Source organism: Streptomyces sp. NPDC020845 (assembly GCF_044334165.1).
In the GTDB taxonomy this organism is placed as follows: Bacteria; Actinomycetota; Actinomycetes; order Streptomycetales; family Streptomycetaceae; genus Streptomyces.
The window spans coordinates 1-82,679 of record NZ_JBIRSJ010000032.1 but is presented as its reverse complement, the minus strand read 5'-3'; the positions used below and the strand labels follow the sequence as shown (position 1 = coordinate 82,679).

Annotated in this window: 74 protein-coding genes and 8 pseudogenes; 51 read left to right on the top strand and 31 right to left on the bottom strand. The window is 69.2% G+C overall.

Annotated features, from left to right (window positions below):
- Window positions 1-246: 246 nt before the first annotated feature.
- From ACH4U7_RS50310 to ACH4U7_RS50295, 4 genes are all read right to left on the bottom strand, one after another.
- Window positions 247-1,851, bottom strand: a complete 1,605-nt coding sequence (locus ACH4U7_RS50310; RefSeq protein WP_398534471.1) for an MFS transporter — start codon at window positions 1,849-1,851, stop codon at window positions 247-249.
- Window positions 1,852-1,866: 15 nt separating this feature from the next.
- Window positions 1,867-3,258 (bottom strand): alpha/beta hydrolase, encoded by a 1,392-nt coding sequence (locus tag ACH4U7_RS50305; RefSeq protein WP_398534470.1) that lies wholly within the window; start codon window positions 3,256-3,258, stop codon window positions 1,867-1,869.
- Window positions 3,259-3,426: 168 nt separating this feature from the next.
- Window positions 3,427-4,251: a PaaX family transcriptional regulator C-terminal domain-containing protein gene (locus ACH4U7_RS50300; RefSeq protein WP_398534469.1), complete on the bottom strand. Its 825-nt coding sequence runs from the start codon at window positions 4,249-4,251 to the stop codon at window positions 3,427-3,429.
- Between the two features lie 97 nt (window positions 4,252-4,348).
- The gene (locus ACH4U7_RS50295) at window positions 4,349-4,891 is read right to left on the bottom strand and encodes a MarR family winged helix-turn-helix transcriptional regulator (RefSeq protein ID WP_398534468.1); all 543 of its coding nucleotides are present in this window, start codon (window positions 4,889-4,891) and stop codon (window positions 4,349-4,351) included.
- A 130-nt stretch (window positions 4,892-5,021) separates the two neighbouring features.
- On the opposite strand from ACH4U7_RS50295, the gene ACH4U7_RS50290 reads away from it, so the two are divergent.
- Genes ACH4U7_RS50290 through ACH4U7_RS50275 form a run of 4 tightly spaced genes read left to right on the top strand, consistent with a single transcriptional unit; the run spans window position 5,022 to window position 8,804 of the window.
- Entirely contained in the window at window positions 5,022-5,939 is a 918-nt protein-coding gene (locus tag ACH4U7_RS50290; protein WP_398534467.1) for an SDR family NAD(P)-dependent oxidoreductase, read from the top strand.
- Entirely contained in the window at window positions 5,939-6,814 is an 876-nt protein-coding gene (locus tag ACH4U7_RS50285; protein WP_398534476.1) for an amidohydrolase family protein, read from the top strand. Before ACH4U7_RS50290 ends, ACH4U7_RS50285 begins: the two co-directional genes overlap by 1 nt.
- Before the next feature lie 11 nt (window positions 6,815-6,825).
- Window positions 6,826-8,352 carry a long-chain fatty acid--CoA ligase gene (locus tag ACH4U7_RS50280; RefSeq protein WP_398534466.1) on the top strand — a complete coding sequence of 509 codons (1,527 nt, stop codon included), beginning with the start codon at window positions 6,826-6,828 and terminating at the stop codon, window positions 8,350-8,352.
- Window positions 8,349-8,804: a MaoC family dehydratase gene (locus ACH4U7_RS50275; protein WP_398534465.1), complete on the top strand. Its 456-nt coding sequence runs from the start codon at window positions 8,349-8,351 to the stop codon at window positions 8,802-8,804. Before ACH4U7_RS50280 ends, ACH4U7_RS50275 begins: the two co-directional genes overlap by 4 nt.
- Window positions 8,805-8,988: 184 nt before the next feature.
- Here ACH4U7_RS50275 and ACH4U7_RS50270 read toward each other — a convergent pair whose 3' ends face one another.
- Together ACH4U7_RS50270 and ACH4U7_RS50265 are read right to left on the bottom strand one after the other, a co-directional pair.
- The gene (locus tag ACH4U7_RS50270; protein WP_398534475.1) at window positions 8,989-9,204 is read right to left on the bottom strand and encodes a hypothetical protein; all 216 of its coding nucleotides are present in this window, start codon (window positions 9,202-9,204) and stop codon (window positions 8,989-8,991) included.
- Between the two features lies 1 nt (window position 9,205).
- On the bottom strand, window positions 9,206-9,874 hold the full coding sequence (locus ACH4U7_RS50265) for a transposase (protein ID WP_398534464.1): 669 nt from the start codon (window positions 9,872-9,874) through the stop codon (window positions 9,206-9,208).
- Window positions 9,875-10,077: 203 nt separating this feature from the next.
- Between ACH4U7_RS50265 and ACH4U7_RS50260 the strand changes: the two genes are divergently transcribed.
- The 3 genes from ACH4U7_RS50260 (at window position 10,078) to ACH4U7_RS50250 (ending at window position 13,449) form a co-directional block, all read left to right on the top strand.
- Entirely contained in the window at window positions 10,078-11,274 is a 1,197-nt protein-coding gene (locus tag ACH4U7_RS50260) for a sensor histidine kinase (RefSeq protein WP_398534463.1), read from the top strand.
- Entirely contained in the window at window positions 11,267-11,932 is a 666-nt protein-coding gene (locus ACH4U7_RS50255) for a response regulator transcription factor (protein WP_398534462.1), read from the top strand. Before ACH4U7_RS50260 ends, ACH4U7_RS50255 begins: the two co-directional genes overlap by 8 nt.
- A gap of 299 nt (window positions 11,933-12,231) precedes the next feature.
- Window positions 12,232-13,449, top strand: coding sequence for a serine hydrolase domain-containing protein (locus tag ACH4U7_RS50250; RefSeq protein ID WP_398534461.1), 1,218 nt, complete (start codon window positions 12,232-12,234; stop codon window positions 13,447-13,449).
- Window positions 13,450-13,491: 42 nt separating this feature from the next.
- Here ACH4U7_RS50250 and ACH4U7_RS50245 read toward each other — a convergent pair.
- Together ACH4U7_RS50245 and ACH4U7_RS50240 are read right to left on the bottom strand one after the other, a co-directional pair.
- A pseudogene (locus ACH4U7_RS50245) lies at window positions 13,492-13,590 on the bottom strand (flavodoxin family protein); the annotation flags it as partial.
- A 165-nt stretch (window positions 13,591-13,755) separates the two neighbouring features.
- Window positions 13,756-13,887: a hypothetical protein gene (locus ACH4U7_RS50240; protein ID WP_398534460.1), complete on the bottom strand. Its 132-nt coding sequence runs from the start codon at window positions 13,885-13,887 to the stop codon at window positions 13,756-13,758.
- An 86-nt stretch (window positions 13,888-13,973) separates the two neighbouring features.
- Between ACH4U7_RS50240 and ACH4U7_RS50235 the strand changes: the two genes are divergently transcribed.
- A complete protein-coding gene (locus ACH4U7_RS50235) occupies window positions 13,974-14,324 on the top strand; it encodes a hypothetical protein (RefSeq protein WP_398534459.1) in 351 nt (116 codons plus the stop codon).
- Here the strand turns inward: ACH4U7_RS50235 and ACH4U7_RS50230 are convergent.
- Window positions 14,249-14,423: pseudogene (locus ACH4U7_RS50230) on the bottom strand (IS630 family transposase); the annotation flags it as partial. The gene ACH4U7_RS50235 and the pseudogene ACH4U7_RS50230 sit on opposite strands and share 76 nt — an antisense overlap.
- On the opposite strand from ACH4U7_RS50230, the pseudogene ACH4U7_RS50225 reads away from it, so the two are divergent.
- Window positions 14,424-15,554 (top strand): annotated as a pseudogene (locus ACH4U7_RS50225) (IS110 family transposase); the annotation flags it as partial. It lies immediately after the preceding pseudogene.
- Complete coding sequence (locus ACH4U7_RS50220; RefSeq protein ID WP_398534458.1) at window positions 15,551-16,465, top strand: IS630 family transposase; 915 nt, start codon at window positions 15,551-15,553, stop codon at window positions 16,463-16,465. The pseudogene ACH4U7_RS50225 and the gene ACH4U7_RS50220, both read left to right, overlap by 4 nt.
- Window positions 16,466-16,537: 72 nt before the next feature.
- Here the strand turns inward: ACH4U7_RS50220 and ACH4U7_RS50215 are convergent, their stop codons facing one another.
- The gene (locus ACH4U7_RS50215; protein WP_180360588.1) at window positions 16,538-16,915 is read right to left on the bottom strand and encodes a nuclear transport factor 2 family protein; all 378 of its coding nucleotides are present in this window, start codon (window positions 16,913-16,915) and stop codon (window positions 16,538-16,540) included.
- 1,081 nt (window positions 16,916-17,996) lie between these two features.
- Between ACH4U7_RS50215 and ACH4U7_RS50210 the strand changes: the two genes are divergently transcribed.
- A complete protein-coding gene (locus ACH4U7_RS50210) occupies window positions 17,997-18,743 on the top strand; it encodes a phosphotransferase family protein (protein ID WP_398534457.1) in 747 nt (248 codons plus the stop codon).
- Between the two features lie 19 nt (window positions 18,744-18,762).
- Here ACH4U7_RS50210 and ACH4U7_RS50205 read toward each other — a convergent pair whose 3' ends face one another.
- A complete protein-coding gene (locus ACH4U7_RS50205) occupies window positions 18,763-19,089 on the bottom strand; it encodes a hypothetical protein (protein WP_398534456.1) in 327 nt (108 codons plus the stop codon).
- A gap of 1,211 nt (window positions 19,090-20,300) precedes the next feature.
- On the opposite strand from ACH4U7_RS50205, the gene ACH4U7_RS50200 reads away from it, so the two are divergent.
- Window positions 20,301-21,521, top strand: coding sequence for a metallophosphoesterase (locus ACH4U7_RS50200; RefSeq protein WP_398534455.1), 1,221 nt, complete (start codon window positions 20,301-20,303; stop codon window positions 21,519-21,521).
- A gap of 258 nt (window positions 21,522-21,779) precedes the next feature.
- Here the strand turns inward: ACH4U7_RS50200 and ACH4U7_RS50195 are convergent, their stop codons facing one another.
- Window positions 21,780-23,123 carry an endonuclease domain-containing protein gene (locus tag ACH4U7_RS50195; protein ID WP_398534454.1) on the bottom strand — a complete coding sequence of 448 codons (1,344 nt, stop codon included), beginning with the start codon at window positions 23,121-23,123 and terminating at the stop codon, window positions 21,780-21,782.
- 532 nt (window positions 23,124-23,655) lie between these two features.
- On the opposite strand from ACH4U7_RS50195, the gene ACH4U7_RS50190 reads away from it, so the two are divergent.
- From ACH4U7_RS50190 to ACH4U7_RS50170, 5 genes and pseudogenes are all read left to right on the top strand, one after another.
- Window positions 23,656-24,096, top strand: coding sequence for a VOC family protein (locus tag ACH4U7_RS50190; RefSeq protein WP_398534453.1), 441 nt, complete (start codon window positions 23,656-23,658; stop codon window positions 24,094-24,096).
- A 57-nt stretch (window positions 24,097-24,153) separates the two neighbouring features.
- Window positions 24,154-24,545, top strand: a pseudogene (locus ACH4U7_RS50185) (integrase); the annotation flags it as partial.
- Between the two features lie 227 nt (window positions 24,546-24,772).
- Complete coding sequence (locus ACH4U7_RS50180; protein ID WP_398534452.1) at window positions 24,773-25,363, top strand: PAS domain-containing protein; 591 nt, start codon at window positions 24,773-24,775, stop codon at window positions 25,361-25,363.
- 57 nt (window positions 25,364-25,420) lie between these two features.
- Window positions 25,421-25,633, top strand: coding sequence for a hypothetical protein (locus ACH4U7_RS50175; protein WP_398534451.1), 213 nt, complete (start codon window positions 25,421-25,423; stop codon window positions 25,631-25,633).
- Window positions 25,634-25,878: 245 nt separating this feature from the next.
- A complete protein-coding gene (locus tag ACH4U7_RS50170) occupies window positions 25,879-26,652 on the top strand; it encodes an SDR family NAD(P)-dependent oxidoreductase (protein WP_398534450.1) in 774 nt (257 codons plus the stop codon).
- Window positions 26,653-27,271: 619 nt separating this feature from the next.
- Here the strand turns inward: ACH4U7_RS50170 and ACH4U7_RS50165 are convergent.
- Genes ACH4U7_RS50165 through ACH4U7_RS50150 form a run of 4 tightly spaced genes read right to left on the bottom strand, consistent with a single transcriptional unit; the run spans window position 27,272 to window position 31,342 of the window.
- On the bottom strand, window positions 27,272-28,039 hold the full coding sequence (locus ACH4U7_RS50165) for an SDR family NAD(P)-dependent oxidoreductase (RefSeq protein ID WP_398534449.1): 768 nt from the start codon (window positions 28,037-28,039) through the stop codon (window positions 27,272-27,274).
- 38 nt (window positions 28,040-28,077) lie between these two features.
- Entirely contained in the window at window positions 28,078-29,082 is a 1,005-nt protein-coding gene (locus ACH4U7_RS50160) for a transketolase family protein (RefSeq protein ID WP_398534448.1), read from the bottom strand.
- Complete coding sequence (locus ACH4U7_RS50155) at window positions 29,079-29,969, bottom strand: transketolase (protein WP_398534447.1); 891 nt, start codon at window positions 29,967-29,969, stop codon at window positions 29,079-29,081. The genes ACH4U7_RS50160 and ACH4U7_RS50155 overlap by 4 nt, the downstream gene beginning before the upstream one ends.
- Before the next feature lie 20 nt (window positions 29,970-29,989).
- Window positions 29,990-31,342: an MFS transporter gene (locus ACH4U7_RS50150; RefSeq protein ID WP_398534446.1), complete on the bottom strand. Its 1,353-nt coding sequence runs from the start codon at window positions 31,340-31,342 to the stop codon at window positions 29,990-29,992.
- A gap of 192 nt (window positions 31,343-31,534) precedes the next feature.
- Between ACH4U7_RS50150 and ACH4U7_RS50145 the strand changes: the two genes are divergently transcribed.
- Both ACH4U7_RS50145 and ACH4U7_RS50140 read left to right on the top strand, forming a co-directional pair.
- Complete coding sequence (locus ACH4U7_RS50145; RefSeq protein WP_398534445.1) at window positions 31,535-32,224, top strand: GntR family transcriptional regulator; 690 nt, start codon at window positions 31,535-31,537, stop codon at window positions 32,222-32,224.
- A 244-nt stretch (window positions 32,225-32,468) separates the two neighbouring features.
- Window positions 32,469-34,367 carry a tyrosine-type recombinase/integrase gene (locus tag ACH4U7_RS50140; protein WP_398534444.1) on the top strand — a complete coding sequence of 633 codons (1,899 nt, stop codon included), beginning with the start codon at window positions 32,469-32,471 and terminating at the stop codon, window positions 34,365-34,367.
- Between the two features lie 164 nt (window positions 34,368-34,531).
- Here ACH4U7_RS50140 and ACH4U7_RS50135 read toward each other — a convergent pair whose 3' ends face one another.
- The gene (locus ACH4U7_RS50135; protein ID WP_398534443.1) at window positions 34,532-35,242 is read right to left on the bottom strand and encodes a tectonin domain-containing protein; all 711 of its coding nucleotides are present in this window, start codon (window positions 35,240-35,242) and stop codon (window positions 34,532-34,534) included.
- Between the two features lie 232 nt (window positions 35,243-35,474).
- Window positions 35,475-35,682 (bottom strand): annotated as a pseudogene (locus ACH4U7_RS50130) (IS5/IS1182 family transposase); the annotation flags it as partial.
- A gap of 277 nt (window positions 35,683-35,959) precedes the next feature.
- Here ACH4U7_RS50130 and ACH4U7_RS50125 point away from each other — a divergent pair.
- The 4 genes from ACH4U7_RS50125 to ACH4U7_RS50110 all read left to right on the top strand — a co-directional run bounded on the left by ACH4U7_RS50125 (window position 35,960) and on the right by ACH4U7_RS50110 (window position 39,447).
- Window positions 35,960-36,634, top strand: coding sequence for a DUF4232 domain-containing protein (locus tag ACH4U7_RS50125; RefSeq protein WP_398534442.1), 675 nt, complete (start codon window positions 35,960-35,962; stop codon window positions 36,632-36,634).
- Between the two features lie 92 nt (window positions 36,635-36,726).
- Complete coding sequence (locus ACH4U7_RS50120) at window positions 36,727-36,927, top strand: hypothetical protein (protein ID WP_398534441.1); 201 nt, start codon at window positions 36,727-36,729, stop codon at window positions 36,925-36,927.
- Window positions 36,928-37,160: 233 nt separating this feature from the next.
- Entirely contained in the window at window positions 37,161-37,883 is a 723-nt protein-coding gene (locus tag ACH4U7_RS50115) for a hypothetical protein (RefSeq protein ID WP_398534440.1), read from the top strand.
- A 358-nt stretch (window positions 37,884-38,241) separates the two neighbouring features.
- The gene (locus ACH4U7_RS50110; RefSeq protein WP_398534439.1) at window positions 38,242-39,447 is read left to right on the top strand and encodes a DUF4241 domain-containing protein; all 1,206 of its coding nucleotides are present in this window, start codon (window positions 38,242-38,244) and stop codon (window positions 39,445-39,447) included.
- 786 nt (window positions 39,448-40,233) lie between these two features.
- Here ACH4U7_RS50110 and ACH4U7_RS50105 read toward each other — a convergent pair.
- On the bottom strand, window positions 40,234-40,590 hold the full coding sequence (locus tag ACH4U7_RS50105; protein ID WP_398534438.1) for a hypothetical protein: 357 nt from the start codon (window positions 40,588-40,590) through the stop codon (window positions 40,234-40,236).
- A gap of 332 nt (window positions 40,591-40,922) precedes the next feature.
- Window positions 40,923-42,125 carry an MFS transporter gene (locus ACH4U7_RS50100; protein WP_398534437.1) on the bottom strand — a complete coding sequence of 401 codons (1,203 nt, stop codon included), beginning with the start codon at window positions 42,123-42,125 and terminating at the stop codon, window positions 40,923-40,925.
- 38 nt (window positions 42,126-42,163) lie between these two features.
- On the opposite strand from ACH4U7_RS50100, the gene ACH4U7_RS50095 reads away from it, so the two are divergent.
- Window positions 42,164-42,760 (top strand): CGNR zinc finger domain-containing protein, encoded by a 597-nt coding sequence (locus ACH4U7_RS50095; RefSeq protein WP_398534436.1) that lies wholly within the window; start codon window positions 42,164-42,166, stop codon window positions 42,758-42,760.
- A gap of 284 nt (window positions 42,761-43,044) precedes the next feature.
- Here the strand turns inward: ACH4U7_RS50095 and ACH4U7_RS50090 are convergent.
- A pseudogene (locus ACH4U7_RS50090) lies at window positions 43,045-44,456 on the bottom strand (NF041680 family putative transposase).
- Window positions 44,457-44,670: 214 nt separating this feature from the next.
- On the bottom strand, window positions 44,671-45,123 hold the full coding sequence (locus ACH4U7_RS50085; RefSeq protein ID WP_398534435.1) for a hypothetical protein: 453 nt from the start codon (window positions 45,121-45,123) through the stop codon (window positions 44,671-44,673).
- Between the two features lie 174 nt (window positions 45,124-45,297).
- Here ACH4U7_RS50085 and ACH4U7_RS50080 point away from each other — a divergent pair, with 174 nt between their 5' ends.
- Entirely contained in the window at window positions 45,298-46,149 is an 852-nt protein-coding gene (locus tag ACH4U7_RS50080; RefSeq protein WP_398534434.1) for an MHYT domain-containing protein, read from the top strand.
- Between the two features lie 74 nt (window positions 46,150-46,223).
- On the opposite strand, the gene ACH4U7_RS50075 is transcribed toward ACH4U7_RS50080, so the two are convergent.
- The 3 genes from ACH4U7_RS50075 to ACH4U7_RS50065 form a co-directional block, all read right to left on the bottom strand.
- Window positions 46,224-47,603, bottom strand: coding sequence for a transposase (locus tag ACH4U7_RS50075; protein WP_398534474.1), 1,380 nt, complete (start codon window positions 47,601-47,603; stop codon window positions 46,224-46,226).
- Window positions 47,604-47,748: 145 nt separating this feature from the next.
- Window positions 47,749-48,669, bottom strand: a complete 921-nt coding sequence (locus ACH4U7_RS50070) for a sugar phosphate isomerase/epimerase family protein (RefSeq protein ID WP_398534433.1) — start codon at window positions 48,667-48,669, stop codon at window positions 47,749-47,751.
- A complete protein-coding gene (locus ACH4U7_RS50065) occupies window positions 48,666-49,817 on the bottom strand; it encodes a Gfo/Idh/MocA family protein (RefSeq protein WP_398534432.1) in 1,152 nt (383 codons plus the stop codon). Before ACH4U7_RS50065 ends, ACH4U7_RS50070 begins: the two co-directional genes overlap by 4 nt.
- Window positions 49,818-50,023: 206 nt before the next feature.
- Between ACH4U7_RS50065 and ACH4U7_RS50060 the strand changes: the two genes are divergently transcribed.
- Complete coding sequence (locus ACH4U7_RS50060) at window positions 50,024-50,824, top strand: alpha/beta fold hydrolase (protein ID WP_398534431.1); 801 nt, start codon at window positions 50,024-50,026, stop codon at window positions 50,822-50,824.
- On the opposite strand, the gene ACH4U7_RS50055 is transcribed toward ACH4U7_RS50060, so the two are convergent.
- The 3 genes from ACH4U7_RS50055 to ACH4U7_RS50045 are packed head-to-tail and all read right to left on the bottom strand — an operon-like array spanning window position 50,790 to window position 55,489.
- Window positions 50,790-52,301: an AMP-binding protein gene (locus tag ACH4U7_RS50055; protein ID WP_398534473.1), complete on the bottom strand. Its 1,512-nt coding sequence runs from the start codon at window positions 52,299-52,301 to the stop codon at window positions 50,790-50,792. The two genes, ACH4U7_RS50060 and ACH4U7_RS50055, sit on opposite strands and share 35 nt — an antisense overlap.
- Window positions 52,302-52,306: 5 nt before the next feature.
- Window positions 52,307-54,604: a CoA transferase gene (locus ACH4U7_RS50050; protein ID WP_398534430.1), complete on the bottom strand. Its 2,298-nt coding sequence runs from the start codon at window positions 54,602-54,604 to the stop codon at window positions 52,307-52,309.
- A gap of 18 nt (window positions 54,605-54,622) precedes the next feature.
- Window positions 54,623-55,489 (bottom strand): alpha/beta fold hydrolase, encoded by an 867-nt coding sequence (locus tag ACH4U7_RS50045; RefSeq protein WP_398534429.1) that lies wholly within the window; start codon window positions 55,487-55,489, stop codon window positions 54,623-54,625.
- A gap of 128 nt (window positions 55,490-55,617) precedes the next feature.
- Between ACH4U7_RS50045 and ACH4U7_RS50040 the strand changes: the two genes are divergently transcribed.
- Together ACH4U7_RS50040 and ACH4U7_RS50035 are read left to right on the top strand one after the other, a co-directional pair.
- Window positions 55,618-56,094, top strand: coding sequence for a MaoC family dehydratase N-terminal domain-containing protein (locus ACH4U7_RS50040; RefSeq protein ID WP_398534428.1), 477 nt, complete (start codon window positions 55,618-55,620; stop codon window positions 56,092-56,094).
- The gene (locus tag ACH4U7_RS50035) at window positions 56,091-56,498 is read left to right on the top strand and encodes an acyl dehydratase (protein WP_398534427.1); all 408 of its coding nucleotides are present in this window, start codon (window positions 56,091-56,093) and stop codon (window positions 56,496-56,498) included. Before ACH4U7_RS50040 ends, ACH4U7_RS50035 begins: the two co-directional genes overlap by 4 nt.
- 84 nt (window positions 56,499-56,582) lie before the next feature.
- Here ACH4U7_RS50035 and ACH4U7_RS50030 read toward each other — a convergent pair whose 3' ends face one another.
- Window positions 56,583-57,536 carry a zinc-binding alcohol dehydrogenase family protein gene (locus ACH4U7_RS50030; protein WP_398534426.1) on the bottom strand — a complete coding sequence of 318 codons (954 nt, stop codon included), beginning with the start codon at window positions 57,534-57,536 and terminating at the stop codon, window positions 56,583-56,585.
- Between the two features lie 318 nt (window positions 57,537-57,854).
- On the opposite strand from ACH4U7_RS50030, the gene ACH4U7_RS50025 reads away from it, so the two are divergent.
- From ACH4U7_RS50025 to ACH4U7_RS49965, 13 genes are all read left to right on the top strand, one after another.
- The gene (locus ACH4U7_RS50025) at window positions 57,855-59,072 is read left to right on the top strand and encodes a Rieske 2Fe-2S domain-containing protein (RefSeq protein ID WP_398534425.1); all 1,218 of its coding nucleotides are present in this window, start codon (window positions 57,855-57,857) and stop codon (window positions 59,070-59,072) included.
- Window positions 59,073-59,186: 114 nt separating this feature from the next.
- On the top strand, window positions 59,187-60,524 hold the full coding sequence (locus tag ACH4U7_RS50020) for a M20 family metallopeptidase (protein ID WP_398534424.1): 1,338 nt from the start codon (window positions 59,187-59,189) through the stop codon (window positions 60,522-60,524).
- Window positions 60,521-61,477: a catechol 1,2-dioxygenase gene (locus ACH4U7_RS50015; RefSeq protein ID WP_398534423.1), complete on the top strand. Its 957-nt coding sequence runs from the start codon at window positions 60,521-60,523 to the stop codon at window positions 61,475-61,477. Before ACH4U7_RS50020 ends, ACH4U7_RS50015 begins: the two co-directional genes overlap by 4 nt.
- The gene (locus tag ACH4U7_RS50010) at window positions 61,474-62,337 is read left to right on the top strand and encodes an alpha/beta fold hydrolase (protein WP_398534422.1); all 864 of its coding nucleotides are present in this window, start codon (window positions 61,474-61,476) and stop codon (window positions 62,335-62,337) included. Before ACH4U7_RS50015 ends, ACH4U7_RS50010 begins: the two co-directional genes overlap by 4 nt.
- A 16-nt stretch (window positions 62,338-62,353) precedes the next feature.
- Complete coding sequence (locus ACH4U7_RS50005; protein WP_398534421.1) at window positions 62,354-63,136, top strand: IclR family transcriptional regulator; 783 nt, start codon at window positions 62,354-62,356, stop codon at window positions 63,134-63,136.
- A 176-nt stretch (window positions 63,137-63,312) separates the two neighbouring features.
- Window positions 63,313-63,840 (top strand): hypothetical protein, encoded by a 528-nt coding sequence (locus ACH4U7_RS50000; RefSeq protein WP_398534420.1) that lies wholly within the window; start codon window positions 63,313-63,315, stop codon window positions 63,838-63,840.
- Entirely contained in the window at window positions 63,837-64,232 is a 396-nt protein-coding gene (locus ACH4U7_RS49995) for an acyl dehydratase (protein WP_398534419.1), read from the top strand. Before ACH4U7_RS50000 ends, ACH4U7_RS49995 begins: the two co-directional genes overlap by 4 nt.
- A gap of 170 nt (window positions 64,233-64,402) precedes the next feature.
- Window positions 64,403-65,425 carry an NAD(P)/FAD-dependent oxidoreductase gene (locus ACH4U7_RS49990; protein WP_398534418.1) on the top strand — a complete coding sequence of 341 codons (1,023 nt, stop codon included), beginning with the start codon at window positions 64,403-64,405 and terminating at the stop codon, window positions 65,423-65,425.
- A 1-nt stretch (window position 65,426) separates the two neighbouring features.
- A complete protein-coding gene (fdxA, locus tag ACH4U7_RS49985) occupies window positions 65,427-65,747 on the top strand; it encodes a ferredoxin (RefSeq protein ID WP_398534417.1) in 321 nt (106 codons plus the stop codon).
- Window positions 65,744-66,544, top strand: coding sequence for a 2-keto-4-pentenoate hydratase (gene mhpD, locus ACH4U7_RS49980; RefSeq protein ID WP_398534416.1), 801 nt, complete (start codon window positions 65,744-65,746; stop codon window positions 66,542-66,544). The genes fdxA and mhpD overlap by 4 nt, the downstream gene beginning before the upstream one ends.
- Window positions 66,541-67,485 (top strand): acetaldehyde dehydrogenase (acetylating), encoded by a 945-nt coding sequence (locus ACH4U7_RS49975; protein ID WP_398534415.1) that lies wholly within the window; start codon window positions 66,541-66,543, stop codon window positions 67,483-67,485. The genes mhpD and ACH4U7_RS49975 overlap by 4 nt, the downstream gene beginning before the upstream one ends.
- Window positions 67,482-68,495: a 4-hydroxy-2-oxovalerate aldolase gene (gene dmpG, locus ACH4U7_RS49970; RefSeq protein ID WP_398534414.1), complete on the top strand. Its 1,014-nt coding sequence runs from the start codon at window positions 67,482-67,484 to the stop codon at window positions 68,493-68,495. The genes ACH4U7_RS49975 and dmpG overlap by 4 nt, the downstream gene beginning before the upstream one ends.
- 102 nt (window positions 68,496-68,597) lie before the next feature.
- Window positions 68,598-69,413 carry an IclR family transcriptional regulator gene (locus tag ACH4U7_RS49965; protein WP_398534413.1) on the top strand — a complete coding sequence of 272 codons (816 nt, stop codon included), beginning with the start codon at window positions 68,598-68,600 and terminating at the stop codon, window positions 69,411-69,413.
- A gap of 3 nt (window positions 69,414-69,416) precedes the next feature.
- On the opposite strand, the gene ACH4U7_RS49960 is transcribed toward ACH4U7_RS49965, so the two are convergent.
- The gene (locus ACH4U7_RS49960) at window positions 69,417-70,634 is read right to left on the bottom strand and encodes an ROK family protein (protein WP_398534412.1); all 1,218 of its coding nucleotides are present in this window, start codon (window positions 70,632-70,634) and stop codon (window positions 69,417-69,419) included.
- A 497-nt stretch (window positions 70,635-71,131) separates the two neighbouring features.
- On the opposite strand from ACH4U7_RS49960, the gene ACH4U7_RS49955 reads away from it, so the two are divergent.
- The 8 genes from ACH4U7_RS49955 to ACH4U7_RS49920 all read left to right on the top strand — a co-directional run bounded on the left by ACH4U7_RS49955 (window position 71,132) and on the right by ACH4U7_RS49920 (window position 80,812).
- The gene (locus tag ACH4U7_RS49955; protein ID WP_398534411.1) at window positions 71,132-72,235 is read left to right on the top strand and encodes a Gfo/Idh/MocA family protein; all 1,104 of its coding nucleotides are present in this window, start codon (window positions 71,132-71,134) and stop codon (window positions 72,233-72,235) included.
- Window positions 72,236-72,311: 76 nt separating this feature from the next.
- A complete protein-coding gene (locus tag ACH4U7_RS49950; RefSeq protein WP_398534410.1) occupies window positions 72,312-72,860 on the top strand; it encodes a hypothetical protein in 549 nt (182 codons plus the stop codon).
- 231 nt (window positions 72,861-73,091) lie between these two features.
- Window positions 73,092-74,030: an NADP-dependent oxidoreductase gene (locus tag ACH4U7_RS49945; RefSeq protein WP_398534409.1), complete on the top strand. Its 939-nt coding sequence runs from the start codon at window positions 73,092-73,094 to the stop codon at window positions 74,028-74,030.
- A 289-nt stretch (window positions 74,031-74,319) separates the two neighbouring features.
- Window positions 74,320-75,882 carry an ABC transporter substrate-binding protein gene (locus tag ACH4U7_RS49940; RefSeq protein ID WP_398534408.1) on the top strand — a complete coding sequence of 521 codons (1,563 nt, stop codon included), beginning with the start codon at window positions 74,320-74,322 and terminating at the stop codon, window positions 75,880-75,882.
- A gap of 33 nt (window positions 75,883-75,915) precedes the next feature.
- Window positions 75,916-76,863 carry an ABC transporter permease gene (locus tag ACH4U7_RS49935; RefSeq protein ID WP_398534407.1) on the top strand — a complete coding sequence of 316 codons (948 nt, stop codon included), beginning with the start codon at window positions 75,916-75,918 and terminating at the stop codon, window positions 76,861-76,863.
- Between the two features lie 3 nt (window positions 76,864-76,866).
- Complete coding sequence (locus tag ACH4U7_RS49930; RefSeq protein WP_398534406.1) at window positions 76,867-77,748, top strand: ABC transporter permease; 882 nt, start codon at window positions 76,867-76,869, stop codon at window positions 77,746-77,748.
- Window positions 77,745-79,856, top strand: a complete 2,112-nt coding sequence (locus ACH4U7_RS49925; RefSeq protein WP_398534405.1) for a dipeptide ABC transporter ATP-binding protein — start codon at window positions 77,745-77,747, stop codon at window positions 79,854-79,856. The genes ACH4U7_RS49930 and ACH4U7_RS49925 overlap by 4 nt, the downstream gene beginning before the upstream one ends.
- Before the next feature lie 47 nt (window positions 79,857-79,903).
- Window positions 79,904-80,812, top strand: a complete 909-nt coding sequence (locus ACH4U7_RS49920; RefSeq protein WP_398534404.1) for a sugar phosphate isomerase/epimerase family protein — start codon at window positions 79,904-79,906, stop codon at window positions 80,810-80,812.
- A 74-nt stretch (window positions 80,813-80,886) separates the two neighbouring features.
- Here ACH4U7_RS49920 and ACH4U7_RS49915 read toward each other — a convergent pair whose 3' ends face one another.
- The gene (locus ACH4U7_RS49915; RefSeq protein ID WP_398534472.1) at window positions 80,887-81,207 is read right to left on the bottom strand and encodes a molybdopterin cofactor-binding domain-containing protein; all 321 of its coding nucleotides are present in this window, start codon (window positions 81,205-81,207) and stop codon (window positions 80,887-80,889) included.
- A 248-nt stretch (window positions 81,208-81,455) separates the two neighbouring features.
- Here ACH4U7_RS49915 and ACH4U7_RS49910 point away from each other — a divergent pair.
- Window positions 81,456-82,554 (top strand): annotated as a pseudogene (locus ACH4U7_RS49910) (integrase core domain-containing protein).
- A 26-nt stretch (window positions 82,555-82,580) separates the two neighbouring features.
- A pseudogene (locus tag ACH4U7_RS49905) lies at window positions 82,581-82,679 on the top strand (aspartate 1-decarboxylase); the annotation flags it as partial.

The following is an 82,679-nucleotide window of genomic DNA, read 5'->3' as shown; positions in this document are numbered from 1 at the left end:
GCCTGTGGCTGTCGAAGTCCACGCCCGCAAAAGGCTCCGCTGCCCCGCAACGTTCCACCGAAGAACATGCGGTCACCACCTCGAACGAGGCATCCATGAACAGCCGTTGACAACAACAACCACCTTGTGACGTATCCCCAGGTCGGGTTCTCTCGCGCCAGGCGCTGGATGAGCGCGACCGTCTCTTCCGCCAGCGGTGGCCGACCGGGTCCGCGGCCTCGGGACTCGGGACTCGGGGAACAGGTCTCATCCCGTGGTGAGTTCGGTCCGTTGCGTACCGTCCTCCGCTTGCGGCGCGCTCTCCTGCGTCGTGCGCCCCCGCAGTGCCGACACCACCAGCAGTGCCGAGAACAGGGCGGCCGAGCCGCACACCACGAAACCGATCGCGTAGCCGTGGCCGAGAGCATCGAGGGCGTACGCCCGGGCCGCGCCCGGCGGGGACGTGGCGGGGGCGGAGTTCAGGGCGAGGGGACCACCTTCCGTCAGCACGTCGTGCGCCGCCGCCTTCGACTCCGCACTCAGGGACGAGGAGGTGGCCAGTGACGAGGTCACCCGGGACGCCGCCTGGCTCAGCGCGACCGCGCCGATGACCGCGGGTCCGAGGGTGAAGCCGAAGTCGCGCAGCTGGTTGGTGGACGCGCTGGCCATGCCCGCGAGCGGCAGTGGCACCGTGTTGACGGCGGTCGCGGTGATGGACGACACCGTGAAGGCGAAGCCGATGCCGACCAGGCCGAGTGGCAGGATCAGGGAGCTCAGGTGCCGGTCGCCGACATCGAGCCCGGCAGCCAGGAAGTCGCCCACGGCGATCAGCGCCAGACCGGAGGTGAGCAGCGCCCGTGCGGGCAGCCGGTGCAGCAGCCGCGAGGTCAGCGGGGTGAGCACCGGGGTAATGCCGTTGAGCAGCAGGAACGCGAAGGCGGTGCGCATGGGGCTCTGGTGCTGAATGGGCCCGAGCCGGATGCTCGCCGCGTAGGCCGTGCCCAGGAAACTGAACATGCCCACCACCGCGACGACCGACGCGATCGCGAAGGAACGGTTGCGGAACAGGTCGAGGCGCAGGAGCGGCGAGCGGGCCCGGCTCTCGGCGGCCACGAACAGCCCCAGGAACACCGCGGCGATCACGAACGCCATGATCACCGGAGTCGATCCCCAGCCGTCGGTCGGCCCCTGGATGACGGCGTACAGCAGGGCGAACAGACCGACGCCGATGGTGATCTGGCCGGCGATGTCCAGCGAACGGCCCTCTGGAGCACGGGAGTTCGCGGCGAGCCACAGGCTCACCACGGCGCTGACCGCGGCCAGCACGGCGACCACAACAAACGCCGAGCGCCACGAGCCGTAGGTGCCGGTGATACCGCCGAGCAGCGGCGCGAGGAAGCCGCCCGCGGACAGGCTGGAGGCCCAGAGCGCGATGACGCGGGCGCGCTGGGCACCGGTGTGCGTACCGGCCGCGATCATGGCGAGCGAGGTGGGGAAGAGCGCGGCGGCGCCGAGACCGGCCAGCGCCTGTCCCGCCCACAGTTGATGGATGCCGGAGGCGCTCGCGGCGACGATCTCGCCCGCGCACAGCAGTGCGGCGCCGCCGACGAGGAGCTGTTTGCGGCCGAAGAGGTCGCCCAGCACACCGAAGGAGAGTTCGAGGACGGCTACGGGCAGCAGGAACGCGTCGGAGATCCAGGTGAGTTGGGCGCCGACGGGGTTGAGGTGTTCCTGGAACAGGCCGTTGAGGGTGGCCGGTATCGCGAGGCCGATCTGGGCGAGGCAGACGGCGAGACAGCCGGCGACGAGCGTGCCGAGCGCAAGACGGTGGGCAGAGGATGCGGAGGGGGAAGAGGCGGGTGCGTCGGACATGAGAGGGTCCCAACGTCAGTGGCTGGCGGTGTTCTCCGGGCGGCCGCGGCCAACCGTCAGACGTGCCGGGCGGTACGGAACGTACGCCGCCCCGTCCAGACCGAGCGCGGTGGCGGACCGCTGGAGCGCGGCCGGGGTCGCGGCGTCGTCCCAGTGGCCGGTGGTGACGCGGTGTTCGAGCGCGTGCAGGGCGGCCACGGTCTCGGCGGTGGTGAACGTGCAGTGGCCCTGCCGTTCGACGTAGGCCTGCCGCAGCATCGCGCCGTTCCCGGCCCTGCGCACTCGGTCGCCGAACTGCCGTTCCTGCTCGACGGGTACGAGGTTGTCGGCGATCGTGTGCACGTCCAGCAGCGGCACGCCGAGGCCCTGGCCGGCGGATGAGGTGCGCTGCGCGGTTCGGACCGCGGCGGGGTCGGCGGCGATCGAGGCGCCTTGGGCCAGGGACGTCAGGTCGGCGCGCAGGTCCAGTCCGGCCGTCCGGTACAGCGCGCGGACCTGCGGGGCATGGACGGAACCGGCGAGCAGGCGGGTGTAGTCGACGCCCCGGTTCCAGGAGTTGTTGCCGCCGACGGACTGCTCGACGGCGTACCGGCCGCCCTCGACGAACGACAGGATGCCCTGCGCGAACCACGTGTACTGCTGCTCCTCCTGGCCTGCCCAGTCGGTCGGGGCGGGCCGGTCCTTCCCGGGCGCCCAGGCGGGCAGGTTGAGGAAAGCCGCGGCCAGCGCGACCCGGGCGCGGCCCTGCGGGGTGGTCTGTGCGGCGGTGACGGCGTCGGTGAGCTTCTTCGCGGTAGCGGCCGCGTCGTCGGCGGAGCCGAAACGGACCAGGCGGACGTCCTGCCCCGGCAGGAGCAGCCGGGCGATGGTGTACTCGGCGTCGAGCTGGTAGTTGTCCAGGTCGGTGCCGCCCGCGACCAGGCCGCACAGGCCGAGCGCGCCGTCGACGCGGCCGGCGCCGTCGCGGGCGATCTGCGCGTTGACGAGCCCACCCATGGACTGGCCAACGGCCAGGGTGCGCCGCGGTGTGCCGATCTTCGCGGTGACGGCGTCGAGCGTGGCGAACTGGTCGCGTTCGGCGCTGTTCATGGCCCACATCGAGCCACGGGGGTCGTACGACGACCCGGCCATCGCATAGCCCTCGGCGAGCAACTCGGTGCGTACGGCGTCGGAGGGGGCGTCCTTGGCGACGGTAGGGCCGAAGCCGTGACTGAACAGCAGCAGGGTGCCGTTCCAGCGGTCGGGGACCTCCGCGATCCAGGTGGCGCCGTCGGAGAGGTTGCCGGTGAGGTGGGTGGTGGCCGCCGGGTCCGCCTGGGCAGCCGGCGAGGGGAAGGGGGCGATGGCGCCGGACGCCAGTGTGGCCAGGGCAGCCAGGGCGACACGCAGACGGGTGCGGGAAGACATCGAGGTGGCTCCTTGTGGGCGGCTGCGGAGCGGGGAACCCGGGAAATGCTCAGTGCACTGAACGAAGGCGTGGAGGAATGTAGGGCCGATTTCTTGCCGCCGTCAAGACTGTGCACAATTTCGCTTGAGACGGGAGCCGCGCCATGGTGTGACACATGCGAAGAACGGCTACGCCGGAACCGTTTCGATCAGCCGACGCACCGCGTCCCGGACGGGCGTCTCCAACAGGGCGTGGACCGCGCGGAACGTCTCCTCCGCCCCGGCCGCGGGCCAGTCCGCCGGCAGGTGCCGCACAGGCAACCGGGGATCACTGCGGATGACCTGGAGCCACTCGGTGGTCAATCGGAGGCGCAGCGCGAGGGCGTCCTCTCCGGCCAGGTCCACGCCACCCGAGGCGTACGGCCGCCAGAACGCGTCGAAGTCCCGGTACCGTGCGCACAGGCCGCCCAGGTCCCAGGTGTCGTCGATCATTTCGGCGATGTCCATACCGGCATCCCCGCGGGCGCGGAAGACCTTCACGTGCGCGGCCAGGCCCAACTCGGCCACGATCCCGGAGACATCGATCTCGCCTGGCGCGATCCACAGTCCGCTGAACAGCGCACCGAAGCCCGCCCACGTCAGCTGGGAGCGCAGATCGTGCCGCTGGCGTTGCCACGACTCCGGGAGCGAGAAGCCGAGCAGGGTCCAGGTGCCGTCCCATTCCCGGTTGACCGCGCCCGTCTTCCAGATGCGCCGCTCGCCATCACGGAGGATCGCCTCCGAGCGGTCGGTGAGGCCGACGTAGGTCCGCCGGCCCTCGCGCCGACGGCTCAGCAGGCCGCGGCCGACCATGCGGGTGAGGGTGGACCGGGTGGCCTGCTCTCCGACTCCGGCGCGCCGGAACACCTCGATGACGCTCCCCGTGTACACGCATACCCCGCGGCCCAGCACTTCGTCACCGAGGAAACTGAGCAGAAGGGACTGGGGGCGCAGGGCTGGATCGGTCACACGCATACATTACGAGGCCGCCACCCCGGCACGCGCAGCAAGCCGCACCCGGTCGGGCGCGGGCGGGGTGGCGGCTATCGCCGGACGCCCGGCGGGTGAGGCATCAGTCGAGCCTGTTCCCGGCGACGCGCGCCAGGAGCGCGTGCAGCGTCTCCCGCTCGGCGGGGGCGAGCGGGGTGAGCAGTTCGTCGGTCACACGCTGACCTGCCTGACCGGTGTCACGGAGGAACGCGCGGCCGCCCTCGGTGAGGATGACGATGCGGCTGCGGCGGTCGTCGGGTGCGGGGCGGCGCTCGGCGAAGCCCAGCTTCTCCAGGTCGTCCACCAGGCCGACGATCGCGCTCGGGTCGTAACCGAGCCGGGCGCTGAGCTCTCGCTGCAACGCACCCTCGCAGGTGGCAAGGAAGCGCAGCACGGCGTAGTGCCGCAGCCGCAGCCCCGACTCCTGGAGGAACGCGTTGAACAACTGACCGGAGCGCAGACCCAGGCGGTACAGCAGATAGCCCGTGTCCGCGTGCAGCGCCCGCATCCACGGTTCGTCCGCGTCGATGGGGGGCGGGTTGTCGGTGTACCGGCGGGCGATGGCGGGCTCCCTGGTCTCGGTTCCGGGGCGCCGGTCTCGGCTCCCCAGCGGGGTTGGTCTCATGTGCGGAGTCCAGCATGACGTACCCCGAGGTTGCCAACAACTATTGACGGCGACAATTATTGCTCTTAGCTTCGATCTCGAGCCGCACCCCGGCGCCGCACAGGCGCACCCCAGGCGAAGGGACCCGCTCGTGCCCACCATCGATCTGACCGGCAAGGCCGCCGTCGTCACCGGCAGCGGCCGGGGCCTCGGCCTCGCCTACGCACACGCCCTCGCCGCCCACGGCGCGTCCGTGGTCGTCAACGACGTCGACCAAGCCGTGGCCGAACAGGCCGTCAAGTCCATCACCGAGGCCGGCGGCACCGCCGTGGCCGAGGTGGTCCCGGTCGGCGCCGCCGAGGCCGCCGACCGGCTCGTGAGCCGTGCCGTCGAGGAGTTCGGCCGGCTCGACGTCCTGGTCACCAACGCAGGCATCCTGCGCGACAAGGTGCTGTGGAAGATGACCGACGAGGACTTCGACGCGGTCATCACCACCCATCTCCGAGCCACCTTCACCTGCGCCCGCGCCGCCACCGTGCGCATGCGCGAGCAGGGCGAAGGCGGCACACTCGTCCTCGTCGGCTCCCCGGCCGGGCAGCGCGGCAACTTCGGCCAGACCAACTACGCCGCCGCCAAGGCCGGAATCGCCGCCATGGCCCGCACCTGGTCCATGGAACTGTCCCGCGCGAGCATCACCGTCAACGCGATCGTGCCGGTCGCCGCCACCGCGATGACCGAGACCATTCCCGCCTTCGCCCCGTATGTCGAGGCCCTGAGGAACGGCGAACCGCTGCCGGACTTCCTGCGCAAGAGGGAGGGGTTCGGCACCCCGGAGGACTGCGCCGCCCTCGTCCCCTTCCTGGCCTCCGACGCCGCCCGCGGCATCACCGGCCAGTGCATCGGCATCGGCGGCGACAAGGTGGCGCTCTGGTCGCATCCGCAGGAGATCCGGGCCGCCTACGCCGACGGCGGCTGGACCTCCGACGCCCTCGCCGATGCCTGGCCCACGTCGGTCGGCGCCGAGCCGCAGACGGTGGGTATCCCCGCACCGAGGATTCCGGAGGCATGATGGACCTTCAGAACCTGGTCGCCATTGACGTCCACACCCACGCGGAGGTGTCTTCCAAGGGCCACTCCTCCCTGGACGACGACCTGCACGACGCCTCATCCGCCTACTTCGGGATCGAGGGCAACCGGAAGCCCACGCTGGAGGAGACGGCCGCCTATTACCGCGAGCGCCGGATGGCCGCCGTCATCTTCACGGTGGACGCCGAGTCCGCGACCGGCACCGAGCCCGTCCCGAACGAGGAGGTCGCCGAGGCCGCCGCCGCCAACGCGGACGTCCTCATCCCCTTCGCCTCCATCGATCCCTTCCGGGGGAAGGCGGGCGTGAAGCAGGCCCGACGGCTGGTCGAGGAGTACGGGGTAAAGGGATTCAAGTTCCACCCCAGCATCCAGGGCTTCTTCCCCAACGACCGCTCGGTGGCGTACGGCCTGTACGAGGTGATCGAGGAGACCGGCACCGTCGCGCTCTTCCACACCGGCCAGACCGGCATCGGCGCCGGTGTTCCCGGCGGAGGCGGCATCCGCCTGAAATACTCCAACCCGCTCCACGTGGACGACGTGGCCGCCGACTTCCCGCAGCTGAAGATCGTCTTGGCGCACCCGTCATTCCCCTGGCAGGACGAGGCCCTGGCGGTGGCGACCCACAAGCCCGGCGTGTACATCGACCTGTCCGGCTGGTCGCCGAAGTACTTCCCGCCGCAGCTTGTGCAGTACGCCAACACGCTGTTGAAGGACAAGGTCCTGTTCGGTTCGGACTTCCCGGTGCTCACCCCGGACCGATGGCTGACCGACTTCGAGAAGCTCTCCATCAAAGACACGGTCAAGCCGAAGATCCTCAAGGAAAACGCAGCCCGCCTGCTCGGGCTGGCGCAACCGTAAGAGGTGGTCAGATGCGCAACGAGGGACTGGGGTCGTGGCCCGCACGCCGGGCCCGCAAGACCCCACACCGCACGGCCCTGATCCACGGCGAGCAGTCGACCGACTACCGCACCCTGCACACACGCGCCACCCGCCTCGCCCACGCCCTGCGCGCCCGAGGCATCGAACGCGGCGACCGCATCGCCCACCTCAGCCCCAACCATCCCGCCTATCTCGAGACCTTGTTCGCCGCCGGCCTCCTCGGCGCCGTCTTCGTCCCCCTCAACACCCGCCTCGCCGGCCCCGAGATCGCCTACCAACTCGCCGACTCCGGCACCAAGGCCCTCGTTCACGGCCCCGCACACGCCGGGCTCGTCGCCGGACTGCCGGCCGGCACCGGCGTACGGACCTACGTCGAGATCGGCGACGCGTACGAACAAGCCCTGGCAGCCGCCTCGGCCGAGCCGATCGACGAACCGGTCACCCCCGACGACACCTGCATCATCATGTACACCTCAGGGACGACCGGCCGTCCCAAGGGCGCGATGCTCACCCACGGCAACGTCACCTGGAACGCCGTCAACGTCCTGGTCGACCACGACCTGGTCACCGACGAACGCGCCCTGGTCTCCGCCCCGTTGTTCCACACCGCCAGCCTGAACATGCTGACTTTGCCGGTACTGCTCAAGGGCGGCACCTGCGTCCTGGCGGAGGCCTTCGACCCGGGCGCGACCCTCGACCTGATCGAACGGCACGGCATCACCTTCATGTTCGGAGTGCCGACGATGTTCGACCAGGTGGCCCGGCACCCCCGCTGGGCGCACGCCGACCTGTCCTCGCTCCGCATCCTCACCTGCGGCGGATCGCCGGTGCCGACCCCGCTCATCGCCGCCTACCAGGAGCGCGGGCTCACCTTCCTCCAGGGCTATGGCATGACCGAGGCCGCGCCCGGGGCACTCTTCCTGGACGCCGAGCACGCCGTCGACAAGGCGGGCTCGGCGGGCGTACCGCACTTCTTCAGCGACGTACGGGTCATACGGCCCGACCTCACCCCGGTCGACGTCGGCGAGACCGGCGAAGTGGTGGTGCGCGGACCACACGTCATGTCCGGCTACTGGGGGCTGCCCGAGGAGACGGAGGCCGCCGTCACGGACGGCTGGTTCCGCAGCGGGGACGCGGCCCGGGTCGACGAAGACGGTTACGTGTACATCGTCGACCGGATCAAGGACATGATCATCTCCGGCGGCGAGAACATCTATCCCGCCGAGATCGAGGATCTCCTCCTCGCCCACCCGGGCATCGCCGAGTGCGCAGTGATCGGTGTCCCGGACGACAAGTGGGGCGAGGTGCCCCGCGCGGTCGTCGTCCCGGCAGCGGGCACCGAACTCGACCCGGACGAGGTGCTGACGTCACTGTCCGGGCGGCTCGCCAAGTACAAGATCCCCAAGTCGGTGGTGGTCGGGGACGAACTCCCGCGCACCGCCTCCGGAAAAATCCTCAAGTCCCGCGTGCGTCACCGCTACGGCACCCCAACCCCTGAACAGGAAGCCGGTTCATGAGCATCACCGTCAACGGCCTGGACGAACTGAAGAAGCTCGCCGACAGCGACCTCGGCACCAGCGAGTGGATCGAGGTCACGCAGGATCGCATCGGCACCTTCGCCGATGCCACCGGCGATCACCAGTGGATCCACACCGACCCGGAGCGAGCGGCCCAGGGCCCCTTCGGCTCGCCGATCGCGCACGGCTACCTCACCTTGTCCCTGTTCATTCCCCTCTTCACCCAACTGCTGGACGTACAGGGCGTGACCACCAAGGTCAACTACGGCCTGAACAAGGTGCGTTTCCCCACACCGGTGAAGGCCGGATCCCGCATACGGCTCGCCGCCCGACTCACCTCGGTCGAGGACGTACCCGGCGGCGTCCAGATCACCGTCGACGGCAGGATCGAGGTGGACGGCGACACGAAGCCCGCGGCCGTGGTACAGAGTCTGTCCCGCTTCTACATCTGACCTGCCGCAACCGGTAGATGACGCCAGGTGCCGTTCGCCAGTGATGAGGAGACGGTCGGTGCACTCGGCGCGGGGTGTGCGTATCCATCGTTCGGCGAACGCGTTGGACCGTGGACTTTGCGGCGGAGCCGGGACGACGGCTGTACCGTTGCCGGCGAAGACGGCGTCGAACGCGGCGGTGAACTTACTGCCCCGGTCCCGGATCAGGAACCGGAAGCACCCCGCCCCGTCGCCGAGGTCCATGAGCAATGAAGTCGCAGGCGAGCAGCGTGTGGGCCTGGGCGCGGAGGAAGGAGCGCCAGGTCTGCCGGCTTGCTCGCTGCGGTGCGGGTGGTAGACCGGAGCGGCGCAGAACGCGCCGGACCGTGGCGGCGGCAACCCGATGACCAAGCCGACGCAGCTCACCCTGGATCCTGACGTACCCCCAGGTCGGGTTCTCTCTCGCCAGGCGGCGGAGCGCGAGGTACCAGTCGTCGCTGACTTAAGTAGGCGCAGTCGGCGACCACCGCCCGGCAGCCGAAGCCCGCCTCCTTCCCGCGGGCCGCGAGGTGGGCGGCCGGCTGCGGTTTCGTGCGGAAGGCCGGATCGGACCGGCCGCGGGTGACGTGATGGGCGGGGGTGTAGGGAGTCGCGTCCAGTGGGTAGTACACGCGGCCGTCGGTCCACACCGTGGTCACCGTGACGATGCCGTTGTCCGTCTTTCCCAACCGGCCCAGCCACTGCCGACCCACGTGCGCGGTCGCCGTGCCGCCCTTGCGGTCCCCGGAGTCGTCGATCACGATGACCCCGCCATCGTACGGAGCCGTCGCCGACTCCTCACGCAGCAGCTCAAGCCGCCGGTCGTTGACCTGCTCGGCCTCCCAGGGGGACTCGGACAAGAAGAACTGCAGCCGCTGCACCCCTGGCATCCCCGCACCCGCCACCGGCTCCGCCCCTGCCAGGCAGGTGATCGTCTTGTTCCGCTCCCGCGGCGCCAGCAGCCCGGTCAGGTACTCGCGAAAACCCCGCCGCTGCGCCAGGCTGAAGAAGAGGTCGTCAAACCGGGCCGCGTAGTCCTCCAGTGCCGTCAACCCACACCACCACCGGATTTAACGAACTACCGGTAGAGCCGCGTCACTCGTGCCTTCACACGCGGTCTGCAGCGACGCGACGATTTCGAGCTGAGCCTCGGTGCCCGCGTCACCGAACTGGGGGCGTACTCGGAGGAGCCCTTGGCCGGAAGTCATTCTTAGGAGTGACCCAGACGTATGCGCCGGCTCCTACTGTTGCCCAGGTGAGGGAAGTCTCCGCAACACAGCCCCAGCGGGGCGTTGATGTCGTCTTCGTCGCACTGGCCTTGGTTCCGCCACTGCTGTCGCAGCCCTACACGGAGACGTCGAGGACATCCTGGCTCTCGCTTCTCGGCTTCGAGATGGTGACTCTGGTGGTCACCGTGCTACGGCGGCGGCTGCCTGTCACGGCCGTCCTCACGAGCTTCACCGCACTCGCGGTGGCACTGGTGGTGAGTGCGGCTGAACACGCCAAGCTGACACCACTGGCCTTTCTGCCGTTGGCAGTGCTCGTATACAGCTTGGGGCATCACTGCACCAGTTGGACGCGGACCGTGCTGGCGCTGTGCGGCGGATGTGCGATCACCGTCATCGGCTTGTGGGCGAACCGGGAGTCGGCCGACTCCGGTGAGTTCCGGGGCGGCTTCGACGTTCTCGCGATTCTGGCCCCGATGCCACTGGCGTGGGCCGTGGGTTTCGCCGCGCGAACCCGGCAAGCGCTCCTCGTAGCGGCTGAACAGCGAGCGGCGGACGCGCGGCACGAGCAGCATCTGAGAGCGGCACAGGCGGCGGAGTGGGAGCGAGCGCGCATCGCCCGCGAGATGCACGATGTGGTCGCGCACTCGCTCACGCTGCTCGTCGTGCACGCGGAGACGCTGCGCGCCCATGGTGACGGGCTACCTGTCTGGGCGCGCGAGCAGGCCGACGGGCTTGCGGCGGCCGGTCGGCAGGCCGGCGGTGAGTTGCGCGACCTGCTGCGTGTGCTGCGCGACCCCGCCGATGTGACTCCCCTGCTGCCTGTGCCCGGTTTTGGTGAGCTGGACGCGCTGCTGGACAGCCACCGGGCTGCGGGAGGAACCCTTGAAGTGACGGTCAGGGCCGAGCTGGATTCGTTGCCCGGCTCGATACAGGCGGTGGGCTACCGAATTGTGCAGGAATCACTGGCCAACGCTCGCCGGCATGCACCCGGGGCCCCGGTACGGCTCACCCTCGATGGCTTCCCCGGGCAACTGAGAGTCGAGGTGGTCAACAGTCGCGGAACCCGGCGAGGCCTTGTCGGTACGGGTACGGGTCTGGGTCTGGGTCTGGTCAGCATGCGAGAACGTGTGGACGCACTGGGTGGTGAGCTGGCTGCCGGGCCCACCCACGACGGCGGATTCAGTGTCGTGGCTGCCATACCCCTGGGGGCTACCGGTGTCTGAGCGGATCAGCGTGCTGGTGGCGGATGACGAGTCGATCATCCGCACCGGTTTGAGCGCGATACTGGCGAGTCAGTCCGACATCGCCGTTGTCGGCGCTGTGAGCAATGGCGAGCAGGCCGTGGCCGAGTGTGGACAGCTGAAGCCGGACGTGCTGTTGCTGGACATTCACATGCCTCGTGGCGACGGACTGTGGGTGCTGTCCGAACTCGGCCGTCGAGCGCTGCTCGGAGCGGGACGGAGTCAAGCGCTCATGCTGACGACATTCGACCTCGACGAGTACGTCGACGACGCGCTTGCCGCCGGGGCTGCGGGATTCCTACTGAAGAACAGTCCGTACGAAGAACTCGCCGGAGCGGTACGGGCGGCGGCGGCCGGGCACAGTGTCCTGAGCCCGACCGTGACCCGTCGGATCGTCCAGGGGCATCTGAGCACCCGTCGTCGGCCGAACGACCGCGAACTGGCCCGCCTGAAATACCTCACCGGGCGGGAACGCGACGTGCTGTGTCTGATCGGAGACGGGCTGAGCAACGCCGAGATCGCCCATCGGTTGACGGTAAGCCTGCACACGGTGAAAACACACGTCAGTCATGTACTCGCGAAGACCGGCTGTCAAAGTCGTGCGCAGGCGGCCGTGCTGGCCAGAAATATTGTTCCCTGAGCAACCGTATCACGTGAGGCGCCGGAGTCGCATGCCTTCGTGAATCGGACTCACTCCTTCGAATGAGTTTGACTCCCTCGGAGTCACGCCATCGAGCGATGTTCCGGACGGCCCTGGCTGACTGAATAGTTCCTGTACGACGAGTCCGACGTTCGTTGCCCTCTCCGCGGGTGAGGAGCAGCAGGCGCTCAGCGTACGCGGCCATTTTCCGCATTGCGAGAGGAACTCTCATGTCGTCACGTGCCTTGTCGCGCCTCCGAACTGCGCAGGGAGTCCAATCCATAGCCTTGGCGGTCAGTATGAGTGCCGTTCTTGTCGCATGTTCGGACGCGGGTCCGGGCGACTCGAAAACATCGGTCGCGAAAAATACGTCGGTCGCCGGCCGACTGGCCGGCCTCGCGCAGAAGGCAGCGGACACGGGCTCCCTCGGAGTGATCGTCCGTGTCGAACCCCATTCTCGCAGGCCCCTTGCGATCACCCGTCAGGCTTCCTGGACCAAGGCCGACCACCGTCTCGAAGCGACCGACCAGTTCAGAATCGCCTCGAACACCAAGACGGTCACCGCCACCCTCATTCTCCAATCGGTCGCCGAGCACAGGATTCAGTTGGACGACTCGGTGGAGACATGGCTGCCAGGGCTCATCCCCAACGGCGCGAACATCACCGTGCGGATGCTCCTCAACCACACGAGCGGGCTGGGCGATTACCTGCTGACCCCGGATTTTCTGCCCACGCTCACAGGCCAGGAGAAGCGCACCTGGACACCGGAGCAGCTTCTCGCGATCACCCCACGACAGACCCCCGAGCTCCCGCCCGGAAAGAAATATTCCTACAGCAACGCCAATTATGCGGCACTCGAACTCATACTTGAGAAGGCGACCGGGAAGAGCCTGGCCGATCTGATCGATGAGAAGATCACCGAACCGCTGGAGATGAACGATACGTTCCTGTCCACGGATGCCGCATTCAGCCCCGGAGAGCCTCACGCTGTCGGATACGAGCCCGACGCCCAGCGCCTCAGCGCCATTCTTCCTGACGAGCTGAACATTCCCGAGGGCTCGGGATTCGTAGGGCCCGAGCGCCCGCATGGCAATGTCGAAACCGCCGCCATCGATGTGAGCTGGTCCGGGGCGGCCGGGGGCCTGGTCTCCACCGCGGCCGACTGGCAGCGATATCTGACCGCCTTGATGTCCGGCAAGATCTTGCCGAAGACTCAGATGAAAGAGATGCTCACGACGGTACCTGCTCCAGAGGAAGGCGGAGGCTACGGACTGGGATTGATGAAAGTGGAAACTCCCTGTGGCACCGTCTGGGGGCACACCGGCGGCCAGCCCGGATACTCGAGCGAGATCTACACCGACAGGAACGGGCGCCGAAGTGCCGCTGTGCTGACGACCACCAACTTCGGCATTCAGGAACCCAAGGCGGCAAGCGCCAACAAGGCTCTGGTCGACGCCGCGATCTGCGCAATGCTGGACAAGCCGTATCCCGCCGAGAGCGACGCACCGTCCTCGTGACGCTCCCGCACATGACCGTCCCACCTTGTCCGTCGCCGGCCGTCAGTCGCGCACACGCAGCCCGAAACCCGTGCGGCCCGCGGGCTGCAGTTCCTCCTTCGGGTGCAGCGAGGGCATCTCGTAGTCGCCGAAGTTCTGCCGCCCCCTCAGGGTGCCCGTGGCACGATCGCGGCAGCGACCGGGGCAGGGAAAATGATCATGGCTTCTGCGTGCGCGCTGGAGTTCTTCCCCCGAGGGCCGGATCCTCGACCGTGCCGACCATGGACCTGCTCGTGCAGACCGCTCAAGCGTGGCGGGCGGTGGGCATCAGGCCCCGATGGTGGCGGTGTGTTCGCTGGAGAGCGACCCGGTGCTGAACGAGCTGGGGGTGCGCACCGCCACCGATCCGATCCAGCTCGCCTTGTGGGCCGGGAGCGGGCCGGTCATCGTGTTCGCCACGTACGCCTCCCAGGTGGACCGCGAGGACTTCGACGACCCGATGGGCCGCTGGAGGCCGCTCTGGCAGGCGTCCGCACGGGCAGCGGATGGACGGCTTTTCGTTCACCATCGTGGACGAGGCTCACGGTGCGGCAGGTGATCTCGGTCGGCCGTGGGCGGCGATCCACGACAACGCCCGCATCCCGGCGCACCTCCGGCTGTACCTGACCGCGACCCCGCGCACCCTCGCCTCACCCCGGCCGCAGAAGGTCGCGGACGGCCAGGAGCTGGAGATCGCGGCCAATGCCGACGACCCGGACGGCACGTACGGCGCGTGGCTGGCCGAACTCGGACTCTCGGAGGCGATACTGACTTCGGCTCGTCACGGTGACGCTGGTTCGTCGAGGGTCAGGCCAGTGTCCGCTATGAAGCCGTCGAGGGTGCCGGACCGGCACTGAAGGCGCTTGAGCCGGTTGCGTAGCTTCGAGCCGGTCGAGGGCGACGACGGCGAGGTTGGCCAGGCTGCGTTTGACGTGTGCCCATACCCACTCGACCGGGATGTGGCTGGCTACCGGCTTTTGCTGGACCTGCTGGCGGAGTACGGCGACACCGCAGACGCCCCCGTACCCATTGCCATCGAGACGAGCCGCGGCCTGCTGGTGGCCGTGCTGCGGACCGGCAAGCGGCAGGTCTTCGCGGTCAACCCGATGGCCGCCTCCCGTTGCCGCGACCGCCACAGCGTCAGCCGGAAGAAGTCCGACCCCGGCGATGCCCTGGTCCTGGCAAACATCCTGCGCACCGACATGCACGCCCACCGGCCCCTGCCCAACGACAGCGACCTCGCCCGCGCCATCGCCGTCCTCGCCCGTGCACAGCAGGACGCGACATGGAACCGGCAGCAGATTGCCAACCAGCTCCGCTCCCTCCTGCGCGAGTACTACCCTGCCGCCCTGGACGCCTCCTCCGGTTGGACCAACGGCCTGTGCCGCCCGGAAGCCCGCGAACTGCTCAAGCTCGCCCCCACCCCTGCCCAAGCCGCCCGGCTTACCCGAGCCCAGCTCCGCTCCGCCCTCAGGCGCGCCGGCCGCAGCCGCAGCATCGAAGCCGAGACCGAACGACTTCGCGCGGTCTTCCGCAGCGACTACGCGGGCCAGCCCCCTCTCGTCGAGAACGCGCTCGGCAAGCAGGCACTCGCCCTCCTGCGGCAGCTGGAAGCCGCCTGCCTCGCCGCGGACGAGCTCGCCGAGGCGGTGGAGGCCTCTTTTCTCCAGCACCCGGACGCTGAGGTGATCCTGAGCTTCCCCGGCCTCGGGGTCCAGCTCGGCGCCCGTTTGCTGGCTGAGATCGGAGACGACCGACAGCGGTTCGCCGACGCCCGGGGCCTCAAGGCCTATGCCGGGGCAGCACCCATCACCCGCGCGTCAGGCAAGAAACACCACGTCGGACGCCGCATGGTCAAGAACGACCGGCTCAACCATGCCGGCTGCCTATGGGCCTTCTCAGCCCTGCGGTCCTCGCCCGGAGCCGACGCCCACTACCGCCGTCGACGCGAACGAGGGGACTGGCATGCGGCCGCCCGACGACATCTGTTCAACCGCATGATCGGCCAGCTCCACCACTGCCTCCAGACCGGCGAACCGTTCGACGAACACGTCGCGTTCCCCTCCGAACTGGCCGCTGCAGCTTGACACGTCGGCATCGTGAGATGTCTCAGTGGGCGGGAGGCCGTCCCCGCCTGCTCACCCCTGACGACGAGGACTTCGACATCCGGACGGCCACCACCCGCCCCACCAGGCTCGGCCAGCCCTTCACCCGCTGGTCGATCCGCAAACTCGCCGCCTATCTGCGGGAAGTGCACGGACGTGTCATCCGCATCGGCCGTGAAGCCTTACGGTGCCTGCTCCGGCGCCGCGGCATCACCTTCCAGCGCACCAAGACATGGAAGGAATCACCCGACCCTCATCGCGACGCCAAGCTCGACCGGATCGAGCAGGTTCTGGACCGCTTCCCGGACCAGGTCTTCGCCTTCGACGAGTTCGGGCCGTTGGGGATCCGGCCCACCGCAGGCTCCTGCCGGGCGAAGCAGGGCAAGCCCAACCGGCTGCCGGCGACCTACCGCCGCACCCACGGCGTCACCTACTTCCACGGCTGCTACTCCGTGGGCGACGACCGCCTGTGGGGCGTCAACCGCCGCCGCAAGGGCACCGCCAACACCCTGGCCGCGCTGAAGTCGATCCGCGCCGCCCGACCCGACGGCGCCCCGATCTACATCATCCTGGACAACCTCTCCGCCCACACCGGCGCCGACATCCGCCGCTGGGCGAAGAAGAACAAGGTCGAGCTGTGCTTCACCCCGACCTACGCATCCTGGGCCAACCCGATCGAGGCCCACTTCGGCCCGCTGCGGCAGTTCACCCTGGCCAACTCCCACCACCGCAGCCACCCCACGCAAACCCAGGCACTGCACCGCTACCTGCGCTGGCGCAACGCCAACGCCCGCCACCCCGACGTACTTGCCGCCCAACGCAAGGAACGCGCCCGCATCCGCAGCGAGAAGGGCATCCGCTGGGGCGGACGCCCCCTCAACGCCGCAGCCTGACCGACCGCGAACCGCAGCCCCGGAGTGCCGAAAGGGACAAGTTCACGAGAAGGACAGCGACAGAAGGACGACTCAGGAGGCGAACGGCTCGATCTCCCCCGCAAAGACGATGACCTGGTCGATGAGGCTCCGCCGCAGATGGACGACGTCCGTTCCCGCCAGGCGGGGGCCTCCATCCGGCGTGGTGAAGACCCACTGGTACCGGGCCCACTCGTCAGGCATGTCCACCGCTGAGCAGCGCACCATCGTGCCGGTCCCCGCCGGGTGGCGCCGGATGTCCAGCACGAACCGCTCGACCGCCGCGATTCCTTCGCTGCGACCCAACGGCCCCCAGAAGACCACGTCTGAGGTCAGGGCCTGAGAGAGCAGGGCAGTCACATAGCTGTCGTCCGAGGCGTTAAACGCGGAGATGAACGTGTCGATCGCGGAGCGTGCCGTCTCTTCCTGCATGCCCCAGTAATACCAGCCGTTGCGCGTGCGCACGTCCCGCGAGCCGCCTTCCGATCACGGTGGACCATCCCGGTCACAGCACTTGCCACCCAGGCACCGACACCGACACGTCGTCCGCTTCGGCGACACCATGCCCCGTGAGGCACGCCCCGGCCTCGATCACCACACCTGGCCCATGCACCACCGCCGCAACTTCCCCACCCACTTGGCACACTTTTTCTTACGGCAGGGCCTCTGCGAACTGTCTCGCTCCGGCGCCACAGAGCCGGATACGGCGCTCACGCCCTGGGAGTGCCCCATCTGCCGGCGAACGACAAGGGGCTTTGCCCTGCCTTGACGCGGGGCGCACCCCGGCAGCCAGGAACCCCACGTGCGAGCTGCCTGCGAAAACCGGCCCGAAGAGATCAGCAGCAGTCCGCCCTCCCCTGTCGCATGGGGAGCACAGCACCGCGCTCCCACCCCGAAAGGTGGTCGAGAGCCGACAAGGGGTCCTTATGCCTCTCGATGCAGAGAGCATCCGCATCGATCGGGTGACCCCGGGGGTCTGCGGTTGACGACGGCGCACAGGGACTCGGTACGGCGCGGTAGGTCTACCGGATCGGGTGACGGACGAATCGGGCACCGTTGACACGTCTGCGAGTTGGGAGCACGAGGGCTCCCAGAGGGCTCCCACTTGCTCCCAGCCCGGAAATGGTTAAGGCCGCCTCCGCTACCCGCGGAAACGGCCTCCGACCTGCGATGATGCTGGTCGGGACGACAGGATTTGAACCTGCGACCCCTTGACCCCCAGCCCAGCGGCAATTCTCCTCTTATGGCCCAATTTAATACTCCTGCAGATCTGGTGCGCTGTCAAGTTCCTTACGACGCCATAGACGGCAGTCGTCAAGTGTCAACGCAGTGCTCCCACAAACGCATCCGGCACAGGTCCTCGCTAAGGACTCCCCACAAGAGTGGTGGGCTTGACCTGGTCAGAGGTCTGTGTCGTGCACGAGGCCGCCGGGTATCGGGACGCGGTCAGCCGCGTCATCGCACGCGATAAACCTGGCGACGCCGGCGATCATCCCCGGGATACTGGTCGCCCATGGATGAGGTCAAAGTCGTCGTCGCCCATTCCGAGCGCGCGACTCTGCGCGTCGGTGACGTGTTCTTGAAGGTGGACGCCGATCAGGCGCGCATCGACGTCGAGGTCGAGGCGATGTCGCTCGCGCCGGTCCCGACCCCGGAGGTCCTGTGGCGCAAACCGCCCGTGCTCGCGATCGCCGCACTCCCGGGGACGACGCTTGGGCGCCTCGGCGGGCCGTCGACCGGGTCGCCGGCGGCGTGGGCCGCGGCGGGCGCCGCCATCCGGAAGCTGCACGAAGCGCCCCTGCCGCCCCTGCCGGGCCGGGCCGGCCGGAGCGTCGTCGCGCTGGCGGCGGAACTCGACGACGAGTGCGAGTTGCTCGTGACGAACGGCCTCCTGCCCGCTGACCTGGTCACCCGCAACCGCCAGGTCGCCGAGGCCGCGCTCCGGCCGTGGACTCCGGCGTTCACACACGGCGACCTGCAGATCGCGCACGTCTTCGTCGACGGTGACGAGGTCACCGGCATCATCGACTGGTCCGAGGCGGGCCAGGGTGATGCCCTGTACGACCTCGCCACCTTCACGCTCGGACACGAGGAGCACCTCGACGACGTCATCGCCGGCTATGGCACCGACATCGACCTCGACGTGATCCACGCGTGGTGGTCGTTGCGAAGCCTGCTGGCAGTTCGCTGGCTGATCGAGCACGGCTTCGACCCCTTCGCGCCTGGCTGTGAGGTCGACGTGCTGAGATCCCGGATGTGAGGCTGCGCGGGCCCGACTGCTACGTATGCGTTCTGACGCATCGAGCAGGCCATCCCCTGGGGCGATCGCCCGCCCCTACTCTCAACAAAGTGCGGGTGCGCAGTCGTCGCCAGCAAGTGACGGCGCAGCCAAGGGTGACGAACGCGTGGTGGATGTCGTCGCGGATCTCCCAGCGGATACGCAGGCGGCGGAACCAGTGCAGCAGCGCGATCGCTCCTTCCACGACCCAGCGGTACACGCCCAGGCCGGAGCCGTGCCCGGTGCCGCGCCGGGCGAGGTGCGGGGTGATCTGGAAGCGGCGGACCTTGTCCCGGTAGACCTCGTGGTCATAGTGCGGGTGAAGCACTTGGGGCGAATGACAAGGAGAGCCGAAGATCCGTGATCAGGCTCTCGACCTGCGTGGATGATTTATCGGCACACGCAGCTTTACCCCGCCTTGACGTGGGGCGCACCCGGCCACCAGAAGCCCCGCATGCACGCCGCCTGCGAAAACCGGCCCGGAGAGATCACCAGCGGTCCACCCTCCTCCGTCGCATGGGGAGCACGAGATCGTGCTCCCACCGCGAAAGGGGGTCGAGAGCCGACAAGAGGTCCTTATGCCTCTCGATGCAGAGAGCATCCGAATCGATGGGGTGACTTCGGGGCTCTGTGGTTGACGACGGCGTACAGGGACCCGATATGGCGCTGTAGATCTACCGGATCGGGTGACGGACGAATCGGACACCGTTGACACGTCTGCGAGTTGGGAGCACGAGGGCTCCCACTTGCTCCCAGCCCGGACGTGGTTAAGGCCGCTTCCGCTACCCGCGGAAACGGCCTCCGACCTGCGATGATGCTGGTCGGGACGACAGGATTTGAACCTGCGCCCCCTTGACCCCCAGCTCAAATGCGTCTGAGCGGCGTGCTCCAGTCCATTTATCGAGGTCACGGTCAAGCCAAATCAGCCGAGTAAAGGAGTCCGCGTCTACTGACCTCCGCGCTCCTGATTGGCTGAGAGTACAGATCCTGACCGAGCGTCGCATGTATGCACTCTACGCCTGGCCCCTCTGCCCAGTACAGGGTCAATTATGCGCCCTTGATCGGTCGTCGCGTTTCTCGTCCCGGCCAGCAACCAAACCACCCCGCCCCTTGACCACGAAAGCGAATCCGTCCCAGGCCCAACTACGAATGTCGGCCCTCATACCACAGGGGCCTTTACATGTCTCCTCTGCTATCAGCCGTAATTCGAGATCTTCTCTGCGAACGTCGAGACAACGGTACGCACACGCGACCGTGCTCACCGGCCGCGGGCCATCCCCACGCGTGGGAGCAGGTCTCCCGGTTACAGGTGTCGTGTCGGTCGCAGGGCCATCCCGACGGGTGCGGGGAGCAGGCTGCGCCGAGGCGCTGGACACGCTCCGCTATGGACCATCCCCGCGGGTGCGGGGAGCAGCACGACTCGCCACGACATCTCGCAGGACCCTTCGTCCTAAGGCCGCGCCCGTGAACGCCAGTCCGGCCGGCCCAAGGCGACCGGATACAGTGCGCGAGACGGCAGCCTGGTCAGGGAGGGGAAGCGTGACCGACACCAGCAACACCCGGCCCGCCGAGGGTGAAGCGCAAGCGCCGCGGCAGAGCCGACCGCACCGCCTGATGCGCTACATCCCCCTGATCGCCCCCGTCCTGCTGTGGGCCGTGCCCTGCTGGGTGCTCCTGTACAGCGGCCAGCACTGGCCGCTGCCCGTCACGCTGGCCGGCACCGCACTGTTCACCCTCGGCCTCATCGCTATGCCGCTCGCGATGGTGCGCGGCCACGGCCGCCGCCAGCAGGACCGGGCGGCGATCATCGGCGACACCCTGCTGGGCACCAGCTGGATTCTGTTCACCTGGTCCGTTCTGCTCGGCGTCCTCTTGCGGCTCGCCCTGACCGTGGCCGGTGTCGGCGAGAGCCAGGACCGGGCCCGAATCGTCACCTGGGCCGTCCTCGGCATAACCGCCGTACTGCTCGGCTGGGGGTACGCCGAGGCCCGCCGCGTGCCACGCGTGCGCCGACTCGACGTGCAACTCCCACGGCTGGGCGCAGGGTTGGACGGCATCCGCGTCGTCCTCATCACTGACACCCACTACGGCCCGCTCGATCGCACTCGCTGGTCGGCGCGGGTATGCGAGACGGTGAACACTCTGGAAGCCGACCTGGTCTGCCACACCGGCGACATCGCGGACGGCACGGCCGAACGCCGCCGCGCCCAGGCCGCCCCACTCGGTACCGTGCGGGCCACCCGGGCCCGTGTATACGTCACCGGCAACCACGAGTACTACAGCGAGGCCCAGGGCTGGGTCGACCTGATGGACGAGCTGGGCTGGGAGCCACTGCGCAACCGCCATCTGCTGCTCGAACGCGGAGGCGACACCCTCGTGGTCGCCGGCGTGGACGACGTCACCGCCGAGTCCTCCGGCCTGGCAGGCCACCGCGCCCACCTCACCGGTGCCATGAACGGCGCCGACCCCGACCTACCCGTCCTGCTCTTGGCACACCAGCCCAAATTCATCGACCGGGCAGCAGCAGCCGGCATCGACCTCCAACTCTCCGGCCACACCCACGGCGGCCAGATCTGGCCCTTCCACCACCTCGTCCGCATCGACCAGCCCGCCCTCGCCGGACTCAGCCACCACGGCCCCCGTACCCTCCTCTACACCAGCCGCGGCACCGGCTTCTGGGGCCCGCCGTTCCGCGTCTTCGCACCCAGCGAAATCACCCTGCTCGTGCTCCGCTCCCCGCACCTGCCCACCTCGACATAGCGCTCGACGGGCCGACACATCCGCTTGGAGCAGTCCACGAGCCGAGGGATGCGGCGTCGACAGATGACCAGGCCCGCCTCGCTGCGGACAAGATCCGGACCATTCCCGGGCCGACGGCTCGAACGAACCGTACGCCGGACCTCGACGGCGAGTGCGAGCGGCTCGTGACGAACGGCGCCCTGCCTGCCGACGGGGTGGCCGAGTCGGGAGCCGGCAGCTGCGAGGTGACGTGGGAGTGTCAGGTCTCCCGGTACTCGCTCAGAACAGTGCCAGGCCTTCGCCGCTGGTGTCCGCGATGACTGGCCGGAACTGGGCAGGGAGGCCGTCCAAGCGGTCAGGACCGGCCGCGGCGGCCACGGTGGGGCTCGTCTCGGCCAACCAGACACGAAACCGCTCGGCGGCTTCGCGGTAGGGGACTCGCGCCAGGACACGGTGCTCGCCGGAGGGGCAGAAATCGACTGCGACAGTGAGCAGGCAGGAACGGGGCGCCATCTGACTGCCCGTCCAGGACACGCGCAGGACACCGCAGGGCTTGCGCCCGCCGGGGGCGCGGTGGGTCGGGCGCAGCGATCGGCAGGCTGTGTGGGCGGTCCATGCGGCGAGGTGCGGCAGCGGCAGGGTGGTGCGTGCGCGGCAGCCGGGGCAGCGGTGCCAGTGGCGAAGCCAGTCGTCGGCGTCGGTGTCGAAGAGGCGTGTGTAGCGGCTCGCCACGCGGATGTCGTTGCTGTACAGGTGGTCGGGGCGTTCCTGTGTGTTGCAGGACTGGCAGACAGGGGCGCGGACGTAGCCGTGTTCGTGGCAGTGGTCGAGGACTGCGGCGAGCGCGGTGCGGCAGACGGCGCACGCCCACCCGGCCACCCTGCGGGAGGTACCGGGCTTCCTGCTGAGCACCGAGTACAGCTGGCCTTCCAGCTCCCCGTTGTACGGGCGCGGTGAGGCGGTGGGGCCCTCGGAGCTCGTCGGTTGCCGACCGTCGGCGTCTCGGGCCTGCCGGGGGCGGAAGGGCGGCTCGGTGGCGGCTGCGCTTGCCCGGCGGGTCCGCGCGGCTTGCACCCACTGCGTTTCGCTGTGCTCGGCCGCGTCGAGCAGCCTGACCACGGCGCGCGGCAGCCACCACGTCCGCTGCGTCGCGTCGCGGGTCTGCTCCACGAGTATCTGTCGCCAGTCGATCCCCGCCAGATGGTACGGCCGGCCGACTTCACGTCGTGCTGCCCGCTCGGGGCCGCCCAGCTCCTGCAGTTCCCCCGCGATGCGCCGACGCCACCGCAGCGGCGTTTCCTCGTCGCACTCCTGCCTCGGCGCCCCACGGAACGGACCGATGCGGACCAGGTCCTGCCGATCCATCCCGACCGCGTTCAGTTCCGCGGCCGCCCGGCGCACCTCAGCCTCCGGAACACTCCACTGACCGCCGCTCGCCCTCACCGTCGCCACCACATGGCCGCCGAGCAGGACGTACCCCACCCGGGCATGGGCAGGAGAGCAGGTGAATGCCCCAGAAGCCGTCGGCACAGCGCTGTCGGCCGTCAAATCGACCCACAGAGCGTCCGCGGCACCCAAGGTGATCAGGCCATCCGTGCAACCGGGCATGACACGCTCTGACATACCGACAGGCTAACGGCTTGCAACGCGGCAACGGGTTCCCAGTCAGCCGGGCCGCCGCCCACGCCGCATCCGCCGCATCCGCCGCCCGCAACTCCTGATTCCCGAGCATCTGGTTCATCGGTCCGCGCCCGCAGCCTCACCACCAGAACGTCAGGAATCGCACCAGGTCACCCTTGTGCATCAACGGCCCCGAGCAGACGAATCGTCGAGCAACGGAGTCCTTACTCCCGACACAGTGCGGTGCGCAGTCGCGACGGTCGACCGGCCCGGCGAAAGAAGGCGGCCCAGCAGTCGGCAGAAGATCACGTAGAGCAGTCACGCCGCGGCTGATCGTCTTCATGGGAGCGGCCACCTGCGCCGCGCTCGCTCTCGGTGGTGGCGCCTGGCTCGCGGGTCCGCTGTAGCGGCGCTGAGGCGCGATCCAGATTTTTCGGAGTCCGGCGGTCTGCGGATGTCGAGAACGTGCCACCGGCTCCGTCCCAGGGACATCAGCGGCCACCACCGGCCGCACGAGGAAGAAGGAGAAACCAGCATGGCGATTCAGTGGATGGACAACGTCGGCATCGTCGTCGAGGACATGGATGCCGCCATCGCGTTCTTCGTGGAACTCGGTATGGAGCTGGAGGGCCGGGCGGAGGTCAAGGGCCGCTTCGCCGACCAGTGCACCGGACTCGACAGCGTCCACTGTGACATCGCGATGGTCCGGACCCCGGACGGTCACAGCCGGCTCGAGCTGGCGAAGTACCGCAGCCCCGCGGCGATCAGCGCCGGGCCGCGCAACCGGCCGCACAACGTTCTGGGCACGCACCGCGTCATGTTCGCCGTCGATGACATCGAGGACACCATTGCCCGCCTGCGCCCTCACGGCGCCGAACTCGTCGGCGAGATCGCCCGGTTCGAGGACAGCTATCTGCTCTGCTACCTCCGCACCCCGGAGGGCATCATCGTCGGACTGGCCGAGCAACTGCGCTGAGAAGGAGAAACCCCACCATGCAGCCGAACGAGATCATCGAGGGTTCCGAACCGCCCGATCAGCCAGGAGCTGCCAGCCGACGATGAGGATGCGGAGATCCTGGCCCTCCGTCTTCGGAGCACAGTGCTCAAACGTCGGCTCGGTGGTCATCGAGCACGGTTCACCCCGGGTGACCGGGCGTTCCCGGCGGCGCTGCTGCACCGGCTGCTCGGCCCAAGCGACCCGGTCGACCGCGTACCGTGCGCTCCTCCGGATTCTGGTGCCGCGCCCTGGTGAGGGAGCCCAAGCCGACGCCCTCCTGGCCTGTGGCTTCTTTGAGGCGGTCACCTTGTCCGGCGTGCGGATGTACGTACTCGCGGTGATCGAACACAGCAGTCGCCGCATCCGGGTCCTGGGCGCCACCGCACACCCGACCACATCTATGGGTAACCCAAGCTGCGAAGAAGCTTGGTCATGGACCTTTCGAGGGGTCCTCCGACTCCCATCGACCGCATCAGGGCACCATCGCCACCGACGACACTCGCGTCCTTCGTCGCGATCGCTCGGCGGCCTCGTCCACGAATACGCACAGTCGCATGGGGTGACACCGCTTCGGCACCCGCAAGCAACCGTTGGCTGCAGCCAGGACGCACTGGATCGCTTGCAAATGTCGTGATATAGCACGATCCTCAACACCATGGAACGTCACAAAGCCCCGCAAAGCCTGGTGGCATTCTTGTGTCGTGATCAGCGATCACTACTCTGTGTCATTGATGCCCATGGTTCCGTGACATCATGGAGCGCTACTGCCGCCTCCCTGTTCGGTCACAGTCCTGCGGAAGCCGTCGGCCACTGCCTGGGCGATCTTCTGGAGATTGAGCTGCCCTGGCAGACGGGCGGGTACGAATGGCACGGCATCTCGCCTGTACGGCATCGAGACCGCAGCCTTTTGCATCTGCCGCTGTCGGCCTACCTGGCGCCAGGCGACAGAGCCGATGAGCCTCTGTGGCTGCTGATCATGGAGGTAGAGCCGACTGCCCCTGTAAATCTTGAGGAACAAGAACGTTCTCATTGGACGCCATCCAATTCACCAATCCCGGTATCCATCCTCGATACCGACGTGCGCTGCATCCGACAGAATGCAGCGATGCGTAAATTCTCCGGGATATCGGATGAGAAGCGGATAATTCAGGCTGCGCTTGCCGAGAATGTCATCCGCCCTGGTCGGAACCCTGCACCTGGACTGGCGGTCGTCGGCCCCGTCGCTCGAGTCGGCGCTCTCGCTTAGCCTGTAGCCGGCGCGTCATGATGATCGACCGCGCTGCTGCGACTGGCCTACCTGGGGGTGACCAACGCGTTCGCGTTGCTGCGTCTGCTGCCGATGAGCGACCGGAACAAGGATGCGGAGATCCTGGCCCTCCGCCATCAGATTACGGTGCTCGAGCGCCAACTCGGAGGTCTTCGAGCGCGGTTCACTCCGGGCGATCGGGCGTTCCTGGCGGCGCTGCTCCACTCGTCTACCACTCCCGGTCCTGGCACCGGCTCGATGAACGCTTGAGGCTGGCGTAACCCGGGCTGCGGTTCCCGTGCCAGGTCCGACGGACCTGCTCGCTCCCGTGAAGGCGACGCCCGGGCGGCAGCCCCCGGGGGCCGCGCCCGTGAAGGCTCGGGCCAGCAGGCCGTTGACGCGAGTGGGAGCGTCCCGGAGGACCGGGCGGCCATTCTCCACAAGCCATCAAGGGCAAACACCCCATCAGCCACACCCGGTCCTCCCGGACCGCCCAACATTCCTAAGGAATTCCCATGTCCAAAGTGATCGCCGTCTTCGGTGCCGGTACCGGCCTGGGCCTGTCCGTTGCCCGTCGCTTCGGTCGGGAAGGCTTCCGCGTTGCCCTGGTGGCCCGCCGCAAGGAGCGGCTCGACGCCTTCGTGGCGCGGCTCGCCGACGAGGGCGTCGAGGCTGCCGCTTTCCCGGCCGACCTGTCCGACCCCGCGCGGGTTCCCGCCCTGGTGGACGCCGTCCGCGACCACTTCGGCCGGATCGACGTCGTCGAGTACGGGCCGACCGGTGCCGACCAGGCCTTCGCCCCGGCCGCCCAGCTGGACGCGGCCACTCTGGAAAGGATCTCCCGGGTGCTCCTCCTGACCCCGGTGGAGGTGTTCCGCGCCGTACTGCCGGAGATGACCGACCGCGGTGACGGCGCCCTCCTGATGACCACCGGCTACTCGGCCGTGCTGGGCGTGCCTCACCTCAGCGGCCCGGGCCCGGTGATGTCCGCCGCCCGCAACTACGTGTACTCGCTCAACGGCGAACTCGCCGGCACGGGCGTCTACGTCGGCACCCTCACCATCGCCGCCATGATCACCGGCAGCGAGGCGGCCGAGGCAACCGCCAAGGGCGAGATCGAGCTTCCGGACACCGGCGTGCAGTTTGCCGTCGTCCACCCGGACGAACTCGCCGGGCACTACTGGGACATGTACACCCGGCGTGACCGCGTCGAGCAGGCCTACCCGGTGGAGTTGACCCCGCAGGCCGCTGTCCCCGCGTTCGCCCCACAGGCCGACGGCGCCGCGTAACCGCCAGGAACCGCACGGCAGTGGCCGCCGGAGCCGAGCAAGCCAGGGGATTCTTCTGCGCCGGTCCCGGACGGCCCCCGGCTGCGACACCACCCCGCGACCACGGCGCTCGACGCCGGTGAAGAGCCATGGAGACGGCGCAAGGACGCCGATGGTCGCGTGCCCGAGCCACAGATCGTCAAGGAGCATCAGCGTCCTGTCCGGCATGGACGAGATGGTGCTCTCGCCGTCCGCGAAGTGGCTCACTTCCACGGGCAGATCTCCGCGCACCTGGCCGAGGTCCACAACGACGAAGTCCCGTACCTCTTCCACGGCCACCAGGCGGACCCTGACAAAGTGGAAGCAGGCGATCGGCGCCGGGTCCAGGCGTGCCCTCGCCGGCAGCGACTGGCGGCCCTTCTCGGCCTGGGGCCCCACTTCATGACGCCCTCGGCGACCGACCGGCCCAGCCACGGAGTGAGTGCCGCCGTCGTCCCAGCCGGCGCGCGGCCATCGACATCGGCGCGGACGCGTTCTCCACCATCGCCCCGGAGCCGGCCGAACGGGCCTTATCCTGGCGACCGCCGACCGGGAGGTTCGCACGTGATCCGCCGGTCGGCCTTCCCCGGTCGGGGCTCGGTCAGTGGATGTGGGATCCGCCGTTGACACCGTACGTCACGCCGGTGAGGTAGCCGGACTCGGGCCGGGCCAGGAAGGCGATGACGTCGGCCACGTCCTTGACCGCGCCGATGCGGCGTACCGGAACGTCTGCGATCATCGCCGCCTTGCGCTCCTCGTCCAGCTTGCCCTGGGTGATGTCGGTGTCGATCAGGCCCGGGGCGACGGAGTTGACCGTGACTCCGGACGGGCCGAGTTCGCGGGCGAGTGCCTTGGCGAAGCCCAGCAGGGCGGCCTTGGCCGCCGAGTAGGCCACTCCCCCGAACACCCCGCCCCCGCGCTCGGCCGAGACGGACGACAGGAAGACGATGCGGCCGAACCCGCGCTCGGCCATCCCGCCGGCCACCCGGTGGGTCACCAGGAAGCTCCCGCGGACGTTGACCTCGAGGATCCGATCCCACTCGGTGGGCGTGACGTCGAGGAAGCGGGTCGGGGACGTGATCCCCGCGTTGTTGACCAGGGCGCCGACCGGTGGGAGCGCCGCTTCGACCGCGCCGATGGCGGCGTCGAGGGCGTCGGCGTCGGTGACGTCCGCCGGGAGGCCCAGGGCTTCCACGCCGTGCCGGGCGGCGACTTCCCGGGCGGTGTCCTCGGCGGCCTCCTTGTCCAGGTCGAGGACGGCGATGTGGTAGCCGGCGGCGGCCAGGGCGTGCGCGGTGGCGCGTCCGATGCCGCGGCGGGAGCCGGCGCCGGTGATGACGGCGGTGCGAGGGGTGGGGTCGATGGCCATGCGGTGCTCCAGAGAGGGGGAAGAGGGGTGAACGCAGATCAGAGTTCGCGGCGCACGCGCTCCCTGATCGCCGCGACGGAGAGCCCGTAACGGTCGTGGAGGGTGGGCAGCGCACCCGCGGTGAGGAACTCGTCCGGCAGTCCGATGGGGACGATGCGTGCTGTCTGCTGGGCGAAGGCCAGGCAGGACGCCACGGACTCGGCGAGGCCTCCGACGACGCTGTGATTCTCCAGTGTCACCACCAGACGCCCCTCGGCGGTCTCCCGCAGTACCGTTTCGCGGTCGAACGGTTTGATCGTCGGTACGTGGAGGACGGCGACGTCCACATGGTCGTGCGCGAGTTCCCGGGCCGCGCTCAGGGCCCGTACCGTCATCAGGCCCGTGGAGACGAACAGGACGTCGCGTCCGCCGCGCAGCAACGCGGCCTTCCCGAGTTCGAACCGGTAGTCGTACTCGTCGAGGACGGTCGGTACGGCTCCGCGCAGCAGCCGCATGTAGGTGGGGCCGGGGTGGGCGGCCAGTGCCGGGACGGCCTGTTCGATGTCGACGGAGTCCGCGGGGTCCACGATGGTCAGGCCGGGCATGCCGCGCAGGATGGCCAGGTCCTCGGTCGCCTGATGGCTGGGGCCGTAGCCGGTGGTCAGGCCGGGCAGGGCGCCGACAACGTTGACGTTCAGCTGCGGCTCGGCGATGTCGAGGCACAGGAAGTCGTAGGCGCGGCGGGTGGCGAAGACGGAGTAGGTGGAGGCGAACAGCGTCAGGCCCACCTCGGCCAGCCCCGCGGCCGCGCCCAGCATCACCTGTTCCGCCATGCCCATCTGGAAGAAGCGCTCGGGGTGGGCGTCCCGGAAGATGTGCATGTCGGTGTACTTGGCCAGGTCCGCGGAGAGTCCGACGATGTCGGGGCGTTCGTCGGCGAGCCGGGCCAGCGCGTGGCCGAAGGGCGCCTTGGTGGTGCGCTGGCCCTCTTCGGCGATCGAGGCGATCATCGCGGAGGTGGTGAGTTTGCGCTGCGGGGCCTTGGTCGGTGCGGAGGTGCTCATCGGGCGGTTCCCTCTTTCTGGGCGGCGGTATGGTGACGCTCCGTCAACTGGTCGCGGGCGAGTTGCCATTCGTGCTCATCCACGCGCATGAAGTGGGCCTTCTCGCGCGTCTCCAGCATCGGTACGCCGCATCCGATCCGGGTGTCGCAGATGACCACGGCCGGCGATCCGCGGTGCCCGCGCAGGCTGTCGAAGGCGGCGAGGAGCGCCTCGATATCGTTGCCGTCCACACGGACGGCATGCCAGCCGAACGCCTCCCACTTGGCCGTGACCGGCTCGGTGCGCAGTACGCCCTTGGTGGGGCCGTCCGCCTGCAGGGCGTTGACGTCGACGATGGCGGTGACGTTGTCCAGGCCGTGGTGGGCGCAGGCAAGTGCCGCCTCCCAGGTGGAGCCCTCGTCCAGTTCGCCGTCGGAGAGCAGGTTGTAGACGCGTGCGTCGCTGCCCTGATGGCGCAGGCCGAGCGCCATGCCGGTGGCGACGCCCAAGCCATGGCCCAGGGAGCCGCCGGAGATCTCCATGCCGGGCGTGTAGGAGGCCATGCCCGACATGGGCAGACGCGAGTCGTCACTGCCGTAGGTGGCGAGTTCATCGACGTCCAGCACGCCGGCCTCGGCGAGCGCCGCGTACAGCGCGATCGCGTAGTGGCCGATCGACAGCAGGAACCGGTCGCGCTGCGGCCAGTCCGGCTCGGCGGGACGGTGGTTGAGAACGTCCTGGTAGACGACGGCCAGGATGTCGGCCACGCCCAGCGCCTGTCCGATGTAGCCCTGGCCCTGGGTCTCCCCCATGTCCAGCGCGTACATACGGATGCGGTGGGCGGAGTCCTGCAGGGCGCTGACGCGCCGGGTCGACGGCACCGCTGTTCCGGGTGCCTGAGTGGACATCACGTTGATCCTCATCTCTATCAGGGGGTGGCGGGGAGCGCGGCTTCGACGGATGGGGTCACGGCACGGTCGGCTGCCCGGCGCTCGTCGGTACCCCACGTCTCGCGCGTCACCAGCGTCGCTACGAGGCCCAACAGCCCGTAACAGCTGAAGAGAGTCGCGGGGCCGGTCCAACCGGTGGTGGAGTAGAGCGCCGTGGCGATCATGGGCGTGAACCCGGAGACCACCGCGGACAGTTGGTAGGCCAGGGACGTTCCGGCGGTACGGGTCCTGGTCGCAAACAGCTCGCAGAACCAGGCTCCTTGGACACCCGCGAGGGAGTTCTGGCAGACGGCGTAGCTGATCAGGAAGGCGATCAGAACGAGTGCCGCAGCTTCGGTGTTGACGAGCAGGAAGAGCGGGAAGCCCCAGGCGACGCTCACCGCGCAGCCCAGCAGATAGACCGGGCGGCGACCGATCCGGTCCGACAGACGGCCCCAGAGCGTGGTGGCCGCGATGCCGACGGCGGCGGCGGTCACCAGGGCGGTGAGCGTGGTGGTGCTCGAGACGTCGGGGGCGTCGCCGTCGTCCAGGTAGGACAGCACGAAGGTGACCGAGACGGCGTACCCGGCGGTCTCCGTGATCCGCAGGCAGAAGGCCCGCAGGACGTTGCGCCAGTCCTCCCGGATCACCTCGAGCAACGGGTTCTTGACGACTTCGCCGGACTCTTTGAGCGCCTCGAACTGGGGTGATTCGTCGATCTTGAGCCGGATGAAGATGCCGACCGCGATCAGGACGGAGCTGAGCAGGAACGGCACGCGCCAGGCCCAGGTGTCGTTGAGGGTGTGCCGGCTGAACAGGAAGGCAAGGTTGGCGAGCAGCAGACCGACCGGGAAGCCGGCCTGGGTGATGCCCGTGTACAGGCCGCGCCGCCGCCACGGAGCGTGTTCGAAGGTCATCAGGATGGCGCCGCCCCACTCGGCGCCGAAGGCGAGTCCCTGGATCACGCGCACCACCACCAGCAGCACCGGCGCCCAGATCCCGACCATCTGGTACGTGGGCAGGCAGCCGATCAGTACGGTCGCGATGCCCATCAGCAGCAGGGAGCCGACCAACACGGGTTTGCGGCCGACGCGGTCGCCGAGGTGACCGGCGACGATGCCGCCCAGCGGCCGTGCCGCGAAGCCGATTCCCAGCGTCGCGAAGGACAGCAGGGTGGCCGAGAGCGGATCGGAGTCCGGGAAGAACACATCACCGAAATAGAGGGCCGCCGCCGTTCCGAAGCCGATGAAGTCGTACGTCTCTATGGTCGCGCCGACCCCGCACCCGACGGCGACCCTCAAACGCTCGGGCGACCCGTGCGCCGCCTGCTGCGGCGCTGTGAACTCAGCCATGCCGATCCTCCCTGACCATAGGCAAGCGAGCCGTCCCGGGCTCACTGTTGGCTGTCGACTGTTAACAGTCGAGAAACGATGCTGGGCCCGATGAAGAGACGTGTCAACCCTCACGGCGGTCAAACTGCCGACTGTCAACAGACGACACCCTGACTGCTATGATCGCCCGTAGCCTTGAAAGGGGTTTCGACCGTGTCCGGTCAGGCTTTGTCCAGTCTCACCCGCTCGACGACCCTCCGGGAGCGCGCGCTCGTGGCCCTGCGGACGGCCATCACCACCGGCCAGTACCGCCCCGGCGACCACCTCGGAGAAGTGGAGATCGCCGAGCACCTGTCGGTGAGCCGCGGCACGGTACGCGAAGCTCTGCGCCACCTCCAGCAGGAGGGGCTCGTCACCGCGGGAGCCCGCGGCATGCTGCGCGTGTCCCAGCTGACGCCGACCGAGGTGCGGGAGCTCTTCCAGGTTCGAGAAGCACTGGAGGGACTCGCAGTGGCCCAGATCATCGCGTCACCGCGCAGACGGGACGCGGCCGAAGCCCTGCGCAGGGCCCTGGCAAAGCTCCACGACACCTTCGAGTCAGGAGCGGGTCTGGCCGCGAAGGTCGAAGCCGATCTCGGCTTCCACCTCCTGTTGTGCGAGCTCTCCGGAAACTCGATCCTTGTCCGGACCTGGCGACAGTTGGAGGGGCCGATGCGCGTGGCGATCATGAGCGCAGCCGGCGAACGCCGCGATGTGGCCATGTCCGCGACATCCCACTCCCCCATCGCCGACGCGATCGCGCGCGGAGACGCGGCAGCGGCCCAGGAGATCCTGCACCGGCACATGACCTCGGCGATCGAACAACTGGGCATCGGGTCGGAAGCCGCCCCCGAGACCGCCTGACCAACGACCTGGCGGGCGCGCCTCTCTGCGAGGTTCGCCTCGGCCGTAAACCCGCCCTGACCAGCTAGTCAGCACCTCCCACACAGCGGGGGAAGCTCAGTTCGGCCACCGAACCACCCACCTGCGCCAACTCGTCGAACAGACGCGTGACCGCGAGGGCTACACGCGTCTGCAGGAAAACGTCGGCCTAAAAAGCTGGACGGCCGTTGGAGGAGGCCGCGCCCGCCTGGCCCTGGCACGCATCATGCTCGCCAAGGGCGGAGGTCTGGCGGACATCACCGCCGGCGACGCGATCCAGTACTTCATCGAGCTGCGGCAATCGCAGATTGAGAAAGGAGGAACGCTCTTCTACTCGTGGCTTCGCGACTTGGGCCACCTACCACCCGATGCGCCGGCGACTCTGCGCCTTCTTGACCGGGTCACCGGGCAGCTCACCTGCGAGCAGCTTGTCGACCGTCACGGCGTGGCTTGCGCGCCGATCCGCCGGCTCCTGATCGACTACCTGGAGGAACGCCGGCCGAAGCTCGACTGCAGCACCCTGGACAACCTGGCCCGCGCCCTGACCCGGAACTTCTGGTCCGACCTGGAGCGCCACCACCCGGGCATCGACTCCCTCGACCTGCCGCCCGGGGTCGCCAGTGCATGGAAGGAGCGTTTCCGAACCCGGGTCCAGCGTCGGAAGCGACCCGACGGCACCCTCGAGGAGACGATCGTCGAGCGGGCCGATCATGCCCTGCTGCTCGTGGCGGTGCGGGCCTTCTATCTGGACATCGCCCGCTGGGCGGCCGAGGAACCGGCTCGCTGGGGACCTTGGGTAGCACCGTGCCCGATCAAGGAGTCGGAGACCTACGACCGCAAACGCGTCAAGCGGGTCAAGGCGCGCATGGACCAGCGGACCCGCGAGCGCCTCCCGGCCCTCGAGACATTCGCGAAGGCTGCAGCCGACCACCACCGCCACCACTTGGCCCGGCTCCAAGCCCTCCTCGCCGTGCCGCCCGGCGCCACCTTCACCCTCGACGACACCGCCTACACCCGCACCAAGAATGCGACCACAGCCAACGCCCGTGACGCCCGCGGTACCCTTCTCCGCTTCGACCAGGCCGAGCATCGCGCGTTCTGGGCCTGGGCCACGGTGGAATTCCTCCGCCATACCGGCGCCCGCATCGAGGAGATGCTGGAGACCAGCCATCACGCCGTGATCCAGTACCGGCTGCCCACCACCGGTGAGATCGTCCCCTTGCTGCAGATCGCCCCATCCAAGAACGATCAGGAGCGCGTTCTGCTCGTCAGCCCCGAGCTCGCCGACGTCTTGTCCATGATCATCCGCCGTGTCCGCGACCCACGCTCCGGCGCCATCCCGCTCCTGGCCGCATACGACTACGAAGAACGCACCTGGAAGCCCCCGGCGCCCCTACTGTTCCAGTGGGACCGAGGCGGCGAGAACTCCCCCATAAGCGGCGAATTCATCCGCAACGCCCTGGCCGAGGTCCTCGCCTTCATAGGCCTGACCGACTCCACCGGCCAGCCCCTTGACTTCGCACCCCACGACTTCCGACGCCTGTTCATCACCGACGCCATCCGCTCCGGCCTGCCACCCCACATCGCCCAGGTCATCGCCGGCCACACCAACATCAACACCACGATGGGCTACCACGCCATCTACCCCGCCGAGACCATCGAAGCCCACCGCGCCTTCATCACCCGCCGCCGCGCCCTGCGGCCCGCCGAGGAGTACCGCACTCCCACTGACGCCGAGTGGGAAGATTTCCTCGGCCACTTTGAACGCCGCAAGCTCTCCGTCGGCACCTGCGCCCGCGCCTACGGAACCGCCTGCATACACGAACACGCCTGCGTGCGCTGCTCACTGCCTCGACCAGACCCGGCACAGCGCGGCCGCCTGGTGGAGATCCGCAATAACCTCCTCGACCGGATCGCCGAAGCCGAGCGGGAGGGCTGGCTCGGCGAGATCGAAGGACTCCAGGTCAGCTTGGCTGGTGCCCAGTCCAAGATCAGCCAGATCGACACGACCACCAATGGCGGGCCGGTGATGCTCGGACTGCCAACGGTGCCCGGCCCCCGCTCCGCGCCCGATGTGCAGACTCCTGAACAGGTGGCGGACGGTGCGGCCGGGTCGGCATCCTGAAGGCCCGTGCACGGGCCCGGCGTCGCTCCCGGGCGGCTGGATCGTTGACCAGGGTGAGGCGCCGGGCCGGGCGAGGGCCTTCGGCCCCTTGAACTGGAGGACTGACCGAGTCATCCGTGCGGGCCACTGGCCCCTCCCGACAAGAGGCCCGCACGGAGCTGGAATCAGCTCGGCTGGTCGCCGGTGTACCGGTAGATGTCGCCTGCGCTGTTGATGTGCCACGCGGTGCCGTCGGCGCCGGCGGCGATGTCGGTGGCGGTCCCGGGGATCTTGACCCAGGGGTTGGTGCCGCTGGCGTCGTTGTTGGTGTACCGGTAGATGCTGCCGGCGGGGTCGACGCCCCACACGTTCGTCCGGGAGCCCACCGCGATGCGTTTCAGACTGCCGTTGACGCTCTTCCAGAGGTTCGCGCTGTCCTGGTCTCCGGTGTACCGGAAGATCTGGTTGCCCTTGTTGACACCCCACACCGTGCCGTCGGCGCCCGCACCGATGTCGCTCAGCACTCCGTCGATCTTGATCCACGGGTTGGCGTCGTGGTTCGTGTAGCGGTAGATGGCGCCGGCGGAGTCCACTCCCCACACGTTGGTTCGCGAGCCCGCGTCGATGCGGACCAGGCTGCCGTTGATGCCCTTCCACGGGCCGCCGTCCTGGTCCCCGGTGTACCGGTAGATCTGGTTGCCGCTGTTGACGCCCCACACGGTGCCGTCGGCAGCCGCGCCGATGTCGCTGAGGCCCCCCGGGATGTTGATCCACGGGTTGGCGTCGTAGTTGGTGTACCGGTAGATGGCACTCGCCGCGTTCACACCCCACACCGTCGTCCTGGACCCCGCCGAAATGGCACTGAGACTGCCCGCGACCTTCACCCAATCCGCCATGCCGAGCACACCCTTTCTCGAACCGGTAGGAACTGCCATTCTCGGCGATGAAATGATCCGATAAGAGAGGGGAACGCTTGTCCTGATCCTGAATAGGCCAGAAAATTAGTATTCCAACTCTTATCTCCTTGTGGGGTGGAGGTAGGAGCGCCTCGGCCAGCAATATTTTGACGCGAAGCGTTGTCCCACCCTGGGGGGATCGACACGGGCGCCGGTCCATGCCTCTCGCGGGACCCGCGTCGTAGCCGCGGGAGTCACGACCAACGGTCTCGATCTCCTTCACGCTCCGAGAGTCGATCACAGTGGCTACCGCGTTGAGTCCCTTGCCCATCTCGCGGGCAGATCCGGGCGGAGGGCTGGTCGCGGATTCGCCCGATCACGCCGACGGTTGCCCAGCGGACCGTACCCCGCCAGATCGTGCGTCAGGGCGGAAAATCCGCCACATGATCGAGGAGCCCGGCCTTAGTTCAGAGAAGTCACGAGACCGAAGCTGACGGCTCCGCTCCATACGAGGCGCATGGCTACCTCCCAGAGCCCCCCTGGGGTCTACCAGCGTAAACGCGCACGCATCGGGGTGCCTCTGATTGGAGTCTTTCTCCTGGTCGCGGTCGTGTTAGCGGGATGTTAGTGGGGCGGCAGTGTTGCGGTAGTGGCCCCGGTCAGAGTGGTTGTCGTGCCGAGCAGATGACGACACCGATCGCCCTTGGGGGACTCGAAATGCGCTCCAACACCACTGCCCGCATCGCCCGCCGTCGCACCTTCCGCGTTGCCGCCGCGGTCCTGACCGCGGCCGCCGCCCTGACCTTGACGGCCTGCAACGGTGACGCGAAGTCCGAGGGCCAGGCCGACACGGCCCCGGCCGGGTCCAGCGGTTCCTCGGGTTCCTCCGGCGGTGCGCAGGGTTCCGACGCCAAGGGCAAGGGGGGCTCGGAGGCAGGCGGCGGGCAGGACGCCACCGACGGTGCGGCGAAGGGCGGGGGGAAGAGCAAGTTCTGCCGCACGAGCGACTTGATCATGGAGGCTGTGGACAGCTCGCCCGACCAGAAGGTGGGTGAGGTCACCGTTCAGATGACCAACAAGGGCGCGAAGACCTGCTCGGCGACGGGCTTCGCGGGCGTCGACTTGAAGGATATCGATGGCACGTCCGCCCCTGTCCAGCGCGGCGGTGAGCAGCCCCGCATCACCGACCTGAAGCCCGGTGACACCGCCACCTTCAGCATCTCGTACGAGGTCGACTTCAGTGGCGACAGCCTCGCGTCCCCGACCAACATCATCGTGACGCCGCCGAACGAGACCCACAGCGTGTCCCTGGAGTGGCCCGCGGATGCGCTGAAGCTGGCCGGCCCGTACGACGACAAGATCCAGGTCCACCCCGTCGGCATAGCCAACTGAGTACCGAAGTCGGCCTGCCCTGTGCTTGTGAAGCTCCGGACCCCGGGGACCCAACTCGCCCGGCACCAGGGGATATCCGTACCATCACGATCATGACCACCCCACGCCGGCCGCTGGGCCAAGGCCCGCACTCCCCGGCCCTCGCCGTCCCGCAGTCCGGCACGGGCCCGGTCCACCGCGTCAGCGCGGCCGAGGCCGACATCGAGACGGCGCCGCTGTACCGGCCCGGCGGACTGGAGCACCTGGCCCAGCTCCGCGAGCGCGGTGTACTCGGCTCCCCACCGCTTGAGTGAGCCAAAGGTTCCGCCAGCCCAGGTGTCTTCCTGTTCCGGCCCCTGCGTGGTTGCCTCCGCTGGAGCGCTCCGCAGGCATGACGTCAGCGGCCGTCGCTGTCGGCGACCAGCTGCATCCCGCCATTTCCCCGAAGACCCCCATTTCGGCCGATGGTTGACGCGCCAGCTCCCGGCCTTGCACCAGGATGCTCACCAGGACCAGCCTGGATAGGCAGCCATGACCGGGAGGGGACATGGCTGAGCGCATGGGACAGATGATCGTGGACCGGTGCGGCTGGACAGACGTCACCGTGCAATGGGTGGCCCATGACCAGGCCCGGCTGGTCCCTCACAGCAGGAGCTGGTGGATCGGCATCACCGTCGGAATCAGCGTGCAGATGTGGGCAGACCAGACTCTGGATGACGGCACCTACGGCGACCCCAGCGCGCGGAGCCAGCAGCTCTGGACGGCCGACCACGACGCCGTCTTCGCGGCCGCCCGGCACCTACGGGAGCAGGTAGAGCAGCCCGGGAAGGTGGTGCCGGAGTGGCGGACTGCCGTAGACAGGGCAGAGGAGATCACCGCGCGGGCACAGCCCGTCCCGGGATCCTGGGACTACCGGGCAGTCCGCGGCATCCTGGCGGTCACGCCGGCCGGGCTCGCCCATCGCGAGCGGGTGCCGGTCCGCGCTGTCACCACCGCCAGCCTGTTGGAGCACCTGCACCGGGGTCCCTCGACCGTCTGCGCGCTCGCCGACGAGCTCGGCCTCAGCTCCAGCTCGGGGACGGGGCCGGCCGCTGACGAGTGGACGTGGCTGATCCGTCCCTGGCCGTCCGAACCACCGGCCGCCAATGGTGACAACCAAACTCGCGGGATCGGGCGTGGGCTCACCGATCCCGCTGTCCTGGTGTGTACCGACTGGGCCGCTCTGGCAGTCCAGACAGCGGAGCAGCCGCTCGATGGTCCCGAGGCGTGACGCCAGGCCACGGGCCAACGATGGGCAACCGACGGCATTCGTTGACCAGCCGTAACGTGGCTTCCGCCGGGTTGGATTCCCGCGCAGGAGTGCCCACGTTCCCGCCCCTGAGCGTCGGCGCTGACGCGAACGCACGCATCACCGATGGGGCCCGCCGAACCGACTGTGTTTCGTCACCTGGGGCGGCCCATTTCGTCGGTAACCCCAGGTTGCTGGCCTCCCACAATCCTATGTGTCACACCTCAGTGGCAGACTGGCGGCACAACGAAGCTCCGGAAGGGCAGGGCGATGCGGCAGGGTCACCCGTCGAGCGTCACTGCTCGGGGGCGGCTGGTGCCACGGAGGGAGATGCGCGGCTGTGATCTTCGACAGTCTTGATGTGTCGTACGGCAACATGTGGGGTTCCCAGCAGGGAATGACCCATCCGGACCCGATGTCGCGCGCGGTCGCGGCACGCAGACATGCTGCCGGGATGGAGTACGCGGTTCTGCTGTCCGCGCGGGAGCGACCGCTGGCACTGGTCGAATACTGGCCGCGCCGGATGTGGCGTGTGTATCTGTTCGACGACAGGTCCTGGCGCATGCAGATGATCGACCTCAAGCCGCACAGCACGGGGATGTTGTTGGCTCACCGGAACACCCGATGGCAGTTTTCCAACGAGCAGGAGCACTCGTCCTGGAAGTGGGATGTTCAGGAGACCACGACCGTCTCGGCCGACGGGCAGGTCGAGGTGAGGTCCGAGTTCGCCGGGCCGAGGGGAGCGTCGACGGAGCCACTGCACGCTCGAACATCCGGCCCGTCGAGCGTCCCCGTGCGGCGGTTCCCGGCGCCCGTCGAAAGCTTCCTCTGCCCCGTACCGGAATTCGGCGACTGGCAGGTGTTCGCGCCGTTCCTCGCCCAGCAGGGCCACGAGCCCGCCACGACCGTAGTCCTGAGCGACGTGTCGGTGGACGAAGGATCGGGACCCCTGCGCGCCACCGGAATCGAGCAACTGTTCCGTCCGGGCGCGTGCGACATTCCGGATGGGCCGGCCGTCGTCGAGCCCGTTGACGCCGGCCTGCTGCGGATCACGTCAGGGCAGCTGGCGGTCTCGGACCCCGGCTGGATCGGAGAGACCCCGCGGACCGTCGCTGTGCCACCGGGCGAGTTCCCGGTCACGCTGTCGCTTTTGCGCACGACACGCGGGGCCGGTGTCGCCGCGGCCAGGGTGACGTTCCTGGACATCCCGCCCCGCGAGTGGGAAATGGCCCTCCGGCCCGACGAGGACCTGGGGCTGCTCGGCGACGGCCAGTTCTACGGGGTTGGCGTGGATACCGGCACAGCGGCTTTCATGGATGCGACTCGGACGGTGATCGAAGACCAGCTGGACGAGGACCTGTTCATACCCCTCGACAGCCATTTCACCGTCGAACTGCCCAGCACGGAGCCCGAGCCGAACCTCATCGCCTTCCGTGCCGGCCGGGGCGACGGGGTCTACCCCGTCTGGATCGGCCGCACCGATGACGGACAGGTTGGTTGCGTCGTCGTCGACTTCCAGCTCCATTCCGCCGACGGGGGAGAGTAAGGAGCCGCCGACCATCGGCGCGAGGCCGCACTGCCCGAGACTGGGACCGCGGCGAACCTCCAGAGTGCACACGGCGATTGAGAAGCTCGACAACTCGATCACCGACTTCGGCCTGGTGGACGCCTTCCCGGAGGACGTCAAGGATGCTCGCCAGCGGTACTACGCGTCGATGCACATGGGCGATAGGGCCACCGACGCAATGCGCTGGCATGGTGGGCCAGCAAGTCCAGCAGGGCGTGTATCCCGCGCAGATACACAGAAGTTCCCGCACACGGGAGCCGCCTTCGGTGGGATCGGCGTCAGCCCAATCGCCCGGCCGACGACGGACTGCGTTTCGTCACCCACGCAGCCCCATTTCGTCGGTACGGCACCGCCGCACATCGTCCTCACCCGCATACAGCTGTACTGACCGGCCTCGACAACCGGTCTGAATGCCCCCGCGGCGTGGCGCGGCCGCGTCAGGTGGACCGTGCGGTGGGTTCACTGCGCAGCAGGTCGGGGCGCGCATCGGCGATCACGAAGGCCCGCCGGCCGAAAGGCCGGACGGGAAACCCGGGTTCGGGAGTGGTACCTGGCGTTGCCCGCGGAGGTACGCGCCTGGTTGTCCCACGCGATCATTGACGACCGCGGGTACGCGGCGGAGCTGACGAACCTCACTGGACTCAAGGCCGACACGGTACGCGCGGAGTACCTAAATCCGATCCGGCGCGAGCTCGGCGAAGGCCAGCAGTCGACGCGGGTGAATAGCTGACGACTGGGTGGGGGTGGGTAGCCCGGGGCCCTACATCAGGCGCGGCCAGGAGGCGCGTAGGTGATGCCGACGTCTCCGGCGGAGGTCGCGGCAAGGGCCACGACCTTCCAGATCGCGGTGGGAACGCCAGCCCGGGGGCCGTCGCAGGCGTCGTTGAGGAGATCCACGGTCAACCCCACGGACTTGCCGTCCGGCCCCTTGGCCGAGAACTTGACCTCCTGCGCTGCCCACGGGTTCGCGCGGACAGAGGCGAACTGCACCAGGGCGTGGTACGCCGCGAAGTCCTTGCCGTTCCGGGTGAGAGTGAGAGTGCCCGGCCGAAGGTCGATGCCGACGTGGACCTGGGTGTCCTCCTGCACGATGACGGGTTCGCCAGTGGCACTCAGGTCCACGCTGCTCTCCAAGGGGGTGAGGTGGGAGTTCAGCTGCTTAGCATGGCAGCTGACTGCCCGTCGGGAGAAGGCGTTCATTAACCGATCGGTTGTTGAACAGGAGTGTTGGACGTCGATACATCCAGCCGGAGATGATCTCTCGCAGCGAAGGTTGAGCGTTGTCATCGAAGGTTGGTGACCGCTAGGTTTTCTCACCGAAGGTTGAGTGATCGTTTAGGTCTGGCTGTCTGGGGAGACGGTGGGGGAACCGGCTCAGTGAGAATCGCTGCGTCGAACAGGAGGTCGTCCTCGCGTTCCTCTCCAGGACAGGGCGAGCCTTTCGCCGAGTACGCTCAAGTCGACATCGCGCTGTGCTCGGACGAGTTGGCGGTTGCCGACGGGATCGCGAAGAAGGCCAGCGCCGCGAGGACAGCCATACTCGCCGCGAGTGCCAAAGTACCTGGAAGAGACCAAGCCACGACTGGTCCGGCAACAGCTGCCCCCAGGGCGAATCCGGTGATCTTCAGGCTGGCGCCGGTGGTGAAGATCTGGCCTCGCAGGTGATCTGGGGCCTCCCGGTGGCGGACTGCGAACAAGGCGGCCAGTTGGGGCCCCTCACCAATCCCCGCTATGAGTGCGGCCACGATGAGCACAACTGGTTGGCCCCACATGGCCAAGGTCAATGCGGCAGCCTGGACAAGAGCGCTGGCCCAGATGATCGTGTCGGGGGCGACCGAACGCGGGAACCGAGCGAGTACGACGTTGGCCACCAAGGCGGAGGTCGCCACGCAGGAGAGCAGCACCGCGCCGCGACCGGCCCCGCCCAGAACACGCTCGCCGAGGAGCGGGATGCATGCCATCAGCATTCCCTGGGCGATGCAGGAGACAGTCGAGGTGAGGGTGGCTCGGGCCAAGGACGGCCTTCTGACGATGACCCCAACTCCGGCAACAAGAGCACTAATCACCGAAGTCGCCTGAGCCCCCTGCACCCGACCGGGACGGACGGGCAACATCCACGCGGCGGGCAGCGCCAAGGCGATGAGCACCACAGAGACCACCACGGCCGTCGGCGCGCCCAGCGCCTCTGCGACGCCGCCGGCCAGAGCCGGACCAGCCAGACTCGCCACGTTGAACGTCATGGCATCGAGCGCATTCGCCCGGGGCAGGTGGTCACCCGGCACCACACACGGAAGTTGGGCCGTCCATCCGCCCGACAGGGCCGGCCCCAGCAGCCCTGTCACCACTGCGATCAAGATGGTGACAGCGAACGGCCACCGGCCGAGTCCCCCAAGAATCATCCCCAGCCCCGCCGCATAGAGGACGAGGGCCCCAGCCAGCAGGCGTCCCGGCCGATCTGCTCTGTCGAGGAGCGCCCCGAGCATCGGCCCCCCTATCGCGGCAGAGATCGTGATGCCCGCGAGCAGCGACGACGCGGCGATGGTCGATCCGGTCAAAGCAAATCCTGCCAGCATCAGCGCCGGTCCTGACATCTCGTCCCCGGCACGGGCTGCCACTGCTCCGGCGAGATAGAAGCGAAGTGAGTAACGCTTTCTCATTGCCAGGACGTTACGGAGGTAACTCAAAACTCAGCAAGATGCGTTACATTCCACACGTGTCATTCCACAGCGACGACTGGTCCACCCGGCACTCCGTGCTGACCACAGCCCGGCGCACCGCCGCCCTGATCAACGCCCTCGCTGACGACAGCCCCGACCCGGCCGACGTCGCCGACGTGCTCCGCGCATATGGCGAGACCGACCCCATCGACCTCACCACCCGCGATATTGCCGGGATGCACGCAGCCGCCGCACTGCTGCGGCAAGTCTTCGCCGCCGAGCACGCGGATGACGCCGCGGCCACCCTCAACCGCCTCTTGAAGGACCACACCGGGCCGCTCCGCCTGACCTCGCACAGCGGCAGCACTCCCTGGCATCCCCATCTCGACCGCGAGGACAACGCCCCCTGGGACGAGTGGCTCCTCGCCTCGTCCTGCATGGCCCTGACCGTTCTCGTCTGGGACCGCCAACGCCCGCCCGGCAGGATCTGCGCATCAACCAGCTGCCAGAACGTCTTCATCACCCAGGGCAGCGGTCCGGAGCGTCGCTACTGCTCCCGCCGATGCGCGACCCGCGAACGAGTCGCAGCCCATCGACGCTCCCGCTCTGCCGAGCAGTCGAGCGAAGCCACTTAGGGCGCCAAGGATCCAGCGCAACATCGCTCAATCTTCGCTGCGACAGGTCAGGAGAGAAGCTTTCGGTGTCCAGCAAGGGTGTTTGGCAGGGCAGGATTCTCCACATGGATCCAGCCGTCACTGCTTCTTTGATCTCCGCGCCGGTCAGCGTTGTTGCTGCTGTAGCTGCCTATGCGGCTGGCAAGGCACAGGCACGAGGAGCCCATCGTGGCTCTGTTGATGCGGTACGTCGGCAGCATCAACGGGATGCCTACGCAGCACTCGCTGCTACCTTAGCGTGATCTTTATCCTCGCTGCTGTTTCAGGCGGACGTGTTCGGTGAGGGTTTCGATTCGTTTCACGGTCTTCCCAGGCTCGTGACGTGGGGCTGGCCTGCGATTTTTCGAGCCGGGTGGGCGTCCGGGCCCGGGCCGGGAGGGTTTGGGCACGCTGGCGGGACGGGCGGTCTTCACGCGGAGGTGGCGGAACCCCCGGCGGACCCGGGCGGGGGTGAGCTGGCGGGGCTCGGCGGGCCGTTCCCAGGGGCGGCGGAGGTCCTCAGCGAGTGGCCGGGCGAGGCGGAGTTGGGTATGGGCGGCGATGATCAGCCACGTCCACAGGTCGGCAGTGTGCGGATCGCGGACCTTGGGGACGGTCCAGCCCAGGGTCTGCTTGAACAGCCGGAAGGTATGTTCAAGATCGAATCTGCGGAGGAACGCCTGCCAGCGCACATCGACGTCCGTGCCGGTCATGCCGGTGCACGAGGACCACAGCCACACCGGCTTCGGGTCGCGGTCGCCGGGCAGGTGCTCGACCTGCAGCCGGATCAACGTGCCGTGGATCAAGGGGAGTTCACCGCAGTGGTCGAGCCAGGGGCCACGGGCCTGTAGCCGGGGGTGCATCCGGTCCCAGGCGAGGGCTTCGGCCGTGCCGTAACGGGTGGTATCGCACGTCGTGGCCTGGTCAGGGGTGTGCCAGGACTCCGGCTTCGCGAAGGTGAGGACGCCACCGTGCTTGCGGGGCTGCCCGCCACGCGGGGTGGAGCGGCGCGGTCCGGCATCCCGGAGCATGACCCGGTCCGAACGCAGCCGGCCGACCAGCTCGACGGGCAGATCGGCCAGAACATAGGCGAGGCGGGTGACGTCGTAGCCGGTGTCCATCACGACGAGTACGTCCGCGTCGCCCGGCCGCCACTGCCCGGCGCGAACAAGCCGGGTGACCACCTCGCGCAGTTGGGTGGCGGTCACCGCGGTGGCATCGTCGGACGGCCCCAGCCGGATCGCGTCCAGCACGGCCGTCCAGGACGTACGCCCCGTCTCCAGCGCGGCGACGAAGGAGTAGGGCCAGCCGGGGATGAACTGATCCGCGCTGCGGCCCCACCCGTAGACGTGGCAGAACAGCAGGCCAGGGCTGGTGGGAGCATCGGGACGCAGCCAGTTGCTCACGTCCACCGCGAGCACGATCCGCCCGTCGGCGGCACGCGGCAGCGGCTGGAGGCAAGCAGTCTGCGCAGGCGGCGCGGTTCCAGCCAGCCGTGATTGACCGCGTCGTACATCGCCCCGTGCCCACGCCTGTGCTCGGCCGTGAGCGTCAACTCGACCAGCGACGTCACCGGGCCGTCCGAGCACAACACCACGTCGGTGAGCTCGAAGAGCGTATCCGCCCGGGTGTAGAGGCAGTCATAGAACTCGACACGAAAGTGGGACAGGACGCCCAACGCGGCGTCAGCGGACCGTTCAGCGGCGAGACTCTTCACCAGCGGCCGTTCCTTCACGCGACGTTGCTCGACACTGCGGGACTCTGTCGCCCGATCCGCGTTGAGGACCGACTCGATCAGCACCACCTGGGCGTTCCCCGCCAGCGGTCCGCCGGTTTCGCCAGGTCGACTGAATCGGGCGACAGAGTCCCTCGTGTTTCGCGGTCTTGAGTGATCAGGTTCCGGCGGTGGCCCAGGCTGTGAGGACGGCCTGGATTTCTTCGGGTTGTGCCTGGTGGGGGTGTGGGCCGCGAAAACGGTGGGCGATGATGACGCGGCGGAGTTTGGCGGTCATGTCCTCGAAGGAGGGCTGGGACTTTGTGGTGTACCAGCGGGCCCGGGACCGGGGTTCGGCGGCATCGGTGGGCTGGTGGCCAGCGAGTGTGTACCAGAGGATCGCCACGGTCAGGGCGAACAGGCCGAAGGGCACGGTACGTTCGACCGCGGGCCGGGTGCGGTTGCGGGCCTCGCCGACACCGAGAGTCTGGCGGGCGTCGAAGAAGGCCGTCTCGATCGCCCACCGTGACGCGTAGCGTTCCACGATCTCCTCGGCCGGGCTCGTCAGGTCGGTGCCGTTGAATTGACACACCCCGTGTTCAGCCTCAGTAGGTGGTTCTGTCGTAGCCATGTGTGCAGTTCGTTGCCGCCAGGTTGAGTAAAAACCGTGCTGGCACTTTCAGTGGTCATATGACGCCAATAACGATCGTGTAAGGCTCAACTGCTACTAGCGGTAAGGGCTTGCTGCCTGTGGCTGAAAACAGCCTCAATATCTCTTCTGTGCTTTGGAAATACGGGGGCGTGGATGAACGGAACGATCGACGGTTTCAGCTACGGATTGGTCACTCCGTTGGCCGCCTACGTGATGGCCTGCCTGGGGTCGGCCCTGGGGCTGCGTTGCGTGGTGCGCACAGTGCACCGTGACCCTGGATGGAGGGTGGGGTGGCTGTCCCTGGGAGCTGCCTCACTGGGCTGCGGCATCTGGACGATGCACTTCATCGCCATGACCGGTTTCTCCGTACGTCAGACGCCCATCACCTATGACGTTCCGCTGACTGTGCTCAGTCTGGTGGTTGCGATCGTGGTGGTTTCGGCGGGAGTGTTCATCGTCGGCTACCGTGGTGCCGCCCCGGCCACCCTCACCCTGGCTGGCGGTATCACTGGGATGGGCGTCGCCGCCATGCACTATCTCGGGATGTCCGCGATGCGGCTCAACGGCGACATCCGCTACGACAAGCTCACCGTGGCCCTTTCGGTGGTCATCGCCCTCGTCGCCGCGACGGCAGCGCTGTGGGCTGCGGTCTCCGTCCGTGGCTTCCTACGTTCCCTCGGCGCCAGCCTTGTTATGGGCCTGGCTGTCTCCGGCATGCACTACACAGGCATGGCTGCCCTGAGCGTTCACCTCCACACCGGTACGGCGCAGGCGGCCGACGGCCCGTCTGGAGTTTCTCTCCTGCTGCCGATGCTGCTGGGCCCGGTCGTCTTCTTGATCCTGGCCGGGGTTGTCGTCATGTTCGACCCGGTCCTGGTCCTCGGAGACGGCACATGGAACAAACCGATCTCCCGGCGCGCCGTTGCGGCAGACTCACCGAACTCCGCCGTCGGAGCAGGGCGTCAGTCTTCTCCCGTGCCCAGAACTGGCTGGTGTCGTGACTGAGAAGGCTTGCCTACCGGTAGTTCGTTAAACCCGGGAGTAGAGATCAATGCCGTGGCCGGTGGTGACTGCGTCGATCAGTGCCTGGAGCTCGGCGGGAGGGTCCTTGTCAGTCCAGGCTCGCCACCAGCGGAACACGGTGGTGGCCGGGGTGAGCCAGGAGCGGATGGCGCGCAGAGCTCTGGGCCAGCAGGGCAGCTGGGGCTGGTGGGACGGGGCGGGGCCCCCTCTCTGGCCGGTCGTCGGGACACGGGTCCGGCGCGGAGTCGTCCACGGGTCCGGGTGGGGCGAACCACTGTTTCCAGCAGAAGGAGAAGGCGCAGTTGACCAGGGTCTGGTGGCGGCGGATGGCGCGGTCGGAGCGGATTTGGAAGTCGGCCCAGCCGAGTTCGTCCTTGATCCGCTTGTAGCTCTGCTCGATCCACGGCCGTAATCCGTAGAGACGGACGATTTCGGCGAGGTCGGCGGGCGGATGAAGGCCGGTGGCGGCGTGAGGAGCGTCGGGGTGCGGCAGGTTGGTGGCCAGGTACCAGGTGGCCTTCTCCGGCAGGCCGGCCGGGTCGGTGGTGGCCACGATCAGCCGGCAGGGTGAGTCGGGGTCGTAGCCGCCCAGGCGGGCATCGGCGGCCCACCAGATGTCGGTGTGCTCGTCGCGGAAGTGACGCTCCACGGGTGTCCAGTCGCCGGGACGCTTGGCGTCCTTCCAGGCCAGGGCGTGGGCGGCCTCGATGGGGGTGTGCGACTGGTCGACCGGGGCCCAGATACCGTTGCGCGGCTTGAGGGCGACCACGTAGGCCAGGCCGGCCTCGCGGAGCGCGAGGTACCAGTCGTCGCTGACTTAAGTAGGCGCAGTCGGCGACCACCGCCCGGCAGCCGAAGCCCGCCTCCTTCCCGCGGGCCGCGAGGTGGGCGGCCGGCTGCGGTTTCGTGCGGAAGGCCGGATCGGACCGGCCGCGGGCGAAGTGATGGGCGGGGGTGTAGGGAGTCGCGTCCAGTGGGTAGTACACGCGGCCGTCGGTCCACACCGTGGTCACCGTGACTGTGCCGTTGTCCGTCTTTCCCAACCGGCCCAGCCACTGCCGGCCCACGTGCGCGGTCGCCGTGCCGTCCTTGCGGTCCCCGGAGTCGTCGATCACGATGACCCCGCCATCGTACGGAGCCGTCGCCGACTCCTCACGCAGCAGCTCAAGCCGCCGGTCGTTGACCTGCTCGGCCTCCCAGGGGGACTCGGACAAGAAGAACTGCAATCGCTGCACCCCTGGCAGCCCGGCGCCTGCCACCGGCTCCGCGCCTGCCAGGCAGGTGATCGTCTTGTTCCGCTCCCGCGGCGCCAGCAGCCCGGTCAGGTACTCGCGAAAACCCCGCCGCTGCGCCAGGCTGAAGAAGAGGTCGTCGAACCGGGCCGCGTACTTCTCCAACGGCCCCGGCGCGGGCGGACACGGACGGCGTGCAGTCATCTTCAGCCCGCCCCAGAACGGCAGTCGACTCCTACCACCGGCCTACGACCAACCCGACTCGCCGTCAACCCACACCACCTCCGGATTTAACGAACTACCAGTAGGCGATGGCCAGACTACCGACACGGCCAAATAAGATGACCTCTCAACCGGCGATCAACGGGCGCAACGTCCGATGAGCGATCTCCAAGCCGATCTTGACCTTCTCCTCGGTTCCGCCCCACACCGGGTCCTCGTGCTCGACGGAGAGGGTCCCGGTGAAGCCGCGCTCGTAGAGGGCGTCCACCACCGCGCTCCAGTCGACCTGGCCGCGGCCGGGCACCCGGTAGCGCCACCATCCGGTGTCCCACGGGTCGTCGCGCTGGACCGCCTTGCCGAAGAAGCCGTAGCGGCCGGCCTTTTCGGGGAGGATCTGGAGGTCCTTGGCCTGGGCGTGCACGATGCGGTCCGCGTAGGGCGCGATGGTGGTCACCGGGTCGACGCCGATCCACGTCAGGTGGGAGGGGTCCCAGTTCAGGTACAGGCCGAGGGAGAACATCCACTCCCACAGCTCGGGCGAGTAGGCGAGGTTGCCCGGGTAGCCGTCCGGGTGCCAGCCCTCCATCACACAGTTCTCGATGATGATCCGCACTCCGCGCTCTCCGGCGTAGTCGACGAGCTCCGGAAAGAACTTCTCGGCCTCGCGGAGGTTGTCGGCCACGGGGTGCGTCCAGTCCCGGCCGACGAACGTGCCCACGTACGGCACGCCGAGCGCCGAGGCCACCTCGACGACCTTCTTGAGGTGAGAGTGGATCGCCGCACGGCGCTCCCCGTCGGGGTGCAGGTTGTTCTCGTAATAGGCGAGTGCGGAGATGTCGAGGCCATGGTGGGCGAGCAGGGCCCGAGTCTCGTCGGCGGCGCGGGCGTCGAAGTCGGCCACCGGCAGGTGCGCGGCCTCGAAGTCGCGGCCGCCGGTGCTCGGCCAGGCGGCCACTTCCAGTGCCTCGTAACCGGCTTGGCTCGCCCAGGCGGCGATCTCGGTGAGGGTGAGCCGGGGCAGACAGGCAGTGAGCATGCCGAGCTTCATACAGCGGTCTCCGGGGTCTCGGGGGTGGTGTCCACGCCGGTCCAGGTGAGCGACGCGGAAGAGGTCAGGACGGCCTCGACGAGCCGAGCGGACCGCACCCCGTCCACCGCGGTGGGCAGGCCCTCGGGCGCGGCGCCGCCGATCGTCGCGTAGGCGTCGGCGACGAAGGCGTGGAAGCAGTCCGCGTACCCTTGCGCGTGACCCGCGGGCAGCCGGGAGAGGCGTCGCTGCTCGGCCGAGCCGTGGCCCGGGTCGCGGACGATCAGCCGCGCTCCGTCGGGGGCGCCGAGCCAGGCGGTCTCCGCGTTCTCCTGGTCAAACACCGCGCTGCCGTGCGCACCGTCGAGTTCGAACCACAGCCGGTTCTTGCGGCCGGCGGAGACCTGGGAGACGGTCAGCGAGCCCAGGGTTCCCTCCGCGGTGCGCAGCAGGACGGTGGCCACGTCCTCGGTGCGCACCCGCACGCGGGGCCCGTCACCGCTGGTGGCGAAACTGGCGCCGGTGCCCGCGGGGCGGGTGGCGATCGTGGTGTCCAGGCGCGCGGAGACCTCGGTGAACCGGACACCGGCCACCCACTCCACGAGGTCGCACCAGTGGGAGCCAATGTCCGCGAACGCCCGCGAACGGCCGCCCTCGACCGGGTCGACCCGCCAGGACATCGCGTCCTCGGACAGCATCCAGTCCTGCAGATAGCTGCCGTGGAGCAGCTGCCAGGCGCCGAACTCGCCGCGCAGCCTGCGGTCCCGGATCTCCCGGACGAGGGGGTGGTAGCGGTACACGAAGGGCACGGCGAGCAGCAGACCGGTGCGCTCGGCGAGCTCGGCGAGCCGTTCGGCGTCGGCGACCGTCGTCGCGAGGGGCTTCTCACAGATCACGTGCTTGCCCGCGCTCAGTGCCGCCTCGGCTTGCTCGACGTGCAGGGCGTTCGGTGTACAGATGTGCACCACCGTCACGCTCTCGTCGGCGAGCACCGCGTCCAGATCCGGGTAGCTCACGGGTAGATGCCACTCCACGGCCACCCGCTTGCCACGCTCCGGCGTCGACGCCACCGCGCCGGCCAGTTCGGCGCCCGCCGCACGGATCGCCGCCGCGTGCACGGCACCGATCATCCCGGTGCCGACCACGACCGCGCGTAGTGAGCCGCTCACTGCATCTCCTTGTTCGCTTCTCCGCCCACGCGGCGCCCGTCCCACTGCTGTACCTCCGTCGCCGTTGTCACGACAGGAGCCTGCGCCACCCGTGCGGCCGGGCCAAGGCGGACGGTCCGGACAGCGGACCGTCCGCCTGGTCCCGTGCGGCCGGCGGCGACGAGAGTGTGCGGGCGTCCCGCACCGACCGGAAGGCAGTCACAGCGATGGCGAACACGATGCGGCGCGGCTACGCGCCCAGCCCCTTCGGACAGTTGCACTACGTCGAGTGCGGCACCGGTGAGCCGGTCCTGATGCTCCACCAGACCCCCCGTTCCTGGACGGAGTTCGCCGAGGTGCTGCCGCTGGTGGGACGGACGCACCGGGCGATCGCCATGGACACCGTGGGTTTCGGCGCCTCTGCGAAGCCGGAGGGGCCGCATTCGATCGAGCGGTTCGCCGACGGGGTGGAGGCGATCGCGGACGCGCTGAAGCTGGAGGCGTTCCATCTGGTCGGCCACCACACGGGCGGTGTGGTGGCCGTGGAGGTGGCCGCCCGGCTGCGGGACCGGGTCAGGAGTCTGCTCCTCTCCGCCACGTCCTTCGTCGACGAGGCCAAGCGCAAGGCGGTCGCCGGGCGCCCGGCGGTCGACCACGTGGACCCCAAGCCGGACGGCTCGCATCTGGTGGAGTTGTGGAACCGTCGCCGCGGCTTCTACCGGGAGGGCGAGGAGGCCGCGCTGACCCGCTATGTGATCGACGCGTTGACGGTGCTGGACCGGGTGGAGGAGGGGCACAAAGCGGTCTACCGGTACCGGATGGAGGAGCGACTTCCGCACATCACGGCCCCGGTCCTCGCCGTCTGCGCGCCGGACGACCACTACTCCCTGCCGTCGCTGAAGAGGTTCGGGGTGGCACTCGGCTGCGAGACCGCAGTCCTGCCCGGCGGACACGTACCGGTGCCTGAGCAGTTGCCCGGGGAGTTCGCCGAGGTCATCGTCGAGTGGGTCGGCCGGCCTCGGCGGTGAGGCGGTCCCAGGTCGTGTCCGTGACGCCCCGCGCCCGCAGCACCGCCTTGCGCACCTTGCCGGTCTCGGTGAGCGGCAGCTCGCGCAGGCTGTCCACGTAGCGGGGAACGGCGAAGGGGGGCAGTTCGCGCTCGCAGTGGCGTATCAGTTCGGCCGGGTCGAAGGTGCTGTCCGCGCGGGGCAGCACCGCGGCCATGACCTCGTCTTCCGCCAGCTCGGACGGCACGGGGAAGACCGCCACGTCGGCCACCGTGGGATGGGCGCGGACGACCATCTCCACCTCGCAGGAGGAGATGTTCTCGCCGCGGCGGCGGATGACGTCCTTGATGCGGTCGAGGAACCGGAACCAGCCGTCGGGTTCGCGGACCACCCGGTCCCCCGTGCGCCGCCACGCGTCCACGGGCTCGGCCGGCTCGTCCAGGTAGCCAGTGGCGAAGGCGTACGGCCGGTGGCTGCGCACGAGCAGCTCTCCAGGGGTGCCGTCGGGGACGGGGATGAGCCGTTCGTCGACGACGCGGGCGTCGAAGCCCTCGCGCAGGGTGCCGATCCAGCCGGGCCGCTGTTCCTCGGGGGTCGCGCCGATGACGAGGTTGGTCTCGGTGGAGCCGAACCCGTCGACCAGGGTGACGCCGAACCGTTCGCGGAACGGCTGCCAGGCGTGGGCCGGTGTCGCCGGGGAAAGACCGCGCGCCGCTCGGTGCGCACGGTCGTGGGCGCCCGGGGGCTGGGCCAGCAGCATCGGCACCATGGCGCCCAGCAGATAGACGACGGTCGCCCCGGCCCCGGCCGCCCCGGCCCAGTACCGGGAGGCCGAGAAGCGCGGGGCGAGCGCGTACGCGGCCCCCACGGTCATCGCCTGCGCCAGTGCGCCCAGGGCGTTGGTGTGGAACAACGGGAGGCAGGTGTAGAGGGTGTCCTCCGCGGTGAGGCGCAGCGCGTCCGAGACGTTGCGCCCCCACCAGACGAACTGGGCGTGGGGGCAGCGGACCCCGCGCGAGGTGCCGGTGGTGCCGGAGGTGAACAGGACGCACGCGGTGTCGTCCGGGCGCACGGGGGCCGGCGGCAGGGCCGGGCCGTGGCCCGGTCGCGGGGCGTCGTCCGCTCCCGCGCGCCACAGCGTCCCCCGGAATCCGGCTGCCGACAGGCGCTCGGCCGTCTCGTCCTCCGCGAGCAGATGGGTGGGGCGAGCGTGGTCCAGGACGTGGCGTAGCCCGTGGCCGCGCAGCCCCGTGTTCAGGGGGACCAGCTCGGCGCCGAGCCAGGCGGCACCGAGGAACAGGTCGACGAGCTCGATCCGGTTGCCCGTCATCGCCGCGACACGGTCGCCCGGCCGACAGCCGTGGGCCGCGAGGGCCCCTGCCATGGTGGCGGCGGCCTCACGTGTCTGCTGGTAGGTACGGACCACATTCCCGACCCGCAGGAAGGGCCGCTCCCCGTGTTCCTGGGAAGCAGCCTGGAGCAGCCCGGGGATCGTCATGGTGTTCACCGCAGCACCCCGCGCTCGCGCAGCCGGCGGATCCGCTCCGGTGGCAGGCCCGCGACGTCGCGCAGGACGTCGTCGGTGTCGGCGCCGAGCACGGGCGCCGCCTTCCGGACCCCGCCGGGTGTGCGGGTGAGGCGGACGGGCGGTCCTTCGTGCAGGAAGGCGCCCGCCACCGGATGTTCCGCGCGCACGTAGAAGCCCCTGGCCCGCAGCTGTGGGTCGTACTCGACGAGGTCGCGGCCGTCCTGCACGGCACCCGCCGGTACTCCGCTCGCCTGGAGGACTTCGGCGGCGGCGTCGGCCGGCTGGGACCTGGCCCAGGTGGCGAGGGCGTCGTCGACCAGGTCGGTGTGGCGTCTGCGCGCCTGAGCCGTGCGGGTGCGTTCGTCGGTGGCGAGGTCGGGGCGCCCGATCGCCGTGCACAGCGCCGCCCACTCGGTGTCGTCGCGGACACTCACGGCCAGCCAGCGGTCGGCGCCCAGGCAGCGGTACACGCCCTGCGGGCTCCACTGGGGGTGGGTGTTCCCGGCGGGCTCGGAGGGGTGGAGCAGGCTGGTGCCCAGGTGGGAGGCGATCGCTTCGAGCTGGGACAGGTCGATGTGCTGTCCGCGCCCGGTCTGCTCCCGGTGCTCCAGGGCGGCGAGGGTGGCGAGCGCGGCCTGCAGCCCGGCGACGATGTCGCCGTGGCCGTAGATCACGCCGACCACATCGTCGGGGCCCCATCCGGTCAGGCCTGTGAGCCCCGAGCTGGCCGACACGGTGTCCGCATAGGACACCCAGCCGCTGCGCGGGCCGGTGTGTCCCATGCCGGACATGCTGACGTACACCAGACGGGGGTTGATCTCCCGGAGGGTGTCGTAGCCCAGACCGAGTTTGGTCATCACGGTGGCGCTGAAGTTCTCCACCAGGACGTCGCAGGAGGCGATGAGGTCGCGCAGCACGGCGATGCCGTCCTCGGTGCGGGTGTCGAGGGCCAGGCTGCGCTTGTTGCGGTTGACCTCGTTGAAGTAGCCGTTGGTGTTCGGGTCGGTGTGCGCACCGCGGGACAGGTGCATGAAGGGCGCGAACCGGGTGGGGTCGGGGCGGCCCAGGGACTCGACCTTGATGACATCGGCGCCGTGGTCGGCGAGCACCTTGGTGCAGTAGGGCCCGGCGAGCACCCAGGTCAGGTCAAGGACGCGGAGGCCGTGCAGCGCGGGCCGCGCGGGTTCCCGCGCCGCCTCCACCCGCGGGACCGGCCGCCTTTCGTGCAGCAGCCGCCTGTCCGCGCCCAGGTCCGGGACGTCCAGCTCCTTGATCCGGTGGCCTTCCGGAAACGCGAAGGGGAAGCCGAGGTCGGTGCGGCCTCGCACCCGGGTGAAGAAGTCGCGGGCGGCCAGCTGCGGGTTGTCCGACATCTCCTGCGGCAGGTCGACGGCGGCCCAGGGCAACTTCCTGGCCTGGGCGAGCTCGGCGAACCGGGCCTTCGGCCACCGGCCCGCGAAGTCCTGCACGACCTCGAAGAGGTGGTCCTGGTGTTTCTTGCGCTCCACCGGGTCCTGCCAGCGCGGCTCGGCGAGATCGCCCTCGGCGCCCTCCTCGCGCAGCCAGTCCAGCAGCGCGTCCCACATGCGGGGGCTGCCGCCGAGGCCGCCGCCCAGGTAACCGTCGGCGGCCTGGAACAGTCCGTGCGGCACCAGCGGGTGCACCCGGCCGGGGCGCGCCGGTACCCGGTCCTCGTGCAGATAGGCGAGAGTGCCGGCCTCCAGGGCGGCTGCCACGCACGCCTGCGCGGACACGTCGGCGAGCTGGCCCGGCCCCGCGCGCCGGGCCCGCAGACCCAGCAGCGCGGCGATGGCCGCGTGCACACCGGCGAGCTGTTCCGCCTGGTTCTCCGGAAGGCGCAGGGGCGGGCCGTCCGGGTCGCCGACCTGCGCGAGCATGCCGCCGAGCGCGGCGACCACCAGGTCGGTGCCCTGCCAGTGGCTGCGGGGGCCCACGGTTCCGAAGGGGGTGACGCGTATGTGGACGAGGTGGTCGAGCCCCGCCACCACCTCCGGCGCACCGTCCGGTGTGCCGTCGAGGAGGACGTCGGCTCCCTCCAGCAGGCGGCGCAGCTCCCCCGGGGACTTCGGGGTGACGGACCGCTTGCCCGCGTGCCAGTGGGCGAACGCGTCACCGTTCAGTTCGCGTCGTGTCGCGTCGCCTTCCTCTGGCTCGACCAGGACGACCTCGTGTCCGAGGCCGACCAGGAGCCGGCCCGCGAACCGCGTGAAAGGGCTGGACAGTTCGACGACGCGAACGGCCGGGTTGCTCACATCTCCTCCGCGGGATGCTCAGTCGTGCTGCTGGTTCAGGAAGCCGGTGACGGCGCTGTAGTAGTGGTGCGGCCGCTCCTCCTGGAGGTGGTGGGAGGCGTGGTTCATCACATGCAGATTGCCCTTGGGGACCATGCGGGCGAGCATCAGCGGGTAGTCGGGGGTGAGGAACGCGTCCTGCATGCCCCAGATGAAGAGGGCGGGGGCATGGATGGCACCGAGTTCCGCGGTGAGGTCCTGCCAGTCGCCCCGCGGGTTGTCGGAGGCGCCCGCGAGGGCGGTCTCCTCCGGGTCGAGGCTCTGCTCGTAGCGCAGGGTGACGGTCGCGTCGGGGACGGCGTCCGGGTCGTACCACTCCAGGCGGGCGATCAGTTCGCGCATCTTCTGCCAGGACGGGCCGGTGCCGCCGTAGTACACGTCACGGGCGTTGCGTCCGCGCCTGCCGCCTTCGGGCAGCGGGGCCAACGGGCCGTGGAACACGGGCATGCTGCCCGTGATCACCAGCGACCGGACCCGCTCGGGGTACTTCGCCGCCAGGTTCAGCGCGATGGTCCCGCCCCACGAGTTGCACACGAAGTCGGCGCGCTCGATGCCCAGGGTGTCGAGCAGGGCGACCGTCTTGGCGGCGTGGTAGTCCCACATGGGGCCTTCGATGACGGGCTTGGCGGACTTGCCGTACTGCAGGATGTCGACGAGGTAGCAGTGGCGATCCGCGGCGAACAGCGGCGCCACCTGTCCGAAGTCGGACCAGCCCGTGCAGCCGGGGCCGCCACCGTGCAGGAAGATCGTCGGGCTGCCCGAGCCCAGTTCGATGTAGTGGTACGTGACGCCGTCGGCTTCGGCGTAGGCGCCCTCCGGCGGCTGCTGAATGTGCATGAGGTCCATGCCCCGATGGTGTGCGGCCGGTGATCTCCGCCCAAGCGAACCGGTCCGCTCAGCGGGCCCATCCCGTGGTGACGACGACCGGGCGGTGGTTAGCCTCCGGGCCCGTCGTGTTCACAGAAAGGCGACAGATGTCCGCATGGGAAGTGGCCGAAGAACGGGCCAGGGCGGTGATCGGCCGGCCGGAGCATCGGAACCTGGGGATCGTACGGGCCGAGGACGCGGCGGAGTTCGCCCGCTCGGCCGGCGAGACCAGCCCGCACCTGATCGACCCCGGCCGCCCCGACTTCACCGTCCACCCGATGTACATCGTGAGCCTGCTGCGCGGGGCGGGAGGTGTCGACCAGGGCGAGTTCCGGCCGGACGGGATGTACCGCGACGAGGTCCCGGGCACCGATGGTCTGGGGGTACGGCTCATGGCAGGCGGCCAGCTGGTCCGGTTCCTCGGCGAGGTGAGGGTGGGCGACCGGATCGAGGTCCGCCGCGTCCTCACGGACGTCGAGCGCAAGGGCAGCGGAACCCCGTTTCTGCTGCTGACCGTCGAGAAGACGTACGCGGCGGAGCGGGGCACGCTCGTCGAGGTGCGGGAGAGGTTCATCGTCCGATGAGGGTTCGCACGGGAACGCCCGTACCGCCGGTGGAGTTCACCCCGGATGCCGTCACCCTGCTGCGCTTCGGGGCGGTCACCCGCAATGCCCACCGCATCCATTACGACACCGAGTTCGCGAGTTCCGAGGGACTGGCCGGCCCGGTCGTCATGGCGCAGCTGCACGGCTGTCTCCTCCACCGTGCCGCCATGATGTTCGCGGGCCCGGGGGGACGAGTCCTGGAGGTCGGATGGCAGAACCGGGCGCCGGCCCTCGCCGGGGAGCGGCTGGTGGTGAGCGGCACGGTCAGCGGTGTCGATCCGGTGACGGGGCGGGTCACCCTGGATCTCGTCGAGCGGGGCGGGCAGGGTGATCAGGGTGATGTGGAGTGCTGCCGGGGCAGCGCCGTGGTGCTGATGGGCTGACCGGTCCTCGTGGCGTGGGGTTCTCCGAGCCACCGGGCGCGACCGGCGCTGGGTGGGCGGCCTCGCGGGCCGCCCACCGCGTGTTCAGCCGAGGTCGAGGACCACCTTGCCGACCGCCTCCCCGGACCGCAGGCGGGCCACGGCCTGGGCCAGACCGTCGATGTCATGGCGCTCGATGGGCAGGGTCAGCTCACCGGAGGCGAGGTCGCCCAGCAGCCGCTGGGTGTCGGCGGCCACCTCTTTCGCCCGGGAGATCAGGTTCACGGGCAGCAGCGCCACGTCGGCGAGCAGGAAGTCCGCCAGGTCCACGGTGAAGTCGCGGCCGGCGGTGTAACCGACGAGGGCGACCCGGCCACGGGGGCGCACCAGGGGCAGGGCGTCGCGCAGGACCGGTCCGCCCACCGTGTCGATGAGGACGTCCAGCGGGCCTCCGACCGCCTCGGGGGACAGGTCGGCGGCGAGCAGTGCCTTGGCGGGGGCCGGGACGTGGGGCAGTTTGGCGGGACGGCCCACCGCGCCGATCACCTCGGCTCCGGCCCGGGCCGCGACCTGCACGGTGAGCGCCCCCACCGCACCAGCCGCCCCGGTCACCAGCACCCGCTCTCCGGGCCGCACGCCCGCCACCGTGTGCACCGAGGCCCACGCCGTCCCCGCCGGGGAGAAGTAGCTGCAGGCCAGGGCGGGGTCCGTGCCTTCCGGCACGGCCTCCACGGCGGCGTCCGGGACCAGTGCGTGCTCGGTCCAGGTGCCGTCCCGGCGCAGCCCGATGGCCTTGCCGCGGAGGCGGACGAGGCTCCCCTCGGGGTGGGTGTCGGAGGCGACGACGATTCCGCTGCCTTCGGTTCCGGGAACCGCCGGCAGGTCAGGGAGGATGCCGAACTTTCCGTCGACGACGTTCAGGTCGAGATGGCTGACGGCGGCCGCCCGCATCCGCACCAGGGTGTGGCCGGGACGCGGCTCGGGCACCGGGCGCTCGACGAGCCGCGGGAGGGTGCCGAACTCCTCCAGCACCAGGGACTGTGATGTCGGCTGACTCACGTTTTCGCTCCGTATCTGCAGGCTCACGGTTCTCGGCTCACGGGTTCTCGGCTCACGGGTTCTCGGCTCACGGTCTTGTTCCGTAAGGGGTGCCGTGAGGGTTGGGCGGCCCCGCGCGCCGTAGACGCGCACCGTAGACCGCGCCCCTCGTCCCGCGCACCGGCCCTGGTCCGCTCAGCGGTATGTGCCACCCAGGCGGCCGTCCGGTCTTCCGCCGGGGCACCCGCGTTCCGCTCAGCGAACCGGATCCCTTGGGCGGATCCGCACCGGACCGGATGCTCGGGTGCACAGTTCACCGGCAGCAGGAGGACACGCACGATGACGGTCGAGGAGTCTCCCGATACGGCCACCCCCGTCCGGAGCCGCCGCAGAAAAGCAGCAGAACCCGGCCGCCAGGACTGGACGTCCTGGCCCCACTACGACGGGGCGGCCGCGGGCTTCCGCGGCTATTGGTACCCGGTCACCTGGTCCAGCCGGATCACAGGCAAGCCGCTGCCCTTCACCCTCTGCGGCGAGAAGATCACGCTGATCCGCGACAACGGCACGGCGTACGCCCTGCACAACCGCTGCCCGCACCGCGGCGTGCCGCTGTCGGAGGGCAACCAGCAGTTCCCGGGCACGGTCAGCTGCCCGTACCACGGCTGGACCTTCGACCTGCCCACCGGCAAGCTGTCCGCGGTCATCACCGACGGCCCCGGGTGCCGCCTGACCGGCAAGCTCGGCGTGCGCACCTACCCGGTCGAGGAGCGCCTCGGCATGGTGTGGGTGTACATCCCGATCGCCGACGAGGAGCCGCACCCGATCGACTCCCAGCTTCCGGAGGAGCTGGTCGGCAACGCGTTCGTGATGGGCGGGCGGATCGAGCCACGCGGCGGCAACTGGCGGTTCGCCTGCGAGAACGGCTTCGACGAGGGCCACGCCAAGTATCTGCACCGCACGGCCCTGTGGCGGCTGTTCAAGCCCATGCCGACCTGGAACATCACCCGGATCGTGCCGCGCGGCCGCTGGATCTACCGGGTCCAGGACGAGGTCCACTGGGAGGCCGAGTTCCCCGGGGTGGGCCGCTGGACGAACAAGCGCTGGTGGAAGAAGCAGCCGCCGAAGGAGACCTTCAACCTCGGCAACACCGGCAAGGCCGACAGCGTCGACCCGACAATCGAGGCCCAGGAATTCCCCGGCTTCGCCTCCCTGTCGATGCCGGGCGTCCTGCGCATCGCCTACCCGAAGTTCATCCACTACGAGTTCTACGTGCCGGTCGACGAGGACAACCACCGCTACGTCGGTGTGATGGTCAACTTCACCGAGGGCTGGGACACCCTGCGCTTCTACGCCAAGTACCTCGGGGCGATCCGCTGGCTGTTCCACGGCCAGTTCTCCGGCCAGGACGCGTGGATGGTCGACGTCACCGACGCGCCGCCGGAGAAGCTCTACCGGCCCGACATCTCCCTCACCTCCTGGCGGAACCTCAGCGAGGAGGAGTACGCCAAGAAGCTGGCCGCGGCCGGCGCCGCCCCCGGACACGAAGAGAAGGCCTGACATGTTCCGTACCCTGTTCACCCTGCTGCTGGGCGCCGCGATCGCCGTCGGGATCCCGCTGGCCAGGAAGCGCGTGGCGCAGGCCAGCATGACCCAGGTCCACCGGATCAACCAGTGACCACCGACCCACTGGCGGGACTGGACGAGCGGCGCCGTTCCTGGGCCGCCGAAGCCACTCGCCACATCAGTACGGACCGGCTCCGCGAGCTGATCACGGGCCTGGTGGACATCCCCAGCCCCACCGGGGACGAGGGCCCGCTCGCCACCCACATCGCCGGCACCTTGCGCTCCGCCGGCTGCCACGCGGCCACCCAGCCCCTCGACGACCGCCAGGCCAACGCCTGGGCGCGGCTGGCCGGCGACGGCACCGGCCCCGACCTCATGCTCTACGCCCCCATCGACACCCTGACCGTGGGCGAGGAGAGCGAGGACCTGCCGTGGATCGGCCCGGAGCTGCGCGAGGACATGCGGCCCGCGGCCACCGTCCACGGCGACCTGGTCACCGGTCTCGGCGCCTCCAACCCCAAGGGGCACGCGGCCTGCGTGATGATGGCCACGGAGGCGATCGCCCGGGCCGGAATCCCGCTCACCGGTGACCTGGTGGCGGCGTTCGGCGCGGGCGGTATGCCCACCAACGCCCGGCCCGTGGGGACGCGCCGCAACACCGGCCAGGGCGCCGGGTGCTCGTTCCTGCTGGAACAGGGCGTGTGGACCGACTACGCGGTCATCGCCAAGCCCGGCTGGACCGTCTCCTGGGACGAGGTGGGACTGGTCTGGTTCGAGGTGACGGTCCACGGCACGCACACCTACGCCGGTTCCCGCCACCGGCTCCCGTACGACAACGCCATCGCCCGCGCCGGGGAGGTCGCCCGGTACCTGGAGGAGTGGTTCGTCGAGTACGCCGAGCGGCACACCTCGGGCACGGTGGCGCCCCAGGGCATCGTGGCCTCGATCCGCGGCGGATGGCCGCGCATGGCGGCGGTGACTCCTGCCGTGTGCACCCTCATGGTGGACCTGCGGATCAGCCCGGACACGACGCCGACGCAGGCCAAGCGGGAGTTCATGTCCGCCCTGGCCGCCCTGCGCGCCACCTCGCCCGGGCTCGACGTCCGGGCGGAGATGGTGCTGGCGATCCCCGGCACCCGAACCCCGCGCGAGTCATGGATCCACCGCAGCGCCACGGCCGCCTGGGAGGCCCTGGAGGGGCGTGAGCTGGAGGTGATCGCCGGAAACAGCGGCGCCACCGACGCCAACATCCTGCGCGGCCGCGGCATCCCCACCGTGCGGGTCGGCATGCCCAAGGTCACGGAGGCGCCCTTCGAGATCGACTTCGCCCGCGGCATGAACACGGTGTCCCTGCGGGCCATGGAGAAGCTGTCGCGCCATCTGATCCGCACGGCCGTGGACACCGTCACCCGGTCCCGCGCCGAGCTGGAAGGAGCAACGGAATGACCGAAATCGTCCTGGGGGTCGGGGCGTCGCACAGCACGCTGATGAACACCCACTGGGAAAAGACGCACCACAAGGACCGCGCCGAGCGGTTCCGGGACGCGCTCGGCGAGGCGCGCGACGCGCTGGCCGCGGCCCGTCCCGACACGGTGGTCCTCGTCGGCTCCAACCACTTCCGTGGGTTCTGGCTCGATCTGATCCCGAGCTTCACCATCGGGGTGGACGAGTGCGTCGCCAGCGGGGAATCCGGTACGCCGAAGGGCCCGCAGCCGGTGGACCGGCCGCTGGCCCTGCACCTCGCGGGCTCCCTGGTGGAGCGGGCCGGCTTCGACGTGGCGTTCTCCGCCCGGCTGCAGATCGACCACGGCCAGTCGCACGCCATCCAGTACCTGCTCGACGGGCTCGATGTCGGGCTCGTGCCCCTCGTCGTGAACGTCTTCGCGCCGCCGCTGCCCACCCTCGACCGCTGCGAGCGCCTCGGCCGGGCGATCCGGGAGGCCGTCCTGGCGTTCCCCGGCGACCGCCGGGTGGCGGTCATCGGCTCCGGCGGGCTGTCCCACCGGCTGCCCTGGCCGGACTGGCGCGCCCCGGACGGCGAGGACGAGGAGTTCATGGTCGACGCCTGGCGACACGGCCGGAACAACTGGCAGGACTACGACGTCCGGCGCCGCGAGATCATCCGGGCCGCCGAGGCGGCGCTCAACCCGGGATTCGACGAGGAGTTCCTGTCCTGGATCGAACAGGGACAGGCACACCGCGTCACCGAGTACACCACCGAGGAACTGGAGAAGGTGGCCGGCAACGGCGCACAGGAACTCCGCACCTGGCTGCTGATGGCGGCAGCGCTCGACCACATCCCGGGCCGGCGTCTCGCCTACGAACCGATGCCCGAGTGGCTCACCGGCATGGGGGTCGCCGTACTCGACCCCGCACAGACCAAGGAAAGGCAGTCATGAGCATCTGGACCGAACTGGCGGGCGTCGATTACCGTCACGCCTACGTGGAGACCGGCGACGTCACCACCCGCGCCCTGCAGGCAGGCCCCGAGGACGGCGAGCACGTCGTGTTCCTGCACGGCACGACCGGCCACCTGGAGGCGTTCATACGGAACATCCCGGCGCACGCCGAACGCTACCGCTGCCACGCCATCGACATGCTCGGCCACGGCTACACGGGCAAGCCCGACCGCCCGGGCGAGATCCCCGCGTACGTCGACCATCTGTTGTCCTACCTGGACGCGGTCGGCGCCGAGCGCGCCCACCTGGTCGGCGAGTCGCTGGGCGGCTGGGTGGCGTCGTGGTTCGCGAGCGAGTACCCGGACCGGGTCGCCTCCCTCCAGCTGCTGTGCATGGGCGGGACGAGGATCAATCCGGAGGTGATGGAGCGGCTCAAGAAGTCCACCCGCAACGCCGCCCTCAAGGAGGACATCTCCTACACGCGCGAGCGTCTGCGGCTGCTGTGGGCCGAGTGGGACGAGGACCTGGGCGAGGAGCTGGCCCAGGTCCGGTACGACATCTACCACCGCCCCGACTTCCAGCAGAATCTGCACAACCTCCTGGCGCTGCAGGAGCCGGAGGCACGCGAGCGCAACCTGCTGCGGCCCGACCGCATGGCCCGGATCAAGGCGCCGACGCTGGTGGTCTGGGGCAACAAGAACCCGTTCGGGGGCGTGCCGGAGGCCGAGACCATCACGGCCGCCATCCCCGGAGCGCGGCTCGAGCTCTTCAACGAGTGCGGCCACTGGCCACAGCATGAGAAGGCCGACCTGTACAACCCGCTCAGCCTGGAGTTCCTCGCCGCGTCCTCGGCCACTTGATCATGAGGTGCCTGCCATGACCGTAGTCCCCATCGACCGCGCCATCAGTTCCTTTCCCGACCCGATGAACTCCGTCCTCGGCAAGGTCCGGTCCATCCTGGAGGCGTTTACCGCCGACGACGACTCGCTCTCCCTCGCCGATCTGGTGCGCCGTTCGGGCGTGGCGAAGGCGACCGTCCACCGGCTGTCCCAGGAGCTGGTCGAGTGGGGGCTGCTGGAGCGGGCGGGCTGCAACTACCGGCTCGGGCTGCGCCTGTTCGAGATCGGTCAGCGGGTGCACCGGCAGCGCATCCTGCGGGAGGTGGCGCAGCCGTACATGGAGGATCTGCTGCTGGCCACGCGGGAGACCATCCATTTCGCCATCCACGACGGGCTGGACGTGGTGTACCTCGAGAAGATCCTCCCCCACCGGGGACTGAGCGAGGAGTCGCGGGTGGCGGGGCGGCTCCCGCTGTACTGCACGGCGACGGGCAAGGCGATCCTCGCCCACTCCCCCGGCAGCCTGTTCGGCGAGGTGGTCAGAAACGGCTTCAAGGCGTTCACCCGCCACACCATCACCTCGCCGGGCCGGCTGCGCAGCCAGCTGGAACGCATCCGCGAGCAGGGCATCGCCACGGAGGCCGAGGAGATCCGGCTCGGCTACATGAGCATGGCCGTACCGGTCTTCGGCCGACAGGACACCCTCGCCGGGGCTCTGTCGATCACTGCGCCGACCTACCGCATGGACGCGGCCGCCCACGCCAGCGCGCTGCGTGCCGCGGGGCTTGGCATCAGCCGCTCGCTGAGGTCGGCACTGTGAGCGACGCGCGCGCGGCCGCCGGGGCGCGCTCGACGACGAAGCCCGCACCTGCGCCGCGCGAGCGGAGAAGCGAACGAGAAGATTCTGTGAGCGACGCGCGCGCGGCCGCCGGGGCGCGCTCGACGACGAAGCCCGCACCTGCGCCGCGCGAGCGGAGAAGCGAACGAGAAGGTTCTGTGAGCGACGCCTCTCCGGCTCTCGAAGAGGTGCTGTCACGGGCGCGGGGTCTGATCGGCCAGTGGCAGGACGAGGACTGCGGGACGCCGACGGTCAAGGACTTCTGCCGTTACGCGGCCGCCCTCAACGACGGCGAGTACATCCGCCGGGCGCGCGCCCTGGAAGCGGCCGGCCGACCCGTCGAGGCCCCCGCCCTGTTCCTCGCGGCGACCATGAGCTGGGAGGACGGTCCGCCGGAGCAGGAGCTGCGGCCCGACGGTCTCGCCCAGCGTGAGTCGCCGTGCACACACGGCCTTCCGGTGCGTCAGGTGCACGGCGGCCAGTCGGTGCGCCTGATCCGTCCTCCGGTCGCCGGCACCCGGGTCACGGCGGCCCGTACGGTCCTCTCCGCGCGGCACAAGCGCGGGCGGTCGGGTGAGTTCGTGCTCCTGGACGTACGGACCCGGTTTCTGTCCGGCGACGGGGGCGAACTGGCGGCCGTGGACGAAACGATCGTGGTGCTCGACGCCGCCGGAGGTACCCCATGACCCCGCCCGCGGTCGGGCAGACGTGCCCGCGGCGCGACTATGCCCATTCCAGAGTGCAGTTGTTCCGCTTCAGCGCCGTGTCGTGGAACGCGCACCGCATCCACTACGACGCCGAGTTCGCCGCGTCGGAGGGGTTCCCCGACACGGTCGTCCAATCGACGCTGCACGGCGAGATGCTCAGCCGCCACGCCCTGGACTGGGCCGGCCCGGGGGCCCGGCTGGAGTCGGTGACGTGGCGCAATGTCGCGACGGCGGTGGCCGGCGAGCAGCTGACCTGGACCGGGACGGTCACGGCGGTCGAGGGCGCGCGGGTCACCCTCGCGGTGCGCGTCCTCAGGGCCGACGGCTCGGAGTGCGTCACCGGGACGGTTGAGGTGACGCGCGCTTCTTGACGGGCCGACTCGTCCGGACGTAAAGGCGGTGGAACGGAGGCTGCGAAGGCCTTGGTTCCACCGCTTTCGGCTTGTTCCGGGGCCGCGCGCCGTACGGTTCGGGAGCCCCGTCCCGTCAGGCGGACCGATTCCGTTGGGCTGCGATTTCCACCTCCTTACGCTCCTGGGCCATGAGCGTTCTTACTGATGAGTCGGTCGCCGCGGATGCCTTGGCGGTGATCGAGACCGACATCCTGATCATCGGCGCCGGTCCGTCAGGCCTGTATGGCGCCTACTGCGCCGGCTTCCGCGGCCTGAGCGTCGTCGTGATGGACGTCCTGCCCCAACGGGGCGGCCAGATCAGCGCGATGTACCCGGAAAAGCCGATCTTCGACATCGCCGGCTTCGCCTCGGTGCGCGGCCGCGACCTGGTCGACAACCTCATCGCCCAGGCGCAGGAGCACGGCACCCGCTACCTCCTCGGCCACCGCGCGGTGAAGCTGTCCTACGACGCCGAGGGCCTGCCCGTGGTCCGCAGTGACCAGGGGCAGACCGTGCGAGCCGGAGCGGTGGTGATCACCGGAGGCGTGGGCACCTTCACCCCCCGGTCACTCCCGGCCGGTGAGGACTTCCTCGGCCGCGGCCAGGTGTACTTCGTGCCCGACCCCGCCGAGCACACCGGGCATGACGTCGTGGTTGTCGGCGGTGGCGACAGCGCCTTCGACTGGGCGGCCCTGCTGGCCCCCCTCGCGCGCTCCGTCCGCCTGGTGCACCGCACCGCCCGGTTCCGCGCCCACCGCGCGTCGGTGGAGAAGGTCCAGGCGCTCGGCATCGAGATCATCACAGACTGCGAGGTGAGCGACCTCTACGGCGCCGCGCGGCTGGAGGAGGTGGAGATCCGCCACCGCGTCACCAAGGACGTCAGGCGGCTCCCCGCGCAGACCGTGGTGGCGGCGCTCGGCTTCGTCGCCGACCTCGGCCCACTGCAGCAGTGGGGCCTCACCCTGCAAGCACGGCGGATCGCCGTCGACAGCCGCATGGCCACCAACCTTCCCCGCGTCTTCGCGGCCGGTGACATCACCGACTACCCGGGCAAGGTGCGCCTGATCTCCGTCGGCTTCGGCGAGGCGGCCACGGCCGTCAACAACGCCGCCACGGTCATCGACCCGGAGGCGGCGTTGTTCCCCGGGCATTCCACAGAGAAGGAGAACTGACATGGCCTATGTCATCGGCTCGGCCTGCGTCGACATCATGGACCGGTCCTGTATGGAGGAGTGCCCGGTCGACTGCATCTACGAGGGCGAACGCAAGCTCTACATCAACCCGGTGGAGTGCATCGACTGCGGCGCCTGCGAGGTCGCCTGCCCCGAGCAGGCGATCACCGTGGACCGGAAGGCGGATCCCGAGCACCGCGCGGACAACCGGCGGTTCTTCGAGGAGGTCCTGCCCGGCCGGGACGCCCCACTGGGCAGCCCCGGTGGCGCCGCCTCCGCCGGCCCGCTGGGTGTCGACACGGCCCTGGTGAGCGCCCTGTGACCGCCCCGGACGTGGCCAAGGCGGCCGATCTGCTCCGCGAGGCCGAGCGCACCGGCGTCGCGTGTCCGCCGGTCCGCTCCCTGCTGCCCCGCGGTGACATCGAGGCCGCGTACTCGGTGCAGCGTGTGAACGTCGAGCGTGCGGTGGCCGAGGGGCGGAGGGTCGTCGGCCGCAAGATCGGGCTGACCTCCCCCGCGGTCCAGTCCCAGCTGGGCGTGGGACAGCCGGACTTCGGCACGCTCTTCGCCGACATGGCCCTCCCCGAGGGAGGGTCGGTGGCCGCCGGCCGGCTCATCCAGCCGAAGGTCGAGGCAGAGGTGGCGCTCGTGCTGGGCGCCGACCTGCGCCACCGCGACTGCACGGTCGCCGATGTGCTGCGCGCCACCGAGTTCGCGCTGCCCGCGCTGGAGATCGTGGACAGCCGCAACGCCGACTGGGACATCACCATCGTCGACACGGTGGCCGACAACGCCTCCAGCGGCCTGTACGTCCTCGGCGGCACACCGATCCCGCTGTCCGGCCTCGATCTGCGGGGCGTCCGGATGACCATGACGCGCGGCAGCGAACCGGTCTCCGAGGGCACCGGCGCCGACTGCCTCGGCAGCCCGCTCAACGCCGCCGTCTGGCTCGCCTCGACGCTGGCCGCCATGGGCGACCCGCTGCGGGCGGGCGATGTCGTGCTGACGGGGGCGCTCGGCCCGATGGCCGTCGCGTCGCCCGGTGATCGCTTCGAGACCCACATCAGTCAGCTCGGGCGCGTATCCGTCGAGTTCGCCATGGAAGGAGAACAGCCGTGAGCAGTGCCCGCACGAAGGTCGCCGTCATCGGTTCGGGCAACATCGGCACCGATCTCATGATCAAGGTGCTCCGTCTGTCGGAAACCCTGGAGATGGCGGCGATGGCCGGCATCGACCCGGACTCCGACGGGCTGGCCCGCGCCCGCCGCCTGAAGGTGGCCACCACGCACGAGGGCGTCGACGGCCTGCTCGCCCTGGACGAGTTCGCCGATGTGCGCATCGTCTTCGACGCCACCTCGGCCAAGGCCCACCGCCACCACGACGAGGTGCTGCGCGCCCACGGACGCACGGTCGTCGACCTCACCCCGGCCGCCCTGGGACCGTACATCGTGCCGCCGGTGAACCTCGACGCGCACCTCGGCAGCACGAACGTGAACATGGTGACGTGCGGCGGCCAGGCCACCATCCCGATCGTGTCGGCCGTCTCGTCGGTCGCCCCCGTCCACTACGCGGAGATCGTCGCCTCGATCGCCTCCCGCTCCGCCGGTCCGGGCACTCGGGCGAACATCGACGAGTTCACCGAGACGACCGCGGCCGCCATCGAGCAGGTCGGCGGCGCGGCCCGCGGCAAGGCGATCATCGTGCTCAACCCCGCCGAGCCTCCGCTCATCATGCGGGACACGGTCCACTGCCTGGTCTCGGAGTGCGACGAGGGGGCGGTGGCGGCATCCGTCGAGGCCATGGTGGGCCGCGTCCAGACGTATGTCCCCGGATATCGGCTCAAGCAGAAGGTCCAGTTCGACCGGATCGCCGCGGACAATCCCATGGCGGCGCTGGTGCCCGACGGCACCTCGGCGGTGAAGGTGTCGGTGTTCCTCGAGGTCGAGGGCGCCGCCCACTACCTGCCCGGCTACGCGGGAAACCTCGACATCATGACGTCGGCCGCGCTGCGCACCGCGGAGCGCTTCGCGGCACACCAGACATCGGAGGCGGCTCAGTGACCACTTTGTACGTCCAGGACGTGACGCTGCGGGACGGCATGCACGCCGTGCGGCACCGCTACACCGTCGAGCAGGCCCGGACCATCGCCGCCGCTCTGGACGCGGCGGGGGTGGCAGCGATCGAGATCGCGCACGGTGACGGTCTCGCGGGTTCAAGCGTCACCTACGGTGTGGGGGCGCACACCGACTGGGAGTGGATCGAGGCAGTCGCCGACGCCGTGGACCGGGCGGTCCCCACCACACTGCTGCTGCCGGGCATCGGCACCCTCCACGACCTCAGGCAGGCGCACGCGCTGGGCATCCGTTCGGTGCGGGTGGCGACCCACTGCACCGAGGCCGACATCTCCGCGCAGCACATCGCCGCCGCGCGGGAGCTGGGCATGGATGTGGCCGGCTTCCTGATGATGTCCCACATGGCCGAGCCGGCCGAGCTCGCCCGCCAGGCGAAGCTGATGGAGTCGTACGGGGCGCACTGCGTTTACGTCACCGACTCCGGCGGCCGGCTGACCATGGACGGCGTCCGCGATCGCCTCCGCGCCTACCGGGACGTCCTGTCCGAGGAGACGGAGCTCGGCATCCACGCCCACCACAACCTGGGGCTGGGCGTCGCCAACAGCGTGGTCGCCGCGGAGAACGGCGCCACCCGCGTCGACGCCTCCCTCGCCGGTCAGGGCGCCGGGGCCGGAAACTGTCCTCTGGAGGCGTTCGTGGCCGTCGCCGACTTGATGGGCTGGCGGCACGGCTGTGAGCTGTTCCCGCTGATGGACACCGCGGACGACCTCGTACGACCGCTGCAGGACCGTCCGGTGCGCGTCGATCGGGAGACCCTCAGCCTCGGCTACGCGGGGGTGTACTCCAGCTTCCTGCGGCACGCGGAGGCGGCTGCGGCCCGCTACGGACTGGACACGCGCACGATCCTGGTCGAGGTCGGCCGGCGGGGCATGGTCGGCGGGCAGGAAGACATGATCACGGACGTGGCGCTCGATCTGACGGCTCGTACCGGAATTTGACCATCCTGGCATTCCTATCAGGCAAATACACCCCCTATATTGTCCATCCTCAGAACTAATGATGGCCTCAATCAAGGCAGGCCGGGGCGAGGAGGGCATGTCGTGACGACTGCGGCGGTACCTCGTGGTCAGGGTGGTGAAGAGGCCCGGCCGGACGGACGGTCCCCCAGGTCCGTACTCGGCAAGGTCGGGCTCATCCTGTCGGCCTTCGGCGACGGCGACCTCGCTCTCAGCCTCACGGAGCTGACGGCGCGCACGGGGGTGGCCAAGACCACGGTCCACCGGCTGTGCCAGGACCTCGTGGGCTGCGAGCTGCTGGAGCGGGACGGCTCGGACTACCGGCTCGGCCTCCAGCTGTACGCAATCGGCCTGCGCGCTCCCCGGCCGCGCACCCTGCGCCAGGCCGCGCGGCCGGTCCTGGAAAACCTCGCGCAGACCCTCGACAGCCCCGTGACCCTGTCTGTGCCCAACGGCTCCGACCTGCTGTGCATCGACAACGTGGGCCGGCATCGCAACCGGGCAGGCGCCCCGGTCGGCGGGCGGCTCCTGCAACTGCACAGCACGGCCCCGGGCAAGCTGACCCTGGCCCTGCTGCCCGACCAGTACCCGCTGGCGCGGCTGGCGCCCCGCATGCGCCGGACGACCGCCCACACCCTCACCGCCGACCGGCTGCCCCGGGAACTCGTCCGCATCCGGGAACAGGGCTACGCCACCGAGGTCGAGGAACACCGGCTCGGCTACTTCGCCGTGGCCGTGCCCGTGCGCGGACCGCGGGACGCCGCCTACCTCGGGGCCCTGTCGGTCGTCGCCGCCACGGCGCACGGCAACGCCCCGCGCACGCTCGCGGCGCTGCGGAGCGCCTCGGAGGCCGTCACCGCCCAGCTTTCGGCCGTCAAGGCGTACCGCACCGGGCTGTAGCGCTCAGTCGACGAGCAGTCGGGCTATCCCCCGTTCACTGAAGACGTCTCGGGTGGCGAGGGCAACGGCGCCGTGCAGGGCCGAGGCGGCACCGAGCTGAGCTGTCGTGATGGTGAGCTTGCGGGTGGCCAGCGGCAGGGCCCGCTGGTACACCACGGCGCGCACCCCGGAGAGCAGCTCGTCGCGCAGTTCGCTGAGCGGGCCGCCGAGGACGAGGGTGCGGGGGTTGAACATATAGACGAGCATGGCGGCGAGTTCCCCGATCTCGGCTGCCGCCTGTCGCAGGGCCCGGACGGCGGGCGGGTCGTTGTTGGCGACGCGCTCCCTGAGCTCGTGGACTCCGTACTGCGGATCGGCCTCGGTCGCTTCGGGGATGCCCAGCGTCCGCAGCACGGCGCGGTGGGAGGCGAGTGCGCCCACACAGCCGACGTTCCCGCAGGAGCACAGGACATCGTTGCCGCCGCGGGATTGAATGTGGCCGACGTCCCCGGCAGCCCCGTCCGCGCCGCGGTAGATCCGGCCGCTCCCGGTGACGAGTCCCGCCCCGATTCCGGCGGCGATCTTGATGCAGAGCAGCGGGCCGTCCGCCTCGGCATGGCGGGCCTCGCCGAGGGCCATGAGGTTCGCGTCGTTGTCGACCCGGGCGGGAGCACGGAAGCGGCCGCGGAGCCGCTCCGCGACCGGGAAGCCGTCCCAGCCGGGCATGCCGTTGGGCCGGACCGGGCAGCCTCGCCGCTGATCCACCGGGGCGGGCAGCGCCATCACCACCTGACGGACCCGGCGGGGGTCGTGCCCCGCCCGTGTCAGCAGGGCGAGCAATTGGTCGCTCACCGTCTCCAGCACCGCCTCCGGCCCCGCGTCGAGCCGCGTAAAAACCGTGTCCCGCGCGACGAGACGCCCGCCGAGGTCGGCGACCGCGATCCGAGTCTGAAGGGTGTCGACATCGGCGACTGCGACGGTTCCCGCGCGAGGGCTGAGGATCAGCTGACGCGGGGGCCGCCCGCGCACCGATTCGCCGGCCTCCAGCTCCTGCAGGATGTCGTGGCCGACGAGCTGGTCGACCTGTTGGCCGACGGTGGACCGGGCCTGACCACTGCGCCTCGCGATCTCGGCCCGGTTCGTCGCCTCACCGGCCACCACGAGGTCCAGCACTCTACGCAGTCCGACGGAAACCGCGGGCAGCGGGGCCGAGTCGACGGAATGACCGTCACCTTCACGCATCTTCCGGAGCCTAGCCGCCGTGGATCACCGGGGACCAGTTTCTCTTTTGTTTGACTTTAGTTCGTGTGAAAAATTAACAACTCCCTCTTGTTCGGGCTAACCGAACTAAAGGAGGGTTAGGGGAAGCGCGAGCACGCCTCACTCATCCGTCAGAAGAGGGCCGTCCGATCGCAACCCCCGTTCCTGAAGTCAATGGCGGTGGACCGCTCAACGAGACGCGACCTGCCGCCGCTGCGCTCCGGCCGCACCTGCACATCACCCGCGCCCGCCGCTTTGGCCTGCCCTTATTCCCGTCGTGACTCCACCCGGCACCCATGGAACGCGGCAGAAAACAAGTCGGCCGCCGTTCTGCTGAGCGGACCGTCCGTCTCGCCCACTCCCCGGCCGGGCCCTTGAATACTCGCCAACCAGTGGGAAGCCGACGCGCCAACACGCGGCTGTCGATCACTCGCATACCTGATCATCCCCGCGCATTACTCCTGGGAGGAACCACAGCCATGGCCAAACAGACGCATCGCATCGGCATCCTGGGCAGCGGCAACATCTTCGGCCGGTATGTCACCGGTCTCGCCCGCTACCCGGAGCTGGAGATAGTGCGTGTAGGCGACGTCGACCTGGCCCGGGCGAAGCAGGCGGCCGCCGACCACGCCATCCCGGCCTGGGGCGACGACGCGGAGCTGTACGCCGACGACTCGGTGGACATCGTCATCAACCTGACGCCGCCGGTCCACCACGCCCGCACGATCATCACGGCTCTGGAGGCGGGCAAGCACGTCTACGTCGAGAAGCCGCTGGCCACGACGGTCACGGACGGTGAGGCGGTCCTCGCGGCGGCTTCCCGCGCCGGACGTGTCCTCGGATCGGCACCGGACACGTTCCTCGGCAGCGCCGCCCAAACGGCCCGCAAGGCGATCGACTCCGGTCTGATCGGCACACCGATCGGCGCCTCCGCCTTCATCGGGCACAGTAAGGCCGAGACCTGGCACCCGAACCCGACCTTCCTGTTCCAGGAGGGTGGCGGCCCCGTGATGGACATGGGTCCGTACTACATGGCCATCCTCGTCAACTGCCTCGGCCCCGTCTCCACCATCTCGGCAGCCGGCCGCATCGGCATCCCCGAACGCACGGTCACCGCACCCGAGCGGACCGTCGACACCATCGCGGTCACGGTGGACACCCACACCGCGGCCGTGCTCACCTTCGCCTCCGGCGTCATCGCCACGGCCCAGATGAGTTTCGACGTGTGGGACAGCGAGCTGCCGTTCATCGAGATCTACGGCAGCGAAGGTAGCCTTTCACTGGCCAACCCGAACCACTTCGACGGTGACGTGCGGGTTCGACGGCACGGTGACGGCGACTGGACAGTCATGGAACCGGCCCTCGAACTTTTCGGCGCCGTCGGCACCCGTGAGCAGGCCCGCCGCGGGCTCGGCGTCCGCGACCTCGCGAACGCCCTCGAGGGTGGCCCGCACCGCGCCAACGCCGCCTTCGCCTTCCACGTACTCGAAGCGCTCTGCTCGGTGGAGAGCTCCGCCCAGCAGCGCCGACCCGTGGCACTGACCAGTTCGTGCGAGCGTCCCCAGCCGCTTTACAGCTCCTGACGCACACACATCCCCACCGCCCGAAGCCCCGAAGCCCCGAAGCCCCGAAGCCCCGAAGCCCCGAAAAGGGACGCGCATGACCATCAGCCAGGACAAGATCGCGATCAACCCCCTGCAGTGGATCGCCACCGACGACGGCTGGATCGACCCCGCTCTGGCACCGGCCCTGCCCGAGCGCCTCAAGGTCATCCGCGAGGCGGGCATCGGCTCCGTGCACGCGGAGGTGCCCGCCGACATGACGGCCGCCGACCACGGTCGGCTGCTCGAAGACCACGGCCCCGCGCCCGCCCCGGGCTATATCTGGAGCCCCCTGTCCGAGGACGAGACGAGCCTCGCCGAGCTGCTCGACAAGACCGACCGCATCAGCAGCCAGATGGCCGAGCTGGGCCTGTTCCACGCCGACATTACCGAGCGCGGCCGTGCCGAGAGCTGGACCTACCGGCAGACCGTGCCGGCCGGTCTGTGGGCCGAGCCCGGGCACACCTCGGTCGACATCCCGGCCACCGTGGCCGCGCTGCCCGACACCTTCGACGGCTGGCTGGTGATCGAGGTCGACCGCGGCGCCCAGGCCACGCCCGAGGAAGGCGTCCGGCTCTGCGGCGAGTGGGCCCAGCAGGCGTACTGACCGTCCAGCAGCACCACGGAACATCGTCCGGCCGGGGCGGTCAGCACATGAGCAGCCGCAGACATCGAGAGTGCGAGATGCGAAGAATCGCGCCGACAGGGGCCATTCCGACCCTTGCGAGGTCCTGGAGCCCAGTGATGCCGCCACCGTGGACACCGGCGGAGCCATGCGGCGCGGTAGCTCAGCCGTTGATCCCGGTCTTTAAGAACGTCCCCCGTCAGGAGGCTCACAGTGCCCAATGCGTATGGATTCACCAGATATGGCGGACCGGAGACACAGCAATTTCTCGACCTGCCCAAGCCCGTTCCCGGGCCGGACGAGCTTCTTGTCGAGGTGTATGCGGCAGGCGTCAATCCGGTGGACTGGAAGGTTCGAGCCGGGATGCACCGCGCCTTCCTCCACCTCGAGATGCCGGCCGTGCTCGGGCGTGAGGTTGCGGGCATGGTCGAGCAACTCGGCGAAGGAGTGGACGGGTTCGCCGCGGGCGACCCGGTGTTCGGCACCAGTGCCCGAGGCTGCGGCGGCTACGCACGGTTCGCGCTCCTGACCGCTGACCAGACCGCGCTGAAGCCTGCCGCAGTCTCCTTCACCGACGCGGCAGTGCTGCCGGTGGCGGTCGGAACCGCCTACGACGGGGTGGGCCAGCTCGGTCTGGCGGCCGGCGAGACCCTGCTGATCCTGGGAATCGGTGGTGGCGTCGGCAGCGCGGCGGCGCAGATCGCTCGCGACGCCGGAGTCAGGGTCATCGGCACCGCCGCCGCGGCCAAGCGGGAGTTCGTCGAGTCGCTCGGCGCCACGGCGATCGACTACGACAGCGGTGCCTTCGACGAACAGCTGAAGACGATTCTGCCGAACGGAGTCGACGCGATCTTCGATCTCGTGGGCGGCGAGGCGCTGCACAGCGTCTCGACGGTGATCTCCCCCGGCTGCCGGATGCTCACGGTCGCCGACCCAGAGACGGCGGCCCGGTTCGGCGCCCGGCCGCTGTCCCGCACGAGCTCGACCAAAACGCTCACCGAGCTGGCCCGGCGGGTGGCGGAAGGTCGGCTCGATCCTCAGGTCCGCAGCGTCTTCCGCTTCGAGGAGGCCGAGGCCGCCCTGCGCGAAGTCGAGTCCGGTCATCCGTGGGGCAAGGTGGTACTGGACATGCGCTCAAGTTCGGGCCACTGACCTGCAGCGTTCACCTTCGGGACGACCACCGCTTGGGGCGTGATCGTGGTCGTACGACGGCCACGAAGCCGCGCAGACGCCCACTCGACGACATCGCTCGTCCAGTGCCGCGAGCGGTGCCACCGACCACGGAAGTGCCCCACTTCCCCCTTAAGAACTCTATACGACACGATTTCGCCTTTTCGAGTCGAGAATTGCACTACGTACCACATCAAAAAAATATAGTTAATATCCCATTTAATCACTTTCCATTCGTGCAAGATTTCCCTGAATACCGCAAGGAGCATCGATGGCACTCACGAAGCCAGCCTGGCACCGTCGGCTGATAGCAGGCGCCGCCGCAAGCACGGCACTGCTCACGGCCGCCGCGTGCAGCGCTGCCAACCAGCCTTCCGGCAACTCCACGACCGCCGGCCCGGTGCGCGACGGAGGCACCCTCGTCGTCGCGCAGACGAGCGACCTCGACCCCGGCTCGTTCCTCAAGACCTCCATCGGCAACCAGCTGACCGAGTACGCGGTCCTGGAGACACTGACCGCCATCGACCCCAAGACCGGTCAGCCCCAGGGCGTCCTCGCGAAGTCGTTCAAGCTCGCACCCGACGCCAAGAGCATCGACATCACACTCCGTGACGATGTGACGTTCCACAGCGGCCGCAAGCTGACGGCGAGCGACGTCATCTTCACCCTGAAGAAGGTGCAGGACCCCGCGACGGGCGCGGCGAACCAGGCGATCGCCGCCAAGATCAAGTCGATGAAGGCCAAGGGCGACCACGAGCTCACGCTCACCTTCTCCCAGCCGACGCCGAACATCTTCGACGTGTTCGAGACGATGCCGATCCTCAACCCCAAGACCTACGCGGACTACGCGGCGGGCAAGGTCGTCGACGGCACCGGCCGTTTCGTCTGGAAGTCGTGGACGCCCGGGGGCAAGGCCGTACTCACCAAGTACGCGAAGTACCGCGACGCCGAGGACACGCATCTCGACAAGATCGAGATCAACATCATCAATGACCCGACCGCCATCGTGTCGGCGATCCGCAGCGGTCGCGTCCAGTACGGCGTCGGCGTCGCCGCCCAGGACGCGCGCAGCCTGAGCGAGCAGCAGGGCTACGCCCTCGTGAAGTCGGGCGGATCAGCGATCCCGCTCGCCTTGGACCCGACGAAGCCGCCGTTCAACAACAAGGCCGTGCGCCAGGCGGTCCATTACGCGATCGACCGCAACCGCATCGTGGAGCAGGTCGAAGGCGGTCAGGCGGTGGCGACGAACCTGCCGTGGCGGACGTCCACGACCGGCTACGACCAGAACCAGGGGAAGCAGTACACCTATCAGCCGGACAAGGCCAAGAGCATCCTCGCCAAGGCCGGCGTGAAGAAGGCCTCGTTCGAGGTCGTCGTGCTGAACACCCCTGAGGCCACCGGCGTCTTCCAGGTCGTCAAGAACAATCTCGCCGCCGTCGGCTTGAACGCCAAGCCCGTACTGCTCAGCGCGACCGAGTACGACGAGCGGATCGCGAAGGCGAACATGGGCACGCCCGCCGTGCTGATGATGAGCAGCAACGCGCTGTCGCCCGCGAGCGCGGTCGTCAGCCGGCCGGAGCTCCTCCCGGGCAAGAACCTCCTGCATTTCAAGAGCGCGGAGTACACGAAGCTCGTCGAGGAGGTCACCCGCGCGGGCGAGGCCGGCGCGCAGAAGAAGGCGCTGCACGACTACAACGCCTACTTCGCCGACCAGGCATTCGCGCTTCCGCTGATCACGCGCCCGACCATGACGGTCCGGTCGAAGTCCGTCGGCGGGATCAAGGCCACTCAGGCGGGCTACCTGGACCTGGGCCAGGCATGGCTGTCCGACTGACCCGACGACCAGGCCATAGGAGGTAGCAACACAATGATCCGGTTCTTGGTGCGCAAGGTGCCCTCAGTAGCGTTCGTGCTGTTCGCCAGCTCGATCATCGCCTTCGCCCTGCCGCGGCTCGCACCGGGAGACATCGCGGTCACCCTCGCCGGCACGGACCCGACCGCCGCCAACGTCGCTGCCATCCGGGAGCAGTTGGGCCTGAACCGGTCGCCCATCGTGCAGTACTGGGACTGGATCTCCGGGGTGCTCCACGGCGATCTGGGCCAGTCCTACCGCTTCCACCGCAGCGTCGCGAGCCTCATCGGCGACCGGCTGGAGAGCACTCTGGAGCTGGCCCTGTTCGCCACTCTGCTGGTCGTTCTCATCGGAACCACGCTCGGGGTGCTCGCCGGTTCGGCCAAGCGCCGATGGGCGCGGACAAGCTTCGACCTGGGCAACAGCTTCATGATCGCCATACCGTCGTTCCTCACGGCACTGGCGCTGATCCTCATCTTCGGCGTGTACCACCGCTGGCTGCCCGTCAGCGGTGAGGTGAGTGTGGCGCAGGATCCCGCGATCGGAATCCAGTACCTGGTCCTTCCTGCGGTCGCGCTGGCGATTCCGCCTTCCGCGATCGTGGCCCGCCTGCTCCAGACGGAGATGGCCAAGGTCCGGAACGAGGACTACGTCGATCTGGCCCTGGCCAAGGGGGCCTCGCCCAAGCGGATCACCCTGCGCCATGTGCTGCGCAACAGCTTCGGCACCGCGGTCGTCTCGATCGGTCTGGAGATCGGCACCCTGCTCGCCGGCGCCGTGGTCATCGAGGCGATCTTCAACCGCAACGGCCTCGGCCAGCTCGCCGTCTCGAGCGTGAGCACGCGCGACTTCACCGTCCTTCAAGTGCTGATCCTCGGTGTGGTGTGCATCGCGGTGATCTGCCAGATCGTCACCGAGATCATCCTTGCGGCGCTCGACCCGCGCATCAGGTTGGGAGACTAGGTCATGACAGACATTCCCCTGTCAGCGTCCGGCGCGGCGGCCGCGGCGCGGCGGCGTCGGCTGAATCCGACGCTGGCCCGGTATCTGTCCGCCTTCCGCACCCCGCGGGGCATCATCGGGCTGTCGATCCTCACGGTCATGGCGCTCGCTGCGCTGCTCGCTCCCCTCCTCTTCCCGGGCGGCTACGACCAGCAAGGACCGAACGCGTTGGCCGGGCCGTCGGGCGGGCACATCTTCGGTGTGGACGAATTCGGCCGTGACATCTTCGTCCGCAGCATCTACGGATTGCGCGTCGACCTGAGCCTCATCCTCACCGCCGTGCCGCTCAGTATGGCGATCGGCGCACTGTTCGGCCTCGCCGGCGCGATCTCCGAGTGGCTCGGCGCGGCGGTGCAGCGGCTGCTCGATGTGGTCATCGGCTTCCCCGGGCTGATCCTCGGCGTCTGCCTGGTGGCCATCCTCGGCCCCGGCTGGTTCGCGCTGTTCCTGACCATCCTGATCGGCGGCCTGCCCACCGCGGGACGCCTGGCCCGCAGCGCCTGGCTCTCCCAGCAGGGCAGGGAGTACGTCCTCGCCGCCCGGGTGCTCGGCGTCTCGCGCCGTCAGTTGCTCGTCCGGCACGTGCTGCCGAACGCGATGGACTCCATCGTCGTGAACGGCTCCGTCTGGATGGTCATCGGCATCTACATCGAGGCGGGTCTGTCCATCGTCGGCCTCGGCGTGCAGCCGCCGACGCCGTCGATCGGCGTACTGCTCAACAACGGCCTTCGATTTGTCACCCAGTCCCCCACGTACATCATCGGCCCCGCAGCGCTGCTCCTCCTTCTCTCGGTGGGCTTCAGCCTGGTGTCGGACGCACTCAATGAGGCGGTGAATCGCCGATGAACTCGACGACCAACTCGGCCACGGCCGAATCGCCGGCACCGGCGGCGAACAAGCGTGTCCCCCTGCTGCGCGTCGAGGGCCTGCGCACCGAGTTCAAGTTGAAGAGCGGCGGCGTCAAGGCCGTCAACGACGTCAGCTTCGACATCTACCCGGGCGACGTCCTCGGCATCGTGGGCGAGTCCGGCTCGGGCAAGTCGGTCACCGCTCGTTCGATCATGCGCATGGTGCGCCCGCCGGGTGAGGTCGTCGCCGGCTCGGTGCGGTTCGACAACGAGGACCTCCTCGCGCTGCCCGAGCGGGAGATGCGGCGCCGACGCGGCAGCAAGGTGGCCATGGTCTTCCAGGACCCGCAGGCCGCGCTCAATCCCGTCATGAAGGTGGGCGACCAGATCGTCGAGGCCATGACGGTCCACGGCGTCGACAAGAAGACCGCGCGCAAGCGGGCGGTCGAGCTCCTCGAACAGGTCGGTATCCCCGATGTCCAGAGGAAGATCGATCAGTACCCGCACCAGTTCTCCGGCGGAATGCGCCAGCGCGTCGTCATCGCGATCGCCCTGGCCAACGATCCGGCGCTGCTCATCGCCGACGAGCCGACGACGGCTCTCGACGTCACGATCCAGGCCCAGATCCTGCGGCTGCTGGCCAAGCTGCGCACCGAGCTCGGCATCGCCGTCGCGATCATCACGCACGACATGGGGGTGGTCGCCGAGCTCTGTACGGACGTTGTCGTGATGTACAGCGGGCGCACGGTCGAGAAGGGAACCGTCGAGCAGGTCTTCAATCATCCGCGCCACCCCTACACGGCGGCGTTGCTCGAGGCCATGCCACGCCTCGACCAGGACCTGGCCGGCCAGCCGCTGCCCACGGTTCCCGGCACCCCGCCCGACCCCGCGGCACCCCCGGCCGGCTGCGCGTTCGCGCCACGCTGCCGGTTCGCCGAGGACGCGTGCACGCAGGCACAGCCCGCGCTGTTGGAGATCGGGGACGTGGGGCAGACCGCGGCCTGCTTCGTCGCCCAGCGTGGCGTCGACGTCCGTGCGAGCGACGCCCCCGCGGCGGCGCGTGCCGAGCACGCAGCGCCCGCGCCGCGGAGCGCCCCTCCTACGGACGCGCCCGTGCTGGAGGTCCGCGACCTCAGGGTCGATGTCGGATCACGGAGGAGCGGACTGTTCCACCGTGATCCCCCGGTCTACGCGGTCGACTCGGTGAGCCTGTCCGTGCACGCGGGCCGCACCCTCGGACTCGTGGGCGAGAGCGGCTGCGGCAAGTCGACGCTGTCCCGCAGCATCGTCGGCATCAACCCGGTCACCGAGGGGTCGATTCTCGTCGACGGAACCGACGTGAGCGCGATGCGCAACGAGGACATCAAAAAGGTCCGGTCCTCGGTGCAGTACCTGTTCCAGGATCCATACGCGTCACTGAACCCCCGGCGCACCATCCGGCAGTCGCTCTCCGAAGCGCTGGCGTTCAGGGGTTTCAGCGGCGGGGCCCTTGAGGAAGAGGCGCGCTCGCTGATAGCGCAGGTGGGGCTACGGCCGGAGCACCTCGACCGCTACCCGCACGCGTTCTCGGGCGGGCAACGTCAGCGGATCGGCATCGCGCGGGCCCTGGCCCGCCAGCCGCGCACGCTGATCCTCGACGAGCCGGTCTCCGCGTTGGACATGTCGATCCAAGCACAGATCATCAACCTGCTGGAGAAGCTCCAGAACGAACTCGGACTGGGCTACCTGTTCATCGCTCATGACTTGTCGGTCGTGCGTCACCTCAGCGACACGGTCGCTGTCATGTACCTCGGAAGGATCGTCGAGTACGGCGAGGTCGCCGAGGTCTACGGCAACCCGCAGCACCCTTACACCGCCGCGCTGCTGTCGTCGTCGCCGGTGCCGAGCGTCTCGGCGCCTCCACGGGAACGCATCGTCCTGCGGGGCGATCTGCCGAGCCCGGCGACCCCTCCCTCCGGCTGCCGGTTCCGCACCCGGTGCCCGATCGGCCCGCTGGTGAACCCGGAGCGGACGATCTGCACGGAGAGCGACCCGCGCCTCACCCTCACCGCCGCGGGCCAGCGAGCCGCCTGCCACTTCGCCGGCGAACTCGCAGGTCGATCCTGAACAGCGGCCTGAAGCCACATCCCTGTAAATCCCTGAGAGGAATGCACGTGTCCGATGCCTCGACCGGCACCACCGGCGTACCGCGTATCGCACTCAACCCCATCCAGTGGATGGCCAGCGACGACGGCTGGCTCGACCCGTCCAAGGCACCCGAACGAGAGCAACTGCTGTCGCTGGTCAAGCAGGCCGGCTTCGACTCGGTCATGGCCGAGGTTCCCGCCGACTGGACCGTCGAGCGCTACCAGGCGCTCCTGGACGAGGTCGGCCTGGCGCCGGCGCCCGGCTACTTCGTGTGCCGGTCGGACGGTCGGGACGGGAACGAGAACGACGTTGTCGCAAGCGCCGGCGCCCTCGCACGTCAGCACGCCGAACTCGGGATGACCGAAATCGGCCTCGGCCTCGCAATGGGCAAGGACATGCCGCGCGTCTTGCACCCGGCGCAGGCACACGACGCGGATCCCTCGCGCGTCGAGGCGGTGACGACGTTGATCGGGAGGATCGCGGACGCCATGGTCGCCGAGGGCGTACGGCCCAACCTGCACCCGCACGTCGGCACCTGGATCGAGACCGAGGAGGAGGGCCGCGCGGTGCTCGACGCCCTTCCGGACGCCCGTCTGGGCTTCCTGCCGGACACCGGACACCTGGCCTGGGCAGGCTCGGACGTCGGCAAGTTCGTCGAGGACTACGCGGAGCGGATCCCATTCGTGCACGTGAAGGACTGCCGGCTCAGCGTCGCGGCGCAGGGCCGCGAACAGGGTTGGGGATACCAGCAGACCGTTCTGTCCGGCCTCTGGGTCGAGCCCGGCCGCGGCGAGCTGGACCTCAAGGGAATCATCGACAACCTGCCCAGCACCTTCGACGGCTGGCTGATGGTCGAGGTCGACCGGCCGGATATCGCCGATTGCTACGAGAGCGCGGTCGAATCGGCCCGCTGGATGCACGCCACGTTCCGCTGACCCGGCCAGGATCAAGGCGAGACAGGCGCTCGGCTGGGGTCTCCCAGCCGAGCGCCTCGCACGTTCACCCGGTCTCAGAGCATGAGCTGGTCGATGGTGATCGGAAGGGAGCGGACGCGGCGTCCGGTGGCGTGGAAGACGGCGTTGCCGATGGCCGCTGCCAGACCGACCAGGTCGATCTCCCCGATCCCCTTCGTCCCGACGCGGTCGCGCGGTCGGGACCACCGCACGAACAGCACCTCCACGTCGGGCACGTCGGCATTCACCGGCATCAGGTAGTCCCCGCAGGTCGCGTTGGCGATGCGCCCGGTGACCTGGTCGGCGACCGTCTCCTCGAACATCGCCTGGCTGATGCCGCCGACGATCTGGCTGGTCGCGGTCTTCTCATTGAGGATGCGCCCTGTGGGACTCTGTCGCCCGATTCGGCCGACCTTGCGAAACTGGTGGGCTGCCGACGATGAAGGCGCAGGTGAAGCTGATCGAATCGGGCCTCACCGCGGATCGGGCAACAGAGTCCTGTGGTTGCCGAGAATGTCATCCGCCCTGGTCAGAGCGGGTGCACCGAGCTCCACGGTCATCGGCCACGGTCGCTCGTGCAGATGCTCTCGCGTAGCCGGTGGTCCACACGTGATGATGATCGATCGTGCTGCTGCGACTGGCCTACCTCGGTGTGACGAATGCGTTCGCCCTGCTGCGTCTGCTGCCGATGAGCGACCGGGACAAGGATGCGGAGATCCTGGCTCTCCGTCATCAGATCACGGTCCTGGAACGCCAACTCGGCAAGGGAAAGGCCCGGTTCAGCCCGAGCGACCGGGCGTTCCTGGCGGCACTGCCGCACCGGCTGCCGTTGCCCGCCCTGCGGCGTCTGCGACTGCTCGTGCGTCCTGACACGGTACTGCGCCGGCATCGCGACCTCGCAAAGCGCCGGCATGCCGCCTCATCACGGCCCAAGCAACCCGGTCGGCCTCGTACCGCGCGCTCCGTCCGGACTCTGGTGCTACGCCTGGTCAGGGAGAACCCGAACTGGGGCTACAGACGGCTTCACGGCGAGCTGCTCGTGCTGGGAGTGAAGGTGGCCGCCTCGACCGTCTGGAAGATCCTCAAGGATGCCGGCGTCGATCCAGCGCCCGGCAGGAGCTCCAGCACCTGGGCCGGCTTCCTGCGCGCCCAAGCCGACGCCCTCCTCGCCTGTGACTTCTTTGAGACGGTCACCCTGTCCGGCGCCCGGATGTACGTACTCACGGTGATCGAGCACAGCAGCCGCCGCATCCGGATCCTGGGCGCCCACCGCACACCCGACCACCTCCTGGGTGGCGCAAGCGGCGAGAAACCTGGTCATGGACCTCGAGGACATAGGCTGCCGGGCCCGGTTCATGATCAGGGACAGGGATGGGAAGTTCCCCGGACTGTTCGATGACGTCCTCAAAGACGCGGGGATCGAGGTCATCCTCAGCGGCATCCAGATGCCACGAATGAACTCGATCATGGAACGGTGGGTGCAAACCTGCAGACACGAACTCCTGGACCGGACCTTGATCTGGAACCAGCGCCACCTCCTCCACGCACTCCGGGAGTTCGAGCAGTTCCACAACACTCATCGGCCCCACCAAGGCATCGCGAACGCCCGGCCACTGCACCCGCTGCCCGCACCCATCACCGATCCGGACAAGTTGACCTACCTCGACATACGACGACGCCACCGCCTCGGCAGCCTCCTCCACGAATATCACCATGCTGCCTGACCTGCATGGATGAAGTTCTCGGCAAGGACACGGCCGATCTGCTCCCCGGTGAACTAGTTCACCTCGTGGACATCACCAACGGAGCCCGTCTTGAGACCTACGTCATCGAGGGGCGCCGGGGTTCG

Bases quoted from the DNA above. Each gene is read 5' to 3' on its own strand.
- ACH4U7_RS50310 (WP_398534471.1), bottom strand. From the start codon at position 1,851: ATGTCCGACGCACCCGCCTCTTCCCCCTCCGCATCCTCTGCCCACCGT.
- ACH4U7_RS50305 (WP_398534470.1), bottom strand. From the start codon at position 3,258: ATGTCTTCCCGCACCCGTCTGCGTGTCGCCCTGGCTGCCCTGGCCACA.
- ACH4U7_RS50300 (WP_398534469.1), bottom strand. From the start codon at position 4,251: ATGCGTGTGACCGATCCAGCCCTGCGCCCCCAGTCCCTTCTGCTCAGT.
- ACH4U7_RS50295 (WP_398534468.1), bottom strand. From the start codon at position 4,891: ATGAGACCAACCCCGCTGGGGAGCCGAGACCGGCGCCCCGGAACCGAG.
- ACH4U7_RS50285 (WP_398534476.1), top strand. From the start codon at position 5,939: ATGGACCTTCAGAACCTGGTCGCCATTGACGTCCACACCCACGCGGAG.
- ACH4U7_RS50280 (WP_398534466.1), top strand. From the start codon at position 6,826: ATGCGCAACGAGGGACTGGGGTCGTGGCCCGCACGCCGGGCCCGCAAG.
- ACH4U7_RS50275 (WP_398534465.1), top strand. From the start codon at position 8,349: ATGAGCATCACCGTCAACGGCCTGGACGAACTGAAGAAGCTCGCCGAC.
- ACH4U7_RS50250 (WP_398534461.1), top strand. From the start codon at position 12,232: ATGAGTGCCGTTCTTGTCGCATGTTCGGACGCGGGTCCGGGCGACTCG.
- ACH4U7_RS50235 (WP_398534459.1), top strand. From the start codon at position 13,974: ATGGACGGCTTTTCGTTCACCATCGTGGACGAGGCTCACGGTGCGGCA.
- ACH4U7_RS50215 (WP_180360588.1), bottom strand. From the start codon at position 16,915: ATGCAGGAAGAGACGGCACGCTCCGCGATCGACACGTTCATCTCCGCG.
- ACH4U7_RS50210 (WP_398534457.1), top strand. From the start codon at position 17,997: ATGGATGAGGTCAAAGTCGTCGTCGCCCATTCCGAGCGCGCGACTCTG.
- ACH4U7_RS50195 (WP_398534454.1), bottom strand. From the start codon at position 23,123: ATGTCAGAGCGTGTCATGCCCGGTTGCACGGATGGCCTGATCACCTTG.
- ACH4U7_RS50190 (WP_398534453.1), top strand. From the start codon at position 23,656: ATGGCGATTCAGTGGATGGACAACGTCGGCATCGTCGTCGAGGACATG.
- ACH4U7_RS50180 (WP_398534452.1), top strand. From the start codon at position 24,773: ATGGAACGTCACAAAGCCCCGCAAAGCCTGGTGGCATTCTTGTGTCGT.
- ACH4U7_RS50170 (WP_398534450.1), top strand. From the start codon at position 25,879: ATGTCCAAAGTGATCGCCGTCTTCGGTGCCGGTACCGGCCTGGGCCTG.
- ACH4U7_RS50165 (WP_398534449.1), bottom strand. From the start codon at position 28,039: ATGGCCATCGACCCCACCCCTCGCACCGCCGTCATCACCGGCGCCGGC.
- ACH4U7_RS50160 (WP_398534448.1), bottom strand. From the start codon at position 29,082: ATGAGCACCTCCGCACCGACCAAGGCCCCGCAGCGCAAACTCACCACC.
- ACH4U7_RS50155 (WP_398534447.1), bottom strand. From the start codon at position 29,969: ATGTCCACTCAGGCACCCGGAACAGCGGTGCCGTCGACCCGGCGCGTC.
- ACH4U7_RS50150 (WP_398534446.1), bottom strand. From the start codon at position 31,342: ATGGCTGAGTTCACAGCGCCGCAGCAGGCGGCGCACGGGTCGCCCGAG.
- ACH4U7_RS50140 (WP_398534444.1), top strand. From the start codon at position 32,469: ATGCTCGCCAAGGGCGGAGGTCTGGCGGACATCACCGCCGGCGACGCG.
- ACH4U7_RS50135 (WP_398534443.1), bottom strand. From the start codon at position 35,242: ATGGCGGATTGGGTGAAGGTCGCGGGCAGTCTCAGTGCCATTTCGGCG.
- ACH4U7_RS50125 (WP_398534442.1), top strand. From the start codon at position 35,960: ATGCGCTCCAACACCACTGCCCGCATCGCCCGCCGTCGCACCTTCCGC.
- ACH4U7_RS50120 (WP_398534441.1), top strand. From the start codon at position 36,727: ATGACCACCCCACGCCGGCCGCTGGGCCAAGGCCCGCACTCCCCGGCC.
- ACH4U7_RS50115 (WP_398534440.1), top strand. From the start codon at position 37,161: ATGGCTGAGCGCATGGGACAGATGATCGTGGACCGGTGCGGCTGGACA.
- ACH4U7_RS50100 (WP_398534437.1), bottom strand. From the start codon at position 42,125: ATGAGAAAGCGTTACTCACTTCGCTTCTATCTCGCCGGAGCAGTGGCA.
- ACH4U7_RS50095 (WP_398534436.1), top strand. From the start codon at position 42,164: ATGCGTTACATTCCACACGTGTCATTCCACAGCGACGACTGGTCCACC.
- ACH4U7_RS50085 (WP_398534435.1), bottom strand. From the start codon at position 45,123: ATGGCTACGACAGAACCACCTACTGAGGCTGAACACGGGGTGTGTCAA.
- ACH4U7_RS50080 (WP_398534434.1), top strand. From the start codon at position 45,298: ATGAACGGAACGATCGACGGTTTCAGCTACGGATTGGTCACTCCGTTG.
- ACH4U7_RS50075 (WP_398534474.1), bottom strand. From the start codon at position 47,603: ATGACTGCACGCCGTCCGTGTCCGCCCGCGCCGGGGCCGTTGGAGAAG.
- ACH4U7_RS50070 (WP_398534433.1), bottom strand. From the start codon at position 48,669: ATGAAGCTCGGCATGCTCACTGCCTGTCTGCCCCGGCTCACCCTCACC.
- ACH4U7_RS50060 (WP_398534431.1), top strand. From the start codon at position 50,024: ATGGCGAACACGATGCGGCGCGGCTACGCGCCCAGCCCCTTCGGACAG.
- ACH4U7_RS50055 (WP_398534473.1), bottom strand. From the start codon at position 52,301: ATGACGATCCCCGGGCTGCTCCAGGCTGCTTCCCAGGAACACGGGGAG.
- ACH4U7_RS50045 (WP_398534429.1), bottom strand. From the start codon at position 55,489: ATGGACCTCATGCACATTCAGCAGCCGCCGGAGGGCGCCTACGCCGAA.
- ACH4U7_RS50040 (WP_398534428.1), top strand. From the start codon at position 55,618: ATGTCCGCATGGGAAGTGGCCGAAGAACGGGCCAGGGCGGTGATCGGC.
- ACH4U7_RS50035 (WP_398534427.1), top strand. From the start codon at position 56,091: ATGAGGGTTCGCACGGGAACGCCCGTACCGCCGGTGGAGTTCACCCCG.
- ACH4U7_RS50025 (WP_398534425.1), top strand. From the start codon at position 57,855: ATGACGGTCGAGGAGTCTCCCGATACGGCCACCCCCGTCCGGAGCCGC.
- ACH4U7_RS50015 (WP_398534423.1), top strand. From the start codon at position 60,521: ATGACCGAAATCGTCCTGGGGGTCGGGGCGTCGCACAGCACGCTGATG.
- ACH4U7_RS50010 (WP_398534422.1), top strand. From the start codon at position 61,474: ATGAGCATCTGGACCGAACTGGCGGGCGTCGATTACCGTCACGCCTAC.
- ACH4U7_RS50005 (WP_398534421.1), top strand. From the start codon at position 62,354: ATGACCGTAGTCCCCATCGACCGCGCCATCAGTTCCTTTCCCGACCCG.
- ACH4U7_RS49995 (WP_398534419.1), top strand. From the start codon at position 63,837: ATGACCCCGCCCGCGGTCGGGCAGACGTGCCCGCGGCGCGACTATGCC.
- ACH4U7_RS49990 (WP_398534418.1), top strand. From the start codon at position 64,403: ATGAGCGTTCTTACTGATGAGTCGGTCGCCGCGGATGCCTTGGCGGTG.
- fdxA (WP_398534417.1), top strand. From the start codon at position 65,427: ATGGCCTATGTCATCGGCTCGGCCTGCGTCGACATCATGGACCGGTCC.
- ACH4U7_RS49960 (WP_398534412.1), bottom strand. From the start codon at position 70,634: ATGCGTGAAGGTGACGGTCATTCCGTCGACTCGGCCCCGCTGCCCGCG.
- ACH4U7_RS49955 (WP_398534411.1), top strand. From the start codon at position 71,132: ATGGCCAAACAGACGCATCGCATCGGCATCCTGGGCAGCGGCAACATC.
- ACH4U7_RS49950 (WP_398534410.1), top strand. From the start codon at position 72,312: ATGACCATCAGCCAGGACAAGATCGCGATCAACCCCCTGCAGTGGATC.
- ACH4U7_RS49940 (WP_398534408.1), top strand. From the start codon at position 74,320: ATGGCACTCACGAAGCCAGCCTGGCACCGTCGGCTGATAGCAGGCGCC.
- ACH4U7_RS49935 (WP_398534407.1), top strand. From the start codon at position 75,916: ATGATCCGGTTCTTGGTGCGCAAGGTGCCCTCAGTAGCGTTCGTGCTG.
- ACH4U7_RS49930 (WP_398534406.1), top strand. From the start codon at position 76,867: ATGACAGACATTCCCCTGTCAGCGTCCGGCGCGGCGGCCGCGGCGCGG.
- ACH4U7_RS49925 (WP_398534405.1), top strand. From the start codon at position 77,745: ATGAACTCGACGACCAACTCGGCCACGGCCGAATCGCCGGCACCGGCG.